The organism is Streptomyces sp. ATexAB-D23 (assembly GCF_000373645.1).
GTDB lineage: Bacteria > Actinomycetota > Actinomycetes > Streptomycetales > Streptomycetaceae > Streptomyces > Streptomyces castrisilvae.
In genome coordinates this window covers 57,672-149,041 of sequence record NZ_KB892024.1, presented here as the reverse complement: position 1 = coordinate 149,041, position 91,370 = coordinate 57,672, and the positions used below count along the sequence as shown (strand labels likewise).

79 protein-coding genes (1 of these 79 only partly in view) are annotated in these 91,370 nt (G+C 72.2%); 38 read left to right on the top strand and 41 right to left on the bottom strand.

Annotation, left to right across the window (positions count from 1 at the left end):
- Nucleotides 1-240: 240 nt before the first annotated feature.
- A complete protein-coding gene (paaN, locus tag B082_RS0121265) occupies nucleotides 241-1,941 on the bottom strand; it encodes a phenylacetic acid degradation protein PaaN (RefSeq protein WP_018553837.1) in 1,701 nt (566 codons plus the stop codon).
- Nucleotides 1,942-2,064: 123 nt separating this feature from the next.
- Here paaN and B082_RS0121260 point away from each other — a divergent pair, with 123 nt between their 5' ends.
- Nucleotides 2,065-2,667 (top strand): TetR/AcrR family transcriptional regulator, encoded by a 603-nt coding sequence (locus B082_RS0121260; RefSeq protein ID WP_018553836.1) that lies wholly within the window; start codon nucleotides 2,065-2,067, stop codon nucleotides 2,665-2,667.
- Nucleotides 2,668-2,698: 31 nt separating this feature from the next.
- Here B082_RS0121260 and B082_RS0121255 read toward each other — a convergent pair whose 3' ends face one another.
- Nucleotides 2,699-3,205 carry an Lrp/AsnC family transcriptional regulator gene (locus B082_RS0121255; RefSeq protein WP_018553835.1) on the bottom strand — a complete coding sequence of 169 codons (507 nt, stop codon included), beginning with the start codon at nucleotides 3,203-3,205 and terminating at the stop codon, nucleotides 2,699-2,701.
- A gap of 216 nt (nucleotides 3,206-3,421) precedes the next feature.
- Here B082_RS0121255 and pdhA (B082_RS0121250) point away from each other — a divergent pair, with 216 nt between their 5' ends.
- The 7 genes from pdhA (B082_RS0121250) to B082_RS0121220 all read left to right on the top strand — a co-directional run bounded on the left by pdhA (B082_RS0121250) (nucleotide 3,422) and on the right by B082_RS0121220 (nucleotide 12,935).
- Nucleotides 3,422-4,585 carry a pyruvate dehydrogenase (acetyl-transferring) E1 component subunit alpha gene (gene pdhA, locus B082_RS0121250; protein WP_018553834.1) on the top strand — a complete coding sequence of 388 codons (1,164 nt, stop codon included), beginning with the start codon at nucleotides 3,422-3,424 and terminating at the stop codon, nucleotides 4,583-4,585.
- Nucleotides 4,582-5,613, top strand: coding sequence for an alpha-ketoacid dehydrogenase subunit beta (locus B082_RS0121245; protein ID WP_018553833.1), 1,032 nt, complete (start codon nucleotides 4,582-4,584; stop codon nucleotides 5,611-5,613). Before pdhA (B082_RS0121250) ends, B082_RS0121245 begins: the two co-directional genes overlap by 4 nt.
- Nucleotides 5,613-6,983, top strand: a complete 1,371-nt coding sequence (locus tag B082_RS0121240) for a dihydrolipoamide acetyltransferase family protein (protein WP_026250025.1) — start codon at nucleotides 5,613-5,615, stop codon at nucleotides 6,981-6,983. The genes B082_RS0121245 and B082_RS0121240 overlap by 1 nt, the downstream gene beginning before the upstream one ends.
- A 99-nt stretch (nucleotides 6,984-7,082) precedes the next feature.
- The gene (locus B082_RS0121235; RefSeq protein WP_018553831.1) at nucleotides 7,083-7,934 is read left to right on the top strand and encodes an NTP transferase domain-containing protein; all 852 of its coding nucleotides are present in this window, start codon (nucleotides 7,083-7,085) and stop codon (nucleotides 7,932-7,934) included.
- Between the two features lie 998 nt (nucleotides 7,935-8,932).
- Nucleotides 8,933-10,570, top strand: a complete 1,638-nt coding sequence (locus tag B082_RS0121230; protein WP_420707691.1) for a molybdopterin-binding protein — start codon at nucleotides 8,933-8,935, stop codon at nucleotides 10,568-10,570.
- A gap of 20 nt (nucleotides 10,571-10,590) precedes the next feature.
- On the top strand, nucleotides 10,591-11,664 hold the full coding sequence (locus B082_RS0121225) for a potassium channel family protein (RefSeq protein WP_018553829.1): 1,074 nt from the start codon (nucleotides 10,591-10,593) through the stop codon (nucleotides 11,662-11,664).
- 281 nt (nucleotides 11,665-11,945) lie between these two features.
- Entirely contained in the window at nucleotides 11,946-12,935 is a 990-nt protein-coding gene (locus B082_RS0121220; RefSeq protein WP_018553828.1) for an NAD(P)H-quinone oxidoreductase, read from the top strand.
- Nucleotides 12,936-13,004: 69 nt separating this feature from the next.
- Here B082_RS0121220 and B082_RS0121215 read toward each other — a convergent pair whose 3' ends face one another.
- The 6 genes from B082_RS0121215 to B082_RS0121190 form a co-directional block, all read right to left on the bottom strand.
- Complete coding sequence (locus B082_RS0121215) at nucleotides 13,005-13,553, bottom strand: bacterial proteasome activator family protein (RefSeq protein ID WP_026250024.1); 549 nt, start codon at nucleotides 13,551-13,553, stop codon at nucleotides 13,005-13,007.
- Nucleotides 13,554-13,649: 96 nt separating this feature from the next.
- A complete protein-coding gene (locus B082_RS0121210) occupies nucleotides 13,650-16,511 on the bottom strand; it encodes an FtsX-like permease family protein (RefSeq protein WP_018553826.1) in 2,862 nt (953 codons plus the stop codon).
- Entirely contained in the window at nucleotides 16,508-17,275 is a 768-nt protein-coding gene (locus B082_RS0121205; protein ID WP_026250023.1) for an ABC transporter ATP-binding protein, read from the bottom strand. Before B082_RS0121205 ends, B082_RS0121210 begins: the two co-directional genes overlap by 4 nt.
- 122 nt (nucleotides 17,276-17,397) lie before the next feature.
- Nucleotides 17,398-18,006, bottom strand: coding sequence for a PadR family transcriptional regulator (locus B082_RS0121200; protein WP_018553824.1), 609 nt, complete (start codon nucleotides 18,004-18,006; stop codon nucleotides 17,398-17,400).
- A gap of 74 nt (nucleotides 18,007-18,080) precedes the next feature.
- Nucleotides 18,081-18,548 (bottom strand): hypothetical protein, encoded by a 468-nt coding sequence (locus tag B082_RS39960; RefSeq protein WP_234018200.1) that lies wholly within the window; start codon nucleotides 18,546-18,548, stop codon nucleotides 18,081-18,083.
- Nucleotides 18,549-18,643: 95 nt separating this feature from the next.
- On the bottom strand, nucleotides 18,644-20,299 hold the full coding sequence (locus B082_RS0121190) for a protein kinase domain-containing protein (protein ID WP_018553822.1): 1,656 nt from the start codon (nucleotides 20,297-20,299) through the stop codon (nucleotides 18,644-18,646).
- Nucleotides 20,300-20,650: 351 nt separating this feature from the next.
- Between B082_RS0121190 and B082_RS0121185 the strand changes: the two genes are divergently transcribed.
- Nucleotides 20,651-22,339: a protein kinase domain-containing protein gene (locus tag B082_RS0121185; RefSeq protein ID WP_018553821.1), complete on the top strand. Its 1,689-nt coding sequence runs from the start codon at nucleotides 20,651-20,653 to the stop codon at nucleotides 22,337-22,339.
- 17 nt (nucleotides 22,340-22,356) lie between these two features.
- Here the strand turns inward: B082_RS0121185 and B082_RS0121180 are convergent, their stop codons facing one another.
- The 3 genes from B082_RS0121180 to B082_RS0121170 all read right to left on the bottom strand — a co-directional run bounded on the left by B082_RS0121180 (nucleotide 22,357) and on the right by B082_RS0121170 (nucleotide 24,606).
- Nucleotides 22,357-23,370, bottom strand: a complete 1,014-nt coding sequence (locus tag B082_RS0121180) for a phosphotransferase (protein WP_018553820.1) — start codon at nucleotides 23,368-23,370, stop codon at nucleotides 22,357-22,359.
- 63 nt (nucleotides 23,371-23,433) lie between these two features.
- Nucleotides 23,434-23,862 carry a pyridoxamine 5'-phosphate oxidase family protein gene (locus B082_RS0121175; protein WP_018553819.1) on the bottom strand — a complete coding sequence of 143 codons (429 nt, stop codon included), beginning with the start codon at nucleotides 23,860-23,862 and terminating at the stop codon, nucleotides 23,434-23,436.
- A gap of 84 nt (nucleotides 23,863-23,946) precedes the next feature.
- Nucleotides 23,947-24,606 carry a response regulator gene (locus B082_RS0121170; RefSeq protein ID WP_086023936.1) on the bottom strand — a complete coding sequence of 220 codons (660 nt, stop codon included), beginning with the start codon at nucleotides 24,604-24,606 and terminating at the stop codon, nucleotides 23,947-23,949.
- Between the two features lie 339 nt (nucleotides 24,607-24,945).
- Here B082_RS0121170 and pdhA (B082_RS0121165) point away from each other — a divergent pair, with 339 nt between their 5' ends.
- The 4 genes from pdhA (B082_RS0121165) (at nucleotide 24,946) to B082_RS0121150 (ending at nucleotide 29,259) form a co-directional block, all read left to right on the top strand.
- Nucleotides 24,946-26,097 carry a pyruvate dehydrogenase (acetyl-transferring) E1 component subunit alpha gene (gene pdhA, locus B082_RS0121165; protein WP_018553817.1) on the top strand — a complete coding sequence of 384 codons (1,152 nt, stop codon included), beginning with the start codon at nucleotides 24,946-24,948 and terminating at the stop codon, nucleotides 26,095-26,097.
- A gap of 2 nt (nucleotides 26,098-26,099) precedes the next feature.
- Nucleotides 26,100-27,080, top strand: a complete 981-nt coding sequence (locus B082_RS0121160) for an alpha-ketoacid dehydrogenase subunit beta (RefSeq protein WP_018553816.1) — start codon at nucleotides 26,100-26,102, stop codon at nucleotides 27,078-27,080.
- 10 nt (nucleotides 27,081-27,090) lie between these two features.
- The gene (locus tag B082_RS0121155; protein ID WP_026250020.1) at nucleotides 27,091-28,506 is read left to right on the top strand and encodes a dihydrolipoamide acetyltransferase family protein; all 1,416 of its coding nucleotides are present in this window, start codon (nucleotides 27,091-27,093) and stop codon (nucleotides 28,504-28,506) included.
- A 210-nt stretch (nucleotides 28,507-28,716) separates the two neighbouring features.
- Complete coding sequence (locus tag B082_RS0121150) at nucleotides 28,717-29,259, top strand: hypothetical protein (protein ID WP_026250019.1); 543 nt, start codon at nucleotides 28,717-28,719, stop codon at nucleotides 29,257-29,259.
- 8 nt (nucleotides 29,260-29,267) lie between these two features.
- Here the strand turns inward: B082_RS0121150 and B082_RS36390 are convergent, their stop codons facing one another.
- A complete protein-coding gene (locus B082_RS36390) occupies nucleotides 29,268-29,735 on the bottom strand; it encodes an ATP-binding protein (protein WP_018553813.1) in 468 nt (155 codons plus the stop codon).
- Nucleotides 29,736-29,999: 264 nt separating this feature from the next.
- Between B082_RS36390 and B082_RS0121140 the strand changes: the two genes are divergently transcribed.
- Genes B082_RS0121140 through B082_RS38120 form a run of 3 tightly spaced genes read left to right on the top strand, consistent with a single transcriptional unit; the run spans nucleotide 30,000 to nucleotide 31,262 of the window.
- The gene (locus B082_RS0121140) at nucleotides 30,000-30,890 is read left to right on the top strand and encodes a helix-turn-helix domain-containing protein (protein ID WP_026250018.1); all 891 of its coding nucleotides are present in this window, start codon (nucleotides 30,000-30,002) and stop codon (nucleotides 30,888-30,890) included.
- Nucleotides 30,887-31,078 (top strand): DUF397 domain-containing protein, encoded by a 192-nt coding sequence (locus B082_RS0121135; RefSeq protein WP_018553811.1) that lies wholly within the window; start codon nucleotides 30,887-30,889, stop codon nucleotides 31,076-31,078. The genes B082_RS0121140 and B082_RS0121135 overlap by 4 nt, the downstream gene beginning before the upstream one ends.
- 4 nt (nucleotides 31,079-31,082) lie before the next feature.
- The gene (locus tag B082_RS38120; protein ID WP_078622616.1) at nucleotides 31,083-31,262 is read left to right on the top strand and encodes a DUF397 domain-containing protein; all 180 of its coding nucleotides are present in this window, start codon (nucleotides 31,083-31,085) and stop codon (nucleotides 31,260-31,262) included.
- On the opposite strand, the gene B082_RS36385 is transcribed toward B082_RS38120, so the two are convergent.
- Nucleotides 31,204-31,863, bottom strand: a complete 660-nt coding sequence (locus B082_RS36385) for a putative immunity protein (protein WP_234018199.1) — start codon at nucleotides 31,861-31,863, stop codon at nucleotides 31,204-31,206. The genes B082_RS38120 and B082_RS36385 overlap by 59 nt on opposite strands.
- Before the next feature lie 79 nt (nucleotides 31,864-31,942).
- On the opposite strand from B082_RS36385, the gene B082_RS0121125 reads away from it, so the two are divergent.
- Nucleotides 31,943-32,398 (top strand): VOC family protein, encoded by a 456-nt coding sequence (locus B082_RS0121125; RefSeq protein ID WP_018553809.1) that lies wholly within the window; start codon nucleotides 31,943-31,945, stop codon nucleotides 32,396-32,398.
- A gap of 66 nt (nucleotides 32,399-32,464) precedes the next feature.
- Here B082_RS0121125 and B082_RS0121120 read toward each other — a convergent pair whose 3' ends face one another.
- Together B082_RS0121120 and eno are read right to left on the bottom strand one after the other, a co-directional pair.
- Nucleotides 32,465-33,355: a bifunctional helix-turn-helix transcriptional regulator/GNAT family N-acetyltransferase gene (locus B082_RS0121120; RefSeq protein WP_018553808.1), complete on the bottom strand. Its 891-nt coding sequence runs from the start codon at nucleotides 33,353-33,355 to the stop codon at nucleotides 32,465-32,467.
- A gap of 93 nt (nucleotides 33,356-33,448) precedes the next feature.
- Entirely contained in the window at nucleotides 33,449-34,729 is a 1,281-nt protein-coding gene (gene eno / locus B082_RS0121115) for a phosphopyruvate hydratase (protein ID WP_018553807.1), read from the bottom strand.
- 170 nt (nucleotides 34,730-34,899) lie between these two features.
- Here eno and B082_RS0121110 point away from each other — a divergent pair, with 170 nt between their 5' ends.
- Complete coding sequence (locus B082_RS0121110) at nucleotides 34,900-35,322, top strand: MarR family winged helix-turn-helix transcriptional regulator (protein WP_018553806.1); 423 nt, start codon at nucleotides 34,900-34,902, stop codon at nucleotides 35,320-35,322.
- 55 nt (nucleotides 35,323-35,377) lie between these two features.
- Here B082_RS0121110 and B082_RS0121105 read toward each other — a convergent pair whose 3' ends face one another.
- Entirely contained in the window at nucleotides 35,378-35,926 is a 549-nt protein-coding gene (locus B082_RS0121105) for a DUF1062 domain-containing protein (protein WP_018553805.1), read from the bottom strand.
- A gap of 382 nt (nucleotides 35,927-36,308) precedes the next feature.
- Nucleotides 36,309-37,208, bottom strand: coding sequence for a D-alanyl-D-alanine carboxypeptidase family protein (locus B082_RS0121100; protein WP_018553804.1), 900 nt, complete (start codon nucleotides 37,206-37,208; stop codon nucleotides 36,309-36,311).
- Nucleotides 37,209-37,499: 291 nt separating this feature from the next.
- On the opposite strand from B082_RS0121100, the gene B082_RS0121095 reads away from it, so the two are divergent.
- The 3 genes from B082_RS0121095 (at nucleotide 37,500) to B082_RS0121085 (ending at nucleotide 40,188) form a co-directional block, all read left to right on the top strand.
- Nucleotides 37,500-37,820: a hypothetical protein gene (locus tag B082_RS0121095; protein WP_018553803.1), complete on the top strand. Its 321-nt coding sequence runs from the start codon at nucleotides 37,500-37,502 to the stop codon at nucleotides 37,818-37,820.
- A 374-nt stretch (nucleotides 37,821-38,194) separates the two neighbouring features.
- The gene (locus B082_RS0121090) at nucleotides 38,195-38,881 is read left to right on the top strand and encodes a GntR family transcriptional regulator (protein ID WP_026250017.1); all 687 of its coding nucleotides are present in this window, start codon (nucleotides 38,195-38,197) and stop codon (nucleotides 38,879-38,881) included.
- Nucleotides 38,878-40,188: an MFS transporter gene (locus tag B082_RS0121085; RefSeq protein ID WP_018553801.1), complete on the top strand. Its 1,311-nt coding sequence runs from the start codon at nucleotides 38,878-38,880 to the stop codon at nucleotides 40,186-40,188. Before B082_RS0121090 ends, B082_RS0121085 begins: the two co-directional genes overlap by 4 nt.
- A gap of 84 nt (nucleotides 40,189-40,272) precedes the next feature.
- Here B082_RS0121085 and B082_RS0121080 read toward each other — a convergent pair whose 3' ends face one another.
- The gene (locus tag B082_RS0121080; RefSeq protein ID WP_018553800.1) at nucleotides 40,273-41,097 is read right to left on the bottom strand and encodes a maleylpyruvate isomerase family mycothiol-dependent enzyme; all 825 of its coding nucleotides are present in this window, start codon (nucleotides 41,095-41,097) and stop codon (nucleotides 40,273-40,275) included.
- Nucleotides 41,098-41,281: 184 nt separating this feature from the next.
- On the opposite strand from B082_RS0121080, the gene B082_RS0121075 reads away from it, so the two are divergent.
- The gene (locus tag B082_RS0121075; RefSeq protein ID WP_018553799.1) at nucleotides 41,282-42,085 is read left to right on the top strand and encodes a carbon-nitrogen family hydrolase; all 804 of its coding nucleotides are present in this window, start codon (nucleotides 41,282-41,284) and stop codon (nucleotides 42,083-42,085) included.
- A 55-nt stretch (nucleotides 42,086-42,140) separates the two neighbouring features.
- Here the strand turns inward: B082_RS0121075 and B082_RS0121070 are convergent, their stop codons facing one another.
- Nucleotides 42,141-42,632 carry an LURP-one-related/scramblase family protein gene (locus tag B082_RS0121070; protein ID WP_018553798.1) on the bottom strand — a complete coding sequence of 164 codons (492 nt, stop codon included), beginning with the start codon at nucleotides 42,630-42,632 and terminating at the stop codon, nucleotides 42,141-42,143.
- A 64-nt stretch (nucleotides 42,633-42,696) separates the two neighbouring features.
- On the opposite strand from B082_RS0121070, the gene B082_RS0121065 reads away from it, so the two are divergent.
- On the top strand, nucleotides 42,697-44,517 hold the full coding sequence (locus tag B082_RS0121065) for an NHL domain-containing thioredoxin family protein (RefSeq protein WP_026250016.1): 1,821 nt from the start codon (nucleotides 42,697-42,699) through the stop codon (nucleotides 44,515-44,517).
- 130 nt (nucleotides 44,518-44,647) lie between these two features.
- On the opposite strand, the gene B082_RS0121060 is transcribed toward B082_RS0121065, so the two are convergent.
- The 4 genes from B082_RS0121060 to B082_RS0121040 all read right to left on the bottom strand — a co-directional run bounded on the left by B082_RS0121060 (nucleotide 44,648) and on the right by B082_RS0121040 (nucleotide 51,506).
- A complete protein-coding gene (locus B082_RS0121060) occupies nucleotides 44,648-47,599 on the bottom strand; it encodes an AfsR/SARP family transcriptional regulator (protein ID WP_018553796.1) in 2,952 nt (983 codons plus the stop codon).
- Between the two features lie 111 nt (nucleotides 47,600-47,710).
- The gene (locus B082_RS0121055) at nucleotides 47,711-47,929 is read right to left on the bottom strand and encodes a DUF6458 family protein (protein ID WP_018553795.1); all 219 of its coding nucleotides are present in this window, start codon (nucleotides 47,927-47,929) and stop codon (nucleotides 47,711-47,713) included.
- Nucleotides 47,930-48,073: 144 nt separating this feature from the next.
- Complete coding sequence (locus B082_RS0121050) at nucleotides 48,074-49,372, bottom strand: M18 family aminopeptidase (protein WP_018553794.1); 1,299 nt, start codon at nucleotides 49,370-49,372, stop codon at nucleotides 48,074-48,076.
- A gap of 307 nt (nucleotides 49,373-49,679) precedes the next feature.
- Nucleotides 49,680-51,506, bottom strand: coding sequence for an acyl-CoA dehydrogenase (locus B082_RS0121040; protein WP_018553792.1), 1,827 nt, complete (start codon nucleotides 51,504-51,506; stop codon nucleotides 49,680-49,682).
- Nucleotides 51,507-51,654: 148 nt separating this feature from the next.
- On the opposite strand from B082_RS0121040, the gene B082_RS0121035 reads away from it, so the two are divergent.
- From B082_RS0121035 to B082_RS0121025, 3 genes are all read left to right on the top strand, one after another.
- Nucleotides 51,655-52,095, top strand: coding sequence for an SseB family protein (locus tag B082_RS0121035; RefSeq protein ID WP_018522179.1), 441 nt, complete (start codon nucleotides 51,655-51,657; stop codon nucleotides 52,093-52,095).
- A 155-nt stretch (nucleotides 52,096-52,250) separates the two neighbouring features.
- A complete protein-coding gene (locus tag B082_RS0121030) occupies nucleotides 52,251-53,207 on the top strand; it encodes a pirin family protein (protein WP_018553791.1) in 957 nt (318 codons plus the stop codon).
- Nucleotides 53,208-53,297: 90 nt separating this feature from the next.
- Nucleotides 53,298-54,356 carry an AI-2E family transporter gene (locus B082_RS0121025; RefSeq protein WP_018553790.1) on the top strand — a complete coding sequence of 353 codons (1,059 nt, stop codon included), beginning with the start codon at nucleotides 53,298-53,300 and terminating at the stop codon, nucleotides 54,354-54,356.
- Between the two features lie 11 nt (nucleotides 54,357-54,367).
- Here the strand turns inward: B082_RS0121025 and B082_RS0121020 are convergent, their stop codons facing one another.
- Entirely contained in the window at nucleotides 54,368-56,485 is a 2,118-nt protein-coding gene (locus tag B082_RS0121020; RefSeq protein WP_018553789.1) for an ATP-binding SpoIIE family protein phosphatase, read from the bottom strand.
- Between the two features lie 152 nt (nucleotides 56,486-56,637).
- Between B082_RS0121020 and aspS the strand changes: the two genes are divergently transcribed.
- The 4 genes from aspS to B082_RS0121000 all read left to right on the top strand — a co-directional run bounded on the left by aspS (nucleotide 56,638) and on the right by B082_RS0121000 (nucleotide 61,523).
- Nucleotides 56,638-58,419 carry an aspartate--tRNA ligase gene (aspS, locus tag B082_RS0121015; protein ID WP_018553788.1) on the top strand — a complete coding sequence of 594 codons (1,782 nt, stop codon included), beginning with the start codon at nucleotides 56,638-56,640 and terminating at the stop codon, nucleotides 58,417-58,419.
- A 276-nt stretch (nucleotides 58,420-58,695) separates the two neighbouring features.
- A complete protein-coding gene (locus B082_RS0121010; RefSeq protein ID WP_026250015.1) occupies nucleotides 58,696-59,511 on the top strand; it encodes a L,D-transpeptidase family protein in 816 nt (271 codons plus the stop codon).
- A gap of 150 nt (nucleotides 59,512-59,661) precedes the next feature.
- Entirely contained in the window at nucleotides 59,662-60,315 is a 654-nt protein-coding gene (locus B082_RS0121005) for a response regulator transcription factor (protein ID WP_199783834.1), read from the top strand.
- The gene (locus B082_RS0121000; RefSeq protein ID WP_018553785.1) at nucleotides 60,312-61,523 is read left to right on the top strand and encodes a sensor histidine kinase; all 1,212 of its coding nucleotides are present in this window, start codon (nucleotides 60,312-60,314) and stop codon (nucleotides 61,521-61,523) included. Before B082_RS0121005 ends, B082_RS0121000 begins: the two co-directional genes overlap by 4 nt.
- Here B082_RS0121000 and B082_RS0120995 read toward each other — a convergent pair.
- Nucleotides 61,457-62,860, bottom strand: a complete 1,404-nt coding sequence (locus B082_RS0120995; protein ID WP_018553784.1) for a VWA domain-containing protein — start codon at nucleotides 62,858-62,860, stop codon at nucleotides 61,457-61,459. The two genes, B082_RS0121000 and B082_RS0120995, sit on opposite strands and share 67 nt — an antisense overlap.
- 267 nt (nucleotides 62,861-63,127) lie before the next feature.
- Between B082_RS0120995 and B082_RS0120990 the strand changes: the two genes are divergently transcribed.
- Nucleotides 63,128-63,535 (top strand): RNA-binding S4 domain-containing protein, encoded by a 408-nt coding sequence (locus B082_RS0120990; RefSeq protein WP_018553783.1) that lies wholly within the window; start codon nucleotides 63,128-63,130, stop codon nucleotides 63,533-63,535.
- Between the two features lie 45 nt (nucleotides 63,536-63,580).
- Here B082_RS0120990 and B082_RS0120985 read toward each other — a convergent pair whose 3' ends face one another.
- Complete coding sequence (locus tag B082_RS0120985; RefSeq protein ID WP_018553782.1) at nucleotides 63,581-64,546, bottom strand: NADP-dependent oxidoreductase; 966 nt, start codon at nucleotides 64,544-64,546, stop codon at nucleotides 63,581-63,583.
- An 81-nt stretch (nucleotides 64,547-64,627) separates the two neighbouring features.
- A complete protein-coding gene (locus B082_RS0120980; RefSeq protein WP_018553781.1) occupies nucleotides 64,628-65,521 on the bottom strand; it encodes a hypothetical protein in 894 nt (297 codons plus the stop codon).
- 122 nt (nucleotides 65,522-65,643) lie between these two features.
- On the opposite strand from B082_RS0120980, the gene B082_RS0120975 reads away from it, so the two are divergent.
- Nucleotides 65,644-66,042, top strand: coding sequence for a hypothetical protein (locus B082_RS0120975; RefSeq protein WP_018553780.1), 399 nt, complete (start codon nucleotides 65,644-65,646; stop codon nucleotides 66,040-66,042).
- Between the two features lie 100 nt (nucleotides 66,043-66,142).
- Nucleotides 66,143-67,276: a MerR family transcriptional regulator gene (locus B082_RS0120970; RefSeq protein WP_051094656.1), complete on the top strand. Its 1,134-nt coding sequence runs from the start codon at nucleotides 66,143-66,145 to the stop codon at nucleotides 67,274-67,276.
- 50 nt (nucleotides 67,277-67,326) lie between these two features.
- On the opposite strand, the gene B082_RS0120965 is transcribed toward B082_RS0120970, so the two are convergent.
- The 3 genes from B082_RS0120965 to B082_RS0120955 form a co-directional block, all read right to left on the bottom strand.
- Nucleotides 67,327-67,749, bottom strand: a complete 423-nt coding sequence (locus B082_RS0120965) for a universal stress protein (RefSeq protein ID WP_018553778.1) — start codon at nucleotides 67,747-67,749, stop codon at nucleotides 67,327-67,329.
- 101 nt (nucleotides 67,750-67,850) lie between these two features.
- Nucleotides 67,851-68,504: an FMN reductase gene (locus B082_RS0120960; RefSeq protein ID WP_018553777.1), complete on the bottom strand. Its 654-nt coding sequence runs from the start codon at nucleotides 68,502-68,504 to the stop codon at nucleotides 67,851-67,853.
- A 2-nt stretch (nucleotides 68,505-68,506) separates the two neighbouring features.
- On the bottom strand, nucleotides 68,507-69,592 hold the full coding sequence (locus tag B082_RS0120955; RefSeq protein ID WP_018553776.1) for an LLM class flavin-dependent oxidoreductase: 1,086 nt from the start codon (nucleotides 69,590-69,592) through the stop codon (nucleotides 68,507-68,509).
- Nucleotides 69,593-69,826: 234 nt separating this feature from the next.
- On the opposite strand from B082_RS0120955, the gene B082_RS0120950 reads away from it, so the two are divergent.
- Nucleotides 69,827-70,231, top strand: a complete 405-nt coding sequence (locus B082_RS0120950; RefSeq protein WP_018553775.1) for a VOC family protein — start codon at nucleotides 69,827-69,829, stop codon at nucleotides 70,229-70,231.
- Between the two features lie 534 nt (nucleotides 70,232-70,765).
- On the opposite strand, the gene B082_RS0120945 is transcribed toward B082_RS0120950, so the two are convergent.
- From B082_RS0120945 to B082_RS0120930, 4 genes are all read right to left on the bottom strand, one after another.
- Nucleotides 70,766-72,727: an NAD-binding protein gene (locus tag B082_RS0120945; RefSeq protein ID WP_018553774.1), complete on the bottom strand. Its 1,962-nt coding sequence runs from the start codon at nucleotides 72,725-72,727 to the stop codon at nucleotides 70,766-70,768.
- A gap of 29 nt (nucleotides 72,728-72,756) precedes the next feature.
- Entirely contained in the window at nucleotides 72,757-77,655 is a 4,899-nt protein-coding gene (locus B082_RS0120940) for a DNA repair ATPase (RefSeq protein WP_018553773.1), read from the bottom strand.
- Nucleotides 77,656-78,022: 367 nt separating this feature from the next.
- Entirely contained in the window at nucleotides 78,023-80,122 is a 2,100-nt protein-coding gene (locus B082_RS0120935) for a flotillin family protein (RefSeq protein WP_018553772.1), read from the bottom strand.
- Between the two features lie 113 nt (nucleotides 80,123-80,235).
- The gene (locus B082_RS0120930; protein WP_018553771.1) at nucleotides 80,236-80,898 is read right to left on the bottom strand and encodes a hypothetical protein; all 663 of its coding nucleotides are present in this window, start codon (nucleotides 80,896-80,898) and stop codon (nucleotides 80,236-80,238) included.
- Between the two features lie 316 nt (nucleotides 80,899-81,214).
- On the opposite strand from B082_RS0120930, the gene B082_RS0120925 reads away from it, so the two are divergent.
- Nucleotides 81,215-82,300 carry a PucR family transcriptional regulator gene (locus tag B082_RS0120925; protein WP_026250013.1) on the top strand — a complete coding sequence of 362 codons (1,086 nt, stop codon included), beginning with the start codon at nucleotides 81,215-81,217 and terminating at the stop codon, nucleotides 82,298-82,300.
- Between the two features lie 128 nt (nucleotides 82,301-82,428).
- On the top strand, nucleotides 82,429-83,886 hold the full coding sequence (locus B082_RS0120920; RefSeq protein WP_018553769.1) for an MFS transporter: 1,458 nt from the start codon (nucleotides 82,429-82,431) through the stop codon (nucleotides 83,884-83,886).
- 7 nt (nucleotides 83,887-83,893) lie between these two features.
- On the opposite strand, the gene B082_RS0120915 is transcribed toward B082_RS0120920, so the two are convergent.
- Nucleotides 83,894-84,424, bottom strand: coding sequence for a nitroreductase family deazaflavin-dependent oxidoreductase (locus tag B082_RS0120915; protein WP_018553768.1), 531 nt, complete (start codon nucleotides 84,422-84,424; stop codon nucleotides 83,894-83,896).
- Nucleotides 84,425-84,555: 131 nt separating this feature from the next.
- Between B082_RS0120915 and B082_RS0120910 the strand changes: the two genes are divergently transcribed.
- Nucleotides 84,556-85,107 (top strand): MarR family winged helix-turn-helix transcriptional regulator, encoded by a 552-nt coding sequence (locus B082_RS0120910; protein WP_018553767.1) that lies wholly within the window; start codon nucleotides 84,556-84,558, stop codon nucleotides 85,105-85,107.
- Between the two features lie 123 nt (nucleotides 85,108-85,230).
- Here B082_RS0120910 and B082_RS0120905 read toward each other — a convergent pair whose 3' ends face one another.
- From B082_RS0120905 to B082_RS36380, 6 genes are all read right to left on the bottom strand, one after another.
- On the bottom strand, nucleotides 85,231-86,475 hold the full coding sequence (locus B082_RS0120905; protein WP_018553766.1) for a cation:proton antiporter: 1,245 nt from the start codon (nucleotides 86,473-86,475) through the stop codon (nucleotides 85,231-85,233).
- Nucleotides 86,476-86,477: 2 nt separating this feature from the next.
- Nucleotides 86,478-86,948 carry a cation:proton antiporter regulatory subunit gene (locus tag B082_RS0120900; RefSeq protein ID WP_018553765.1) on the bottom strand — a complete coding sequence of 157 codons (471 nt, stop codon included), beginning with the start codon at nucleotides 86,946-86,948 and terminating at the stop codon, nucleotides 86,478-86,480.
- Between the two features lie 194 nt (nucleotides 86,949-87,142).
- Nucleotides 87,143-88,585, bottom strand: a complete 1,443-nt coding sequence (locus B082_RS0120895) for a flotillin family protein (RefSeq protein ID WP_026250011.1) — start codon at nucleotides 88,583-88,585, stop codon at nucleotides 87,143-87,145.
- 73 nt (nucleotides 88,586-88,658) lie between these two features.
- A complete protein-coding gene (locus tag B082_RS0120890) occupies nucleotides 88,659-89,168 on the bottom strand; it encodes an NfeD family protein (RefSeq protein WP_018553763.1) in 510 nt (169 codons plus the stop codon).
- A 105-nt stretch (nucleotides 89,169-89,273) separates the two neighbouring features.
- The gene (locus B082_RS0120885; protein WP_018553762.1) at nucleotides 89,274-89,759 is read right to left on the bottom strand and encodes a peroxiredoxin family protein; all 486 of its coding nucleotides are present in this window, start codon (nucleotides 89,757-89,759) and stop codon (nucleotides 89,274-89,276) included.
- An 80-nt stretch (nucleotides 89,760-89,839) separates the two neighbouring features.
- Nucleotides 89,840-91,132, bottom strand: coding sequence for an MFS transporter (locus tag B082_RS36380; protein WP_234018198.1), 1,293 nt, complete (start codon nucleotides 91,130-91,132; stop codon nucleotides 89,840-89,842).
- Nucleotides 91,133-91,209: 77 nt separating this feature from the next.
- On the opposite strand from B082_RS36380, the gene B082_RS0120875 reads away from it, so the two are divergent.
- Nucleotides 91,210-91,370, top strand: partial view of an AraC family transcriptional regulator gene (locus B082_RS0120875; protein ID WP_018553760.1) — the start only. It continues 601 nt past the right edge of the window; only the first 161 of its 762 coding nucleotides appear in the window; it begins with the start codon at nucleotides 91,210-91,212; its stop codon lies off the right edge, out of view.

Genomic DNA, 91,370 nt, shown 5'->3' with positions numbered 1-91,370 from the left:
GCCCCCGGGCCCCCGGTCCTCAAGCGCCGGACGGGCTGGGTGGTGCGGACGGGCTGGGTGGTGCGGGTGGGGCTTCGCCTCCCCCCGGGGCCCTGGGGCGGAAGGGTCTGAGGGGGTGAGTGGCTCCGCCCCGGGTTCCCAGGCCCCTTGGCCCCGGTCCTCAAGCGCCGGACGGGCTTGAGGACCGGGGGCGTCGGTGGGCCGGGGATCGGGTGGGCTGGGTGTTCGGTGGGGTGGGGGTCAGCGTTGGCGGCGGACTTCCAGGGTGCGGAAGCGGTTGGAGACGAAGGCGCCGTCGCAGAGGGCCGCGTTTGCCGCCGGGTTGCCGCCCGAGCCGTGGAAGTCGGAGAAGGCCGCTGTCTGGTTGACGTAGACCCCGCCGGTGAGGTTCAGGGAGAGCTGGGCGGACTCGTCCAGGCAGACGTCCTCCACCGCGCGCTCCACCTCCTCGGACGTGGTGTACGCGCCGACCGTCATCGCCCCCTTCTCGCGGATGGTGCGGCGCAGGAGCTCCACGGCGTCCGCCGTCGAGTCGACGGCCACGGCGAAGGAGACCGGTCCGAAGCACTCCGCGAGGTAAGGGGGCTCGCCGTCCGTCTTGGCGGCGTCGAGCTTCACGATCACGGGGGTGCGGACGGTGGCGTCAGGGAAGTCGGGGTTGGCCACCTCGCGCGAGGGCAGTGCGACCTCGCCCAGGTGGGCCGCGGCGTCGAGGCGGGCCTTCACGTCCGGGTTGACCAGGGCGCCGAGCAGACCGTTCGCTCGGGCATCGTCGCCCAGGAGGCCGGTGACCGCGGCCGCGATGTCACCGACGACGTCGTCGTACGTCTTGTCGCCGGCGTCCGTCGTGATGCCGGACCGGGGGATGAGCAGGTTCTGCGGGGTGGTGCACATCTGGCCGCTGTAGAGGGAGAACGAGAACGCCAGGTTGGCGAGCATGCCGCGGTAGTCGTCGGTGGAGTCCACGACGATCGTGTTGACGCCGGCCTTCTCCGTGTAGACCTGGGCCTGGCGGGCGTTGGCCTCCAGCCAGTCACCGAATTCCGTGGACCCCGTGTAGTCGATGATCTTGATCTCGGGGCGGACCGCCAGTGTCTTGGCGATGCCCTCGCCCGGGTACTCGGCGGCCAGGGCGACGAGGTCGGGGTCGAAGCCCGCCTCGGTGAGCACCTCGCGCGCCAGCCGAACCGTGAGGGCCAGCGGGAGGATCGCGCGGGGGTGGGGCTTCACCAGGACCGGATTGCCCGTGGCGAGGGAGGCGAAGAGGCCCGGGTAGCCGTTCCAGGTGGGGAAGGTGTTGCAGCCGATCAGCAGCGAGATGCCGCGGCCCGCGGGGGTGAACGTCTTGTGCAGGGCGAGCGGGTCGCGCTTGCCCTGCGGCTTGGACCAATCGGCGGTGCGGGGGACGCGGAGCTGCTCCTCGTACGCATACGCGACGGCTTCCAGGCCCCGGTCCTGGGCGTGCGGGCCACCGGCCTGGAACGCCATCATGAAGGCCTGGCCGCTGGTGTGCATCACGGCGTGGGCGAACTCATGGGTGCGGGCGCTGATCCGCGCCAGGATCTCCAGACAGACCAGGGCCCTGGTCTCGGGGCCGGCCTCGCGCCAGGCGGGCATGCCCGCGCGCATCGCCGGGAGCAGGACGTCCAGGTCCGCGTGCGGATACTCCACCGCGAGCTCGGGGCCGTACGGAGAGACCTCCCCGCCCGTCCATCCGTCGGTGCCCGGCTGGTCCAGGTCGAAGCGGGTGTTCAGCACGGCGTCGAAAGCGGCCTTGCCCTCGGCTGCGCCGAGGCTCCCCGGGGCGCCGCCCTCCCCGTACGCCTTCGGGTGCTCGGGATGCGGGGACCAGTAATCCCGCGAGCGGATCGCTTCGAGGGCCCGGTCCAGCGTGGGGCGGTGCTTCTCGGACAGCAGGTGCGGGGAGAGCTCGGCGGCCATGGCGGACCAACTCCTCATCGAGCTGGGCAGGGACGGGCGGACAGAGTTAGAGTAACCGAACGATCGGTCGGGACAAGGGGGCCCACGAAACCTGTGGACAACTCGTAGGGGAGGATCGCGGACATGACCACGGCCAAGCGGGACACGTACACGCCGGAGACTCTGCTGACCGTCGCCGTCCGTGTCTTCAACGAGCGGGGTTACGACGGCACGTCCATGGAGCACCTGTCGAAGGCGGCGGGCATCTCCAAGTCGTCCATCTACCACCATGTCGCGGGCAAGGAAGAGCTGCTGCGACGGGCCGTCAGTCGCGCCCTCGACGGGCTGTTCGCGATCCTCGACGAGTCGGGGGCGACGCGAGGCCGCGCGATCGAACGGGTCGAGTACGTCACCCGCCGCACGGTCGAGGTGCTGATAGCCGAACTGCCCTACGTCACGCTGCTGCTGCGGGTGCGGGGCAATACGCAGACCGAGCGCTGGGCCCTGGAGCGGCGGCGCGAGTTCGACCAGCGGGTCGCCGAACTGCTCAAGGCGGCCGTCGCGGACGGCGATCTCCGCTCCGACGTGGACATACGGCTCGCGACGCGGCTGCTGTTCGGCATGGTCAACTCCCTGGTGGAGTGGTACCGGCCGCTGCCCGACGGCGGCGCGGAAGGGGAACGGCTCGCGGACACCGTGGTGCAGCTGGCCTTCGACGGCATGAAGTCCGGTCCGTCCGGCCGCTGATCAGCTGCCCGCCCCTCCCGTGCGTGGCCGCTCAGGCGAGTTCTGTGGGGCGGTCCGGCCCCGGGGCCAGGTCCGTTTCCTCGAACACCAGCAGCGTGCGGGTGGACAGCACTTCCGGAATGGCCTGAATTCGGGTCAGTACCAGCTCGCGCAGCGTCCGGTTGTCCGGTGTGTGCACCAGGAGCAGGACGTCGAAATCGCCGCTGACGAGCGCGATGTGGGTGGCTCCCGGCAGTGCCTGGAGCTGTTCGCGGACGGTGCGCCAGGAGTTCTGGACGATCTTGAGCGTGATGTACGCGGAGGCGCCCTGCCCCGCCCGCTCGTGGTTCACACGCGCGCTGAACCCCTGGATCACGCCATCCTCGATGAGCCGGTTGATCCGCGCGTAGGCGTTGGCGCGCGATACGTGGACGCGGTCGGCCACCGACCGTATCGAGGCGCGGCCGTCCGTCTGGAGCAGTCGCAGGATGTCGCGGTCGATGGCGTCGAGCGGGCGCGCCGGGGGCAGGCGGCCGGGTTCCTCGCTCCCGTCGGCCATTTGTTCAGCTGCCATGTTCCCGTGCCTCCCCGTCCTGGACGACCTGTTCCCATCCCAGGCTGTGGAGAACCGTTTGTCCACAGGCTGGCGGTGCCTGTAGCCAAAATGCCCTCGCGACCGAACAATCGGTAGGTGAGACGCGCCACACTCGCGCCTTGCGCTCTTTTCGATATATCGCCATATTTCGATACAGCCCGATGCTCGGAGGTGCCTGTCATGACGGTCCAAGAGCTGCCCGGCGCGGCCGCCTACCGGCCCACGCCGCCCCCGGCCTGGAAGCCGCTCACCGATCCCGCGCCGCTGCTCCCGGACCCCGAGCCGTACCGGGTGCTGGGTACGGACGCCGTGGCCGAAGCCGACCCCGAGCTGCTGCGGCGGCTCTACGCCGAGCTGGTGCGCGGCCGGCGGTACAACACCCAGGCGACGGCCCTCACCAAGCAGGGCAGACTGGCGGTCTATCCGTCGAGCACGGGCCAGGAGGCGTGCGAGATCGCGGCGGCCCTGGTGCTGGAGGAGCGGGACTGGCTCTTCCCCAGCTACCGCGACACGCTCGCGGCCGTGGCGCGGGGGCTGGATCCGGTCCAGGCGCTGACGCTGCTGCGGGGCGACCGGCACACCGGCTACGACCCGCGCGAGCACCGCATCGCCCCGCTCTGCACCCCGCTGGCCACCCAGTTGCCGCACGCGGTGGGTCTGGCCCACGCGGCACGACTCAAGGGCGACGACGTGGTCGCGCTCGCCATGGTCGGTGACGGCGGCACCAGCGAGGGCGATTTCCACGAGGCGCTGAATTTCGCGGCCGTCTGGCGGGCCCCGGTCGTCTTCCTCGTACAGAACAACGGCTTCGCCATCTCCGTCCCCCTGGCCAAGCAGACCGCGGCCCCGTCCCTGGCGCACAAGGCCGTGGGGTACGGAATGCCCGGACGGCTCGTCGACGGCAACGACGCGGCCGCCATGCACCAGGTGCTCTCCGAGGCGGTCGAGCGGGCCAGGACCGGCGGCGGACCGACGCTGGTCGAGGCCGTGACATACCGCATGGACGCCCATACGAACGCCGACGACGCGACCCGCTACCGCGGTGACAGCGAGGTCGAGACCTGGCGGGCCCACGATCCGGTGCGGCTGCTGGAGCGGGAGCTGACCGGACGCGGACTGCTCGACGACGACGGCATCGAGGAGGAGCGGGTGGCCGCGGAGCGGATGGCCGCGGGGCTGCGCGAGCGGATGAACGCGGACCCGGTGCTCGACCCGATGGACCTCTTCACCCATGTGTACGCGGAGCAGACGGCGCAATTGCGCGAGCAGGCCGACCGCCTGCGCGGTGAGCTGGACGCGGAGCACGACCAGCACGGCACGGACGACGGGGGAGCAGCCCGATGACCACGGCAGCGGCGACGGCCGGGGAGCGGACGGCGAAGGCCAAGCCCGCCACGATGGCGCAGGCCCTGGGACGCGCGCTGCGCGACTCGATGGCCGATGACCCCTCGGTGCACGTCCTGGGTGAGGACGTCGGGACGCTCGGCGGGGTCTTCCGGATCACCGACGGTCTGGCGAAGGAGTTCGGCGACGAGCGCTGCACGGACACTCCGCTGGCCGAGGCGGGCATCCTCGGGGCGGCGGTCGGCATGGCGATGTACGGGCTGCGGCCCGTGGTCGAGATGCAGTTCGACGCGTTCGCCTATCCGGCGTTCGAGCAGCTCATCAGCCATGTCGCCAAGATGCGGAACCGGACCGGGGGCGCGATGCCGCTGCCGATCACCGTCCGGGTTCCCTACGGCGGCGGCATCGGGGGCGTCGAGCACCACAGCGATTCCTCGGAGGCGTACTACATGGCGACCCCCGGTCTCCATGTCGTGACGCCGGCCACGGTCGAGGACGCGTACGGGCTGCTGCGGGCCTCGATCGCCTCGGACGACCCGGTGGTCTTCCTGGAGCCGAAGCGTCTGTACTGGTCGAAGGCCGACTGGTCGCCGCAGGAGCCCACCGCCGTGGAGCCCATCGGCCGGGCCGTCGTGCGCCGCCCCGGCCGCAGCGCCACGCTGATCACGTACGGGCCGTCCCTGCCGGTCTGCATGGAGGCGGCCGAGGCCGCCGTCGAGGAGGGCTGGGATCTGGAAGTCGTGGATCTGCGCTCGCTGGTGCCGTTCGACGACGAGACCGTCGCAGCTTCGGTGCGCCGCACCGGGCGCGCGGTCGTTGTCCACGAATCCACCGGCTTCGGGGGCCCCGGCGGCGAGATCGCCGCCCGGATCACCGAGCGGTGTTTCCACCACCTGGAGGCGCCGGTGCTGCGCGTCGCCGGATTCGACATCCCGTATCCGCCGCCGATGCAGGAGCGCCACCACCTCCCCGGTGTGGACCGGGTTCTCGACGCCGTCGCACGGCTCCAGTGGGAGGCGAGCAACTGATGGCTCAGGTCCTTGAGTTCAAATTGCCGGACCTCGGCGAGGGGCTGACCGAGGCCGAGATCGTGCGCTGGCTGGTGGAGGTCGGGGACGTCGTCGACATCGACCAGCCGGTGGTCGAGGTCGAGACGGCCAAGGCGATGGTGGAGGTGCCGTGCCCGTACGGGGGCGTGGTGACCGCCCGGTTCGGCGACGAGGGCACGGAGCTTCCGGTCGGGGCGCCGCTGCTCACCGTGGCGGTCGGGTCGTCCGCGGAGGCTTCCGGCAAGAGCGATTCCGGGGCCGGGACGGCTGACGCGGAGCCCGCTGCTGCGGATTCCGGATCCGGGAATGTGCTGGTGGGGTACGGGACCGGGGCGCCGCCCGTACGTCGTAGGCGGGTGCGGCCGGATGGGCTGAAGGCGACTGGGGCGGCGCCTGCCGCGCGGGTGGTCGCGGTCCCCGCCTCCCCTGTCTCCCCCGCCGCCTCGGCCGCTGTCTCCGGCCGGGGTACGGGGCCGGTCGCGGTCGTGTCGCCGCTGGTGCGCAGGCTCGCGCGCCAGCACGACCTGGATCTGCGCCGGCTTGCCGGCTCGGGCCCCGACGGACTGATCCTGCGGGCCGACGTCGAGTCCGCCATCCGGTCCGCCGCCGAGGCATCGGCCGTGGCACCCGAGGTGCCGGACGAGGCGCCCGCACGTGCCGCCGGCGAGCGGATTCCGCTGCGCGGGGTGCGTGGCGCGGTCGCCGACAAGCTGAGCCGCAGCCGGCGGGAGATCCCCGACGCCACGTGCTGGGTCGATGCCGACGCGACCGAGCTGATGGCCGCACGGGCCGCGATGAACAGCGCCGACGGGCCCAAGGTGTCGGTGCTCGCGCTCCTCGCCCGGATCTGCACGGCGGCCCTGGCCCGGTACCCCGAGCTCAACTCCACGGTGGACCAGGAGGCGCGCGAGATCGTACGGCTGCCGCAGGTGCACCTCGGCTTCGCGGCCCAGACCGAGCGGGGCCTGGTCGTCCCGGTCGTCCGCGACGCCCACGCGCGCAGCACGGAATCGATCGGTGCGGAGATCGCCCGGCTGACCGAAGCGGCCAGGACGGGGACGCTGAAGCCGGCGGAGCTGACCGGTGGCACGTTCACGCTGAACAACTACGGGGTTTTCGGGGTCGACGGATCGACGCCGATCATCAACCACCCGGAGGCGGCGATGCTGGGCGTCGGCCGCATCGTCCCCAAGCCGTGGGTGTACGAGGGGCAGCTCGCGGTGCGTCAGGTCGTGCAGCTGTCACTGACCTTCGACCACCGGGTCTGCGACGGCGGCACCGCCGGGGGCTTCCTGCGCCATGTGGCCGACTGCGTGGAGCAGCCCGCGTTGCTCCTGCGCAGTCTGTAGACCCGGGGCCGGCGGGGCCGACGGGAGTGGTGGTGCGGTGAGGCCGCGGTGCCGGCACCTGCCGGGGCCGCGGTGCGGCAGGGCCCGCATACTCGGGGCATGACCGCCTACGACGCCATCGTTCTCGCCGGAGGAGCCGCCAAGCGGCTGGGCGGCGCCGACAAGCCGGGGTTGCGGGTCGGTGGCCGGGCGCTGCTCGACCGTGTGCTCGCCGCCTGTGCCGACGCCGGGTCCACCGTGGTGGTGGGGGGCCGGCGGCCCACGGTGCGCGCGGTGACCTGGGCGCGCGAAGAACCTCACGGCGGAGGGCCGTTGGCGGCGCTCGGTGCCGGGATGCGGCATACGTCGGCGCAGTACGTTGTCGTGCTCTCCGCCGATCTGCCGTTCCTGGGCGCCGATACGGTCCGCGCGCTGCTGGCGGCCTCCGCTCCGGGGACCGGTGTGGACGGCGCCCTCTGCACCGACGAGGGCGGGCGCGACCAGCCGCTGGTCGCCGTCTACCGGGCGGAGCCGTTGCGCCGCGAACTGGCGCTGCTCGCCGCCGAGCACGGTGGTCTGGCGGGGCTGCCGCTGCGCCTGCTCACGCACGAGCTGACGCTCTGCCGGGTGCCTGCGGGGCCGCTCGCCTCGTTCGACTGCGACACCTGGGAGGACATCGCTTCGGCGCGGGCCCGGATCAGAGAACATGGGACCGTGCTGGATGAATGGATCACCGCAGTCAAGGATGAACTCGGCATCGACCTCGACGTCGACACCGGCCTTCTGCTCGACCTCGCCCGTGACGCCGCGCATGGCGTCGCCCGGCCTGCCGCGCCCCTGACGACCTTCCTCGTCGGCTACGCGGCAGGGAAGGCGAGCGGCGACGGCGGCGGGCCCGAGGTGGTGGCGGAGGCCGCGCGCAAGGCGGCGGCGCTGGCACTTCGGTGGGCGGACGAGACCGGGTCGCCGTGACGGGCCGCAGCGGCGGGTCGGGGGGCGCGGAGGGCGCCGGAGGCGCCGGTGCTTCCGGGGGGCCGGGTCCGGCGGGGAGCCCCGCAGCCGCGGGCCCCGGGGCCGCCGGGGCCGCCGGGGCCGCCGGGGCCTCCGGGGCCTCCGGGGGTGAACCCGCCTCCGGTGGGCGTGCCGCCGCTGCTGGGCGCCGTACCGCCGCCGACGAGCGGCGCGCCGCTGCGGAGAGGCGTGCCGCGGCCGAGGCCGAGGCGAGAGCCGACGAGGAGCGGGCTGTCGCCCAGGCCCTGGCCCTCGTGGGCCGGCAGCCGCCGCCTCGGGAAACCGAGCCCGTCGAGCGGCCGGATCGGGCCGTTGGGCAGCGGGATTGGCCTGTCGGCCGGCCGGATCGGGGCGTGGGGGAGCCGGGTCTGCCCGTTGGGCGGGCGGGGGCTCCGGGTGTCGGGGAGTCGGATCAGCTCGTTGGGCGGCCGGGTGGTCGGGGTGTCGGGGAGCCGGATCGGCTCGTTGGACGGACGAGTGACGGGGGCTTGGAGGAGCCGGACGACTGGCTCTCCGGGTTGCAAAGTGACTGGCCGAGCGGACCGCCCGCCGGACAGCTGAACGATTCGGCCTCCGTGCTGTCGGACGGCCGGGCCGCTGCCGGTGAGGCAGGCGGCCGGGAGGGCGGGTGGTCCAGCGACCGGCCCGACACCGACTCGTGGGGCGGGGCTTCCGGGGAGCCCGGGGGCTTGCCTGGCGTGGGGGCGGCTGACGTGGCGAGGGAGCGGCCGGAGCGGCCGGAGCGGCCGGAGCGGCCGAGCGATCTGCCCATGGGGTTGTCCAGCGGTCGAGCCGTTGGCCGGTCCATTGACCGAGCCGTTGACCGGTCGTCCGTCGGCCGGGGCGCCGCGCAGCCGTGGGGCGGGGCTGCCGGGGAGCCTGGGGGCTTGTTTGACGTGGGCGTCGTCAACGAGGCGAGTGGCCTGCCCGTTGACCGGTCCGCCGCGCAGTCTGGTGGCTTGCCCGGCGTGGGTGGCGCCGCCTTGGCGGGTGACCAGTCGAGTGACCTGTCCGGCGGGCTGCCCAGCGGTCGGTCCGCCGGCCGCCCTGCCGATCGGCCCGCCGCACAGCCCGGGGCCTCGTCCGGGGTCGGCGGCGTTGCCATGCCGAGCGAGCCGGCCGGCAATCGGCCGAGCGAGCCGTCGGGTGCTCGTCCGGGCGACCCGTCCGACGGGCAGTCCGGCAGCCGGGACGGCGGGACGTCCGCAGGCTCGTCCGCCGGGTGGGCGGGTCACCGGTCCGTCGCCGCGCCCGCGCCCCACAGCAACCAGCGCCCCGCGCACCATTCCACCCCCCGAGACCCCTCCCCAGCGGGGGCCGGGTCGTGTGCTGGTTCGCAGAGTGCCCCATCAGGCAGGGGGCTCTCCTGGGGGGAGGCGAGGGTTGTTGCCGGGCGGGAGGGGAGGGTGGGGCGGGGGCGTACCGAGTGGGTGGGGCTTGATCGCGCTCTCGGGTACGTGCTCGCCGAGCCGCTCGTGGCGCTCACCGATCTGCCGTCGTTCGACACCTCGGCCATGGACGGCTGGGCCGTCGCCGGGCCGGGGCCGTGGAGCATCCGGGCGGACGACGGCATCCTCGCCGGGCACGCCGCCCGCGACCCGCTGCCCGACGGGGACGCCGTGCGCATCGCCACGGGTGCCCGTATCCCGGCGGAGGCGACCGCCGTCGTCCGCAGTGAGCACGCTCACGCCGACGAGGCCAAGGGACTGCTGTACGCGCAGCGCCCCGTGAGCCAGGGACAGGACATCCGGCCGCGCGGCCAGGAGTGCCGGTCGGGCGAGCACCTGCTCCCCGTCGCGACGGTGGTGACCCCCGCCGTCCTCGGGCTGGCCGCGGCCGCCGGGTACGACGAGCTGCCCGTCCGCCCCCGGCCGCACGTCGACGTTCTGGTCCTCGGCGACGAACTGCTGACCGAGGGGCTTCCCCACGACGGGCTGATCCGTGATGCGCTCGGGCCCATGATCGGCCCCTGGGTGCGTGCGCTGGGGGCCCAGGTCTGCGCACCGCGCCGCCTCGGCGACGACGCGGAGGCCCTGTGGCAGGCGCTCACCGACTCCGAGGCGGACCTGATCATCACGACGGGTGGCACCGCTGCCGGCCCCGTCGACCACGTCCACCGCGTCCTCGCCCGGATCGGCGCCGAACTGCTGGTCGACGGGGTCGCCGTGCGCCCCGGCCACCCCATGCTGCTGGCCAGGCTCTCCCCCGGCGGGCCCTGCCTCGTCGGGCTGCCCGGCAACCCCCTGGCCGCCGTCTCCGGGCTGCTCACCCTGGCCGGGCCGCTTCTCGCCGGGCTGGCCGGGCGTACCCCCGACGAGCACTACCGGGTGGCCGTACGAGACGATGTGCACGGGCATCCACACGACACCCGGCTGGTGCCCGTGGTCCATCGGGCGGCCGGAGAACCCGGAACCGCAGGCGGGCAGGAGCACGTCGTACCACTGCATTACAACGGTCCCGCCATGCTGCGCGGGATTGCCGCCGCGGACGCGTTGGCCGTCGTGGAGCCGGGAGGGGTACGGTCCGGCACCGAGGTGGAGATCCTCGACCTACCGTGGGCCTCGGCGGTGCCGTGGACTGAAGGGTGTTTCACGTGAAACTTCCCGGCCATGACGCGATGGCCAGGCGGGCCGACGAGCAGGTCGTCCCCACTCGGGTGATGCTTCCGCGCCGGGTCGTGGACGGGCCGGCGCGCCAGGTGGCCAAGCGGCTGATGATGGCTCTGGCCGTGCTGGCCGTCACCGTGTTCATCGTCTGGGTCGACCGCAGCGGATACCACGACGCGGCCGACGGCAAGGTCGATCTGCTGGACGCGGTGTACTACGCGACCGTCACCCTCTCCACCACCGGGTACGGGGACATCACTCCGTACAGCGACGGCGCACGGCTCGCCAATGTGGTGCTCGTGACACCGCTGCGCGTGCTCTTCCTCATCATCCTGGTCGGCACCACTCTTGAGGTCCTCACGGAGCGGACCCGGGAGGACTTCCGGCTGAAGCGTTGGAGAACCAACTTGCGTGACCACACTGTCGTCGTCGGCTTCGGCACGAAGGGTCGCTCGGCCATCCAGACCCTGTGCGCCACCGGGCTGAGCAAGGAACAGATCGTCGTCGTCGACCCGGCGTCCAAGGTGATCGAGATCGCCAATGCCGAGGGGTTCACCGGCGTTCTCGGGGACGCGACGCGCAGCGATGTGCTGCGCCGTGCCGAGCTCCAGAAGGCGCGTCAGATCATCATCGCCACCCAGCGCGACGACACCGCCGTCCTGGTCGCGCTGACCGCCCGCCAGCTCAACCGCGGTGCGAAGATCGTGGCCGCGGTGCGCGAGGAGGAGAACGCGCCGCTGCTGCGGCAGTCCGGTGCGGACGCTGTCATCACCAGTGCCAGTGCGGCGGGCCGGCTGCTCGGGCTCTCGGTGCTCAGCCCCAGTGCGGGCACGGTGATGGAGGACCTCATCCAGCAGGGCAGCGGGCTCGACCTCGTGGAACGCCCGGTCATAAAGGCCGAGGTGGGCAAGAACGTGCGGGAGACCGACGACCTCGTGGTCAACGTCCTGCGCGGGCACCGGCTGCTCGGTTACGACGATCCGGCGGCCAGCCCCTTGCAGCTGACGGACCGGCTGATCACCATCGTCCGCGCGTCGAACGATCCGCCGCCCAACCCGCTGCACCAGCCCCTCCCGCGCCCCTGAGCCGCCGCCCGGATGCCGGCCGCCGCTGAGCCCGCGCCCCGGGTGCCGGCCGCCCCTTGAGCCCCCGACCGGGTGCCGGCCGCCGCTGGGCCCGCGCCCCGGCTCACCCCAGGCCCCGCCCAGGCCCCGCGGGCATCTCACCCAGTCCCCGCACCCCGGCTCGCCCCTGGCCCCGCGCAACGCCCCAGACCCGCCGCACCTCACCCAGCCCCCGCGCCACCACCTCGCCCCGCGCCCCGTGTGTCGGCGTGGGCGGGGTGTCACGGAGTAGCCTCGCGGCCATGCATGCGATCACGATCCCCGAACCCGGTGGCCCCGAGGCGCTCGTGTGGGCCGAGGTGCCCGATCCCGTTCCCGGCGACGGCGAGGTCCTCGTCGATGTCGTGTCCAGCGCGGTCAACCGGGCCGACGTGCTCCAGCGGCAGGGCTTCTACAACCCGCCGCCCGGCGCGTCCCCCTACCCGGGCCTGGAGTGCGCCGGCCGGGTGTCGGCCCTCGGGCCGGGCGTCACCGGCTGGGCCGTCGGCGACGAGGTGTGCGCGCTCCTGGCGGGCGGCGGTTACGCGGAGAAGGTCGCCGTCCCGGCGGGGCAGTTGCTCCCCGTACCCGAAGGGCTGGACCTCGCATCGGCTGCGGCGCTGCCCGAGGTGACGGCGACGGTCTGGTCCAACGTGTTCATGGTGGCCCATCTGCGGCCTGCCGAGACCCTGTTGGTGCACGGCGGCTCCAGCGGCATCGGCACGATGGCGATCCAGCTCGCCAAGGCGGTCGGCGCACGGGTCGCGGTGACGGCCGGCGGACCCGAGAAGCTGGCACGCTGCGCGGAGCTGGGCGCGGACATCCTGATCGACTACCGCGAACAGGACTTCGTCGAGGAGATCCGCAAGGCCACGGACGGGGCCGGCGCGGACGTCATCCTCGACATCATCGGCGCGAAGTACCTCGACCGGAACGTGCAGGCGCTCGCCGTCAACGGCCGGCTGGCGATCATCGGGCTCCAGGGCGGCGCCAAGGGCGAACTGAACCTCGGTGCGCTGCTGACCAAGCGGGCGGCCGTCACCGCGACCTCGCTGCGCGGGCGCCCGCTCGCCGAGAAGGCGGCGATCGTCGCGGCGGTGCGCGAGCACGTCTGGCCGCTCATCGCCGAGGGTGTCGTGAAGCCGGTGATCGACCGTACGGTGCCGATGCGGGACGCGGCGGAAGGGCACCGGGTCATGGAGTCCAGCGCGCACATCGGCAAGGTCCTGCTCAAGCCGCCCACCGCCGCCTGATCCGAAGGCGAGAGGCCCGGCACACGGTGTGTGCCGGGCCTCTCGCATGGTCGATCGGACAGTGCGCGTTTACAGGTACGGCCCCGAGCGGAGCGGGCCGTGGGGGTCGGCGCCGCCGTCCTCCTCCTCGTGCCCGCTGCCCGGCGGCAGGGCACGGCGCATCTGCTCCAGCTGGGCGCGGGCCGCCATCTGCTGGGCGAACAGGGCGGTCTGGATGCCGTGGAACAGGCCCTCCAGCCACCCCACCAGCTGGGCCTGGGCGATCCGCAGCTCCGCCTCGGAGGGGACCGAGTCCTCGGTGAACGGAAGCGAAAGCCGCTCCAGTTCCTCCACCAGCTCCGGCGCGAGGCCGTCCTCAAGCTCCTTGACCGAACCGGCGTGGATCTCCTTGAGGCGGACCCGGCTCGCCTCGTCGAGAGGAGCCGCCCTGACCTCCTCCAGGAGCTGCTTGATCATGCTGCCGATGCGCATGACCTTCGCGGGCTGTTCGACCATCTCCGTCACCGGGACCTCCCGCGACTCGTCGTCAGTGCCACCGCCGCCGATCGCCATTCCGTCCTGGCCCACCACGAGGACCTGGGGGTGCTCCTGCGACCGTTCATTCCTCGGCATCTCCATGTCGCCCATTGTCGCGCACACACGGCGTTCACCACTGTGGTGCCCCCGGGAACGGAAGATCCACCCTTCCCGGGGGCACCGGAACAGCCCAGTGGGTCAGCCGGCCCGCCGCGCCAGGGTCAGCCGCGAGCGGGTGAACGCCGCCGCGAGTACCCCCGCGATCAGCGGGACCGCCACGGCCAGCAGACCGATGGTCGCCCAGGGCAGCACGATCGGCGTGTACGCGGACTCCATGGGCTGGAGCCGCATCTGCTCCATCGCCTGGCGCAGGTCGACCAGGCGCAGCGCCACCGCGGGCACCAGACCCGCGGCCGTCCCCAGCAGCACCCCGGTGAGCGCCACCACCAGGCACTGGAAGCCGGAGAGGGCCCGTCGCACCCGCGGGGGCGCGCCCACCGCGCTGAGCGTGGTCAGGTCGGCCTCGGCGTCGGCCTTGGCGAGACCCGTGGTGATCGCGGCCGCGCCCACCGTCACCACTCCGGCGAACAGGGTGAGGATCAGCAGGATGATGCTGTCCCGGTCTCGGGACTCCTGGTCGGACTGCACCCAGACCCCGCCGCCGGCCTGGTCGATGGCGGCCGAGACGCGCTGGTCCTCGGCGTCCGTGGGCGTGTGGCTGACGGCGTACACCGTGCCCGTCGGCTGGGTGTGCAGACCGAGGCGCTCCGCGGTCCGCTGCGGGAGGATCATGCGGATGCCGGGCGTGGCGGCGTACTCGGCCTTTGCCACGTACACCTTCAGCCGGTCCGTGGACTTGCGGGCCGGGCCGGGGTGCAGTTTGCGGTTCTCCTTGTCCTTGTCGTGGTACGTGTGGACGGACTTGAGGGTGACCTCGCCGTTCTCCGCGTACGCCTCGTTGAGCAGGACGGGCGTGCCGGCCTTCAGGGCAGCGGCGGCGGCCGGGTCGTCGAGCTTCACGTACGTGGCGAGCAGGGACGCGTCGCCCACGACGATGTTGTTGGAGTCCGCGCTGAAGGACCCCGTGGAGATGTACTCGTCCATGCAGGCGGGGGACCGCATCATCGTGCGGTGCTCCTCGGCGGACAGCCGGGCGGCGAGTTCCTTGGCGCCCTTGGTGTTGAGCGGGCAGGTGTGGCCCTTGCCGGAGGGCTTGACCAGCTCGATGGTGCCGCAGCCGCCCCCGTCGTCGTCGTAGTAGACGTTGCAGTCGCTGCCCGCCCAGACGCGGGAGATGTCGGCACGGCCGCCGGTCACCGCCATGTTCTGCTCGACGGCGGCACGGGCGACGGGCAGCCGCTCGGCGGACTCCTCGTCCCACGCCGAGAGGACGACCGTGCCCTCGGTCAGCATGGGGATGTAGTCGTAGTCGGACTCGGCCACGCTGCTGGACATGTAGGTGGCGATGGCCACCGAGCCCGCGACGGCCGCCATCACGGCGGCGACCGCCGGAGCGGTGCGGCCGCGGTTGCGGGCCGCGTCGCGCAGCGCCATCCGGGGCGAGAGCGGGAGCCTGCGGCCGAGCCGGCCCAGCAGCCCGACGATCACCGGAATGCAGGCCAGCAGGCCCAGTTCCGCGACGACCGAGCCGCCGGAGACCAGCGTGGAACTTCCGCTGGTGCCTCCGTACACGGCGACTGCGACGCCGAGTGCGAGCACGCAGGCGCCCGTGATCGGCAGCACGCGGGAGCCGCGGCGCACCCCGCGCCGGCCGGTGAGCGATTCCAGCACGGACTGCCGGCCGGCCACGATCGCCGGGGCGAGCGCCGCCAGCAGGCCGGTGACCAGGCCCAGCAGGGCGATGATCAGCAGTTCGGTGGGCCGCATCGACAGGGAGCCGAAGCGGTGCCCGGCCCAGTTCTCGATCGTCGGCCGGATCACCACCGTCAGCAGCAGCCCGGCCGCGACACCGACGACCGCTCCGACGCCGCCGAGGACGAGACCGCCACCGAGGACGACGGCACGGACCTGGCCGCGGTCGCCGCCGCACGTGCCGAGCAGGCCCAGCTGGCGCCGGGAGCGGCGCGCCCCGACAGCGAACGCCGGTCCGGCCAGGAGCACGATCTCAAGGATCGCCATCGCGACGACGGTGATGAGGGCGGCGCTGGTCTCGGCGGAGTCGGGGTTGCCGGAGCCGTACTGAGGGTTCGTCCGCAGGAGCGGGATCTCGGAGGCCGCCGGGGGGTTCTCGAAGACCTGCCGGGAGACGACGACAGCGCCGGCCTTGTTGGCCGCCATCACGTCGTTCCAGACGATTCCGGCCTCCCCCGCACCTTCGACGAGCCACTGCGACGGGCCCGGATGGGGTGCCGGCACCTTCTTGTCGCGGTCGGACATGGCCTTCCAGGGGGCGATCACCGCACCCGGGTCGGCGTACAGCTGCTTCGCCTTCAGATCGGCGGGCAGTTCGATCGCACCGGTGATCGTGTACTTCTTGCCGGAGACCGTCACCGTGATGTCGGAGCCGACGTGCAGGCCCGCCGACTTCAGGAAGGGCTTCGTGGCCACCATCTCGCCCGTGCCGCGCGGGAACGCGCCCTCGACGAGCTCGATCCTTCCCCGGGCCATCCGGTCCGAGGTCTTGAGCTCCACGATCTCGGTGCCGGCCAGCCCGTACGCGGTCCTGACGCTCGCGGGCACGGACTGCTCGCTGATCGCCCGCGCCCCCTTGGGGAACACCGCCCGCATGTCGATCGGCGGCACTTCCTCGCCGATCATCTCGCTGTCGGCGCTGGCCTCGTTGCTGTACATGTCGCCGTCGGGCATCTGCTGGATCGGCCCCATGCCCGCGTCGCTGAACAGCGCGTCGGCCGAGCCGATCCGGGCCGTCAGCTGCTCCGCCGCGCTCAGATCCGAACTGCGGTACGTGATGTCTGCGGCCGTCACCCCGAGGACCGGCAGCGCGATCATCGCGACCACCAGGGCGCTGCGGCCCTTGGCCCGCAGGGCGTCGCGGCGGGCCATCCGGAGGGCGGCACGCCACCCCGTGAAGACGCTCACTCGGCTCCTCCGGCGGCCAGCAGCGAGTCGGCCCCGGCGGTCAGTGTCTGGTCGACGATCGAACCGTCCCGGAGGAAGACGACCCGGTCGGCCCAGGCCGCGTAGCGCGGTTCGTGCGTGACCATCACCCCGGCCGCGCCCTGGTCGCAGCGGTTGCGCAGCAGGGCGAGGACGGCTTCGCCGGTCTCGGAGTCCAGGGCCCCGGTCGGCTCGTCGGCGAGCACCAGGCGCCGGTCCCCCACCAGCGCGCGGGCGATGGCGACGCGCTGCTGCTGGCCGCCGGACATCTCGTCGGGGAAGCGGTCCGCGATCTCCAGGAGGTTCATCTCCTCCAGGGCGGCCCGTGCCTCCTTGCGGGCCTTGCGCACGGAGACCCCGTCGAGTTCGCGCGGCAGGGCGATGTTCTCGGCGGCGGTCAGGGCGGGGATCAGGTTGTAGTCCTGGAAGACGTAGCCGACGCTGCGGCGGCGCAGGGCGGCGATGCCCTTGCGGCCGAGCGTGGAGATGTCCTGGCCCTCGATGATCACCTGGCCGCCGCTCGCGGTGTCGAGCCCGCCGGCGAGGGTCAGCAGGGTGGACTTGCCCGAGCCGGACGGGCCCATCACGGCGACGAGTTCACCGGCGTGCACCGAGAGGCTGATGCCGCGCAGCGCGTGCACCTCGGCGATGCCGGTGCCGTGCGTGCGGGTGAGGGAGCGGAGTTCGAGGACCGGTGTGTCCACCGTCAAAGGTGGTGCGGACGGCGACGGAACGTGCAGGGACATGCGGGTGGTTCCCCCCTTGGAACGGATCTGTGGCCGGTGCCGGACGCGTGCGGCACCGCGTGGAGCCTCGGTGTGGTGTGACGGGCCCCGGCCGCCGTGCGGGCGGACCCGGGCGCGCGGGGTCAGTGGCGCGCGCGGGTCCGCCCGGCGGGACGGGAAGCGGTGGCCGGGGCCGTACGCTGCTCCGGCTCCCTGGCGGCCTCGGCGAGGCGGATCAGCCGGGCCTCGCAGTGGTCCAGCCACCGGGCCTCGGCCTCGGCCTGGAATATCAGCTGTTCCACGACGAGCAGCCAGGCGACCTCGTCCCGGTTGGCGGGGGCCTGGGCCAGGGACTGCGCCTTGAGGCGGGTGTAGTCCTGCATGGCCTTGACGGTGTGGTGGCGCTGGGCCTGGATGACGGCCCTGATGTCGACGCCGGGCGCGCCGACCGCCATGGCGAGCTTGATGGCCAGCTCGTCCCGGGGCGGGCTGCTGCGGTCGACCGGCGTCTCGAACCAGGAGCGCAGCTCGGTGCGCCCGGCGTCGCTGATCGAGTAGAGGGCGTGGCCCTGGTCGTCCTCCGCGTCCTGGACGACCAGGCCGTCGCGCTCCAGTCTGCTCAGTGTCGTGTACACCTGCCCGACGTTGAGCGGCCAGGTGGAGCCGGTGCGCGATTCGAATTCGGTGCGGAGCTGGGAGCCGTAGCGCGGCCCTCGCTCCAGGAGGGCGAGAAGCCCGTGGCGGATCGACATACTGAGTATGTATACCGAGTATGTTGACGGGCGCAAGTTTCCCCCGGGCCGTGCACGGGGATTCGGCCCGGGTCTCAGCGGGCCCGGCGCATACGGAGGGCGAGGAAGCCGATACCCAGTCCCACCAGGGCGATTCCCGCGCCGAGCGACACCTGCTGCACCCGGTGGACGGTCGCCTCGTCGAGAGCCTGCCGCCCCGCCGGGGCGTCCTCGGGGAAGTCGCGCGGGTCGGGCGTGAAGGCGGGCACGGAGGCGGGCTCCGTCGTCGCCGACTGCTCCTCGCGCTCGGCCCGCTCGTCCAGCGCGTCCTGCCGGGCCAGTTCGGCGGGCGACCGTCCGGGCCGCTGCCGCCCGGACCCGGCGGACCACCCGGCGAGCGGCGGCGACTGCATGCTCTCGGGGGGCGCCGTTCCAGCGGTGGGTGACGGCGAGGGGGAGGGAGAGGGGAAGGCCGGCGTCACGCCTCCCAGGGCCGCGGCCGCCGTCAACGCCAGGCAGGCCACGCCCCGCGAGGAGCGCGCGGAGAGTCGTCCCGAAGCCATGCGGCCACCGTCACATGTGACCGTACGACCGGCACCTCAGGTGATACGTACGGATGACGTCGCGGACTGCCGCGCGCAGATGCGCCGGACAGGCGCTACGCGGGGTCCCCCGTGGCGATGCGCAGTTCGAAGTGGGCGCCGGTCTCCGGCACCGCCGTCCCGGGCGTCGGGAACTGGTCGATGACCTGGTCCTCCGCGTACGCGTTCCCCGGGACCTTGATCTGCTTGATCGTCCAGCCCGCCGCGTCCGCGCAGGCACGTGCCGAGAGGATGTCCTTGTAGAGGAAGCTCGGGGCGCTGACCTTGTTCGGGTCGTCCGAGTCCTCTATGGCGTCCGTGCACTTCTCGGTCTTCATCGTCCGGTTGCGTTCCGGATCGCGGTGCTCGCCGGCCGGGGACTCGCTCGCCGAAGCCTCGGTTCCGCCCTTGTTGTCGTCGCCGTTGACCGCGATGATCGTGATCAGGCCGCCGATGGCGACCAGCGCGACGACGATCGAACCGATGATCACCGGCATGTTCCGCTTGGAGCCGCCGCCCGCAGGGGTGGTCGTCGTCTGCGGGGAGATCGTGTACGGCGGGGGCGTCTGGTGCTGCATCGGCACCATGGGGGCGCCGGTCTGGTAGGCGGGCGCCGGCGTCTGCGGGTAGCCGTACGACGGTCCCGGGGCGGGGGCCGGCGTCGTGGGCCCGTACGGGCCTGGCTGCTGCTGGGACTGGTAGGGGCCCGGCTGGTACGGCGTCTGGACGCTCTGCGGGGCGGGTGCGGACTGGTCGACCGGCGGGAAGACCGCCGAGCCGACGCCCGAGCCGCTGTTCGCCGGGACGCTGCCGTCCCCGACGATCACCGGAGCGCTGGCCTGCACACCCGCGCTCAGCACGCGCGCGATCTCGTCCTGCATCGCCGACGCGCTCGGGAAGCGCTCGTTCGGGTTCTTCTTGAGCGCGCGGGCGACGAGGGCGTCCATCGCCGGCGTCAGCGCGCGGTTGACCGTGGACGGGGGGACGGGCTCCTCCTGCACATGCGCGTACGCGATGGCGAGCGGGGAGTCCGCGTCGAAGGGGAGGCGGCCGGTCAGCAGCTGGAAGAGCATGATGCCGACCGAATAGAGGTCGGAGCGCGCGTCGACCCCGCGGCCGAGGGCCTGTTCGGGGGAGAGGTACTGCGGGGTGCCGACGACCATGCCGGTCTGCGTCATCGAGGTGACGCCCGACTGCATGGCGCGGGCGATACCGAAGTCCATGACCTTCACGACGCCGCGCTTGGTCACCATCACGTTGCCCGGCTTGATGTCGCGGTGGACCAGGCCCATTTCGTGGCTGGTGTCCAGCGCGGCCAGCACATCGGCCGTGACCTTGAGCGCCTTGTCGGCCGGCATCGCGCCCTGGGCACGGATGTCCGCCGCCAGGACGGAGCCGAGCGGCTGTCCCTCGACGTACTCCATCACGATGTACGGCATCAGCGCGCCGCCGAGCTCGTCCTCGCCGGTGTCGAACACCGAGACGATGTTGGTGTGCTGGAGCTTGGCGACGGCCTGGGCCTCGCGGCGGAAGCGCTCCCGGAAGGACTGCTCGCGGCCCAGCTCGGTGTGGAGGGTCTTGATCGCGACCTGGCGGTCGAGCGCGGAGTCGTACGCCAGGTATACGGACGCCATCCCGCCTTCGCCGAGCAGGTCACGCAGCTGGTAGCGGCCGCCGGCAACCGAACCGCCCGCGTAGCGGCCCTGCGAACCGTGTGCGCCGTCGTGGCTCATGACTTGCTTCCCCCTCGGCGCGCGACTCACGCGAAACTCGGCGCGCGACTCACGCGATGATCCGTATTACTGGCCAAGTCTGCCCGAGGGGTACGACACGTCAAGCCAGGTGCCCGTTCCGTGACCCTACGCACAAGAAGCGTCTCGGAAGCGTTACAGGAACCGCATGGAATTTGCGCGGGCGGCGCGCCAGCCGATTGGATGGCCGGTCCGGCTCGGAATCGGCGGGTCCGACGGAGGCTGTAGCGTGACGGGGCAATGCGGCCGGCAGCGCAGCCGGGAACGCAGCAAGACACCGTGAGACCCCGCGGACGCGCGGACGGACGCGGACAGATACGACGGCGAGGACTGATGGCACCCGAACCCGAAGCAAACGGCGGCGGAGTTCCGGATGGCACCGAATCCTGGGGCATCGGAGGGGTCGTCGGCGACGGGCGCTACCGGCTGACCCACCGGCTCGGCCGGGGCGGCATGGCCGAGGTGTTCGCGGCGGAGGACGTCCGGCTCGGACGTACGGTCGCGGTGAAACTGCTGCGCTCCGACCTCGCCGAGGACCCGGTCTCCAAGGCGCGGTTCACGCGCGAGGCGCAGTCGGTCGCCGGGCTCAACCACCATGCGGTCGTGGCGGTGTACGACTCCGGTGAGGACACGGTCAACGGGCAGACCGTCCCGTACATCGTGATGGAGCTGGTCGAGGGCCGCACGATCCGGGACCTGCTGCTCAACGCCGAAGCCCCGCCCCCGGAGCAGGCGCTGATCATCGTGTCCGGGGTGCTGGAGGCGCTCGCCTACTCGCACCAGCACGGCATCGTGCACCGCGACATCAAGCCGGCCAATGTGATCATCACGCACTCCGGCGCGGTCAAGGTGATGGACTTCGGCATCGCCCGCGCGCTGCACGGCGCGCAGTCCACGATGACGCAGACCGGCATGGTCATGGGCACGCCGCAGTACCTCTCCCCCGAGCAGGCCCTCGGCAAGGCCGTCGACCACCGCTCCGACCTGTACGCCACCGGCTGCCTGCTGTACGAACTGCTCGCGCTGCGGCCCCCTTTCACGGGTGAGACCCCGCTCTCCGTGGTGTACCAGCACGTCCAGGACACCCCGGTCCCGCCGTCGCGGATCTCCGACGTGGTGCCGCCCGAGCTCGACGGGCTCGTCATGCGTTCGCTGGCGAAGGACCCGGACGACCGGTTCCAGAGCGCCGAGGAGATGCGCGGGCTCGTCCAGTACGGCTTGCAGATGCTCCAGGTGCAGGGGGGCCACACCGGTACGTGGAACACCGGCGCCGTCGTCCTGAACGACGGCTCCGGCACCCCGCCCCGGGGTATGACCGGCGCGACCCGCGCCATGGGCTACCCGCAGCACGGCGACACCTCGCAGGCCCCGATCCTGCCGCCGATGAACCCGGACGACGGCGGCTACGACGGCGGCAGCACCCGGCAGGGCGGCGGCGGGCGCGGCAAGGTGCTGCTGTTCGTCGTGCTCGCCCTGATCGCGATCGGCGCGGGCGTGGCCATCGCGCTGAACGCGGCGAACAGCGGCGGCGACAACCACGAGAAGCAGCCGACCGAGACCTCCAGTTCGCCGAGCCCGACGGAGGAGTCACCCACGCCGACGCCCGAACAGACCGAGGACACCGAGCTGCCCGGCACCAGCACCGGCAACACCTGGGACAACACGCGGCAGCCCTCGTACACGCCGAGCCAGACGTCCGAGGCGCCTGAGACCCCCTCGACCGAGCCGGACACGGGCGGCACGGAGGACGGCGGCACGGGCACCACCAACGGCGGTTCGGCGACGAGCGGCAACAGCAGTAACGGTTCCAGCAACGGCAGCAACGGGACCAGCAACGGCAACAGCAGCAACGGTTCCGGCAACGGCAGTACAGGGACCGACGGCGGCGACACCGGTTCCAGCGACGGCGGTACGGGTACGAGCGAGGGCGCGTCCGAGGGCGCCGACGGTGCCGCGGGCGGCGCCGCCGAAGGCGCCACCGCCGGGACGCCGACCGGAGGCGCCGGCTCGGCCACCGGCTGAGCGCGCCGCGCGGCCCCTCACTCCGTGAAGGCCGCGCGCACCGCCTCGTACTCCCGGGTCCACCAGACCGCCAGGGCCGACACCGCGGGAAACTGCGGGTCGGCCCTCCGGTCGTTGAGGCAGTAGCGCCAGCGGAGTATCCAGAAGTCGTTGAGCCGCTCCCACCACACCCGGTGCACGGCCGCGGCCAGTTCCGCCGCGTCGGCCCCGGCCGCCCGCCGGTAGGCCCGCGCGTAGACCCGTACCTTCGCCAGGTCCAGCGCGCCGGCCGGCTGGACGAAGAAGATCGCCGCCGCCCGGACCGCCTCCTCCGCGCGCGGCTGGACGGCCAGCCGGTCCCAGTCGAGGATCGCCACCGGGTCGGCGCCCCGGTAGAGCACGTTCAGCGGATGGAAGTCGCCGTGTACCCAGCCGGTCGCCGGGATGCCGGGATCGGGCGGGCGGCGGTCCGCGTGCCGTTCCAGCAGGACGCGCCGCTCCCGCAGCCGGTGCTCGGCCAGCTCGTCGAAGGAGTCCCGGGTGCCGCTCCCGCGGGCGGCGGCCAGCAGATCGCCGATCAGCGCGAAGGTGTCGGCGGCCTCGGGACTCGCGTACCCGGCCGGACTCCCGCCGGCACCACCCGCGGCGGCGTCAGTGTCCCGTTCGGCCCCCATGACCTGCTCAAGACCCGTGTGTACGGCTCCGAGGAGCGTCCCGAGACGCATCGACTGGGCGAGGGTGAGCTGTGCGCCGCCGCGGTGCAGGCCGTCGACCCAGGGGTGCAGGGCGTAGCAGCGGCCGGCGATCTCGGTGACGGTCTCGCCGTCGCCGGCCTCGATGGGCGGGGCGACGGGCACGCCGAGTGACTGGAGGCGCCGGGTGGCACGGTGCTGGCGGACGATGGTGGCCCGGTCCCGGGTGGCGTCGTCCAGGTGGTGCTTGAGGAAGTAGGAGCCCCGGGTGGTGGACACCCGGTAACCGTGGTTGAGCAGCCCTTGGGAGAGCGGGGTACAGGTGAGCGGCTCACCGGCGTGCGGGTAACGGCGGAGCACCTCACCGACCGGGGGAACAGGCGGCAGGGCGACAGATGAGCGCGACACGCGTCAGATGTTAGATCACGCTGCGTTGCGCATCTGCTGACTTGCGTCGAAGCCCAGAGTGTGCACGGTGACGAAGTGCGGTTCGAGCCGGAGATACGACGGTACGAACGGCTCGCCGTTGACCTCGACGGGGAGGGGGCCGAAGCGCTCGCGCTGGGCGCGGGTGGGCTCGACGATCCGTGCGGGCCCGGTGAACTGCACGGACCACAGGTCGTCGCTGCCGGCGGTGGTGGCCGCGTTGAAGTTGTCCGCACCGTAGGCCACGACCGTGCCGTCGCAGGCGTCGTGGTAGCCGAGACCGCTGTGCATGCGCAGCACGACGCGGCCGTCGATGACGATGTGCCGGGCCACCGTCAGGAACGGGAGGGCCCGCATGCTGGTCGCCAGCCGGCCGTAGGGGACCCGGCCGAGCAGGTCGATCGCGTGGAGTTCCTCAAGGGACATGCCCTCCACTGTCGGCCACCTGTGTGGTCGGAATAAGAGGCCGGGGCCCCGGGGTGGCAGGGACCAAAGTCCTTCCGTCCCGCCTCAGCGCTTCTCGGCCTGGAGCCGGGCGACGTACGCGGCGGCCTGCGAGCGGCGCTCCATGCCCAGCTTGGACAGCAGGCTGGAGACGTAGTTCTTGATCGTCTTCTCGGCGAGGTGCAGCCGCTCGCCGATGACCCGGTTGGTCAGCCCCTCGCCGATCAGGTCGAGGATCTTGCGTTCCTGGTCCGTGAGGCTCGCGAGCTTCTCGTCGCCCTGCCCCTTCTTGCCGTCCCGCAGCCGCTCCAGGACGCGGGCGGTGGCCACGGGGTCCAGCAGCGACTTCCCGGCCGCCACGTCCCGTACGGCCGTCAGCAGCTCGTTGCCGCGGATCGCCTTGAGGACGTATCCGGCGGCGCCCGCCATGATCGCGTCGAACAGTGCCTCGTCATCGGCGTACGAGGTCAGCATCAGGCAGTTGATCGAGTCGTCCTGGGAGCGGATCTCGCGGCAGACCTCCACCCCGCTGCCGTCCGGCAGCCGTACGTCCAGCACGGCCACATCCGGGCGGACCGCCGGAATCCGCACCAGCGCGTCGGCCGCCGTACCGGCCTCGCCGACCACCTCGATGTCGTCCTCCATCGAGAGCAGTTCGTGGACTCCGCGGCGGACCACTTCGTGGTCATCGAGCAGAAAAACGGTGATTTTTCCTTCTACGCTCACAATCGCAGTCTCACACACTCCCCCCTTCCCTGCCGGTGTCGGGCGGGATAACGTGCCGTTGTTCCGGCGGCCTGCGAGGCTGTGATCAGTGCTGTGACCAGCGAGCCTTCCCGAATTCCTCGATTTACTTGGATATCCAAGCAAAAACGCAGGTCAGGGAGGGTTTCGCAGTTACGGGACCCACTGGGTAACGTGCCTTGGACAGGGCGCTCGCCGGGGCACCTGTCACGCCTGTTCCCGGACCGAGCGGCACCCACCCCGTGCACGGGTACGGACACAGGCGAGCCGCACTGGTCTCCCGGCAGACCCCGGGGGCCGGACCGACGGAGGAGCACGCACGTGACCGTGGAGAGCACTGCCGCGCGTAAACCGCGACGCAGCAGCAAGCGGACCAGCGCCGCGAAAACGCCCGCGAAGGATTCCGCACCCGAGCTCGTACAGCTGCTGACGCCCGAGGGCGAGCGCGTCGAGCACCCGGACTACTCGATCGACCTGACCGCGGAAGAGCTGCGCGGTCTGTACCGGGACATGGTCCTGACCCGCCGCTTCGACGCCGAGGCCACCGCCCTCCAGCGCCAGGGCGAGCTGGGCCTGTGGGCCTCCCTGCTGGGCCAGGAGGCCGCCCAGATCGGCTCCGGCCGGGCCCTGCACGACGACGACTACGTCTTCCCGACCTACCGTGAGCACGGTGTGGCCTGGTGCCGGGGCGTCGACCCGACCAACCTGCTCGGGATGTTCCGCGGTGTGAACCACGGCGGCTGGGACCCGAACACCAACAACTTCCACCTGTACACGATCGTCATCGGCTCGCAGACCCTGCACGCCACGGGTTACGCCATGGGCGTGGCCAAGGACGGCGCGGACTCGGCCGTGATCGCGTACTTCGGTGACGGCGCCTCCAGCCAGGGCGATGTCGCGGAGGCGTTCACCTTCTCGGCGGTGTACAACGCCCCGGTCGTCTTCTTCTGCCAGAACAACCAGTGGGCGATCTCCGAGCCCACCGAGAAGCAGACCCGCGTCCCGCTCTACCAGCGTGCCCAGGGCTTCGGCTTCCCCGGCGTCCGGGTCGACGGCAACGACGTCCTGGCCTGCCTGGCCGTCACCCGCTCCGCCCTGGAGCGGGCCCGGCGCGGCGAGGGCCCGACCCTGGTCGAGGCGTTCACGTACCGCATGGGCGCGCACACCACCTCCGACGACCCGACGAAGTACCGGGCCGACGAGGAGCGCGCGTCCTGGGAGGCGAAGGACCCGATCCTGCGCCTGCGCACGTACCTGGAGAAGGAGGGCGCGGCCGACGAGGCGTTCTTCACCGCCCTCGAAGAGGAGAGCGAGACCCTCGGCAAGCGGGTCCGCGAGGCGGTACGGGCCATGCCCGACCCGGACCGGATGGCGCTGTTCGACCACGCCTACGCCGACGGCAGCCCCCTCGTGGACGAGGAGCGCGCCGAGTTCGCCGCCTACCAGGCATCGTTCGCCGAGGAGGGCAAGTAGCCATGGCCGTGGAAAAGATGTCCATCGCGAAGGCGCTCAACGAGTCGCTGCGCAAGGCCCTCGACACCGACCCCAAGGTCCTCATCATGGGCGAGGACGTCGGCAAGCTGGGCGGGGTCTTCCGGATCACCGACGGCCTCCAGAAGGACTTCGGCGAGGACCGGGTCATCGACACCCCGCTCGCCGAGTCCGGCATCGTCGGCACGGCGATCGGCCTGGCCCTGCGCGGCTACCGGCCCGTCGTGGAGATCCAGTTCGACGGCTTCGTCTTCCCCGCCTACGACCAGATCGTCACGCAGCTCGCGAAGATGCACGCCCGCGCGCTCGGCAAGATCAAGCTGCCGGTCGTCGTGCGCATCCCCTACGGCGGCGGCATCGGCGCCGTCGAGCACCACAGCGAGTCGCCCGAGGCGCTGTTCGCGCACGTCGCGGGTCTCAAGGTGGTCTCCCCGTCCAACGCCTCGGACGCGTACTGGATGATGCAGCAGGCCGTCCAGAGCGACGACCCGGTCATCTTCTTCGAGCCGAAGCGCCGCTACTGGGACAAGGGCGAGGTCGACACCGACTCCATCCCCGGCCGGCTGCACGCCGCGTCCGTCGCCCGCACCGGCACGGACCTCACGCTCGCCGCGTACGGCCCGATGGTGAAGGTCTGCCTGGAGGCCGCAGCGGCCGCCCAGGAGGAGGGCAAGTCGATCGAGGTCGTGGACCTGCGCTCGATGTCCCCCATCGACTTCGACACCATCCAGACCTCCGTCGAGAAGACCCGCCGCCTGGTCGTGGTCCACGAGGCGCCGGTCTTCTACGGCTCCGGTGCCGAGATCGCCGCCCGCATCACGGAGCGGTGCTTCTACCACCTGGAGGCGCCCGTGCTGAGGGTCGGCGGCTACCACGTCCCGTACCCGCCGGCGCGGCTGGAGGACGAGTACCTGCCGGGCCTCGACCGCGTGCTCGACGCCGTCGACCGCTCGCTGGCGTACTGAGGACAGGGGCGTGACTACGATGACCGACACTTCCAACGCTGCTCGCTTCCGTGAGTTCAAGATGCCCGACGTGGGCGAGGGACTGACCGAGGCCGAGATCCTCAAGTGGTTCGTCCAGCCCGGCGACACCGTCACCGACGGCCAGGTCGTCTGCGAGGTCGAGACGGCGAAGGCCGCCGTGGAGCTGCCGATCCCGTTCGACGGGGTCGTCCACGAGCTGCGCTTCCCCGAGGGCACCACGGTCGATGTGGGCCAGGTGATCATCGCGGTGGACGTGGCCCCGGGCTCCGCGCCCGAGGCCCCCGCCGCGACGCCCGAGCCGGCTCCGGAACCCGAGGCCGAGGAGGCGCCGAAGGGCCGCCAGCCGGTCCTGGTGGGTTACGGCGTGGCCGAGTCCTCCACGAAGCGGCGGGCCCGCAAGGGCACCGAGGCCGCACCCCCGGCCGCCGCGCCCGCCGCGGTCCAGGGCGAGCTGAACGGCCGGGGCCCCGCCACCCCGGTCCCGGAGGCCCGCCCGCTGGCCAAGCCGCCGGTCCGCAAGCTCGCGAAGGACCTGGGCATCGACCTGGCGACGGTCACCCCGACCGGCGAGGGCGGTGTCATCACCCGCGACGACGTGCACGCGGCGGCGAAGCCGGTGGCGCCGGTGGCGCCTGTGGCGCCTTCGGTTCCGGAGCCGTCCGTCGAGCCCTCGGCGCCCGTGGAGGCTCCTGTTCCGGCCGGCGCCCGCGAGACCCGTATCCCGGTCAAGGGCGTGCGCAAGGCCATCGCCCAGGCGATGGTCGGCAGCGCGTTCACCGCTCCGCACGTCACCGAGTTCGTGACCGTCGATGTGACGCGCACGATGAAGCTGGTGGCGGAGCTGAAGGAGGACAAGGACATGGCGGGGGTGCGGGTCAACCCGCTCCTCATCATCGCCAAGGCCCTCCTGGTCGCGATCAAGCGGAACCCCGGGGTCAACGCGGTCTGGGACGAGGCGAACCAGGAGATCGTCCAGAAGCACTACGTCAACCTGGGCATCGCCGCCGCGACTCCGCGCGGCCTGATCGTCCCGAACATCAAGGACGCCCACGACCGGACGCTCCCGCAGCTGGCCGCGTCCCTGGGTGAGCTGGTCGCCACGGCCCGGGACGGCAAGACGTCTCCGGCCGCGATGGCGGGCGGCACGGTGACCATCACCAACGTGGGCGTCTTCGGCGTCGACACCGGTACGCCGATCCTCAACCCGGGCGAGTCCGCGATCCTCGCGGTCGGCGCGATCAAGCTCCAGCCCTGGGTCCACAAGGGCAAGGTGAAGCCGCGTCAGGTGACGACGCTGGCCCTGTCGTTCGACCACCGTCTGATCGACGGCGAGCTGGGCTCCAGGTTCCTGGCGGACATCGCCGCGATCCTGGAACAGCCGAAGCGGCTGATCACCTGGGCGTAGGCGCCTTGGCGGTACGTGTGTGAGGTGGGCCCGCGCTGTGCTTGCGCGGGCCCACCGGCATGTCCGGGGGGCGGGGGCGCGTGCGGTCGCGTGCGGTACGGAGTGAAGCGGGTCATGCGTTTTCTGCGCGGGCGCACACCCTCGCCCTCTAGACTGACTACCGTACGGACGCGTTGAATTACTCACCGCAGTCGACCGAGGGGAACCGCCGTGTCTTCGAATTGCGACCCCCGGAACGCGCCCGTCGGCGACGTGGACGCGGCGCTCATGATGATCGACTCGCGGCTCAAGAGCATCTACGAGGGCAGTACGGAGCAGAACTCCGAACACAAGGAACTGGTCGAGCAGTTCCTCGCCTCCCTGGGCCCCGGTGGAATCGATGAGGTGCTGGACGGCACGTGCACGCTCATCTACATGTTCATGACCTGGCTGCGCAAGGCCCACGATGAGCATGACAAGGACGTCATCGAGTATGTGATCCCCGGCCTCGTGGCCTCGATGCGTCAGATGACGAGGAGCGTTCCGCCCGAGGTCATCCCCACCATGGCCGGCCTGGTCATCGCCGCCGGCACCGGTCTGAGCCCCAACCTGTGGCGGATGCAGTACGGCGACTGGACCCTGGCGGAGATGACCCCGCTGGAGGTCACCGCCTTCCTGCTGGCTGAGCAGATCAACCGCATCGCCGACGACCGGGGGTTCGCCGTCCGCATGATCGCCGAGGCGCTGGACCGCGCGGACGCCGAAAAGGACTGACGCGGATCTCACCCCGCGTGCGGTGCGGAGCGCACCATCAGCATGTCCGGGTGACGAAGGGCGAGTTCGGCGTACACGGTCTTCCCGACGGTGCGCGGCTCAACCCCCCAGCGCTCGGCGATCGCGTCCACGATGAGCAGCCCGCGCCCGTAGCACTCGTCGCTGTCGGCCGAGCGGATCCCGGGCAGTCGCTCGCCCCGGGGGTCGGCGACCTCGATACGGAGCGTGTCGGCGGTGAGCGCGAGACGCACCCGGAACAGCCGTCCGCGCAGGCTGCCGTGCAGTAGTGCGTTGGTGGCCAACTCGCTGACCAGGAGGGCGACGTCTCCGGCGCGCTGCGGGTGCCCCCACGCGGTGACGAGCCGCGCGGCGCGCCGCCGGGCGAGGGAGACGCTGCGGGCGGTGGGCGTGTAGTCGAGCCGGTCCTCCTGGAGCGGGGTCTCGGGAACGGGCGCCTCTTCGGGGGCTGCGGTCATGGTCGCGCGCCTTTCTGGGGTCGGTACGCGGTATGCGGTGGACGGCGGTGGCAGTGCCGGGCCTGCGCGCGGTTGCGGGTGCGGTTGGGCAGGGCGGTGCGCTTCCGCCGGGCGGTGCCGTTGAGTTACCGGGGCGATGCCGAACGTAGCGGGTCTGATGCCAGGGACTCAAGAGTCCAGGACATATATTCCCCGTACGGGTTACGTGTGCATGAGTGGGGGCCAACTAGCTGCAACACTGGTGGGGTTCACTGGGAGGTCGGTATGCAGGAATCTGGCAGGAGAGCGAATGGCAACCGGGTTTCGACCGTTCTCGGCCGCCGCCTGGGCGGTGAGCTTCAGCGCCTGCGGGTAGCAGCGAACAAGACGCAGCGTGAAGCGGCCGGGGTCCTGAGTGCCACTCAGACCAAGGTCGTGAAGATGGAGAGCGGATGGGTTCCCATGCGTGACCCGGATATTCGAGCTCTGTGTGACTTCTACGGCGTGGCGGACGACAAGGCCCTGGCGGGCCTGCTGGCGCTTGCCAAAACGGACCGTGAACGGCGCAGGGTGAAAGGCTGGTGGAACGACACCCCGACGCTTGCCACGCAGGTGGAGTACATCGCCATGGAGGATGCTGCGGTTAGGATCAGACAGTGGCAAGTCGCCCTCGTCCCCGGGCTGTTCCAGACTCCTGAGTACACGCGGGCATTGGGCATCGCCAGCCAGTCAGGCGAGGATCTCGACTGGATCGAAGACGTAGTTACGGGGCGCGCCAAGCGCCAACAGCGGCTCTACGACGACACACCTCTGCGTATCCACGCGGTGATCTGGGAGGCCGCACTGCGCCAGTTGGTCGGCGGCCCCGGAGTCATGGCGCGTCAGTTGGCGCATCTGTGCCACTTGGCCGAGCGGCCCAATGTCCACATCCAGGTCCTGCCCTTCTGGGTGGGTGCGAATGCAGGCATCGGTGGCCCTTTCACCGTCCTGTCCTTTGGAGAGAATGAGGCGATGGACGTCGTGCACATGGACGCCCCTCGGTCGACGATCTGGGTTGAGAACGCGGAGGAGAGCGCTGAGTTCGCTACGGTGTTCGATCACCTGGTCAAGGTGAGCTTGTCGCCCCACGACTCAGCCCTGTTCATGCAAAGCATCGCCAAGGAAGTGAAGGAATGACAGTGTTCCAGTTCACCAAGTCCAGCTACAGCACCCCAGAACGCGAGTGCGTCGAGGTGGCCCGCAACGTCCCTGGCTCGGTCGCCATCCGCGACTCGAAGCAGGCAGCCGGCCCCGTCATCGTCCTTGCCCCCGCCGCGTGGGACGCGTTTCAAAGCGTTCTCGCCGGTCGCACTGTTCAAGGCTGAGTGAGTGAAGAGCTTTTGCTTCCAGAAGTCCAGCCACAGCAGCGGCGGTGGGGAGTGCGTCGAGATAGCCCGTAACGTCCCCGGGGCCGTAGCCGTCCGCGATTCCAAGCAGGTGGACGGCCCCGTCATCGTCCTCGCCCCCACCGCATGGGACGCGTTCCAGGTGATCCTGCTCCAGCCGTAGGGGCGGTCACCGCCTCCCGCGTGAAGGTCAGCGCACGCAGGTCCGTGTCCATCGCGCGGATCAGTTCGCCGACGCGCCCACCGCCGGGCGGCGCCGCCGGGAAGCGTTTGAGCACGTCGACGGCGGTCGGCGTCGCGCGGCGCATCACGTGCTCCAGGTGTCGGGCACCCACGCTCCGGTCGTCGTGGGCGACGAGTTCGGCCGCTCGGGCCGCATGCGCACCGGCTCCGAGGATGTGCTTGACCTGGGTGGCCTTGGCCAAAGGGTGCAGATACGCGGCGGCTGCCGCCGACATCGCCGCCCACGCCGCCTCACGGGCAGCCGTGGTGTTCGTAGCCTTCGCCGCCTTGAGGGCCGCCGACGCCGTATCGCGCAGGGCCTTTCCTCGTTCGCCGCCCCGGGCGAACGCCCACGCGGCTTCGACGGCGTCGCGAGGCCGTGAATCGTCCGGCTGATCCGCCTCGAACGTCCCCAGCGCCGCTTCGGCGCACATCGCGGCGAACGCGGTGACCTCGCGTAGGTCCTGCTCGCTCAGAACGATGGCGCTCGATTCACCCGTCATCGCTTCATTCTCCCTGGCGCCGAGTCCCGAGGTACCCACGTGACGGCGCCGTCCGCGTTTCGTCAAGGCCCGGTCGGGGAGGGCGCCTTGTGTCAGACCTGCCTGGGATGCTCCGGGTATGGAGATGACCGTGCAGCTGACGATCGACTGCGCCGACCCGCAGCGGATGGTGGCCTTCTGGGCCGAGGCCCTGGGTTATGTGCCCGAGCCCGCGCCGGACGGGTACGCCACGTGGCGGGCCTACTGGGCAGCGATGGGGGTGCCCGACGAGGAGTTGCCGGCCGGGGCCGGGGACGTACCGGAGTCGATCATCGATCCGGCGGGGCGTGGGCCGAGGGTGTGGTTCCAGCAGGTTCCGGAGCGGAAGGCCGCCAAGAACCGGTGGCACTTCGATCTGAAGGTCGGCGGAGGCCGTGACGTCGCGCTGGACGTCCGCACGCAGCGGGTCGACGGTGCGGTGGAACGGCTGGTGGCGGCGGGTGCCACCGTGCTGCGGATCAAGGACGAGCCGGCCATGGGGCTCTACGCCGCCGCCATGCAGGACCCCGAGGGCAACGAGTTCGACGTTGTGTGAGGGGCGGTGCGGTGGTGTGCCGTACCGGCGGGCGTACGCCCGCCCGCCGGCAGGGGCGCGTGCCCCTCACACCCCGTCGGGCAGCCGTTTCTCGAACCAGTGGTGGGCGTACGGCTCGTCGTTGAAGGCCGGGATCTCGGTGTAGCCGTTGGTGCGGTAGAGGTGGATGGCGGCTGCCAGGGCCTTGTTGGTGTCGAGCCGGACCAGGTCCCGGCCGTGGCTGACGGCGTGCTCTTCGAGGGTGGTCAGGATGCGCTTGGCCAGGCCGAGACCCCGGGCGCGGGGTGAGACCCACAGGCGCTTGATCTCCGCCGGGGCGTCGGCCGGCAGCTTGAGCCCGGCGGCGCCGACCGGTTCGCCGTGCAGGCGGGCCACGAGGAAGAGGCCACGCGGCGTGCGGAGTTCGCCCGGGTCGGGGAGCAGGCTGTTCGCGGGGTCGAAGCCGAAGAGGGCGCCCAGTTCGTCGGCGAAGCCGCGCAGGCAGTGGACCGCGTCCGGGTGGTCCGGGTCGAGGACGTCCAGGGAGACCGTGGAGGCGGTCAGCAGCCGTTCGACCTCCTCCATCGCCGCGAGGAGCCGGTCCCGCTGCTTGGCGTCGAGCGGGTCGAGCAGGGACGCGGCGAGCGCGTCGCTACGGGCGTCGAGCTGGGCCCGCTCCCGCCACCCGGCCTCGGTCAGCCGCACCGTACGTACGCGCCGGTCCTCGGCGTGGGTCTCCACGGTGACGAGGCCGTCGCGCTCAAGGGCGCGCAGGAGGCGGCTCGCGTATCCGGAGTCGAGCCCGAGCCGGGCCCGTACGCTCCGGACGTCATGCGTCTCGCCGTCCCCGATCTGCCAGAGCAGCCGCGCCTGCCCGTAGGGACGCGTGCCGTCCAGGTAGTGATCCTGTAGTACGCCTACGCGCTCCGCGACCGTCCGGTTGAAGCGTCGCACTTGCTTGATCTGGTCCGCTGCCATTCTCTGACCTTAGTCAGGTAATTATGGCGGGGGCAACGCCTCACGGGTGTCCACCCGCGAGGCGTTGCGGTCGCTCGGCGGACCGGGCCAGGGCTACCGGCGGCGCAGTGCCTCCGCCCCCGCGTACCGGGCGCCGGTGCCCAGCTCCTCCTCGATGCGGATCAGCTGGTTGTACTTGGCGGTGCGGTCCGAGCGGGACAGTGAGCCCGTCTTGATCTGGCCGCAGCCCGTGGCCACCGCCAGGTCCGCGATCGTGGTGTCCTCCGTCTCGCCGGAGCGGTGGGACATGACCACCGTGTAGCCCGCGCGGTGGGCCGTGGCGACCGTGGTCATCGCCTCCGTCAGGGTGCCGATCTGGTTGACCTTCACGAGCACGGAGTTGGCCACCCCGGTGGCGATGCCCTCGCGCAGGAGCGTGTCGTTCGTGCAGAACACGTCGTCCCCGGTGAGCTGGCAGCGGTCTCCGACGCGGGCGGTCAGCTCGCGCCAGCCGTTCAGGTCGTCCTCGGCCATCGCGTCCTCGATCGACACGATCGGGTAGGCGTCGATCAGCTCGACCAGGTAGTCCGCGTGCTCGGCCGGCGTGCGGCGTACGCCCTCGCCCGCGTAGTCGTAGACGCCGTCGTGGAAGAACTCCGACGTCGCGGGGTCCATGACCAGGCCGATGTCCGTGCCCGGCCGGTATCCCGTGCGTTCGACGGCGGCCACGACGAAGTCGAGCGCCTCCTCGGCGGTACGCAGGGCCGGCGCGAAGCCGCCCTCGTCGCCGACGCCCGTGGAGTGGCCGGCGGCGAGCAGGTCGCGGCGCAGGGTGTGGAAGATCTCCGAGCCCATCCGGACGGCCTCGGCGAACGTCGCGGCGCCGATCGGGGCGATCATGAACTCCTGGAAGTCCAGCGGATTGTCCGCGTGCGCGCCCCCGTTGACGATGTTCATCATCGGTACGGGCAGCAGCCGGGCGTCCGACCCGCCCAGGTACCGGTACAGCGGCAGGCGGTGCGCGGCCGCCGCTGCCTTGGCGGCCGCCAGGGAGACGCCCAGGATCGCGTTGGCGCCGAGCCGGGCCTTGGTGGCGGTGCCGTCCGCCGCGACGAGGGCGGCGTCGAGCCCGGCCTGATCCTCCGCTTCCCGGCCGATGGCGGCCTCGGTCAGCTCCGTGTTGACGTGGTGAACGGCCTGGTCGACGCCCTTGCCGTGCCAGCGGGCAGGGTCGCCGTCGCGGAGTTCGACGGCCTCGCGGGCGCCGGTGGAGGCGCCGGAGGGGACCGCGGCGCGGCCGAGCGAGCCGTCCGACAGTTCCACGTCCACCTCGACGGTGGGGTTGCCCCTGCTGTCGAGGACGCGGCGGCCGGTGACTGAGGTGATGGCGGTCATGGGAGTGGTCCTTCCCGTTGTCGCGTGCCGCGGTCCGGCTGCGACGACGGTGGCGCGGGACCCGGCGGGACAACTCTACAGCAATGCTGTTCAGTGAGGCTGTTTAGTTGGGCTGAACAGCTCTGCTGTGCAGTCTGCTGTTCTGTTTCCGCCCCGGGATAAAGTGCGGTATGCCCCTCCCGGAATCCGCCTCCATCGCCGCCGAGCTGCGCACAGCGATGGGCAAGCTCACCCGCCGCGTGAAGCTTGAGGACCAGATGCCGCTCGGCCAGGTGGCCGTCCTCGGCGAGCTGGACCGCAACGGCGCCATGACCACCAGCGAACTCGCCGCAGGTCAGCGGGTGCGTCCGCAGTCCATGGCGCGTGCCGTCGGGCTGCTCATGGAGCAGGGGCTCATCACGCGCCGCGCTCACCCGACCGACGGGCGCAAGAGCCTGGTCGAGCTGTCGGACGCCGGGCGCGCGCTCCTGGAGGAGGAGCGGGAGCGGCGGGCCGACTGGCTCGCCCGCGCCATCGACGCGGAATTGAGCGACGAGGAACGGGAGTTGCTGGCGGCCGCGATCGGGCTCGTCGTGCGGGTCGCCGCGCACTGAGGGCTGAGCCGGCCGGGGACGGGCGCGCCGTTCACCCCCCGCCCCCGGCCGCCCCTCACCGCTTCAGCAGGAAGCCGAAGTCGCCCGTGAGTCTGCCGGTCAGGCGGGCGGTGGAGACGATTTTGCCCTCCGACAGCAGGCGTTCCGTCTCCGTCCGCGAGAGGCCGCAGCCGTCCGCGATCAGACGCAGCGGCCGTACCGGTATCCGGGCCCCGAAGGTGACCGATACGTCGATCACCTCGCGGTCCGGATGGTCCTGGCCCCCGGTGTCCAGGCGCCAGGCGCCGGTCCAGTCGAGGGCCACGCGGTTGCGCCGCCGCACGACCGGGTCCTGAAGCAGCTCGGCCGCCAGGGCCGGATCGTTGGCGTGCATACGGTCCAGCAGCTCAGGCTGTACGGAGCGGACGTGCGCCCGCTCCAGGACCGTGAGCTTCGTGGTGTCCCCGCACCCCGTGCAGAGCGCGAGGAGCCAGGCGTCGAGCAGCTTGTGGTGGGCGTTGACGCGGAATTTGCCGTTCGCGCGGAAGCTTCCGGACGCGCACGTGTGGCAGCGGCGCAGGACGACGGGCAGGCGTGTGGGCATGACGGCCCAATGGATGAGCACAGGAGTACACCGGTTTCAGTGTGAGAAATCCGCAGCGGGAAGCAGCGCGGCGCACAGGTGCGACGCGCGACAGATCAGCAGTGGGGAGGTCTCACGCGATGTACAACGGACGCCCTTTCATGGACGGCGGGGGCGGCGGGCCCACATGCCACGGATGGCCGGCCCGGCAGCAAGGTAGCCGGGGGCGGCGGGGCCGTTCCACCGTTTTTTCTCCGGCCTCCAAGGCGCCCGGCCGGCAAGGTCGTGGTGATCGCGAGGACTGCGAGGAGGGCTGGGGTGCGGGGTAACGATGGACGGGAAGGGCGGGGCTGCTTCGGGACCAAAGGGGCCCCGCACGCTGTCGCGTGCGGGGCCCGCTCCTCGTACAACCGGACTTGTCGGCTTACTTCTTGAAGCCGTAGTCCATCAGCTTCTTCGCGTCCGCCGTGCGGTTCGCCTCGGACGACGAGGTCAGGACCGTGCCGATCACCGTCTTGCCCTTGCGGGTCGCGGCGAAGACCAGGCAGTACTTGGCCGCCGGGCCCGAACCCGTCTTCACGCCGATCGTGCCGCTGTACGAGCCGAGCAGCTTGTTCGTGTTCGTCCACGACATGTAGCGGTAGCCGCCGCTCTTCGTCGTGACCTTCTGCTTCGTCGACTTGGTCTTCACGACCGTGCGGAACGTGGAGTACTTCATCGCACTGCTCGCGAGCTTCGTCAGGTCGCGCGGGGTCGAGTAGTTGGACCCGTTCCCTATGCCGTCGAACGAGTCGAAGTGGGTGTTCTTGAGGCCGAGCGTCTTCGCGGTGCTGTTCATCTTGCCGATGAACGACTTCACCCGCGCCGCGCGCGTCTTGCCGGAGCCGAACTTGTCGGCCAGGGCGTACGCCGCGTCGCAGCCCGAGGGCAGCATCAGGCCGTACAGCAGCTGACGGACGGTGACCTTGTCGCCGACGATCAGACGGGCCGAGGACGCGCCCTTGGAGACGATGTAGTCGCTGTACGCCTTCTGGATCGTGACCTTGGAGTCCAGGTTCAGGCCCTTCTGGGCCAGCACCACACGGGCGGTCATGATCTTCGTGGTGGAACCGGTGGAGCGACGGGTGTCCGCGGCCTTGGTGAACAGGGTCTTTCCGGTGCCGTTGTTCATCACGAAGCCGCCCTTGGCGACGATCGAGGGCGGCTTCGGCGTGGCGGCGTGTGCGGTGGAGGCGAACGCGCCGCCCGCGAGGAGGGCGCCCGCCGTGAGGGCGACCGTGGCGGTCGCAGAAGCGCGCCTTATGCCCTTAATGCCGAGTTTCAACTTAAACGCTCCAAATGCCCCTGGAATGCGGCCACATGAGGGTGCCGCTGCGCTGGTAAGACGGATGACCGCACTCCTTGGTTGTGGCCCACGACGGGGTGATTTTTTACGACATCCGGACGCCGCGAGCAGGGCCGTGGCGGCCGAGCGGCGATCGGGCTCGGTGGCCAGGGGCTACCATCGGCCTCACATCCGAGGCCCTGTGCGGGAGGTCCGGCACGGGGATCGGCGAGCCGGCCCGACGTACCGCAGCGACAGGTGCGCCGAGCGCCCCAGAGGCCGGAGGTAACCGTGGACGATGTCGTGCGTGCGCAGGAGTCCGTCAGGGCGTACGGCGAGCTTCTCGCCGTCGCGGAGCGCCTGGAGGCGTTGCGGCAACTGGGGGATGACGGGGTCGAGGCGCATACGACGGCCGCCCTGCACGCGGTGCGGTTCGCCGCGACGATCCTGTGGCGAACCGTGCCGGATGTGCCGCCGCCCGCCTACCAGCAGGACGACGAGCGCCTGCTCGAACTGGCCGCGCACTGGCGCGAGGCGGCGCTCGGACTGGGCGAGTTCGCGCCCCAGCGCCCCGTGCTCCGGCTGGTGGGGGACGACACGCCGCCCGCGTAGGACGGGCGCCCGGGGGTCGCCCGGCCGGGGCGGCCCGGTCCGCGCCTGCTCCCGAGGTCGCGCCTGCTGCCGAGGTCGCGCCTGCTGCCGAGGTCGCGCCTGCTCCCGAGGTCGCGCCTGGTCCCGGCCGCGCGTGGGCCCGTGGCGGTCCGGGACCTCGGGCCCGCGGTGGCCCGTGGCGGTCCGGGGAAGGTCCGGGGGCCCCGGCCCTGCGGAGGGCCCTGGCGGTCCCGATCCTCGGGCCCGCGGCGGCTCCTCGCGTCCCGGACCCCGGGCCCGCGGCGGCCCCTGAGCGGTCCCGGACCCCGGGCCCGCGGCGGCTCACATCGTGGACGGGCGGACGGTTGCGTGCATGTTGTATCTATGCTGTGTGCATGCCTGCCCCCGCACCCTCCACGTCCCCCGCCCCCGCACGCCCGCCCGTGAAGCGGCCCCCGGCCGCCGAGCGCGTCTACACGCACGTCAAGGACGCGGTCCTGGACCGCCGTTACGAAGGCGGCACGCTGCTGACCGAAGGCAGTCTCGCGGAGGCCGTGGGGGTCTCGCGCACCCCGGTGCGCGAGGCGCTGCTGCGGCTGGAGGTCGAGGGGCTGATCAAGCTCTACCCCAAGAAGGGCGCCCTGGTCCTCGCCGTCTCCGCCCAGGAGATCGCGGACGTGGTGGAGACCCGGCTGCTCGTCGAGGAGTTCGCCGCACGCAAGGCCGTGCCCGCCTCCGCCCAGCTCATCAGCCGTCTGGAAGGGCTCTTGGAAGAGCAGCGGCAGCTCTCCGAGGCCGGTGATCTGGCCGCCGTCTCCGTGAAGGACCGCTGCTTCCACGCCGAGATCGTCCGCCACGCGGGCAACGAGATCCTGTCCCGCCTCTACGACCAGCTGCGCGACCGCCAGTTGCGGATGGGCGTCGCCGTCATGGAGGCCCACCCCGGCAGGATCGCCGCCAACATCGCGGAGCACAGCGAGCTGCTGGAGGCGATCAGGGCCGGTGACGCGGAAGGCGCCGCACAGGTCGTGCGCCGTCACGTCAGCCGGGTCAAGGTGCTGGTCAGGGGTGAGGACCGGTGAGTTCCGCCGCCGCGCCCACCCTGCCCGTGCCCGGTGACCCGCCCGGCGGCCGGCGTGCCGCCCGGGTCTGGGGCATCGGCGTCGCCGTCTACTTCGTCGCCATCATCTTCCGCACCAGCCTCGGCGTCGCCGGGCTCGACGCCGCCGACCGGTTCGACGTCAACGCCTCGGCGCTCTCCACCTTCTCCATCCTCCAGCTCCTGGTCTACGCGGGCATGCAGATACCCGTCGGCCTGATGGTCGACCGGCTCGGCACCAAGAAGGTCCTCGCGCTCGGGGCCGTCCTGTTCACGCTCGGCCAGCTCGGCTTCGCACTCTCCCCCTCGTACGGCACCGCGCTCGGCTCGCGCGCGCTGCTGGGCTGCGGCGACGCGATGACGTTCATCAGTGTGCTGCGGCTGGGCACGCGCTGGTTCCCCGCCCGGCGCGGCCCCATGATCGGGCAGGTCGCCGCCCTCTTCGGCATGGCGGGCAACCTCGTCTCGACGCTGGTCATCGCCCGCGCCCTGCACGGCTTCGGCTGGACCACCACCTTCGTCGGCAGCTCGCTGGCCGGGGTCGTGGTGCTGGTGCTGCTCCTGCTCTTCCTGAAGGACCACCCCGAGGGCCACGAGCCGCCGCCGGTCCAGCACGCGGGCGGGGCGTACGTACGCAAGCAGATCGCCGCCGCCTGGCGGGAGCCCGGCACCCGGCTCGGGATGTGGGTGCACTTCACGACGCAGTTCCCGGCCATGGTGTTCCTGCTGCTGTGGGGCATGCCGTTCCTGGTCGAGGACCAGGGGCTGAGCCGGGGGACCGCCGGAGAGCTGCTGACCCTGGTGGTGCTCTCCAACATGGCAGTCGGGCTCGTCTACGGGCAGGTCATCGCCCGTCACCACGCGGCCCGCATCCCCCTCGCGCTGGGCACGGTCGGCACGACGGCCACGCTGTGGGCGTCGGTCATCTTCCACCCGGGGCACCACGCGCCGATGTGGCTGCTGGTCGTGTTGTGCGTAGTGCTCGGCGCCTGCGGGCCCGCCTCGATGATCGGCTTCGACTTCTCCCGCCCGGCCAACCCGCCCGAGCGCCAGGGCACCGCGTCCGGCATCGTCAACATGGGCGGTTTCGTCGCCTCGATGACCACGCTGCTGGCCGTCGGTGTGCTGCTGGACGCGACCGGCGACAACTACCGCGTTGCGTTCGCCTCGGTCTTCGTCCTGGAGTCGCTGGGGGTCGCCCAGATCCTGCGGCTGCGACTCAAGGCCGCGCACCGGGAGCGGGAGCACCACGTGATCAGCCGCGTGGAGGCCGTGCACGTCCCTGCCTGACCCGCCCGGATCACCCCGGACACAGCGGCGCGCCCGTCCCCCTCCGCGGGGGCGGGCGCCGCTGTTGCCGGGTACGGCTGCGCGCTACGGGGTGACCGCGAAGTGCTGGAGGATGGCGTCGGCCAGGTCCTGGTCGCCCTCGGTCTTGATCCGGTCCGCGACCGCGTTCGGCCGTACCCGCCCGCAGGCCAGCCGGACGTACGTCTCCCAGTCCATCGACAGCGTCGCGGCCGGGCCGAGCGACGGGGAGCCGTCCACCGAACCGCGGCCCTCGGCGTCGACCCGTACCGTGCGCAGGAACTCCACCGGACCGTGCACGTCCAGCACCACCGCCGAGTTGGGCGGGGCGCCGGCGCTCGCGGCCACCACCTTCGGCAGCCCCATCAGCAGGGTGTCCCGGGTGATGGCGGCACCGGGGGAGTCCAGGTTGCCGGGCTTGCCCAGCGTCGTGCGCAGGTCCTGCTCGTGCACCCAGACGTCGAACGCGCGCATGCGCAACGCCGTTTCAAGGGTCTGCTCGGCGCCCAGCGGGGCCCGCGTCATGGTCTCCGGGTCACGTGACTCGTTGCGCAGCTGCCGGGACCGGCGAATGATCGTGTACTCCAGCTCGGAGGTCATCTCCGGTGCGGTGTGGTGGCGCCTGACGTCGACCTGCATCTCCATGTAGCGGGCGAAGTCGCTCTGCACATGGAAGAGGTCGCGCGGCAGGGTGTGGATCGGACGCGGGTCGCCGAGCTGCTCGCACTCCATACCGATGATGTGCGAGACGATGTCGCGCACCGACCAGTTGGGGCAGGGAGTACGGCCGTTCCACTCCGCCTCGGTGAGCGGGCTCACCAGCTCGGCTATCGACTCGATGGAGTGGGTCCAGGCGTCGGCGTAGGTCTGGAGGCTGGGATGGACGGTCACGGGACCCCTCGTGCGGTTCTGCGGTGCATGGGCTGGAGAACTGGGCGCGGACGGTCGGGCTGCGGGCTGTGAGCGGCGATGAGCCTTGGTGGCTAAGTTACGCTGCGAGCAGGCACCCCGGCAGTGCTTTCGTGTGACGATCGTAGGCCCGTGTTGACGGCTCGAATGCCAGGACGGTGGTAGTGTGCGCGCCTCCCTCATCCAGATCGCAGTAGACCCGGACGAACCCGTCGATTCCCGCCGGGAACGCGCCGCCTCCCTGGTCGCGGCGCAGCGGGGCGCGGATCTGGTGGTGCTTCCCGAGCTGTGGCCGGTGGGGGCCTTCGCCTACACGTCGTTCGAGGACGAGGCCGAACCCCTGACGGGCCCGACGCACGCGGTCATGGCCGAGGCGGCCGCCGGTGCCGGCGTCTGGCTGCACGCCGGCTCCTTCGTGGAACGGGCCGATGACGGCGCCCTCTACAACACCACGCTCGTCTTCACGCCCGAGGGCGAACGGGCCGCCGCCTACCGCAAGATCCACCGCTTCGGCTTCGATCGGGGCGAGGCGGTCATGATGGGCGCCGGCGAGGAGCTGGTGACCGTCTCCCTTCCGCGGACCACCCTCGGCCTCGCCACCTGCTACGACCTCCGCTTTCCCGAGATGTTCCGGGGCCTGGTCGACGCGGGTGCCGAGACCCTGGTCGTCGCGGCCGGCTGGCCGGAGCGCCGCCGCGCCCACTGGAGCCTGCTCGCCCGCGCCCGCGCCGTCGAGAACCAGGCGTACGTCCTGGCCGTCGGCTCCGCCGGCACCCACGCCGGCGTCCAGCAGGCCGGGCACAGCGTCGTCGTCGACCCCTGGGGCGAGGTTCTCGCCGAGGCGGGCGCGGACGAGGAGGTGCTGACCGTGGAGTTCGACCCGGCCAAGGTCGCCGCGACCCGGGAGCAGTTCCCGGCCCTCAAGGACCGGCGCCTGGGCCTGGCCGCGCCGAAGATCCGGCAGATGTGAGGGGGCTCTGTTTCACGTGAAACAGAGCCCCCTCAGCCGTGACCGACCCGCGCGATCAGTTCTCGTGCTCCTTCTCCGCGAGCACGATCACGCACACCGCCACGGCGATCAGCAGCGCCGGGTCGGCGTCCTCCCGCACGATGTCGATCCCGTAGGTGTCGCGGACGGTCAGCCAGCGACGGGAGATCTGGGCCAGCAGCTCCCCCTCGTAGTCCACCGCGAACTCGCGGTCCAGGATCTTGCCGCTGACGTCCAGCTCGGTGCCGTCCTCCAGGGTCACGCGGTAGTGGTTGCGCAGCAGCGACAGCCGCTTCCGCTTGATCTTGGCGAGGTGCTCACCGTCCCGCTCGATCAGCATCGTGTCGCGCAGGCTGATCAGCTTCTGGCGGATCTCCACGACGACGCGGCCCTGCGCGTCCTTCAGCTCGAAGGTGTCGCGCAGCCGCATGGCCTTGCCGTCGACCAGGAAGACCTTGTGGCCGTCCGCGTCCTCGATCCAGTAGTCGTCGCCGATGCCGAAAATCCGCTCACGTACGAGAAGTCTCATGTCCCACAGGTTCCCCGAGGGGCCTGTGGAATGCGGGGACGCCACGGTGATGTTGACTGTTCACATGGCAACACGTGCGCGCGTCAGGGCCCCCGAACTCATCGGCAAGGGCGGCTGGCTCAATACAGGAGACCGGCAGTACACCCTCGCTGACCTGCGAGGACGCATAGTGATCCTGGATTTCTGGACCTTCTGCTGTGTGAACTGTCTGCATGTCCTGGACGAGCTGCGCGAGCTGGAGGAGAAGCACCGCGACACTGTCGTGATCATCGGCGTGCACTCCCCGAAGTTCGTCCACGAGGCGGAGCACCAGGCCGTCGTGGACGCCGTCGAGCGGTACGGGGTCCACCACCCGGTGCTCGACGACCCGGAGCTGGCCACCTGGAAGCAGTACGCCGTACGCGCCTGGCCCACGCTCGTCGTCATCGACCCCGAGGGCTATGTCGTCGCCCAGCACGCCGGTGAGGGCCACGCCCACGCCATCGAGAAGCTGGTCGAGGAGCTGGAGGCGGAACACGCGGCCAAGGGGACCCTGCGGCGCGGCGACGGGCCGTACGTGGCGCCGGAGCCGGTGGCCACGCATCTGCGGTTCCCCGGCAAGGCACTGCTGCTGCCGGACGGCGGCTTCCTGGTCTCCGACACCACCCGGCACCGGCTGGTCGAGCTGGACGCGGACGGCGAGAGCGTGCGCCGGCACTTCGGGACCGGTGAGCGCGGATTCACCGACGGCGGGCCCGACGAGGTCGCCTTCAGCGAGCCGCAGGGGCTCGCCACGCTGCCCGACGGGCGGATCGCCGTCGCCGACACGGTCAACCACGCCATCCGCGCGCTCGACCTGACGGCCGGGACGACCACCACCCTCGCCGGCACCGGCCGCCAGTGGTGGCAGGGAGCGGCCACCAGCGGCGCTGCCCGCGAGGTGGACCTGTCCTCGCCGTGGGACGTCGCCTGGTTCGACGGCCGGCTCTGGATCGCCATGGCCGGCGTCCACCAGCTGTGGACGTACGACCCCGAGGACGGCACCGTACGGGTCGCGGCCGGGACCACCAACGAGGGCCTGGTCGACGGGCCGGGCGCGGAGGCGTGGTTCGCCCAGCCGTCCGGGCTCGCGGCCACCGACGAGCGGCTGTGGGTCGCCGACTCGGAGACCTCCGCGCTGCGCTACGTCGACCGGGAGGGCGCCGTCCACACCGCCGTCGGCACCGGACTCTTCGACTTCGGCCACCGCGACGGCGCCGCCGCGCAGGCCCTGCTCCAGCACCCGCTGGGCGTCACCGCGCTGCCCGACGGGTCCGTCGCCGTCTGCGACACCTACAACCACGCCCTGCGCCGCTACGACCCGGCGAGCGGTGAGGTCAGCACGCTGGCCACGGATCTGCGGGAACCCAGCGACGCGGTGCTGGTCGACGGAGACCTGGTGGTCGTGGAATCCGCACGGCACCGGCTGACCCGGCTGCGGCTGCCCGAAGAGGCGGTACGCGTCGCCGAGCAGGCCCACCGCACTCAGCGTGCGGCCACCGAGATCGCCCCCGGCGCCCTCCGGCTCGACGTCGTCTTCCAGGCGCCCGCCGGTCAGAAGCTCGACACCCGCTACGGGCCCTCGACCCGGCTGCTGGTCTCCTCGACCCCGCCCGAACTGCTGGCCGGCGGCGAGGGCGCCGGCACCGACCTCTTCCGCGACCTGGTCCTCGCCGACGGCGTCACCGAGGGCGTCCTGCACGTCTCCGCGATGGCCGCGTCCTGCGACGACGACCCGGCGAACGAGTACCCGGCCTGCCATGTCCACCAGCAGGACTGGGGTGTCCCCGTCCGCGTCGCACCCGGCGGGACCGCCCGGCTGCCGCTGGTGCTCGCCGGTATGGACGACGAGGCCGCGCGGGGCTGAGACGCCGGACGAGGGCGGGTAGCGGCGCTCCCCGCGCAGGGCTGAGACACCGGACGCGGGCGGGCGGCGGCGCTCCCCGCGCGGGGCTGAGACGACTGACGCGGGCGGGCGGCGGCGCTCCCCTCCCGCGTCAGTCGTCGGCGAGGCGGCGGACCGCCTCCTCGCGGCGCCGCACGTAGTCCGGGGCCGCCGTCACCCGCAGCAGCGCCTCCAGGGCCCGCACCGCGCCCTCGTCGTAACCCGCCTGCTCAGCCTCGGTGGCCGCCCGGTCCAGGAGCCGTATCCCCTCGTCCTCCGCGCCGAGGGCGAGGCGGGCCTCGCCGCTGACCGTCAGCAGCAGCACCCGGCGCGCCGCCTCCTCGTGCTCGGGCCCCAGGTCGAAGGCGGTGCGGGCGGAGTCCAGGGCGTCCTGCGGGCGCCCGGCCGCGAGCTGCATCCGGGCCAGGTGCTGGAGGGCGAGCATCTCCGTATGGGCGTCTGCCTCCTCGCGGGCCAGCTCCAGGGCCTGGGCGCAGCCCTCCATCGCCAGATCCAGGCCGCCCTGTTCGGCGTGCACGATGGCCAGGTTGATCAGTGCGGTCGCCTCGCCGAGCCGGTCCGCCGCCTGCCGGGCCAGGCCGGGCGACGGCTCCAGCAGGGCGACGGCCTCGCCGGTGCGGCCCTCCTCCGACAGGACCCAGCCCAGCAGATTGCGGACCCGGGACTCGGCGTACGGGTCCGCGAGCGCGACGGCCGCCGCGAGGGCCAGTTCCAGCATCGGGGCCCAGCCGTCCCGTACCCGCCACACCACGTGCGGCCATTGCAGCAGGATGATCCGCCACACGCGGTCGTCGAGCCCGGCGGCCCGGCCGGCCGCGGCGGCCAGGGTCAGGTCCTCGCGCTCCGCCGCCAGCCAGCTCATGGCCGAGGCCCGGTCCGTGAAGTCCCGTGTCGCGGCCGGTCGGCGGTAGCCGTCGGGCAGCACGAAGCAGGGCTCGCCGCCCGGCTCGGCCGTGTCGGCGGCGGCGAGCGCGGTCGCGATGTAGTGGTCGAGCACACCGAGGAGCGCGTCCGGGCCGGCCGCCGGGTCGAGCCCGCGTGCGTACAGCCGCACCAGATCGTGCAGCATCCAGCGCCCGGGGCCCGCCTCCGTGACCAGATGGGCGGCGGCGAGCCGGTCCAGCGCGGCCCCCGCGGTCACCGGGTCGCTGCCGGCGAGCGCGGCCGCGGTATACGGGTCGAAGTGGTTGCCCGGGTGGTGGCCCAGCCGGGTGAAGTGGTGGACGACGTCCGGCGGGAGCTGCTGCACGGTGAGCCGCAGCGCCGCCGAGACACCGGTGTCCTCCACGTCCAGGAAGGAGAGCCGGCTGTGCTCGGCGTCGAGTTCGCCGGCCATGGCGGCCAGCGTCCACTGCGGGCGGCCCGCCAGCCGGGCCGCCGTGACCCGCAGGGCGAGCGGCAGCCCGCCGCAGAGTTCGGCGAGCCGCCGGGCGGCCACCGGTTCGGCGAGGACCCGTTCCTCACCGAGGACCCCGGCCAGCAGCGCCGTGCCGTCCGGCGGTTCGAGTATGTCCACCGGGACCGGGACGGCGGCGTCCGACGCGATGAGCCCTTCGAGCCGGTTCCTGCTGGTGATCAGCGTGACGCAGTCCGCGCCGCCCGGCAGCAGCGGCCTGACCTGGGCGGAGTCGCGGGCGTTGTCGAGGACGACGAGAAGGCTCAGCCGGTCGGTCAGCGAACGGAACAGGGCCGCCGCGCCTGTCACCGACTCCGGTACCCGGCGGGGCGCGACGCCGAGCGCGAGCAGGAACTCGCGCAGCACTTCGAGCGGGGTCGGCTCGGCGGTGTCGCCGAACCCGCGCAGATCGGCGAAGAGCCGCCCGTCCGGGAAGGCCGCCGGGGACCGGCGCGCCCAGTGCAGGGCCAGCGCCGTCTTGCCCACCCCGGCCGGACCCGTGACCAGGCACACGGGGGCCTCACCGGCCGCCGCCCGGGAGAGCGCGGTCAGCTCGGCCGTGCGCCCGTGGAAGCCGCGCGGGGCGCGGGGCAGCAGATCGGCGGGGTGCGGATCGCCTCCGGCGTAGGGGGAGGGCGTGGCGTGCGCCCGCGCCGGCGGGACCACCGGCTCGGCGGGGCCGGAGCGTGCCGGGGCGGCGGCCACCGCGCCGAGGGCATCGGGTGCGCCGGGCGGCTCCGAGCCGCCGGGGCGGGGCGCACCGGCCGTCACCGGGGCCGGTGACGGGTCGGTCCCGGCCCGCCCGCCGACGCTCGCGTACGGGCCGGGCGCCTGGCCGGGGCGCCCAGGCGCGCCCGGGACGTGGGCCGGTCCCCCGAGGTCCCCCAGCGCCCCCGGCGGGACCTCCGGCTCGCCGCGCAGGATCTGCGCGTACGCGTCGGCCAGTTCGCGGCCCGGGTCGATGCCCAGTTCGTCGGCGAGCAGCCGGCGGGTGCGGTGGAACCAGTCCAGCGCCTCCGACTGGCGCCCCGAGCGGTACAGCGCCGTCATCAGACCCGCCGCCAGGGACTCCCGCATCGGGTGGGCGACGGCCTCGGTGCGCAGCACGGCCGCCGCCCGGTGGTGTTCGCCCAGGACGCCGTAGGCGCGCGCCAGGTGCTCGACCGTGGAGAGCCGGGACTCCTCCAGCGCGTGCGCGGCCGCCTGGAGCGGGGCGCTCGCGTAGGTGCCGGTGAGGGCGGGCCCCTGCCACAGCGACAGGGCCTCCTTCAGCATCAGCACCGTGTCGGCGGGGCTGCGCTGCTCCCGGGCCAGCATGAGCAGTTCCTCGAAGCGCTGGGAGTCCAGCAGCGTTTCCGGTGCCCGCAGCACGTACGCGTCGCCGAGCGTCGCCAGCTCGACCCCGTACGCCTGCGCGTCCGCGCCCATCAGCAGGGCGCGCAGCCGGGAGACATGGCCCTGGATGACCGTGCGGGCGTGCAGCGGTGGGGCGTCGTCCCACAGGCAGTCCGTCAGGCGTGCCATGGAGACCGGGGTGTTGGCGTGCAGCAGGAGCGCCGCGAGCAGGCTGCGGCGTTTGGCGGGGCCGAGGGGCAGCGGCCCGGTCAGCGTGTCGACACAGACGGTGCCGAGCAGCCGGAACTCCACGAGCGGCTCCCCTTCCGGGTCTGACGCGCCCGGTGCCGGGTCACGGGCAAGCGCCCAGAATATCGGGGATCCGGCGGGAGCGTTTCCGGGGTACGGCCGGATCGTGCCCGGTCACAGGTGCCGTTCGTCGTCCGACACGACGGTGGTGGCCGGCGGTACGAGCATGCGGCGGCGCCGTATGACGCTCGCGTAGACGAAGACGCCGATGACGCCGACGATCATCATGATCCAGCCGACCAGGTCGACGTTGACACTGTCCAGTTCCCAGTCGGTCGCGAAAGCGAGGATCGCTCCCGCGCCGATGAGGATGATGCATCCTCCGAGTCCCATGAGTTCCGCCTCCTCGACGGCCCGGAAGCTCCGGGCCGTGTACGGAGCGCGTACCCGGCCCGGCAACGAGCATGCGCGGGCGGGAGGTTGGGCGAAGGCGCCCCCGGAGGCGCCGGCCTGTCCCCGGAGGCGCCCCACGAGGCGTCAGCCGGCCAGGAAGGCCACCAGAGCGTTCGCCAGCAGATACGGGTCGTCCGCGCCGCACAGCTCGCGCGCGCTGTGCATGGACAGGATGGCGACGCCGATGTCGACGGTCCGGATGCCGTGCCGGGCCGCGGTGATCGGGCCGATCGTCGTGCCGCAGGGCATCGCGTTGTTGGAGACGAACGTCTGCCACGGCACGCCCGCCTTGTCGCAGGCGGCCGCGAACACGGAGCGGCCGCTGCCGTCGGTCGCGTACCGCATGTTGACGTTGACCTTGAGGATCGGCCCGCCGTTGACGACCGGGTGGTGCGTGGGGTCGTGGCGCTCGGCGTAGTTGGGGTGGACCGCGTGGCCGGTGTCGGAGGAGAGGCAGACCGTGCCGGCGAAGGCGCGGGCGCGGTCCTCGTAACCGCCGCCGCGGGCGAAGACCGAGCGTTCCAGGACCGTGCCGAGCAGCGGTCCGTCCGCGCCGGTGTCGGACTGCGAGCCGTTCTCCTCGTGGTCGAAGGCGGCCATGACCGGGATGTACGGCAGCTCGGAGTCGGGCTGCCCGGCGACGGCGGCGAGCGCGGCGGTCGCCGCGTGCACCGAGAGCAGGTTGTCCATGCGGGGACCGGCCACGAGTTCGCGGTCGCGGCCCAGGTAGGACGGCGGTTCGACCGGGTGCGGCATCAGGTCCCAGCCGGTGATGTCCTCGGCGTCGACGCCCGCCTCGTCGGCGACGAACCGGATGAGGTCGCCCTCCTCGACGTCCCCGAGCCCCCAGATGGGCTGCATGTGCTTCTGCCGGTCCAGCTTCAGCCCGTCGGTGTTGGCCGACCGGTCCAGGTGCACGGCGAGCTGCGGGACGCGCAGCAGCGGGCGGTCGATCGAGACCAGCCGGTCGGTGCCCCCTCGCAGCGAGATCCGGCCGGCGAGGCCGAGGTCGCGATCCAGCCAGGTGTTGAGCAGGGTGCCGCCGTAGACCTCCACGGCGATCTGCCGCCAGCCGTACGCGCCGGAGTCCGGCAGCGGCTTCACGCGGAGGTTGGGGGAGTCGGTGTGTGCGCCGACGATCCGGAACGGGGTGTGCGCCCCGGCGCCCTCCGGCACGTACCAGGCGACGATCGCGCCCCCGCGCAGGACGTACTTGCCGCCCGCGGTCCCGTCCCAGGCCGCGGTCTCCTCCACCTGCCGGAACCCGGCCTTCTCCAGCCGCGCCGCGGCGGCTGCCACGGCGTGGTACGGAGAGGGGGCGGCCATCAGGAAGGCCATCAGATCGTCGGTGTGGCCGCGGTCGAAGCGGGGGGAGGAACTCATGTTCTTCACTGTAGCCAGGCTTGGCCGAAAGGATTCACCGTCGCCCCCCGGGCTCCTGCGGGCATTGTCCGGTGAGCCCGGAATTCCGGGGTCGACGGTGTCTGTCAGGACATGGAAAGCGGTCGGTTTCTCGCCACTCACAGCTGGTCGATGGCCGTCAGGCCGATGCCGATGCCGATGCCGGACGGGACGGAGAGCTTGAGCCGGCCGTGGGCGTAGGACCACACCACGGGCCGCCCGTACGACAGCGCCGCCACCCGGAAGCGTGTCCGGGTGGCGGCGCCGTTGACGAGCGGGCTGCGGCGCCCTAGAACGCGGCCTCGTCCAGGTCCATCAGGGAGTTGTCGACGGACTCGGCGAGGGCGCGCTCGGCGCCGACGCCCGGGAGGATGTTCGCGGCGAAGAACTTCGCGGCGGCGATCTTGCCCTGGTAGAAGGCGACGTCCTTCGCGGAGGCCGTCGGCAGCTTCTCGGCGGCCACGGCCGCGCCCTTGAGCAGCAGGTAGCCGACGACGACATCGCCGGAGGCCAGCAGCAGGCGGGTGGTGTTCAGGCCCACCTTGTAGATGTTCTTGACGTCCTCGCCGGTGGCGGTGAGGTCGGTGATCATCGTGCCGACGATCGCCTCCAGGTCCACCGCGGCCTTCGCGAGGCTGTCCAGCGCGCCGGCCAGCTCCTCGTTGCCCTGGGCGCCCGCGAGGAACTTCTTGATCTCCTCGGAGAGCGCGTTGAGCGAGGCGCCCTGGTCGCGGACGATCTTCCGGAAGAAGAAGTCCTGGCCCTGGATGGCCGTCGTGCCCTCGTACAGCGTGTCGATCTTGGCGTCACGGATGTACTGCTCGATCGGGTACTCCTGGAGGTACCCGGAGCCGCCGAACGTCTGGAGCGACTGTGCCAGCTGCTCGTAGGACTTCTCGGAGCCGTAGCCCTTCACGATCGGGAGCAGCAGGTCGTTCAGGCCGTGCAGGGCCTTCGCGTCCTCGCCCGCGGCCTCCTTCTCCTGGATCGCGTCCTGGACGGAGGCGGTGTAGAGGACGAGGGCGCGCATGCCCTCGGCGTACGCCTTCTGCGTCATGAGCGAGCGGCGCACGTCGGGGTGGTGCGTGATGGTGACCTTGGGCGCCGTCTTGTTCATGAACTCCGACAGGTCGGTGCCCTGGACGCGCTCCTTGGCGTACTCCAGCGCGTTGAGGTAGCCGGTGGAGAGCGTGGCGATGGCCTTCGTGCCGACCATCATGCGGGCGAACTCGATGATGCGGAACATCTGGCGGATGCCGTCGTGCTTGTCGCCGATGAGCCAGCCCTTGGCGGGGTGGCGGTCGCCGAACGTCATCTCGCAGGTGTTGGACGCCTTGAGGCCCATCTTGTGCTCGACGTTCGTCGCGTACACGCCGTTGCGCTCGCCCAGCTCGCCGGTGGTCCAGTCGAAGTGGTACTTCGGGACCAGGAAGAGGGAGAGGCCCTTCGTGCCGGGTCCCGCGCCCTCGGGGCGGGCCAGCACGTAGTGGAGGATGTTCTCGGACATGTCGTGCTCGCCCGAGGTGATGAAGCGCTTCACGCCCTCGATGTGCCAGGAGCCGTCCTCCTGCTCGACGGCCTTCGTGCGGCCCGCGCCGACGTCGGAGCCGGCGTCCGGCTCGGTCAGCACCATCGTCGAGCCCCACTGCTTCTCGACGGCGATCTCGGCGACCTTCTTCTGCGCCTCGTTGCCCTCCTCGAAGAGGATGCCGGCGAACGCCGGACCCGAGGAGTACATCCAGACGGCCGGGTTGGCGCCGAGCAGCAGCTCCGCGTAGCCCCAGATCAGGGAGCGGGGCGAGGTGGTGCCGCCGATCTCCTCGGGCAGGCCCAGGCGCCAGTACTCGGAGTCCATGAAGGCCTGGTACGACTTCTTGAACGTGTCGGGGACCGGTGCGGTGTTGGTCTCCGGGTCGAAGACCGGCGGGTTGCGGTCGGCGTCGGCGTAGGAGTCGGCGAGCTCGTTCTCCGCGAGGCGGGCGACCTCGTCGAGGATGCTCTTCGCGGTCTCGACGTCCATCTCCGCGAACGGTCCGGTGCCGTACAGCTTGTCGCGCCCGAGCACCTCGAAGAGGTTGAACTCGATGTCGCGGAGATTCGACTTGTAGTGCCCCATGGGAAGGCTCCGTAATCAATAGCAGTGGCGCGCAGCGCCCCGTGGAGGGGTGGCCCGGACGTATCAGCTGACCTCTACGATGATGCTACCCGTCAGTAATAAGGCGCAACCCCCCGAGTCGCAGATGTGGCCGATTACTCTTTGCACCATGTACGGCTACGACCAGAACCAGGGCGCGCAGCAGCCGATGGGGGGCGGCTACGGCGAGCAGCCGCTGTACCCCGAACCCTCGCCGCCCTCGCTGGGCGACGCGGTACGGGCGTTCACGACCGGCTCGCTGGCCGCCGAGGACTTCCAGCAGATCTTCGCGACGTCGAAGGTCTACTGCCCGCGCGGCGACAATCCCGGCTTCCTCGCGCTCCACAACACCCAGCAGCCCGTGATCCCGATGTTCACCACGCTCAAGGAGCTGCGGCTGTACGCGGGCAAGGAGTCCAAGTACTTCGTGATCACCGGCGCCGAGGTGATCGACCTGCTGCCCACCGGCTACGGCTTCGTCCTGGACATGGAGGGCGAGCACCGCATGGTCTTCGACGCCAAGGCCGTCGAGCAGATGGTCGACTTCGCGATGCGCCGCATGTACGGCTGACCGGCCTGGCCGAGGTCTTCCGGAAGGGGCCCGTACCGCTCTCGGTACGGGCCCCTTCCGGCTGCCGGGGCACGGTGCGGGAATGGCCGGAGCCTTGCAGGATGTTCACCATTCAACTAAATTGGTTCCAGAACAGTCCCCCGGAGGTGGCTCCCATGCCCGCAGTGACCGTCGAGAATCCGCTGACCCTGCCCAAGGTGGCCGCTTCCGGTGACGCCGCGGCCCGTCCCGTGCTCGCCGTGACCACGGCGCCGAGCGGGTTCGAGGGCGAGGGCTTCCCGGTCCGCCGCGCCTTCGCGGGGATCAACTACAAGCACCTCGACCCGTTCATCATGATGGACCAGATGGGTGAGGTGGAGTACGCGGCGGGCGAGCCCAAGGGCACCCCCTGGCACCCGCACCGCGGCTTCGAGACCGTGACGTACCTGATCGACGGAACCTTCATCCACCAGGACTCCAACGGCGGCGGCGGCACCATCGGCAACGGCGACACCCAGTGGATGACCGCCGGCTCCGGGCTGCTGCACATCGAGGCACCGCCGGAGTCCCTCGTCATGTCGGGCGGCCTCTTCCACGGCCTCCAGCTCTGGGTGAACCTGCCCAAGGCCGACAAGATGATGGCCCCGCGCTACCAGGACATCCGCGGCGGTCAGGTCCAACTGCTCGCCTCCCCGGACGGCGGCGCGCTGCTCCGGGTCATCGCCGGTGAGCTCGACGGCCACGAGGGCCCCGGCATCACCCACACCCCGATCACGATGATCCACGCCACCGTGCGCCCCGGCGCCGAGGTGACGCTCCCCTGGCGCGAGGACTTCAACGGCCTCGCGTACGTCCTCGCCGGGCGCGGCACCGCCGGGGCCGAGCGCCGGCCCGTCCACCTGGGCCAGACCGCCGTCTTCGGCGCCGGTTCCTCGCTGACCGTGCGCGCGGACGAGAAGCAGGACGGGAACACCCCCGACCTGGAGGTCGTCCTGCTCGGCGGGCGTCCCATCCGCGAGCCGATGGCGCACTACGGGCCGTTCGTGATGAACAGCCAGGCCGAACTGAAGCAGGCCTTCGAGGACTTCCAGGCCGGCCGCCTCGGCACCGTGCCCGCCGTCCACGGCATGTGACCGCCTCCCGCCCCGCCGCCGGGCGACACCCCGTCGCTCGTACGGCGGCACGGGCGGGACAGCGCTTCCCGGGCGTGATCGGCTGAGAGGGTGCAGACCCAGAAGCCCCTCCTGCCCGACGGCGCCCGGCGGACGGCCGCCTGGTGCGGCGTCCTCCTGCTGGTCGCGGGTGTCACCGCCGTCGCCGTCTGGGTGTGCATCGCCCTCAAGACCGCGGTCACACCCGTACTGCTCGCGCTGCTCGGTACGGCGCTGCTCGGCCCGGTGCACCGCCGGATGACCACCCACGGCGTGAACCGCTCGCTGGCCGCCTTCGTCACCTGCGCGCTCCTCGTCGCCGTCGTCGGCGGCGCGGGCTACATCGTCGTCTCCGCGCTCGTGGAGACCGGTGACCAGATCGTCCGGTCACTGAAGGACGCCGGGCAGTGGGTCATCGACCACTTCGACGTCGCGGACGGCACCAACGTGGACGACCTGGCGGCCAACGCCCGCCAGCTGGTCTCGAAGTTCGGTGCGAGCGCCGCGGGCGGGCTCCTCACCGGCATCAGCCTGATCGGCTCCCTCATCGCCACCAGCGTCCTCGCCCTGCTGCTGACCTTCTTCTTCCTCCGCGACTCCGACCGGGCGGCACGTCTCGCCCACGCCGTCGCCCCGCGCGGCACCGGGGCCATGGTCGAGGCGATGGGACGGCGCGCCTTCGAAGCCGTCGAGGGCTTCATGCGCGGAACGACGCTCATCGCGCTGATCGACGCCGTCTGCATCACGGTCGGGCTGCTGATCCTGCGGGTGCCCGGCGCGGTGGGGCTCGGCGCGCTGGTGCTCGTCGGCGCCTACATCCCGTACCTCGGCGCGTTCATCTCCGGAACGGTCGCGGTCCTGGTGGCGCTCGCGGACCGGGGGTTCGTCATCGCGCTGTGGGCGCTCGGTGTCGTCCTCGCCGTGCAGGTGCTGGAGGGCCACATCCTTCAGCCGATGATCCAGAGCCGTACGGTCCAGATGCACCCCGCGATGATCCTGATCGCGCTGACGGCGGGCGCGAGCGTGGCGGGCATCCTCGGCATGCTGCTCGCCGTGCCGCTGTGCGCGGCTGCCTTCGGCATCCTGGGGGAGCTGCGCAAGGGCGGCCACCCGGAGACCCCTGAGAACTAGGTCCTGACGGTTCACAGATCGGGCAGGGCGTCCAGGTCCGGCAGGGCGGGCTCCTCCGCCTCGTTCAGCTCGAACCAGATCGACTTGCCCGCCCCGCGCGGGTCGACCCCCCACCGGTGGGCGAGCATCTCCATCAGCACCAGGCCCCGGCCGCTGGAGGCCATCTCCCCAGGGCTGCGCTTGTGCGGCAGCTCGTCGCTGCCGTCGGACATGTCCACGCGCAGACACCGCTCCCCCGGCACCCCGCCGGCCTGCGCGACCATCAGCGCGTCGCCGTCCGTGTGCACCAGGACATTCGTGGCCATCTCGGAGAGCAGCAGCACGGCCGCGTCGACCTGGTCCGGGTCCGCCCAGTCGTGCAGCAGCTCCCGCAGCTGCTGCCGGGCCACCGAGATCCGCTCCGGCTCGGCCTGGGCGATGGTCAGAGCGGTCCGCCGGGGCGCGGGCGGGTGTGTGACGGGCCCCTCGCGGCGCAGCAGCAGCACCGCGACGTCGTCCTCGCGCCGGTCGGGGAGCGGCCCGGTCGTGTAGTGCGAGCCGGGGCCGTGCACGGCCTGCACCAGCGCGTCCGCGAGCCTCTCCAGGTCGTCGGTGTGCCGCTCCAGGATGGGCTGCAGCCGTACCCAGCCGGTGACGAGGTCATGGCCGCCGGTCTCGATCAGCCCGTCCGTGCAGAGCATGATCGTCTGCCCGGCCTCCAGGACGACCTGCGTCGTCGGATAGTCCGTGTCCGCCTCGATGCCGAGCGGCAGCCCGCCCTCGGTCTGCCGGATGACGGCGGTCCCGTCGGCCGTCATCACCACGGGGTCGGGGTGGCCGGCCCGCGCGATGTCCAGGACGCCGGTCTCCGGGTCGGCCTCCGCGTACAGGCAGGTCGCGAAACGCGCAGCCGTGGCCTCGTCGGCCTCGTGGGGGTCGGTGAGCCCGCAGAGGAAGCGGGAGGCGCGGGAGAGCACCGCGTCGGGGCGGTGCCCCTCGGAGGCGTACGCGCGCAGGGCGATCCGCAGCTGGCCCATGATCCCCGCCGCCCGTACGTCGTGCCCCTGGACGTCGCCGATGACGAGGGCGATGCGGCCGTTGGGGAGCGGGATCAGGTCGTACCAGTCGCCGCCGACCTGGAGGCCGCCCCCGGTCGGGACGTAGCGGGCGGCCACGGTCATCCCCGGGATGCCGGGGCCCAGCGAGGGCATCATCGAGCGCTGGAGGCCGAGTGACAGCTCCCGCTCGGTGTCGGCGACGCCGGCCCGGTCCAGCGCCTGGGCGAGCATCCGGGCCACGGTCGTCAGCACGGACCGCTCGTCCGGCGAGAAGGACACCGGGTGCCGGAAGCCCGCCATCCAGGTGCCCATCGTGCGCCCGGACACGATGAGCGGCAGGAACGCCCAGGAGCGGCGCCCGAACCGCCGGACCAGCGGCCAGGTGGCGGGGTAGCGGCTGCGGTAGTCGTCCGGGGTGGGCAGATAGATGGCCCGGCCGGTCCGGATGACCTCGGTGGCCGGGTAGTCCGTCTCCAGCGGCATGTCGGTGAACGGGCCCTCGTCGCCCAGGGTGTGCCCGTGCTGCCCGACGATGGTCAGCCGCTCGCCCTCGACGCCGAAGACCGCGAGACCGTCCGGCGAGAACCCGGGCATGGAGAGCGAGTAGGCGACCCGCAGCACCTCCGTGGTCGACCCCGCCTCGGCCAGGGCCCGGCCGGCGTCCAGCAGGAACGCCTCGCGGGAGCGCCGCCAGTCACCGGTGATCGCGGCCTGCGCCCCGGCGGTGCCCGGCGGGGGCTCCACGGTCTCCTGGAGGGTGCCGATGAGCGCGTAGTCCCTGCCGTCATCGCCGCCGGGGACCGGCTTGGAGCGGCTGCGCACGGTGCGCAGGACCCGGCCGTCCCCGTCCACGATCCGCAGCCGGGCCTCGGCGAGGGTGCCCTCGGCGACGGCGAGGGAGATCACGCCCATGATCTCGTTCCAGTCGACGGGGTGGAAGCGGGCGCGAACCTCGGACTCGCGGAAGACACCGGGCTCGGCGGGCAGCTCCAGCAGGCGGGCGGCCTCCGCGTCCAGGGTGACCGTCCCGGCTTCGTTGTCCCAGCGCCACAGCCCGGTCGCGGTCGCGGCCAGCACATCCTCGGTGCGCATTGCCCCACTTTAAACCTGCATGTACCCGGAGGGCAGCGGTGCGGGCGTGCGGACGATCTTGGTAAGGGCAAAGGCAATGAAACGCTCCGGTCGCGGGCGGTAGCCTGGGGAGGCTGATTCCTCCCCCAACCGCGAAGACTGGATGAACGACGATGCATCGGTACAGGTCCCACACCTGCGGCGAGCTCCGCGCCTCTGACGTCGGCACCGACGTCCGGCTGAGCGGCTGGCTGCACAATCGCCGAGACCTGGGCGGCATCCTCTTCATCGATCTGCGCGACCACTACGGTCTGGTGCAGCTCGTCGCCCGCCCCGGCACCCCCGGCAACGACGCCCTGGCGAAGCTCACCAAGGAGACCGTCGTACGGATCGACGGCAAGGTCTCCGCACGCGGCGCCGACAACGTGAACCCGGACCTGCCGACCGGTGAGATCGAGATCGAGGTCTCCGAGGTCGAGGTGCTGGGCGAGGCCGGCCCGCTGCCCTTCACGATCAACGCCGAGGACGGGGTCAACGAGGAGCGGCGCCTGGAGTACCGCTTCCTGGACCTGCGCCGCGAGCGCATGCACCGCAACATCATGCTGCGCTCCGCCGTGATCGCCGCGATCCGGTCCAAGATGGTGGCCCTCGGCTTCAACGAGATGGCGACGCCGATCCTCACCGCGACCTCCCCCGAGGGCGCCCGTGACTTCGTCGTCCCGTCCCGGCTGAACCCCGGCAAGTTCTACGCGCTGCCGCAGGCCCCGCAGCAGTTCAAGCAGCTGCTGATGATCTCCGGCTTCGACCGCTACTTCCAGATCGCGCCGTGCTTCCGCGACGAGGACGCCCGCGCCGACCGCTCGCCGGGCGAGTTCTACCAGCTCGACGTCGAGATGTCCTTCGTGGAGCAGGAAGACGTCTTCCGGCCGATCGAGAAGCTGATGACCGAGCTCTTCGAGGAGTTCGGCAACGGCCGCCACGTCACCTCGCCGTTCCCGCGCATCCCGTTCCGCGAGTCGATGCTGAAGTACGGCAACGACAAGCCGGACCTGCGCGCCAAGCTGGAGCTGGTCGACATCTCCGACGTCTTCGCGGACTCGGGGTTCAAGGCCTTCGCCGGCAAGCACGTCCGTGCCCTTCCGGTGCCGGACACCGCGGGCCAGTCCCGCAAGTTCTTCGACGGCCTCGGCGAGTACGCCGTGGAGCACGGCGCCAAGGGCCTGGCCTGGGTCCGCGTCGGCGAGGACGGCACACTGGCCGGCCCGATCGCCAAGTTCCTCACCGAGACCGACGTCAAGACGCTCACCGAGCGGCTCTCCCTCGTTCCGGGCCACGCCGTCTTCTTCGGCGCCGGCGAGTTCGACGAGGTCTCCAAGATCATGTCCGCCGTCCGCGTCGAGGCCGCCAAGCGGGCCGGTCACTTCGAGGAGGGCGTCTTCCGGTTCTGCTGGGTCGTCGACTTCCCGATGTACGAGAAGGACGAGGAGACCGGCAAGATCGACTTCTCGCACAACCCCTTCTCGATGCCCCAGGGCGGCCTGAAGGACCTGGAGGAGAAGGACCCGCTGGACATCCTCGCCTGGCAGTACGACATCGTCTGCAACGGCATCGAGCTGTCCTCCGGAGCCATCCGGAACCACGAGCCCGAGCTGATGATCAAGGCCTTCGAGATCGCCGGCTACGACCGCGAGACCGTGGAGCACGAGTTCGCGGGCATGCTCAAGGCCTTCCGCCTCGGCGCCCCGCCGCACGGCGGCATCGCCCCGGGCGTCGACCGCATCGTGATGCTGCTGGCCGACGAGCCGAACATCCGCGAGACGATCGCCTTCCCGCTCAACGGCAACGCCCAGGACCTGATGATGGGTGCGCCGACCGTGCTGGACGAGACCCGGCTGCGCGAGCTGAACATCCAGCTCCGCAAGCCGGCCGCGCCGGCGAAGGACGCGCAGAAGTAGCCGTCCAAGCCGCGCGCCCCGCACTGGGGTTTCACGTGAAACAGCCCTCGGCCCTCACCGGCCGGGGGCTGTTTCACTGCTGGGGCCTGTCCGGCGGATCCTCGTGGGCCCGCGAAGATCCGCCGGACAGGTCCCAGTGCGCGTCCGGTTGCATACAAGTACACGCATCACCTGAACGGCTACGGCCGGATGGGCTCCGCGGCGGATTGGGCGGCTGCGCGGGCGGCAATGACTGGCTGGGCCGACACCGGCGTGCCGACCGCTGAGGAGCCCTCCGTGCCCGCGTCCCCTTCGCACGCACCCCTGCGCCTGCCCCACGTCGCCTGCGCCCTCGTCCTTCTCGTGCTGCTCGCCGGATGCGGGGCGGGTGGCATCGCCGGTACGGACCTGGGCGGCGCCACGGAGCGCGCGCACGTCGACGGTGTACCGGGGCCGCCCGGGGCGGCGGCATCCCCGTCCCCGTCTCCGTCCGCGCCGGAGCCGTCGCCGGTGCCGGCGGAGATCCCGGGGCTCGGTCCGCAGACCCGGGCGGCGATCCCGGCCGGGGCGCGGCAGGCGTTCGTCGTCACCGGGGAGTCCCCGGACTCCCCCACATCGACCGCCGTCCTCTACACCCGGGACGGCCCCACCGGCCCCGGCTGGCGGGCCGCGCTACCGCCCTGGCCCGCGCACAACGCGCTCAACGGCTGGACCGACGAGCACCAGGAGGGCGATCTGCGCTCACCCGTCGGCGTCTTCACCCTGACCGCGGCCGGCGGCCGTCTCGCACCCCCGGACACCGCCTTCCCGTACGACCTGAGCCCCGACTTCGCCGTGACCGGCGAAGGGTTCCAGGGGGAGCCGCTGGAGGGCTCCTTCGACTACGTCGTCGCCATCGACTACAACCGGGCCCCCGGCACCTCCCCGCTCGATCGCACCCGCCCCCTCGGCGAGGAACGCGGCGGAGGCATCTGGATCCACGTCGACCACGGCGGGCCCACGCAGGGCTGCGTCTCGGTCACCGAGGACCGGATGAAGCAGCTCCTCGGCGTCCTCGACCCGGCCCTCCAACCCGTCATCGTGATGGGGGACGCCCAGTCGCTGCGCCGCTGAGCCGCCCGCCGCGCGGGGCCCGTCCCGGGACGGAGAGCTTTGCGAAACGTGTCCTCCCGTATCGGAGAGCTTTGCGAAACCTCCCTTCCCGTATCAAGGACGCATCCTGGGAGGGAGTGGACACGCATGCACGAGGCGAGGGACATCACGATGCGGGTACTGGTCGCCGAGGACGAGGAAATCCTTGCGGAACTGGTCGCCACCGGGCTGCGGCGGGCCGGATTCGCCGTCGACACGGTGTACAGCGGTGATGCCGCCCAGGCCTACCTGGGGCTGCACGACTACGACGTGGTCGTGCTGGACCGCGACCTGCCCCGGGTGCACGGCGACGACGTGGCGCGCGGACTCGTCGCCTCGGGCTCCCGCACCAGGATCCTGATGCTGACGGCGGCCGGGACCATGGAGGACCGGGTCGCCGGGCTCGACCTGGGCGCCGACGACTATCTCGGCAAACCCTTCGAGTTCCCCGAACTCGTTTCGCGGGTGCGCGCCCTGCGGCGGCGCAGCGCCCGCCCCGTACCGCCGCAGCTGGAGCGGTACGGCATCCGGCTCGACACCGTACGCCGGTCCGCGACCAGGGACGGGCGGGACCTGGACCTGTCGCCGAAGGAGTTCACCGTGCTCCAGCTGCTGCTGGAGGCGGACGGCGGGACGGTCAGCGCCGAGGAACTGCTGGAGCGGGCCTGGGACGCCAACGCCGACCCCTTCACGGGCGCCGTCCGCGTCTGCATGAGCAAGCTGCGCGGCAAGCTCGGCGAGCCGGCCCTGATCCGCACCGTGCAGGGCGTGGGGTACGCACTGTGAAGCGTCCGGCGCTGCTGCCGCACTCCACGATCAGAACCCGCATCGCCCTCGTCTACGGCGGGGTCTTCCTCGTCCTCGGCACGGCCCTGCTCGCCACCGTCAACCTGGCCTCCCGCGCCGGTACGGACTCGCAGGCCCGCGCCATCGCCGAGACGGCCGCCGTGGTCCAGCCCGGCTACGCGGTCAACGGGCCGCTCGTCAGCCGCCACCGTCTCGGCCCGCCGACCGTCTACGACCTCACCGACCACGTCAGCGACGCGGCCGGCCATCAGCTGCTCATCTGGTCGGCGGCCGCGCTGCTCGTGATGACCGCGTGCGCGGTGGGCGTCGGCTGGTGGACCGCGGGGCGGGTCCTGCGGCCCGTCCACGCCATGACGGCCAAGGCGCGCCGGCTCTCCGCGCACACACTCCACGAGCGGATCGCCCCCAGCGGTCCCGACGACGAGCTCAAGGAGCTGGGCGACACGCTCGACGCGCTGCTCGCCCGGCTGGAGAAGGCCTTCGACAGCCAGCGGCGGTTCATCGCCAACGCCTCGCACGAGCTGCGGACCCCGCTGGCCACCCAGCGTGCCGCGATCCAGGTCGGTCTCGACGACCCGACCCCCGACGACCTCGTACGGACCCGGCAGACGCTGCTGGACAACAACCGCCGCAGCGAACGGCTCATCGAGGGACTGCTCGTGCTGGCGCGCAGCGAGCGCGGTCTCGGGGTGAGCGAGCGGGAGCCGGTGGACCTGGCCAGGGTGGTCACCGAGGAGGCTTCCCGGCACCCGGGCGTACGGCTCGACGCACGGCCCTGTCCGGTGCGCGGCAACCGGCTGCTGCTGGCTCAGCTGGTGGCCAACCTGCTGGCCAACGCGGTGACGTACAACGTCCCCGACGGGAGCGTGGAGGTGGCGGTGCTGCCGGCCGGGTCCGGGGTGCTGCTGGAGGTCCGCAACACGGGACCGGTGGTGGAAGCGGCGGACATCCCCGGCCTGTTCGAGCCGTTCCGCCGGGGCGAGGGCAGGGACCGGATGGGGCCGGGCTCGGGGCTCGGCCTGTCGATCGTGCGGTCCATCGCGATGGCCCACGACGGTACGGTCACGGCGGTGCCGGGCCCGGAGGGCGGGCTCGCCGTGACCGTACGCCTGCCGACGGCTCAGGAGCCGGCGGCCGTCTCGCGCCCGGCGACCCACGCGGGGAGCGCGGCGAGCAGCTCGCGGTAGAACGTGGTGTCCGCGACCTCGCGGGGGGCGGGGCCCGCGTGGAAGAAGCCGGTGTTCGGGGCGTCCAGCTTCCGCAGGAAGTCGAAGCCCTTCGCGTCCTTCTCGCCGAACGCGACGAACTGGAAGAACAGCGGCAGCCGGGCCGCCGCGTCCAGCGCCTGACGGGCGGCCTGGCGGACGTCCGGCGGGCCGTCCGTCTGGAAGACCACCAGCGCCGGTCCGCTCGCCCCGGACTCCTCGTAGTGCGCGACGACCTCCTCGACCGCGCGGTGGTAGTTCGTCCGGCCGAGTCGGCCGAGGCCCGCGTTCAGCTCGTCGATGCGGCCCTCGTGGCCGTCCAGCTCCACCGTGCCGGTGCCGTCGATCTCGGTCGAGAAGAACACGACGCGCACGGTGGCGCTCTCGTCCAGGTGCGCGGCGAGAGCCAGTGTGCGGTCGCCCAGGTGCTGGGCGCTGCCGTCCTTGTAGAACGGCCGCATCGAGCCGGAGCGGTCCAGGACCAGGTAGACGGTGGCGCGCAGCCCGGTCAGCCCGTGCGTCTTCAGCCCGGCCTGCGCCGCCTTGTACGCCCCGACGAGCTCGGGCGCCCGCGCCTTGACCTTGGCGAGCGGGAGGGCGGGCTTGCCGGCGGGGGCGGCGGGGGCGGCCTTGAGGGGCTCCGGTTCCGGTTCCGGGTCCATGTCGATGGTGATCGGTGCGGGGCCGGCCTCGGCGACGGGCTCGGGCTCCGGGGCCGGGGCCTCAGCCGCGGCGGCCGGCTCGGGCTCGCCGACGGGCTGCGAGGCCACGACGGGCTCGGGCTCGGCGACCGGCTCGGGCTCGGGCGTCGCGGTGGCCACGACCGGCTCGGGCTCCGGGGTCTCGGTCGCGGCGACGGGCGCCGGTTCGGCGACCGGCTCGGGTGCGGCGGCGGGTGCGGCCGGCTCAGGGGTCTCGGTCTCGGTCTCCGGCTCGGCTTCCGCCTCCGGCTTCGGCTCGGCCTCCGCCGGCTCGGTGCGGGGGCCGGTGTTCTGGGACGGGACCGTGGGCGTCGCCGGCTTGTCGAAGGCCGCCGCCACCAGGTCGGCCGCCGCCCGGTCGCCGTCGTCCGTCGTGGACGAGGACGTGGACGTGGACCGGGGCGTGTCCGAGGACGTGGGGGCCGGCACCGAGATCTTGACGGGCGGGGCGGGTTCGGACGCCGACTCGTCCTCCGCGACCGGCCCGTCCACCGCCACCGACTCCGACTCCGCGGCCCGGGAGCGGTCGCCCTGGGGCGGGACCGTGGCCGTCGTCGGCTCGTCCTGTTCCGTGCGGTCACGGCCGAACACCTTGCGCAGCAAGCTCCGAATGCCCATGGGCGAGGCCTTTCGCGTGAGTTGGGTGCGATGAATGTCCGTACTGCGGGAATTGATCCCTGGCCAGGGCGGATACGTAAGGTTAGCGGCCGGATCAGGCCCTTCGGCGGCACGGCCCGCCTGTGGGACAACTGAGCCGCAACCGAGCCCGGACCGAGTCCTGGGCAGCCGCGCCGCCGACTCCGCGCCCGCCGTTCACCTGCGCGGCAGAGGCGCCGAGTTGACGTGGGGGCGTACCGCCCGGTCCTACGCTCTACAGTCGGACCCATGGTTTCCGGTGAGGCTCCGCAGGCGACGGGCAGCGTTCGGGTCGATGTCTGGATCTGGTCGGTCCGGCTGACGAAGACCCGCGCGCAGGCCGCTGCCGCCTGCCGGGCGGGTCATGTGAAGGTCGCCGGCGAACGCGCCAAGCCCGCACAGGCGGTGCGCGTCGGTGACGAGGTGCGGCTGAGGCACGCGGGCCGGGACCGGGTCGTCGTCGTGTCGAAGATCGTGAAGAAGCGGGTCGGGGCGCCCGTCGCCGCCGACTGCTTCATCGACAACAGCCCGCCCCCGCCGCCGCGTGAGGCCGCGATCCAGGTTCCGGTACGGGACAGGGGCGCGGGCCGGCCGACGAAGCGGGACCGGCGTGAGATGGACCGCCTGCGCGGAATGGGACCCGGCCCCGCCGAGTGAACACGCCTCAGGGCCCGTCCGGCGGATCTTCGCCGGACAGAACACCTAGCAGTGCCCGGGGTGGTGCAGGACGATGACCGTCTTGCCGCGCGCCCCGCCCTCCCGGTTGCGTTCCAGGGCCTCGGGGGCCTTCTCCAGGGGGAGTTCGATGTCGATGGGCACGCGCAGGACGCCGTCCGCCGCGCCCGCCGCCAGCACGTCCAGCAGGACCGGGCTCGGGGCGAGACGGAAGTCGACGCCCCGCACGCCCCCGGGGAGTTGGGCACCGGCCGCCGCGCCGCGCGTCGAGAGCGCGATACCGCCCGGACGTACCGCGGAGGCGTGCGCGGCGAACGACTCCGGCGCCGCCGACGCCAGGTCGGCCAGCGCGTCGATGCCGTCCGGGCAGGCCCCGCGCAGCGCGTCGGCCGGCACACCCCGAGTCAGGTCGATCGTGGCGGCGGCGCCCAACGCCCCCATCCCGGCCCGCTCGTCACCGCGCACCGCCGCGATCACGCGGACGTCCCGGGCGCGGGCGAGCTGGGTCAGGCAGCAGCCGACGCCACCCGCCGCGCCGACGACGAGCAGCGTCTCGTGGCCGCGCAGCGCCACCGCCTCCAGGATCTGGGCGGCGGCCATCCCGGCGGACGGCAGGGCCGCGGCGGTCCGGGAGGCGAGGCCGGGCGGGACGAGCGCGATGGCGGATTCCTGCGGCACGCACACGTACTCGCCGTACGTCCCGCACCCGCCCGGCGTGCCGTCGGCCCCGCCCGCGCGGCCGAACACCGGGTCGCCGACGCGGAAGCGGTTGTCCCCCGCGCCGATCATGTCGACCCGCCCCGCGTAGTCCACGCCCACGACGAACGGGAAGGAGCCGGGGGCCGGGTCCGGACCGTCCACGGTCTGCCAGTCCTGAGGGTTCAGCGAGGCGTACTCGACCCGTACCCGGACCTCACCCGGCCGGGGTTCCGGCTTGGGCAGTTCGGCCAGGACCGGCCCGGCCCCCGACGCGCTGACAGCGATGGCTCGCATACGCAGACCTCCCAGTCGCCCCGGCAGTCACGCCACGCCCCACTCTTCCCCGGCCCGCACGCCCCCGCACGCCGGCGGCCCTCACTCCCCGGCCGGCACCGGCAGCACCCGCTGCGCCCAGATCCGGGCCGCCGCGGCGCACACCGCGACGGCCAGGCCCAGACCGAAGACGATCCACACCGTGGTGTGCAACGAGTGCGTCAGCGCGTCGTAGACCGCCGCCGCCGCGCCCGTGTCGCTGGACGGCACCTCGGCCAGCACCCGGTCGCGGGCCAGGGCGATCACCCCGCGCAGCGCCAGCGCCCCCAGCGCGAACCCGGTGCCGGTCACCGCCGTGGCCGCCAGCGCGGCCAGGGCCTGGCTCCGGCGGCCGGGGCCGCCGCGCACCCAGGCCAGGGCGATGGCGAGCAGGGCGAACGCGAGGGTGCCGACGGCGGGCCACACACTGGCGGCACGCAGCCACCGGAAGCTCTGCCGCAGCTGGTCCGCGCGGCCGGCGGAGACCAGCTGGATGTCGGTGTGCTGGACGGGGACCTGATCGGCGAACGGCACCCCGTTCTCCACCAGGTTCCGCTTCACCTTCTCCGTGACCGGTGCCAGGTCGATGGTGACGCTCTCGCCGCTCTTCCCGTCCAGCGCGTCGGTGACCGTCTCGTGCGCCGTGCGGTTGGCGGCGGTCCAGGCGTCGCGGAAGGTCCCGGTGGTGGTGAACGACTGAACGGCCTGGTGCAGGAAGTCGCGGACGGTGTTCTGGAGCGGGCCGACATCGATCTGCTTCATCGCGCTGTCGGTGATCAGATCGGCGACGGTGTTCTGCACATCGGAGTCGTCGGCGAGCGGCGCGACGGCCGCCACGTAACGGTCCGTGTCGTCGATCTCCAGGTCGACCCAGGCGGACAGCGCGCTCAGCGGCACCAGGACGGCCAGCAGCACCAGCAGTACCGCCGAGAGAGCCACCGAGATGTACGTCCGCACTCCTCAAGGGAATCCCGGATGGCGGCGGCACGCCCCGGGCCGTAGCCCATCCGAGTTGCCGGACGGCATGACCAGGTGTGCCCTTGGAGGAGGAGCGGGGGCGACGAGAGGAGCTTGCTGCCATGGCCGCACACGCTTCGGTGCAGGCGCGCGGGAGGCGGCGCGCGCCCGCCCGGCACCACCCCGTCCGCAGCTGGGCCGTTCCCGTCACGCTCGGCGTGATCCTCGGCTGCTACGCGACGGCCATCGTCCGCGGCGGCGGGGTCCTCACCGGCACCCGGCTGGCCCTCGGCCTGGTCTCCGGCGCCGTGCTCGCGGTGCTCTGCTTCGGTCTGGGCCGGATACAGAACCGGCTGCCGCGCGAGCTGAGGGCCACCGCGTACGGGGTACTGGCCGGCGGTTCGGTCGGCTTCCTCTACAGCCTGTCCGGCGCGAGCATCCTGGCGGCGTCCATGATCGGTCTGATCATCGGCCTCAGCGGGCTGCTTGCCGCGTTCTACTACTTCTACACCCGGGAGTGACTCCCGCTCCGCGCGTCGCGGCGCCCATCATCGGTCCTTGACCTTTCCCACGGGGGAAGGCCAAGGATCGAGTGTGCCGGGGCGGGAAAGCCCGCCCGGTATGAGGAGGCGCGCGGTGACGACGGACGACGGGCAGGGGCGGGGTCCCGGCGCGGCACTGGTGACGATCGGGGCGTTCGCCCGGCTGTCCCGGCTGTCCGCCAAGGCGCTGCGCCGCTACGACGAGCTCGGTCTGCTCCCGCCGGCCCTGGTCGACCCGGTGAACGGCTACCGGTACTACGACCCGGCGCAGGTGCGGGCGGCCCGGCTGGTGGCCTGGCTCCGCCGGATCGGGATGCCGCTCGCCCGGATCAGGGAGGTGATCGCGCTGGACTCCGGCGCGGCCGCCGCCGCGATCCGGGCGTACTGGGCGCAGATCGAGGCGGAGACGGCGGCCCGCCGTGACCTCGCGGCCTTCCTCATCGACCAACTGTCGACGGAGGACGTCATGACATCGGTAGGCACGCTCGGAATCCGCTACGCGGCCCGCACCGACACGGGTGCGGTACGGGAGACCAACCAGGACGCGGTGTACGCCGGTGCCCGGCTGCTCGCGGTCGCCGACGGGTTCGGCGAGGGTGGAGCGGGGGCCAGTACGGCGGCGATCGACGCGCTGAAACCGCTCGCACCGGGCACGGTGCCGGCGGCGGAGCTGCTCAACAGCCTGCACGACGCGGCGGAGCGGGCCGCGCACGCGGTGCGGGACGCGGTCGCGGGGAGCGGTGGGGGCGGGGCGCCGGAGGAGTCCGGGACGACGCTGACGGCGATGGTGTGGACGGGTTCGCAGCTGGGCCTCGTGCACATCGGGGACTCGCGGGCGTATCTGCTGCGCGGGGGCGAGCTGTTCCGGATCACGCACGACCACAGCCTCGTCCAGTCGATGATCGACGACGGTTCGCTGACCGAGGAGGAGGCGTTCTCGCATCCGCAGCGGGCGATGCTGCTCAAGGTGCTCTCCGGCGACGGGTCGTACAGCTTCGGGCCCGATGTGGACGTCCGGGACGCCCGGCCCGGCGACCGCTATCTGCTCTGCTCGGACGGGCTCTCGGCCGTCGTCGACGGCGGGGAGCTGGCGCGGGTGCTGGCTGCGGCGGACGGGCCCGGCACGGCCGTGCGCGGCTTGATGGAGCTGGCGGCGGCGGCCGGCGCGCCCGACAACGTGGCCTGCGCGGTGGCGGACGTCGTGGAGCTGTGACGTACGGGAGGGGGCCCGCACCACGCGTGGTGCGGGCCCCCTCCCTGGCCTCAGTTGCGGACGACCGTCACCGGGCACGACGCGTGCTGGGTGACATGCAGGCTGACCGAGCCGAGCAGGGTCGCCTTGAAGCCGCTGTAGCCGCGTGCGCCCACGACCAGCAGGTTCGCGCCCTCCGCGCGGTCGAGCAGCGCCTGCGCCGGATTGCCGATCACCACGACCTTGCTGACGGCGGCGGCGCCCTCGGCGCCCAGCGCCTCCTCCAGCGTCTCCGTGAGCGACACGGTGGCCAGCGCCTGCGGGTCGAAGTCCTCCGGCAGGCCCGGCATCATCGACGCCCAGCTGGTCGCGGGGTACTCCCAGCTGTTGACCGCCTCCACCGTGTCACCGGTCAGCTGGGCCTGGCGTACGGCCCAGTGCAGTGCCTTGACCGACGACTCGGAGCCGTCGACGCCCACCACGATCCTGCCCATCTCTGCCTCCAGCTAGGTTCTGCTGTTGTGCTTGGTCTTCGGGACACGCCTTCCCGTACGACTCTAGTTAAAACGGGCGAAAGGGCGATCCCCGGGGTCGGTCAGGCCGGGCGCAGCGCGGCGAGCTGCTGCTCGAACGGGACCACCTCGTCGTCCGGGCCCGGCGCCCTGGGGGCGCCCGAGACCGTGCCGCCGCCCGTGACCGCGTGGGCCAGCTCGCCGCCCGCGCGCCGGATACGGGCCGGCAGGCCGTCCGCGTACGCGTCGCCCGCCGCGCCCCAGTCCTCCGATGCCGCGTACACCGACGTCGGCAGCGTGACCGCCCGCAGGTAGGCGAAGAGCGGGCGCATTGCGTGCTCCAGCACCAGCGAGTGCCGGGCGGTGCCGCCGGTCGCCGCGATGAGCACGGGCTTGCCGGTCAGGGCGGTGTTCTCGACCAGGTCGAAGAACGACTTGAACAGCCCGCTGTACGAGGCGGTGAAGACCGGCGTGACGGCGATCAGGCCGTCCGCCCCGGTCACCGCGGCGAGCGCGTCCTCCAGGGCGGCCGGCGGGAAGCCGGACACCAGGTGGCCCGCGATGTCCACGGCCAGGTCCCGCAGCTCGATCACCCGGACCTCGACCGGGCGGTCCTGCCCGGTCTCCAGCCGCTCCCGCGTCGCGGCGGCCAGCCGGTCGGCCAGCAGCCGGGTGGACGAGGGGCTGCCGAGGCCGGCCGATACGGCGACGATTCTCAGCGGTTCGGTGGCGAACACGGTCAGTTCTCCTTCGTGATCGTGGCGGCGACGGCCGGGTGCAGCGGCGCGGTCTCGGGGACCCCGGCCGGCCGCAGCGCGGCGAACTCCTTGCGCAGTACGGGGACGACCTCCTCACCGAGGATGTCCAGCTGCTCCAGCACCGTCTTCAGCGGCAGCCCCGCGTGGTCCATCAGGAACAGCTGGCGCTGGTAGTCGCCGACCGAGTCCCGGAAGGTCAGCGTCCGCTCGATGACCTCCTGCGGGGAGCCCACGGTCAGCGGCGTCTGCTGCGTGAAGTCCTCCATCGACGGCCCGTGCCCGTAGACCGGGGCGTTGTCGAAGTACGGGCGGAACTCGCGTACCGCGTCCTGCGAGTTCTTCCGCATGAACACCTGGCCGCCGAGGCCGACGATCGCCTGCTCGGCGGTGCCGTGGCCGTAGTGCGCGTACCGCTGCCGGTACAGGTTCACCATCTTCCTCGTGTGCTCGATGGGCCAGAAGATGTTGTTGTGGAAGAAGCCGTCGCCGTAGTACGCGGCCTGCTCGGCGATCTCCGGGGACCGGATCGAGCCGTGCCAGACGAACGGGGGCACGCCGTCCAGCGGGCGCGGTGTCGCCGTGAACGACTGGAGCGGCGTCCGGAACTTGCCCTCCCAGTCCACGACGTCCTCCCGCCACAGCTTGTGCAGCAGGGCGTAGTTCTCCACCGCGAGCGGGATGCCCTGGCGGATGTCCTTGCCGAACCACGGGTACACCGGGCCGGTGTTCCCGCGCCCCATCATCAGGTCCACGCGGCCGTCGGCCAGGTGCTGGAGCGTCGCGTAGTCCTCGGCGATCTTCACCGGGTCGTTGGTCGTGATCAGCGTGGTCGAGGTCGACAGGATGATGCGGTTCGTCTGCGCCGCGATGAAGCCCAGCGTGGTGGTCGGTGAGGAGGGGACGAACGGCGGGTTGTGGTGCTCGCCCGTCGCGAACACGTCGAGCCCGACCTCCTCGGCCTTCCGTGCGATGGCGACGGTCGCCTTGATCCGCGCGTGCTCGCTCGGTGTCGTGCCGGTGGTGGGGTCGGTGGTGACGTCCCCGACGGTGAAGATCCCGAACTGCATGGCGTCCGCCTCCTGGCCGAGTGGGTGTTTGGTTGAACGTTGAACTATCGTTGCACACGGTACAACGGGGGGTTGGGGGGTTGTATTCCTCGGATATGAGCGCGGGGTCCGGTCCCTCGGGGTCCGGTCCCCGAGGACCAGGACCGTTGGCCGATGTGCCTGGCCCGTGCCGGTGCGTACGCTGCGGGCTCCGGTGCGTGGCCGTGCGTGCCGCTCGATGAAGGAGGGGCGTCTGTGTCATTCACCGGAGAGACCCACGTCCGGCTGGCCCGGCCGTCCCTGGATCTCGCCGCCGCCGAGCGCTTCTGGGTTGCCGGGCTCGGGCTGACGGTCCTCTTCCGCGCGGATGCGGGGCGGGCGCCTGGTACGCATGACCTTCTCATGGTGGGGCATCCGGACGCGTCCTGGCATCTGGAGCTGACGTCCGGGGGCGACCACCCTGTGCGGCCTCGCCCCACCGACGACGACCTGCTCGTGCTGTACCTGGACGGGGCCGTACCGGATGAGCTGGTGGCACGGTTGCTGGCGTCCGGCGGTACGCGGGTCACCTCGCCGAACCCGTACTGGAACGAGTGGGGCGTCACGGTGGAGGACCCGGACGGGTACCGGCTCGTGCTGTGCCGGCGGGGGTGGGGGTGAGGGTTCCGTCCTCAATCGCCGGACGGGCTTGGGGGCGTCGTCGTCCGTGGGGTGCGCCTCGCACCCGCGGGGGTGCGCCTCCACCCGGTGGGTGGGGGTGGGGTCCCTCCGGGCAGACTCCTCAAAAATGGCGTGTTCACCCGACGACGAACAGGTACCCGGGTCGTACGCCATTTTCTGCGGGGACTGCCCTGCACGCCCCCACCCGGACGCGTATGCGTCTGCGACAGTCGTCCCATTGGTGTGCAGACGCGTGGCGGGCGGTCCGGGGGCGTGCAGGGGAGTCCCCGCAGGACGACGAACGGATACCCGGGTACGACTGCGTACCGGCGGAACGTTCGTCGTTTGAGGAGACGCCCCGGAGGGACCCCGGACCCCACCCGGGGAGTGCGGGCGTGCTCTTCAGCCCGTCCGGCGATTGAGGACGGAACCCTCCGGTTGGGACCGGGGCAAACCCGCGGGGCCGGCGCCGCGCTCAAGCCTGTCCGGCGGTTGAGGACGGAACCGGTCGGCCCGGGACGGGGCAACCGATCCTCAGCGCCGCGTCAGCGCCCGCCGCCCCAAGAGTTCCGCCAAACCGCGGCGGGTCGCGGCGACCACCACGCGGTCCGTGGGGCGCAGGACGTAGCCGGGGTGGAGGTTCCAGACCAGGCCGCTCTGCTCCGCCGGGGCGCCCGGCGCGCCCGGCGGCGCGGGCGGGGCCACGTCCAGGGCCAGGACACGCCACGCGCCCGCGCGGAACGCCTGCTCCACCGTGCGCCCCTCCAGCTGCGGGTGGCCGGCCACCTCGATCGCGGCGAAGAGCATCACCTTGCGTTCGACCGGGATCGCGCCCAGGATCTGCCGGCCCATCATGGCGACCGCGAAGGAGGGGCCGGCCAGGTGGGAGACGGAGCGGGAACGGGTCAGGGCCTGCGGGTGGGCCGTGCGCAGGGTGCGGTAGACCGCGGTGGCGAACTCGTCGTCGAACAGGCGCACCGTCACCCGCAGGTTCGGCTTGAGCGAGCGGGCGTAGAGCGCGGCCTCCAGGTTCGTCGTGTCGACGCTGGTCAGGGCGAGGAGGCCGCGGGAGCGGGTGATCTTCGCGGCCTCCAGCACCCCTTCGTGGGTGACGTCACCGAGGACGACCGGGACGTGCAGGCGGCGGGCCACCGCGATGCCGCGCGCGTCGGGGTCGTCCTCCACGCAGACGACCGGGATGCCCAGTTCCCGCAGGTGGACCAGGACGCGGGTGCCGATCTTGCCGAGGCCCAGCAGCACCACATGGCCGGACAGGCCGCGCGGCGGGCGGCGCAGGGAGGAGGCCGTACGCAGGGAGCCGAAGGCCTCCAGGACGCCGGCCACCAGGAGGGGGAGGAGCATCAGGCCGGCGATGCCGGAGAGGATCTGGATGATCTGGCGGGGCGTCGGGTCGCCGATCGCCGGGTCGCCCATGGCGAACAGGTCGAGGAGGGTGAGGTAGACGGCGTGCAGGGGGTGGTCGCCCGTGGTGACCGAGGAGGCCACCGCGAGGCCGAGGACGGCCAGCCCGACGCCCAGCGCCGACCACCGCAGCCGGCGCGAGAAGAACTGGCTCAGCGGGGCGCTCCGGCCGCTCATCCGGGGCTTGGGCGCGGCCGGGCCCGACTGGGTGACGGCCTCCAGCACCACCGTGCCGCGTCCGGCGGCGGCCGCCACCTGGTCCTGGTCGGGGAGGAGTTGGGGGCCCTCCGCTCCACTGCTGTCGGAGCCCTCGGTGCCGGCCGGGTCGTGGGTGGTGGAGGAGAGCAGGGCCAGCGTGCACAGGGCGGGGTCGGCGACCTGGCCGGGCCGGGGAGGGGTGCGTTCGGCCGCGCGCAGGAACAGTCCCTCCGCCCGGATCACCCGGGTCGAGCCGGCCAGTGCGGTGGCCGCGAGGGCGGGGGCGGCGGTGTCGGCGTCGGACAGGACCGTGGTGGAGGCGTCCAGCGCGGCCTGGTCGATGCCGGGGGACGCGAGGGCGGCCGCCTGGTCGAGCAGGGTCTCCAGATGCTGGCCGAGCTTGCGGTTGTAGAGCCGGATCACCAGGCGGACACGGGGGTTGAGCCGGCGGGCGGTCAGCGCGGCCCGGATGTTGCGCTCGTCGTCGTCGTAGACGAGCGCCACCGCCGACGCCGTGTCGATGCCCGCCTCCTCCAGCGACTCGTCGGAGGGCTCAGCCGCCTGGAGGATGCGCACCGCCTCGACCCCGGCGTTGGTGTCCCCGTCCGAGCCGTGGGGCAGCCCGCCGCCGTTGCGGTTCATCGCGGACGCCATCCGGCCGAACAGCGCGGCCGCCCGGCCGCGCCCGCTCAGCGGCGACTCCGGTCTGGCCGCGCCCGGCTCCGGGGGTACGACGAGGGTGACCCGTTCCCCGTAGACGTAACGCAGCTCCACAGCGAGCCGCTGGGCGAGCGCGTCGTCTCCGCAGACCACCATGTGGCCGGAGAACGGGGAGGGTTGGGGTTGCTGGGGGAATGAGGACACGGAACCCAGCATGCCTTGCTCCCTTCCTCGGATCAGTAGGGTCAGCCGTTCTCCTGGCCCCCGGCCGGCGGCCTGGACAGCAGGTGGCGCGGGTCCGCCGCACGGCCGATCGCCGTCTCGACCGCCGCGATCCGGTCCGCGAGCAGGCCGAGCGCGGCCACCGCGCGGGTCATCGGGTCGCCCTCGGGCCCGCCGAGCGCCTGGGTGCGGACGTACGAGGAGCAGAGCGCGGCCCAGCGTTCGGCCTGCCGGGGGGTGAGCGTGCCGCGCAGCGCGGCCAGCTTCAGCAGGGCTGCCTCGGCGCCGTTGGTCAGGGTCTGCGCCTCGCCCGCGTAGTGGTCGTCCACGACGGCGGACAGTTCGGCGTCGTTCATCACGGGCGAGATCCGCTCCGCGATCCGGTTCATGTTGCGGTACGAGCCCTGGAGCCGGAACGGCGGTTCGGTGCGCGTGGCATCCGTCTGCGCGGCCGACGCGATGTACGCGGCGTTGACCGCGAGCACCGTGTCGCGGGCCCGCAGCAGATGGCGCAGCACGGAGGTGATCCGGTCCACCTCGGCCGGGGCATAGGGGTGTTCGAGCTGCTCGGGGCGGGCCGTGGGGTCGGCGGCGGCCAGCCGCAGCAGCAGCGTCAGGTCGTCGCGGGAGCGGCCCGCGAGCGGGGCGAGGACCGGGTTGGCGGTGAGCGCGTTCTCGACGAAACTCAGCGCGAAGACGTCCTCGCGGCCGCTCAGCACCTCGCCCAGGTTCCACACGTCGGCCCGGTTGGCGAGCATGTCGGGGACCTGGAAGCGCTCGCCGGACTCGGTGTAGGGGTTGCCCGCCATGCACACCGCGAACCGCTTGCCCCGCAGGTCGTAGCTGCGCGGCTCGCCGTCCCGTACGCCCTCGACGCGCCGGGTGGCGTCGCACAGCGGGATGAACTTCTGGAGGAGTTCCGGCGAGGTGTGCTGGATGTCGTCCAGGTAGAGCAGCGTGTTGTTGCCCGCCTCCAGCGCGAAGTTGATCTTCTCGATCTCCTGGCGCGCGGTGGCGCTGCCCGCCTGCGCCGGATCGAGCGAGGTCACGTCGTGGCCGAGGCTGGGGCCGCTGATCTTGACGAGGACCAGGCCGAGCCGGTCGGCGACGTACTCCATGAGCGTCGTCTTGCCGTAGCCGGGCGGGGAGACGAGCAGCAGCAGGCCCTGCGAGTCGGTGCGGCGGTCGGCGTCGGCGGTGCCGAGCTGCTTGGCCAGGCTGTCGCCGATCAGCGGCAGGTACACCTCGTCCAGCAGCCGGTTGCGAACGAACGCGGACATGACGCGCGGGCGGTGGTCGTCCAGCCGCAGCCGGGCCCGCTCGGCCGAGACCAGGGCGGTGCGCCTGCGCTGGTACGCGCGGAAGCCGGGGACCGTCTCGGTGCGGAACCGCTCGGTACGGGCGAGGAGTTCGTCGATGCGTACAGTGAGCCGGCCGCGGTCGATGCGGGGGTGGACGCCCAGGAGGCCGTCCACGGTCTCGGCGAGCGGCGCGTCCGCCTCGTAGCGGGCGAGCAGCGGCTCGGGGCACAGCTCCACGGCGACGGCCTCCGCGAGGTCGCCCGGGTCGATGTCCGTGCCGCTCGCCCCGGCGTACGAGGTGAGCCAGCCCTCCACGAGCTGGCGGCGGGCCGGCAGGTCGTCAGCGAGGGCGGCGAGGTCCTCGTCGTACGCCGAAGTGCCGGTGGCGTGGCGGAACTTGTCCAGGAAGGCGCGGACGGCGGCGCCCGTCACGAAGCCCTCGGGGCCGCCGGTCAGCTCCTCGAAGAGGTACGCGGCGACGCCCCCGGAGCCCTCGCCCGGGATCACCGACGCCCACTCCTCCTGGAGCGCGGCGATGGCCGGGGCGAGCCCGAAGGTCTCCCGGGCGCGGGCCAGCGAGCGGGCGCGGCGGGTCCAGGAGGTGCGGCGGGCCTCGTCCGCCTCATGGGTCCAGAACAGCTGGGCGGCGGCCCGGACGGCGGGCGTGAAGCGCAGCAGGCCGGCGTCCGCGTGCAGCCGCAGCAGCGCGCCCAGGATCGCGGTCGCGTCCTCGTCGTGGACGCCGCGCTGGTACCCCTCGTCGTACGCGGCCTGCGCCGACTCCCGGACCAGGGTGGCGAGTTCGGTCTCCCCCAGGGCGGCCAGCCGGTCCGCGCCCTGCTCGGCGAGGAGCCGGGCGGCCAGGTGCTCGCCCCGGTAGACGGACGGCGACTCGGAGGGCAGCGACTGCTCCCAGTACGGGCGCGTCGCGGTGAACTCCGGGTCGGTGACCGGCATCCGGTAGTCGGTCCCGGTGACCGCGAACGCGAGGCGGTCGTCCTGGGGCACCAGCGTCAGCTCGAACGGCTGGGTGTTCACCGCGAACCGGTGCCGGCCCAGCCGGATCACCGCCCCGCCGTCCGCGTACAGCTCGCTGCGGTCGCGCAGCGCCCGGCCCGCCTCCTGGCGGGCGGCGAGCAGCTGCCCGTCCAGTTCCTCGGCGCGCACGGTGTCGCCCAGGCCGCGCAGCTCCTCGGCGGTGCGGCGGATCTTGGCGACCATCGGGTCGGAGGCGAAGTACGTGTGGACGGCGTCCGGGTCCGGCAGCGCGGCGCTGCGGCGGGCGACCGTCTCCAGGACGCGGGCGGCGGACTCCGCGAGGCGTTCGGTGCGGCGGGCGAGGGCGTCCTGAAGGCTCTGCCTGCGCGCCGAGAATGCCTCGTACACCTCCGTCCGGCGCTCGCCCAGCTCCGCCAGGAAGTCGTCGAACTCCGCGAACCGTGCCTCCAGGTTCTCCAGCTGGAGCAGCAGCCTCGCCAGCTGCTCGTCGCAGGAGTCCGGCGTGTCGGCGGCGGCCAGCGCGGCCGTGACGGCCTGCCCGAGCAGCGCGGCCTCGGCGGCGAACTCGGCCCGGCCCTCGTGGTCCAGCAGGGTGCGGCGGCGGGCGTCGAGCGTGGCGCGGGCCCGGTTGACGGCGCCGAGGACCTCCGCGATCCGCTCCAGGATCGACGTACGGACCACGCCGTCGCCGATGTCGAGCCCGGCGACGACGTCCGTGACCGTGCTCAGGCCGTCGGTCATGCCGGCCAGCCGGTCCCCGAGCGCCGAGGCGTCGGTGACCGAGGCGATCTCGCCCGCCTCCTCGGTGAGGCGGGCGATGTCCTCGTGGTAGCCGGCGAACGCGTCGTCCCTGGCCAGGAACGCCACCGCGCGCCGGCCCGCCGCTTCGATGTCGTCGTCGGTGGTGGCGGTGAGTCGCGCGATGCGCTCGGTGTCCGCGTACCGCATCTCGGCGAGCGTCGCCAGGTGGCCGTGCGCGCCGCGCAGTTCGGTCAGCCGCTCGACCCACTCGGCGGCCGTGCGCGGGGCCTCGCCGCGGACCCGGCGGACCAGGGTGGTGATGCGGTCGGCGGTCTCGGTGAGGGCGTCCGCCGCCTGCCGGGTCAGCGCCTGGACGGCCTCGAACTCCGCCACGACCTGGCGGGCGGTCTCCCGCAGCTCCCCCAACGGTTCGGCGAGGTCGCCGAGTTCGGTGTCGCCCAGCCAGTGGTAGCGGTCGCCCGCGCGGACGCAGTCGGTGACCAGCCGGTCGTACACGGCGGCCGTCGGCGTCGTCTCGGACGCGGCGTGCGCGAGTGCCAGGCAGTCGGAGATCCCGCGCACGAGGTCGGCGTTGCCGACCCGGGCCAGCGGACCGTCCCCGACGGGGCGGGAGGCGGCATAGGTGTCGGAGACGTACGGGGTCTGCCAGCGCTGCAACGGGTGGACGCGGGCCGCACCGCCGTCGCCGCCCTCCACCGGGTCGCGCAGGACGACGAGCGTGCCGTCGTCCAGCAGCGCGTGGCCCCGGCCCTGGAGCGGGGTGGCCACCTCCTGGCGGATCACGTTGTACGGCAGCAGCAGGCTCCGCCCGTCCTTGCGGGAGCGGAAGACGTAGAGCACGTCCTCGCCGTTGGGGGAGCGGACGGCGTCCTCGAAGACGGGGTCGGTGAGCGGCTGCGCGATGTCGAAGGTCCTGGCCTCGCCCGTGGTCAGGTAGAAACCGCCGGGGAAGATGATCCCCTGGTCCTCGGGGAGCCGTTGGCAGGCCGGTCCGATGCCGTCCAGCCGGGTGACGGTGGAGAGCAGCGCGTTGAAGACGAGGTAGCGCCTCGCCTCCTCCTTGTACGGGCGGACCCGCAGCAGGACCAGCGGGCCGAGCTCCGCGTACTCGACCTCGGCGTCGGCGAGCGACTGGAGCGGCTCGGTGACCGGCTCCTCGTAGATGCCGTCCGGGGTGTCCGTGTCGTTGACCGTCTTGACGGTGAGGCTGCCGCCGAGCGTGTCGACGTACAGCTCCGCCTCGCAGCCGATCGCGATGTGCGGGTGGCGGCCCGCGATGTGGGACTCGCGGCCGGCGGTGGTCCAGGTGAAGTCGTGCGACGGCGGGAACGCGTGGTCGCGCTCGCCGCGCGCGTCGAGGAACGCGCCGGCGGAGCCGTCGGCGTTCAGCGCCCAGCGCAGGACCCTGATGTCCTCGGCGGTCTCGCCGGTACGGAACACCGCGAGCAGCCGGCCCTCCGTCCGGCGCAGCCGCAGCAGGCGGGCGTCGCGGAAGTAGCGGTGCAGCCCGTCGAATTCGCGGACGAAGGACGTGTCGGCCAGCAGGCCGTCGGTGCCGGGCGTGAGGCCGGCGTCGTACAGCGCGAGTACGTCGTCCACGGCCGGTTCCCCGCGGTGGCCCGCGCCCCGCTCGAAGCCGAAGAGGAGGCGGCCGCCGACCGCGACGAGGTCGCGGGGGACGGAGGGGCGCTGGGTGTGGATCTGCTCGCTGCCCAGCAGCCGCAGGCCGGTGGAGCCGAACTCCTCGGTGCGGCGGGTGTTGAGTGATTCCGCCCGGCGGGCGAGTTCGGTGGCGTGGGTGCTCAGGCGGCGGCGCAGGACGTCGTAGTCCCCGGCGGTCGGTGGGGTCACGGTGTCCATGGGGTGCGCTCCTTTGGGCGGGGTGGGGCGGGGTGCGGGTGCGGGTGCGGGGGCCGGTGCGGGTGCCGGGGGGCCGGTGCGGGTGGGCCGGTGCGGGTGGTGGTCCGCCGGGCTTGTTGTCCTCAATCGCCGGACGGGCTTGGTTTTGACCTGCGGGTCGGCTTGAACGTGCGGTTCAGACGTCCTCAATCGCCGGACGGGCTTGAGATGCCCGCCAGGCGGGCCCGGAAGGAGCCCGGTGGGTCTCGACGGGCCCTGGTGGGTCTCGACGGGGCCCGGTTCGGCTTGGGAGGGGCGGGCCCACCCAGCCCGTCCGGGTATCGATGACGGACGGGCCGGGGTGGGGCGTTCGGGCGACCGACTCCGGTCAGCCGACCGGCTTGCCGTTCAGGCCCGCGGCCGTCACGGCGGACACCGGGACGTCCGCCAGACCCAGCGACTTCGCGTGGTCCAGCAGCGCGCGGACCTGGTCCGGACCGACCCCCGACGACGGCGCGGCCATCATCCGCATCAGCAGCGCCGACACCGTCATGTTCTGCACATCACCCGTGGACACCGACGACAGCACCCGTGTCAGGTCGTCCGTGAACGAGGACTCGCCGTTCAGCCACGGACCGGCCAGCGCCTTCGCCGTGTCGGAGCTGCCGACGAAACCGTCCAGGCTCTTGCCCATCGAGATGGACGAGACCAGCCGGTCGAAGAAGACCGACTCGCCGCCGACGATGTCGATGTCGGCGTTCTCCAGGCCGGTGGCCAGCACCGTCGCCTGCGCCTCGGCGACCTGCCGCTGCACATCGAGTCCGGCGAGCCGGATCTCCTTCTCGGCGGCCAGCCGCAGCCGGTACTCCTCGTGGCCGCGCGAGGCGTCGTCCAGCGCCGCCATCGCGGCCGCCTTCTCGGTGAGGCCCGCGGCCTCCGCCTTCAGCTTCTCGCCGATCATCGCCGCGTCGGCCACGGCCTGGGCCTGCGTGCCCTCCGCCGCCGCGAGTGCCTTGAGACGGGCGCCCTCCGCCTCGGCCTTGAGTCGCGCGTTCGTCGCCTCGGCCTCGGCGAGGCCCGTCTTCTCGATCACCTCGGCCGCCGCGTCCCGTACCTGCACGTCCGCCAGGCCGGGCGCGGCCGACTCCGCCTGCACACCCTCGGCGAGCCGCAGCTTCGCCTGGGCGTCCAGGTCCGCGGTCCTGAGCCGGGCCTCGGCGAGCGTGAGCTGCTCGGCGGCGCGGTGGGTGGCGGCGGCCTCCGCCGCCTCCGCGGCCTTGATGTCCTTGACCAGCCGCTCCTGCGCCTCCGCCTCGGCGGCGATGATGACCGACTTGCGGGTGCGCTCGGACTCCTCGACCGACCGCAGCGTCTTGATGGACTCCTCCTGCTCGGCGACCGTGCGGTCCACCGCGATGCGCTCGCGGATCACGTCGGCGACCTCGCGGCGCTCCGCCTCGACCTCCTTCGTCGCGGCGATCCGGTTCAGCTCGGTCTCGCGCTCGCGCCCGATGACCTCCAGCATCCGGTCCTTCTCGATGCGCTCGTTCTCCACGGCGATGACCCGCTCGCGGTTCTTCTGCGCGACGGCGATCTCGCGGGCCTGGTTCTCCCGCTGGATGCCGAGCTGCTCCTCGGTCCTGATGAACGCGGCCTGCGCGCCCAGGCGCTCCTCCTCCTGGACCCGGGAGGTCGCGGACTCCTCGCGGGCCCGCAGGGTCTCGACCTCGCGGCGCTGCTTGATCTCGGCCTCGGCCTGCCGGCGCTCCAGCTCCAGGATGGTCTCCCGGGCGTCGACGTCCTGCCGGGTGATCTCCTTCTGCTCGGTGCGCTGGAACTCGTTGGTCCGCACGTGCTCGATCGCGGTCAGCTCGGTGATCTTGCGGATGCCCTGTGCGTCGAGGATGTTGGCGCCGTCGAGCTGCGCCATCGGCGTCTGTTCGAGGAAGTCGATCGCCGCGTCGTCCAGGTGGTAGCCGTTGAGGTCGGTGCCGATGACCCGGATGATCCGGTCCCGGAACTCCTCGCGCTTGGTGTAGAGGTCGACGAAGTCCAGCTGCTTGCCGACGGTCTTGAGCGCCTCGGAGAACTTGGCCGCGAAGAACTCCTGGATGGCGACCTTGTCGCTGGCCCGCTCGGTGCCGATCGCCTGGGCGACCTTGATGACGTCCTCGACGGTCTTGTTGACCCGGACGAAGAACGTGATGTGGATGTCGGCGCGGATGTTGTCCTGGCAGATCAGGCCCTCGCGCCCGGTGCGGCGGATCTCGATGGTCTTCACCGAGATGTCCATGGACTCGGCCTTGTGCAGCACCGGCAGGACGACGGCACCGGTGAAGGTCACGTCGACCTTCTTGGTCTTGGAGATGATCAGGGCCTTGCCCTGCTCCACCTTGCGGAAGAGGCGGGTGATGATCAGAAGGAGGGCTACGGCGATGAGCAGGACCACGGCGATGAGCAGGCCGAGGCCCAAGGAGATGGCTTCCATGACAGTCCTTGGCGGCTGGTGTTACGGAATTGAGCGGTTTTGGGGGTGTGGTGGCGCGGCGGCACACAGCCCGGCGGGCCGGGCGGGCACATCGCGCCGGTGAGAAGGACGGCTCAGGCGGTGGAGCCGGGAGCCGTACGGCCCTTACGGGGCAGCTCGGCGGGCGGTGGGCCCGGGTCGAGCGCCTTGTCGTAGGACGAGACCCAGAAGAACTCCCCGGCCTCGTCGTACGCGTACAGCAGGCCCGTGTCGCCCGAGGCGAGTTCCGCGTCGGCGGACGGCAGCCGGCGCACCTGGACGATGGCGGTCGACCCGTCGGCCGCGGCGACCTCGGCCTGGCCGAAGTCGGCGCCGACCGAGCCGGTGCGGATCGTGCAGACCCGGCCCAGGAAGTCCTGGCGCGATGGCGGAGGCTGGTCGGGGAAGAAGCGGCGGAAGTGGTGGACGAGCAGCCGCACCGCACCCCAGGCGAGCAGCAGAGCCCCGGCGAGCACCCCGGAGGCGAGCACGGCGCGCACGGTTCCGGTGGTTCCCGAGCGGTGCACCAGGACGGTGCCGGTCAGGGCGGTGAACCAGCCGACGGCGACTATCAGGGACACCGAGACGGTGACCGGTACGCCGCCGACGCCCGCGAGATCGGTGTCGACGTCCGTGTCGAAGGAGTGGTGGTCGGCCGCGCCGGCCAGGACGAGCAGCCAGAAGGCGATGACGACGACCAGCGCCGCGGCGAAGAGTACGGCCGGGAAGGACAGTGTCGCGTCCAGGAATTCCCGCATCGTTTTCCACCCCCTGCCGTCCCGCCGGCAGCACTGCCGGCGCTTCTGCGGGCCGGGCGGTGACCTCGGCGCCGCGGCGGCGCCTGTCGACGCCGCCGCGGCGGCCGGGCCTTCCCCCGATCCCCCGTGCACCTCCGTGATCCCCCGTGATTCCCCCGTGGTCCCCCGGTTGGTGCTGACAGGATCGTGTCATCCGGGGGTCTCCGGTCGCATTGCCGGATCACGGCAATGTTTTTCGCTCCCCGATGCCGGGCACCGGCACCGGGCTTCGTGCGTTGGGCAATTGTCGATGCTGTAGCGGAACGGAGATGAACGCGTGGCGGAACCGGAGATTCCTGATGGTTTTCTGGAGGGTTACGCCCAGATGCTGGGCGAGACGGCCGTCTCCGGGCGGCGGCCCACCCGCGAGGAGCTGGACATCCGCCGGGATCTCGGCCGGCAGGCCGCCGAGGCCGGGCACCAGCTCCGCGCCCTGGTCCGCATGCACCTCTCCGAGACCCGAACGGCCTGGCCCACCGCCGCCCCCGGCTCCTCCGCGGCCTCCATAGCCGCGTCCACCGACAGTGTGCTGGCCGCGGTCGAGCAGGCGGTCGACGCCTTCGCGGACGGCTTCGAGCGGGCCCAGCGCCTGACCGTGCGCCGGGAGGAGGCCGCCCGGCGGGAGTTCATCGACGACCTCCTGTACGGGCGCAGCGACCTGGGCCGGCTGGCCGAGCGGGCCACCCGGTTCGGGCTGCGGCTCTCGCGCGCCCACGCCGTCGCGGTGGCGGCGGGCGCCGAGGCGTACACCGAGACCGACGCCGTGCCGCGGCAGGTGGAGTCGGCGCTGCTGGCCCGGTTCAGCGGGCGCAAGATCCTGCTCACGACGAAGGACGGGCGGATGGTCTGCATCGCGCCCGGCAGCCAGCCCGACGTCCTGCGGTATTTCGCGAAGCAGGCGCACGCGGCGACGGACGGCGGCCGGGTCGCGGTCGGCCGCGCCCACCGGGGCCCCGGCGGGGTGGTCCAGTCGTACGACGAGGCGCTCGACGCGCTGGACCTGGCGGACCGGATGGACCTGGACGACCCCGTGCTGTACGCCGCCGATCTGCTGGTCTACCCGGTGCTGACCCGGGACCGGCAGGCGATGGCCGATCTCGTGCGCAGCGAGCTGGGCCCGCTCCAGAAGGCCAGGGGAGGGGCCGAGCCACTGCTCAGGACGCTCTCGGTGTACTTCGACGCGGGCTGTGTCGCCGCCGAGACGGCCCGCCGGCTGTCGCTGAGCGTGCGCGCCCTCACCTACCGGCTCGAACGCATCCACCAGCTGACCGGCTCCGACCCGACCGACCCCATGCACCGCTACACGCTCCAGACCGCGGTGATCGGGGCGCGGCTGCTCGACTGGCCGGCCAAGGAGCTCTGAGCCGCCCTCACTGCCGGGACCCGGCAGGGCGGGCGGGCCCCGTTCCTCCACATGCGGGGACGGCGGCGTCCGCCTAGCGTGATCAGCCGGGGGGTTTCCGGTGACGCGCGCAGCGAGGAGACCGCCCCATGGTCCGTGAACCAGGTCCGTCCCACCGCTGGTGGGTGCTCGGGGTGATCGGTCTGGCCCAGCTGATGGTGGTGCTCGACGCGACGATCGTGAACATCGCCCTGCCCTCCGCCCAGCAGGACCTCGGTTTCAGTGACGGCAACCGGCAGTGGATCGTGACGGCGTACGCCCTCGCCTTCGGCTCGCTGCTGCTGCTCGGCGGCCGCATCGCGGACCTGGTGGGCCGGCGGGTGGTCTTCCTGACCGGTCTCGTCGGCTTCGCGGTCGCCTCCGCGATCGGCGGCGCGGCCCCCAGCTTCGAGATCCTGGTGCTGGCACGGGCGTTGCAGGGGCTGTTCGGCGCGCTGCTGGCCCCGGCGGCGCTCTCCCTGCTGACCACGACGTTCACCGTGCCGAAGGAACGGGCCAAGGCCTTCGGGATCTACGGTGCCATCGCGGGGGCGGGCGGCGCGGTCGGGCTGCTGCTCGGCGGGGTGCTCACCGAGTACCTGGACTGGCGCTGGTGCCTCTACGTCAACCTGATCTTCGCGTTCGTGGCGTTCACCGGGGGCTGGCGGCTGCTGACGGCCGGTGCGCCGACCGACCGGCCGAGGCTGGACATCCCGGGGACCGTGCTCGTGTCGGCCGGCCTCTTCTGCATCGTGTACGGCTTCTCCAACGCCGAGTCGCACGCCTGGGGTTCGCCGCTGACCTGGGGGTTCCTGGCGGCGGGCGGCCTGCTCCTGATGGTGTTCGCCCGGTGGCAGACCAGGGCGCCGCACCCGCTGCTGCCGATGCGGGTGGTGCTGCACCGGGACCGGGCGGCGTCGTACCTCGCGATGTTCATCTCCGGTGGCGGCATGTTCGGCGTCTTCCTGTTCCTCACGTACTACTTGCAGAAGAGCCTGTTCTACTCGCCGGTCTCCACGGGTCTGGCCTTCCTGCCGATGGTCGCCGTCATGATCGTGTCGTCCGTGACGACGACGAATGTGCTGGTGCCGCGGTTCGGTGCGAAACCGGTGGTGCCGCTCGGCATGGGCATCGCGGCGGCGTCGATGGTGTGGCTGACCGCCCTCGACCTGACCAGCGGTTACGCCGCCCATGTGCTGCCGCCGACGCTCTGCCTGGGACTCGGCCTCGGCATGGTCTTCGCCACCGCGATGAACCTGGCCACGGCGGGGGTGGGGGCGCGTGACGCCGGGGTGGCCTCGGCCATGGTCAACACCAGTCAGCAGGTCGGGGGTTCCATCGGTACGGCGCTGCTGAACACCCTGGCCACCAGCGCGGCCACCAACTACCTGGTGGGCCGCAGGCCGACCCCGGCCGTCGTCGCCCAGGCGCAGCTGGAGAGCTACGACACCGCGTACTGGTGGTCGGCGGGCTTCTTCGCCCTCGGCCTGCTCGTCACGCTGATCCTCTACCGGCGTGGCGCGCCCCGCCCCCATCTCGCGGAGGAGTCCGAGCCGGCCCGGGTGTGAGCGGCTGTCAGCGGTCCGGCCGGGCAGGGGGTGCGGCGCCCTCGGTCAGCCGGACGAACGGGATGGCCTCGCCGACCCGCCGGTAGTCCTCCGCGCTGCCGTCCACCGTGAACCCCATGTAGGCGCAGAGCCTGCGGGCGACCCTGGGGTGGCGGGGCGCGTACCGCGCCATCAGCTCGCCGCCCTCCTCGGCGGTCAGGACCTGCGCGGTCACCGCGTGGAACCTGCGGCCGACCTGCACGGTGGCCTGCGGGGTGTGTTCCAGGTTGCGGTACCAGTCGGCGCCGGGGCCGAAGCCGGACGCCACGGTCCAGCTCGGCCGGTCCGCGTGCGGGGCGGCCTCGACGACCTCGATGGCGGTCCGGCGGGAGAGGCCCGAGACACGGCCGGTATGGACGAGCAGCAGCAGCCGGCCCCCGAAGAGCGGCCCGAGCCCCATGCGGAACATGTGGACGGGCAGCCGGAAGGCGGTGCGCCGCCAGCCGGTCGGCGGGGCCGGGCGCCGGGGAGCGGGCGAAGCCGCGGGTTCGTGCGTCACTGTGCAAACGTTGCACGATCCAATGGTCGGTGCCACCGTCGCACGCGGACGGTCCGATACCGGTTGCGCACCATTTCGGCATCGGATCACCGCGGGTTCGAGTAAGAAGCCCGCGCGCGGTAAAAAGGGGCATGGCCGCGCACGGACAGGCACCCGATGACCCCCCGACCGCTCCCGACCGGGATGACGTCGACGCGGTGACGCGTGCGGTGCTGACCGCGTCGCGGCTGCTGGTGGCCGTATCGGCCCGGTCGCTCGCGGCGGTCGAGGACCGGGTGACGCTGCCCCAGTTCCGGCTGCTCGTGGTGCTCGCCACGCACGGGGACGCCAAGCTCGTCTCGCTCGCCGAGCGGCTCGGCGTCAACCCGTCGACCGCGATGCGCATGGTGGACCGGCTGATCGCCGCGGGCCTGGCGGAGCGTCAGGTCAACCCGGGCAACCGCCGCGAGACGGTGCTGCGGGTGACCCCCGAGGGGCTCAGGCTCGTCGAGGAGGTGACGGCCGGCCGCCGCCGGGAGGTCGCTTCGATCGTCCAGCGCCTCGCCCCCGGGCAGCGCGCCGCGCTGATCGACGCGCTGCGGGCGTTCACGGACGCGGGCGGCGAGGCGGCGGCCCCCGCCGAGGGCACCGACGCCTACCCGCTGGGCTGGCCCCCAGACCTCCCGGCCCCGCAGGACACCTGAACCGGAGCACGGCGGCAGACCCATCCGAAGAAACGATTGCTCAGAGATGGTCGTCACGCGGCGGCAGTCCTCACCCCGAGGCGGAAGGCGCTGAGGGGCCCCGCCGTCGCTCCGGTGGGCCCGTCACTCCGAGGAGGCCGAGACTTCCTCCTGCGCGGGCGTACGCGCCGCGGGGATCGAGGCGCCGCTCCCGATGGCCGGTGCCTCCTCCTTGCCGCGCCACTTCTGGATGAGCGCGACGACCGGCTGCGTCCAGCGGGCGGTGAGCGGGCCGATGATGACCAGGATCATGACGTACGCGGTGGCGAGGGGCCCGATCCGGGGCTCCGTCGCCACGGCGAGACCGGCGATGACGATGGAGAACTCACCGCGCGCCACGAGCGTGCCGCCCGCCCGCCAGCGGCCACGCGCGCCCACACCGGCCCGCCGGGCCGCGTACCAGCCGGTGCCGATCTTGGTGAAGACGGTGACGACGGCCAGCAGCGCGGCCGGCAGCAGGACCGGCGGGATGTCGGAGGGAATGGTCGAGAGCCCGAAGAACACGAAGAAGACGGCGGCGAACAGGTCCCGCAGCGGGGACAGCAGCTTGCGCGCGCCCTCCGCGACCTCACCCGAGAGCGCGATGCCGACGAGGAACGCGCCGACGGCGGCCGACACCTGGAGCTGCTGGGCCACCCCGGCGACCAGAACGGTCAGCCCGAGCACCACGAGCAGCAGCATCTCCGGATTGTCGGAGGAGACCGCGCGGCTGATCAGCCGGCCGTGCCGCAGCGCGAGGTAGAGCACCAGACCGACCGTGCCGAGCGCGATCACCAGCGCGATGCTGCCGCCGGCGAGGCCGACGCCCGCGAGCATCGCGGTGAGCAGCGGCAGGTAGACGGCCATCGACAGGTCCTCGATGACCAGCACCCCGAGGATGACGGGGGTTTCGCGGTTGCCGAGGCGTCCGAGGTCCGCGAGGACTTTGGCGATCACACCGGACGACGAGATCCAGGTGACGCCGGCGAGGGCGACGGCCCCGACCGGGCCCCAGCCGAGCAGCAGCGCCGCGACGGCGCCGGGGGTCGCGTTGAGCACGAAGTCCACGGCGCCGGACGGGTACTGCGTCTTGAGGCTGGTGACGAGTTCGGACGCGCTGTATTCGAGTCCGAGCAGGAGCAGGAGCAGGATGACGCCGATCTCGGCGCCGACGGCGGTGAACTCCTCACTGGCCTGGAGCGGCAGCAGCCCGCCTTTGCCGAAGGCCAGCCCGGCCAGCAGATAGAGGGGGATCGGCGAGAGTCCTATCCGGCCGGCGAACCGTCCGATGATGCCGAGCCCCAGGATGACGGAGCCCAGCTCCACCAGTAGTGCGGTCGTGTCGTGCACTGTCAGCCCTCCGCAATGATCTCGGAGAGCGTGTCGACGCCCTCGCGTGTTCCGACGGCGACGAGCGTGTCGCCGATGGCCAGCCGGAAGTCCGGCCCGGGTGACGGATGCGCGCTGTGGGTGCGCAGCACCGCCACGATCGAGGCGCCGGTCCGGGTCCGCGCCTTGGTGTCGCCGAGCAGTCGGCCGCCGTAGGGCGAGCGGCTGCCGAGCGGGATGTGCTCGGTGACCAGATCGATGCCATCGGTCCGTACGGCGTCGATCGGGGCGGAGTCGATGAGGTGGGCCAGCCCGGTGGCCTCCTGTGGTGTCAGGGGTACGGAGAGCCGGCACGAATCAGGGTCGTCCTGGTCGTAGAAGCCGATGAACCGGCGCCCGTCGTGGTGGACCACGACGGAGATGTGCTGACCCGACTCGGTCGTGTAGTCGTACTGGACGCCGACTCCGGGCAGCGTGGTGCGGTGGGTTCCCATGGCTTCCTCCCGAGGGGCGCGCGGCACGCGCGGAACACTTGGCGTTGCCTTTAGACCCGCATTACCTTATCCGGAGCCATCGGCCGCCCGGGAGCAACGATTTCCGGCCACCCAGGTCGAGGGTTTTGGGCCCGCACATGCGGGTGCCCGGCCGGTCGCACGACCAGCCGGGCACCCGGGGCACCGTGTGGGGATCAGTCGCTGATCTCGATCTTTCCGTCCGCCGCCTCGGCGGTCCCGGCGGCGGCCTCGGCCGCCACCGGCTTCGGGCCCGCGCCCTTGAGGTTCTTCAGCAGGGCGGCGAGGTCGACCCCGGTGGTGGAGCTGAGCAGCTCCATGCCCTGGGCGACGTTGTCCGTGACCGTACGGGAGAGCTGGCTCGCCCCGTCCGTCGAGATGACGGTCATCTTGTCGATCGCGCTCATCGGCTCGGCCGCCTTGGCGACGACCTGCGGCAGCACCTCGACGAGCATCTGGAGGACGGCCGCGTCACCGTACTGCGCGAAGGCGTCGGCCTTCTTCTGCATGGCCTCGGCCTCGGCCGAACCGCGGGCGGCGATGGCGGCGGCCTCCGCCTCACCCTCGATGCGCACGGCCTCGGCGAGCGCGGAACGGTGCAGCTTCTCACCCTCACCGGTCAGCCGGGAGCGCTCGGCCTCCGCCTCGGCCTCCTTGACCTGGGCGATACGACGGGCCTCGGCCTCCTGCTCGGCCTGGTAGCGGGCGGCGTCGGCGGGCTTGCGGACCTTGGTGTCCAACTCGCGGTCGGTCAGCGCGGCCTGGCGCTCGGCGACCTTCTCCTGTTCGCTCAGGACCTCCTGCCGGCGCGCGGCCTCGGCGAGCGGACCGGCGGCGTCGGCCTGGGCGGCGGCCGCCTCGGTCTCCGCCTTGATCTCGGCCTGCTTGAGATAGAAGGTCCGCTCGGCGATGGCGATCTCCTCGGCGGCCTTCAGCCGGGCCTGCTCCGAGGCGCGGCGGGCGTTCGCCTCGGCGATGTCCGCCTCCTGCTTGGCGCGCGCGGCCTCCGGGCGTCCGAGGTCCTCCAGGTAGGAGCCCTCGGTGGTGATGTCCTGGATCTGGAAGGCGTCCAGAATCAGGCCCTGGCCGGACAGGCTCGCCTCGGCCTCCTCCGCCACCTGGCCGGCGAACGCGGCGCGGTCGCGGATGATGTCCTCGACCGACATCCGGCCGACGATGGCGCGCAGCGCGCCGGAGAGCACTTCCTGGGTGAAGCCGACGATGCCGTCCTGCTGGCGCAGGAAGCGCTGGGCGGCGGCCCGGATGGCGTCCTCGCTGCCGCCGACCTTGACGATCGCGACGCCTTCGAGGTTGGACTTGACGCCGCGCAGGGTGACGGCGCCGCGCACCGCGACCGGGATGTGCCGGCTGGACAGGTCCAGGGTGAACTTCTGCTGGACGAACGGGACGACGAAGACGCCGCCGCCGACGACGACCTTCTGGCCGCTGTTGTCGATGCTGGCCCGGCCGGTCACCGGGTCGACCGACTTCTTGCCGCGGCGGCCGGTGATGATGAACGCCTGGCTGGGGCCGGCCACCTTGTAACGGGTGATGACGGCGAGGGCGAGCAGGAACAGGAGTACGACGACTCCGACGACGGCGATCATTACTGGACTCATCAGGGTGTCCCCCTCTGCCTCCTGGTGGGGGCAGTTGTATGGCGTGCGGTGATGGAACGGCGGGCGTACCGGGTCAGCGTTCGACCGGACGGACCGAGACGGCGGTGCTGGAGAGGGCCGCCTCGACCCAGACCTCGGCGCCGCGTGCGACCGGCACCGGGCTCTTCGCGGACAGCTTGACCAGCTGCCCGCCGAGCCGCAGCAGGACCTCGCCGTACCCGTCGGCCGGGATGGCGGTGACCACCGAGCCGGACGTGCCGACGAGATCCTCGTTGCGCGGGGTCGCGTCGGTCTGGTCCCGCATCAGCGCGCGGCTGAACTTCCAGGTCAGCACTGCGGCGACCAGCCCGGCCAGGACGCCCGCCACGGTCGCGGCGAGCGTGCCGGCGCCGGTCGTGCCGAGCACGATGGCGCCGCCGAAGCCGAGCATCGAGAGGAATCCGGCGATCACCGGAAGGGAGACCAGCCCGCCGAACAGACCCTCCAGCAGGCCTCCGAAGAGCCCTTCGAGAATCCCGTCGAAGACCAGGGACAGTGCGAGCAGCACGACCCCCGCGATGCCGAGACCGAGAAACAAGGTCACGTGATCACCCCTCCCGGCTCCGGCATCCCCCGAACATTTCCGTCGAACTGGCTGGATGATCCCATACGCGCCCCCGTGAAAACACTGCCGGAACCCGGCAATCTTTTACTTGGTCTTGATGCCGGACAATTGGTCGGCCAGGGTGTCCGCCGACTGGAACGTGGCCCCCAGAAGGGCCACATGCTTCCACCGCAGCACCCCGTCCGCGTCGATCAGGAAGACGGCACGCCGTACGCCGATCCCGGGCGCGGCGACCCCGAACAGCCGGGCGGTCTCCCGGCCCGGGTCCGCCAGCAGCGGCATGCGCAGCCCGTGGGCGCGGGCGAAGGACTCGTGGCTGTCCACACCCTGTGGGCTGATCCCCCAGACCTCGGCGTCCAGCGCCTCGAAGGTCTCCAGGCCCGAGGAGTACGAGCACAGCTGCTTGGTGCACACGGTCGTGTTGTCGCCCGGATAGAAGGCGAGCACCAGGGACCGCCCGCGCGCGTCGGCGAGCGCGTAGTCGCGCCGCTCGAAGGCGTCCCCGGCGAGGACGCCCCCGGCGAGGGTGAACTCCGGTACGCGTGAGCCGATGTGCGGTGACGATCCCATGGCGTGGCCCTTCGGTACTGGGCGCTACGGCGGTTGCCGGCGCCCGTGTCCGTACAGCATGCCTTCGCCAGGGGGGACGGTCAGTCGCCCGGCAGCGGTTCCGGTTCCGTGAGGAAGAGTCCGAGCACCAGGGCGAGCACGGGGATCGCGCACAGGATCGTGAACACGCCCTGCGGCCCGTACGCCTGGGCGGCCGCGCCGAGCGCCGGGGCGATCAGGCCGCCGATGCTGACGGCCAGGCCGAGCGTGACACCGGCCGCCGTGCCGGGGCGCCCCGGCAGGTAGTCCTGGCCGAGCTTGACCAGGACGGCGAACGGGATGTTCAGCGCGAGGCCCGCCAGGACCGCGAACAGCAGCGGCAGCAGCGTTCCGGGGGTCACCCGCAGCGCGATCAGGGCCGGTACGGCGGCGACGCCGCCCAGCTGGACCGTACGGACCATGCCGACGCGGTCCGCGATCCGGCCGCCGAGCAGTGTGCCGGCCACTCCGCCGACGAGGAAGCAGGCGAGCGCCACGCCCGCGATGCCCCGGCCGGAGTGCAGATGGCGGATCCAGAACAGCTCGATGAAGGTGATGGCCCCGAAGAACGCCACGGAGCGCACCACTTCGATGCCGGTGAGGAAGAGGAACGGCCGCCACCGGTCCTGTCCCGCCCGCGCGCCCTTGCGCGTGGGGGCCGCCGCCGGGCGGTGCCTGAGCAGCACGAACGCCATGAGGACCGCCGGCGGGATGAAGAGGGCCGTCGCGCCCACCCCCATCGTGACCAGCGCCGGGGTCGCGAGCACCGGGGCCAGGAAGAAGCCGACGCTGCCGCCCGCCGCGAAGACGCTCATCGCGGACGCGCTGTCCCCGGCGGCCTCCCGGGCCGCCTTGCCCGCCGCCGGGTGGAACATCGCGACGCCGAGCCCGGACAGCAGGATCAGCAGCCAGACGGCCGCGTACGGCTGGACGAGCCCGGACAGACCGAGTCCGATGCCCGCGACGGCGAGTCCGGCGGGGGCCAGCCGGGGCAGCCGGTAACGGTCCACCGCGAGGCCGATGAAGGGCTGCGGCACCGAACTGCCGAGGGCGGCGGCGAGGGTGAGCCCGGACGCGGCGACATAGCTGTAGCCCCGGTCCAGCACGAAGTACGGGACACAGGCGGGCACCAGGCCCTGGTAGAGGTCGTCCACGGCGTGCGCGGCGCCCCACATACGCATCCGGCGCCAGGCCGAGGGGCCCTGGGCGGACGGGGAGCCGGGAGGGGAGCCGGAAGGAGAAGCGGACGGGGAGGCGGACGGGGAGTCGGGCGGGAAGTCGGATGCGGTTTCGGATACGGATGCGGCCGGCGGGTTGTCGGCGGGCGGGGTCTGCCGGGCGGCTGGACCGGTCATGAGGGCGGCTCCTTGCTGAGATCCCTTCGAGGATTCCGGCCGGGCCCATCGGCGGGCTAGCGATAACCTGCCTACTTATGTCGCCAACCTGCCGCACCCTGCACGGCCCGGCCCGGGTGCCGCTCTCCCACCAGGAGCGCATCGAGAGCCATCACCATCTGGAGCACCAGCTCGTCTGCCCCTCGCGCGGCGTCCTGGAGGTGGCCACCCCGCTCGGGGTGTGGGCCGTGCCGCCGCA

What these genes read in the sequence shown, in the direction of transcription:
- B082_RS0121020 (WP_018553789.1), bottom strand. Translation starts at nt 56,485, where the DNA reads ATGCGCACCGAGGATGTGCTGGCCGCGACCGCGACCGGGCTGTGGCGC.
- B082_RS0121185 (WP_018553821.1), top strand. Translation starts at nt 20,651, where the DNA reads ATGGCACCCGAACCCGAAGCAAACGGCGGCGGAGTTCCGGATGGCACC.
- B082_RS36380 (WP_234018198.1), bottom strand. Translation starts at nt 91,132, where the DNA reads ATGACCGGTCCAGCCGCCCGGCAGACCCCGCCCGCCGACAACCCGCCG.
- B082_RS0121050 (WP_018553794.1), bottom strand. Translation starts at nt 49,372, where the DNA reads ATGAGTTCCTCCCCCCGCTTCGACCGCGGCCACACCGACGATCTGATG.
- B082_RS0121160 (WP_018553816.1), top strand. Translation starts at nt 26,100, where the DNA reads ATGGCCGTGGAAAAGATGTCCATCGCGAAGGCGCTCAACGAGTCGCTG.
- B082_RS0121200 (WP_018553824.1), bottom strand. Translation starts at nt 18,006, where the DNA reads ATGTCGATCCGCCACGGGCTTCTCGCCCTCCTGGAGCGAGGGCCGCGC.
- B082_RS0121040 (WP_018553792.1), bottom strand. Translation starts at nt 51,506, where the DNA reads ATGGGGCACTACAAGTCGAATCTCCGCGACATCGAGTTCAACCTCTTC.
- B082_RS0120920 (WP_018553769.1), top strand. Translation starts at nt 82,429, where the DNA reads ATGGTCCGTGAACCAGGTCCGTCCCACCGCTGGTGGGTGCTCGGGGTG.
- B082_RS0121245 (WP_018553833.1), top strand. Translation starts at nt 4,582, where the DNA reads ATGACCACGGCAGCGGCGACGGCCGGGGAGCGGACGGCGAAGGCCAAG.
- B082_RS0121240 (WP_026250025.1), top strand. Translation starts at nt 5,613, where the DNA reads ATGGCTCAGGTCCTTGAGTTCAAATTGCCGGACCTCGGCGAGGGGCTG.
- B082_RS0121035 (WP_018522179.1), top strand. Translation starts at nt 51,655, where the DNA reads ATGTACGGCTACGACCAGAACCAGGGCGCGCAGCAGCCGATGGGGGGC.
- B082_RS0121205 (WP_026250023.1), bottom strand. Translation starts at nt 17,275, where the DNA reads ATGTCCCTGCACGTTCCGTCGCCGTCCGCACCACCTTTGACGGTGGAC.
- B082_RS0120975 (WP_018553780.1), top strand. Translation starts at nt 65,644, where the DNA reads ATGGCCGCACACGCTTCGGTGCAGGCGCGCGGGAGGCGGCGCGCGCCC.
- B082_RS36390 (WP_018553813.1), bottom strand. Translation starts at nt 29,735, where the DNA reads ATGACCGCAGCCCCCGAAGAGGCGCCCGTTCCCGAGACCCCGCTCCAG.
- B082_RS0120970 (WP_051094656.1), top strand. Translation starts at nt 66,143, where the DNA reads ATGAGGAGGCGCGCGGTGACGACGGACGACGGGCAGGGGCGGGGTCCC.
- B082_RS0120885 (WP_018553762.1), bottom strand. Translation starts at nt 89,759, where the DNA reads ATGGGATCGTCACCGCACATCGGCTCACGCGTACCGGAGTTCACCCTC.
- B082_RS0120910 (WP_018553767.1), top strand. Translation starts at nt 84,556, where the DNA reads ATGGCCGCGCACGGACAGGCACCCGATGACCCCCCGACCGCTCCCGAC.
- B082_RS0120990 (WP_018553783.1), top strand. Translation starts at nt 63,128, where the DNA reads ATGGTTTCCGGTGAGGCTCCGCAGGCGACGGGCAGCGTTCGGGTCGAT.
- B082_RS0121220 (WP_018553828.1), top strand. Translation starts at nt 11,946, where the DNA reads ATGCATGCGATCACGATCCCCGAACCCGGTGGCCCCGAGGCGCTCGTG.
- pdhA (WP_018553834.1), top strand. Translation starts at nt 3,422, where the DNA reads ATGACGGTCCAAGAGCTGCCCGGCGCGGCCGCCTACCGGCCCACGCCG.
- B082_RS0120935 (WP_018553772.1), bottom strand. Translation starts at nt 80,122, where the DNA reads ATGGAAGCCATCTCCTTGGGCCTCGGCCTGCTCATCGCCGTGGTCCTG.
- B082_RS0121190 (WP_018553822.1), bottom strand. Translation starts at nt 20,299, where the DNA reads ATGAGCCACGACGGCGCACACGGTTCGCAGGGCCGCTACGCGGGCGGT.
- B082_RS0121255 (WP_018553835.1), bottom strand. Translation starts at nt 3,205, where the DNA reads ATGGCCGACGGGAGCGAGGAACCCGGCCGCCTGCCCCCGGCGCGCCCG.
- paaN (WP_018553837.1), bottom strand. Translation starts at nt 1,941, where the DNA reads ATGGCCGCCGAGCTCTCCCCGCACCTGCTGTCCGAGAAGCACCGCCCC.
- B082_RS0121235 (WP_018553831.1), top strand. Translation starts at nt 7,083, where the DNA reads ATGACCGCCTACGACGCCATCGTTCTCGCCGGAGGAGCCGCCAAGCGG.
- B082_RS0121110 (WP_018553806.1), top strand. Translation starts at nt 34,900, where the DNA reads ATGCCCCTCCCGGAATCCGCCTCCATCGCCGCCGAGCTGCGCACAGCG.
- B082_RS0120895 (WP_026250011.1), bottom strand. Translation starts at nt 88,585, where the DNA reads ATGAGTCCAGTAATGATCGCCGTCGTCGGAGTCGTCGTACTCCTGTTC.
- B082_RS0121070 (WP_018553798.1), bottom strand. Translation starts at nt 42,632, where the DNA reads ATGAGACTTCTCGTACGTGAGCGGATTTTCGGCATCGGCGACGACTAC.
- eno (WP_018553807.1), bottom strand. Translation starts at nt 34,729, where the DNA reads ATGACCGCCATCACCTCAGTCACCGGCCGCCGCGTCCTCGACAGCAGG.
- aspS (WP_018553788.1), top strand. Translation starts at nt 56,638, where the DNA reads ATGCATCGGTACAGGTCCCACACCTGCGGCGAGCTCCGCGCCTCTGAC.
- B082_RS0121055 (WP_018553795.1), bottom strand. Translation starts at nt 47,929, where the DNA reads ATGGGACTCGGAGGATGCATCATCCTCATCGGCGCGGGAGCGATCCTC.
- B082_RS0120985 (WP_018553782.1), bottom strand. Translation starts at nt 64,546, where the DNA reads ATGCGAGCCATCGCTGTCAGCGCGTCGGGGGCCGGGCCGGTCCTGGCC.
- B082_RS0121005 (WP_199783834.1), top strand. Translation starts at nt 59,662, where the DNA reads ATGCGGGTACTGGTCGCCGAGGACGAGGAAATCCTTGCGGAACTGGTC.
- B082_RS0121090 (WP_026250017.1), top strand. Translation starts at nt 38,195, where the DNA reads ATGCCTGCCCCCGCACCCTCCACGTCCCCCGCCCCCGCACGCCCGCCC.
- B082_RS0121175 (WP_018553819.1), bottom strand. Translation starts at nt 23,862, where the DNA reads ATGTCCCTTGAGGAACTCCACGCGATCGACCTGCTCGGCCGGGTCCCC.
- B082_RS0120900 (WP_018553765.1), bottom strand. Translation starts at nt 86,948, where the DNA reads ATGGGAACCCACCGCACCACGCTGCCCGGAGTCGGCGTCCAGTACGAC.
- B082_RS0120930 (WP_018553771.1), bottom strand. Translation starts at nt 80,898, where the DNA reads ATGCGGGAATTCCTGGACGCGACACTGTCCTTCCCGGCCGTACTCTTC.
- B082_RS0120945 (WP_018553774.1), bottom strand. Translation starts at nt 72,727, where the DNA reads ATGCTGGGTTCCGTGTCCTCATTCCCCCAGCAACCCCAACCCTCCCCG.
- B082_RS0121065 (WP_026250016.1), top strand. Translation starts at nt 42,697, where the DNA reads ATGGCAACACGTGCGCGCGTCAGGGCCCCCGAACTCATCGGCAAGGGC.
- B082_RS0120965 (WP_018553778.1), bottom strand. Translation starts at nt 67,749, where the DNA reads ATGGGCAGGATCGTGGTGGGCGTCGACGGCTCCGAGTCGTCGGTCAAG.
- B082_RS0121120 (WP_018553808.1), bottom strand. Translation starts at nt 33,355, where the DNA reads ATGGCAGCGGACCAGATCAAGCAAGTGCGACGCTTCAACCGGACGGTC.
- B082_RS0120940 (WP_018553773.1), bottom strand. Translation starts at nt 77,655, where the DNA reads ATGGACACCGTGACCCCACCGACCGCCGGGGACTACGACGTCCTGCGC.
- B082_RS39960 (WP_234018200.1), bottom strand. Translation starts at nt 18,548, where the DNA reads ATGGCTTCGGGACGACTCTCCGCGCGCTCCTCGCGGGGCGTGGCCTGC.
- B082_RS0121140 (WP_026250018.1), top strand. Translation starts at nt 30,000, where the DNA reads ATGCAGGAATCTGGCAGGAGAGCGAATGGCAACCGGGTTTCGACCGTT.
- B082_RS0121215 (WP_026250024.1), bottom strand. Translation starts at nt 13,553, where the DNA reads ATGGAGATGCCGAGGAATGAACGGTCGCAGGAGCACCCCCAGGTCCTC.
- B082_RS0121260 (WP_018553836.1), top strand. Translation starts at nt 2,065, where the DNA reads ATGACCACGGCCAAGCGGGACACGTACACGCCGGAGACTCTGCTGACC.
- B082_RS0121135 (WP_018553811.1), top strand. Translation starts at nt 30,887, where the DNA reads ATGACAGTGTTCCAGTTCACCAAGTCCAGCTACAGCACCCCAGAACGC.
- B082_RS0120955 (WP_018553776.1), bottom strand. Translation starts at nt 69,592, where the DNA reads ATGCAGTTCGGGATCTTCACCGTCGGGGACGTCACCACCGACCCCACC.
- B082_RS0121125 (WP_018553809.1), top strand. Translation starts at nt 31,943, where the DNA reads ATGGAGATGACCGTGCAGCTGACGATCGACTGCGCCGACCCGCAGCGG.
- B082_RS0121030 (WP_018553791.1), top strand. Translation starts at nt 52,251, where the DNA reads ATGCCCGCAGTGACCGTCGAGAATCCGCTGACCCTGCCCAAGGTGGCC.
- B082_RS0121225 (WP_018553829.1), top strand. Translation starts at nt 10,591, where the DNA reads ATGGCCAGGCGGGCCGACGAGCAGGTCGTCCCCACTCGGGTGATGCTT.
- B082_RS0120995 (WP_018553784.1), bottom strand. Translation starts at nt 62,860, where the DNA reads ATGGGCATTCGGAGCTTGCTGCGCAAGGTGTTCGGCCGTGACCGCACG.